This is a genomic window from Bifidobacterium angulatum DSM 20098 = JCM 7096, from assembly GCF_001025155.1.
Classification (GTDB): Bacteria; Actinomycetota; Actinomycetes; order Actinomycetales; family Bifidobacteriaceae; genus Bifidobacterium; species Bifidobacterium angulatum.
Genome location: NZ_AP012322.1, coordinates 346,030 through 461,372, shown reverse-complemented (window position 1 = coordinate 461,372; position 115,343 = coordinate 346,030). Strand labels below are relative to the sequence as shown.

Genomic DNA, 115,343 nt, shown 5'->3' with positions numbered 1-115,343 from the left:
ATCGTCGAATCGTTCTTGATGCTGAACGCGCCCATCTCCAGATTCTCCTGGACGCTCATGCGCGTGAACACATGACGACCTTCAGGAATATGCGCCATGCCGTACGTCACGATATTGTGGTTGCGCTCCTTGAGCAGATCATGGCCGTTGAACATCACCGAACCGGATTTCGCCGGCACCAGACCGGTGATGGTATGCAACGTAGTGGTTTTGCCGGCGCCGTTCGCACCGATCAGCGAAACGATCTCGCCGTCGTCCACATGCATGCTGATGTTCTTGACGGCATCGATCGCGCCATAGGACACACTGAGATTCTTGATGTCGAGCATCAGTTCCCCTCCTCGGATTCGGTATCGTCATCGGCGCCGAGGTATGCGGAAACCACCTGCGGATTGTTGGCGACCTCCTCCGGCAGACCCGAAGCGATGGTACGCCCGTAATCAAGCACCTGGATACGCTGGCAGACGTTCATGACCAGGCTCATATCATGCTCGATCAGCAGGATGGCGATGCCAAAGCGATCGCGGATCGTGTTGATGCAGTTGAGCAGATCCTCGGTCTCCGTAGGATTCATGCCTGCGGCAGGCTCGTCGAGCAGCAGCAGTTTCATACCGGTGGCCAAAGCGCGCGCGATCTCCAACTTGCGCTGGGCGCCATACGGCAGATTCGCGGCCTCGGTGTTGGCCAAGCCCTCAAGGTTGAAGATGCGCAGCAGATCGATGGCCTTGGCATGCATATCGTTCTCCTGCTTCCAGAAACGCGGGGTGCGGAAGATCGCACCGCCCATCTTGTAGGTGAACGACTCGTTGAATGCGACCAGCACGTTCTCTTCGACGGTCATCTGCTTGAACAGGCGGATGTTCTGGAAGGTTCGCGCGATACCGGCACGCACGACCTGATAGGTCTTCTTGCCGTTCATGCGCTTGCCGTCCAGGAAGAACTCGCCCTCGGTCGGCTGATAGACACCGGTGAGCAGATTGAACACCGTGGTCTTACCGGCACCGTTCGGCCCGATCAAACCTACCAGTTCGCCCTTATCGATGGTCATGTTGAAGTCGGAGACCGCTTTAAGACCTCCGAAGGTGATGCCGAGATGCTCCGCTCTCAGAATCGGTTCACTCATGCTTGGCCTCCTTGGAATCGGCTGTTTCGCCCTTGCCTGCCTGGCCAGTGCCGCTACTCTTCCCCTTCGGGTAGAAGATGCGGTTGATCGCCTTAGGCAGCGAGAACTCCCAGTTGCCGAAGATGCCCTGCGGGCGGAAGATCATGATGAGCACGAGCACCACCGAATACACCAGCATGCGATAGTCGGAGAATGCACGCAGCAGTTCCGGCAAAATGGTCAGGCCGATGGCGGAAACGATGGAACCGGTCAGCGATCCCATGCCGCCGAACACCACCATAATCACGTAGTTGATGGACTGCAGCCAGCCTGCCATGCTCGGGGTGAGCGCACCGATGTACTGGGCGAAAATACCGCCGGCGATACCGGCGAAGAACGCGGAGATCGCAAAGACCAGCACTTTCATATACGTGACGTTGATGCCGGATGCGCTGGCCGCGATCTCGTCGTCTCGTATGGCCTTGACGGCACGACCATACCGGGAGCGCGCGAACATGAACAGCAGCACCACGGTGACAACGGTGATCCAGAACACCACGTACAGGTTGGCCAGACGGTCGATGCCGATCAGCGCCTGACCCTGCTGACCCTTATCAAGGCCCTCGCCGCCGGCGACTTTGAGATTCTGGATAATGACGCGGATGATCTCACCAAAGCCAAGCGTGATGATGGCCAGATAGTCGCCGTGCAGACGCAATGCCGGAATGCCGATAAGCACGCCGAACACGCAGGCGACCAGGCCGCCGACAACGGTGACAAGCAGGAATCGCACGGTGTCGTTCATGACGACGCCGTTGGCGACGAGCAGCTTGCTGACCAGGGCGGCGGAATACGCACCGATGGCTTCGAAGCCGCAGCAGCCAAGCGTCAGCTGGCCAAGCACGCCGATGGTAAGGTTCAGCGAAGTGGTCATGATCACCGCGATGCAGCAGGTCATGATGACACCCTTGACATACAGCGATACCGCGCCGGTCTCGCACACGCCCATAAGGATGCCGAACAGCACGACGATGCCGACGGCGCAGACAAGATAGGACTGTTTGATGGAAAGCATCGACTTCTTCATAGGATCACACCTTCTCGCTTTCCGGTTCGCCCATCAGGCCGGACGGCTTGACCAGCAACACGATGATGAGAATGCCGAACACAATCGCATCCGCGAATGCGGAGGTGATAACGCCTCCGGTGATGGTGCCGATATAGGCCTTCGTCAGGCTTTCGACCACGCCGATCACCAAGCCGCCGACCATGGCACCGGGAATGGATCCGATGCCGCCGAGCACCGCGGCCACGAAAGCCTTCAGACCCAGCATGGCGCCCATCATCGGGGACACCTGCGGGTAGGAGATGCAGTACATCAGCGAAGCGACCGCGGCCAGGCCGGAACCGATGGCGAAGGTCAGGGTGATCGTGGAGTTCACGTTGATGCCCATGAGGATGGAGGCTTCCTTATCTTCGGAAACCGCACGCATGGCCTTGCCCTGCTTGGTGTGGGAGACGAACAGCTGCAACGCGATCATGATGATGACGCCGAGCAACACGGTCACGATCGTCGCACCGTCGATTTTCAGATCGCCGATGGTCAGCGACGGAATCTGGATAATCATCGGAATGGTCTGGTAGTCGGCGCCGAACACGGCTTGGGAGCCGTTTTCGAGCAGCAGGCTCATGGCGATTGCGGTGATCAGGGCGGTCATATTGTTGCCCTTTTCGCGCACGGGCTTGTAGGCCGCCTTCTCCACGAGCACGCCGACGGCGACGCACACGAGAATCGCCGGGACGACGGAAAGCCATGCGGGCAGGCCGCAGGCGATGATTGCCGGAATGGTAAGCATGAGTACGTACGCACCGACCATGATGAAGTCGCCGTGCGCGAAGTTGATCAGACGAATGATGCCGTACACCATGGTGTAGCCCAAAGCCACCAGGGAATACACGCTGCCGATTTTCAGACCGTTGAAGATCTGACTGATAAACATAATGATCTGATTGCCCATCACTCCCCCTTTCTTATAGAGGTTGATTTGCTTCTGATAATTGATTGGATGAATTGAATCGACGAATCCGCCGTTACTTGGCAGGCTCGATGGTACTGCGATAGGTAGGCTTGCCGTTCTTCATTTCGAGCACGATAACGGACTTCTTCGGAGAGCCCTGCGAGTCGAGTGTGAACTCGCCGGTAACGCCGGAGAAGCTCATGCCATAGATGGCCTTGCGGATATCCGCACGACTGGCGTTGGCGCCCGCCTTCTCGATGGCCTGCTTGAACATGTAGACGGAATCGTAGCCCAACGCGGTGAACGTGTTCGGCGTTGCGCCGTTGTTCGCCTTCTTGTACGAGGTGATGAACTTCTGCACCTTCTTGTTGGAAGTGTCGTCCGGGGAATAGTGCGTGGTGTACAGCACCTTGTTGTACCGCGCCTTGCTTCCGGTGATCTGCAATCCGTCATAGCCGTCCGGACCCATGATGTACCCGTTGTAGCCGATGGAACGAGCCTGCGGAATGATATACGGACCGGCCGCGGAATAGTAGTACGGCGCATACAGGAACTCGGCTCCGGCAGCCTGCACCTTCTGCAGCTGCGACGAGTATTCGGTGTCGTCGGCGCTGGAGGAGTTCTCTTCGGCGACCACTTCCAGACCGGCCTTCTTGGCCGCGTTCACGAACGCCTTGCCGACACCGGAGGAGTACGGGTCACCGGTGCCGTAGAGCACGGCCACCTTCTTGACCTTCAGATCCTCGGCTGCGAACTTGGCCGCGATCTCGCCCTGATAGGAATCCTTGAAGCACGTGCGGAACAGGTAGCCGCCGGTTTCAATGGAATCGGATGTCGCAGCCGGAGCGATCGACGGCAACTGATTCTGATCGGCCAACGGCGCCACTGCACCGGTGGTGGATGAGATGGTCGGACCGAGAATGCCGATGACATCCTTCTCTCCGGCAAGTCGGTTGAACGCATTGGATGCCTCGATCACATCGCCCTTGTCATCCATGGACTTGAGTTTGATCTGCTTGCCGAAGATTCCTCCGGCGGCGTTGATCTCGCTGACAGCTAGCTTGAAACCGCTGATCTCCGCCTCGCCATATGCCGCGGCGGCACCGGAATTGGTGGTGACGGACCCCAACGTGATGATGTCGTTGTCCGACAGCTTCATACTGTCTTCGCTCGTTGCGTACATGTTGCCACCAGAACATGCCGTTAGCGACAATGTCATGGCCGCCGCCACGCAGAGCGCAGCGACCCTTCCGGCAAATTTACGTCTCATTGCCGTCTTTTCCTCTCTAACTGGTCTTCTCGACCCTAATGCAGTCACTCATCATATGCAGATGCTCGGCAGGCTGCGACACATTTTCTATATGGCGGACTTTACTGCGACCAGATACCGCGGGCGATTGGTGTAATCGTTACGCACATGCACCTGTTCGAAGCCGTTGATCCGCGCGAATGCGGTAAGGCGGTCGCCCTGCGAGATATCGTGCTCCATGACGAACAGGGCCTGCGCCCTGAGCAGTCTGGACGCGCGCCGGATAATACGCTCGGGAATCAACGTGCCGTCGGCGCTGCCGCCATATAGTGCAAGTTCCGGATCATGATCCCGTACCTCAGGCTGATCCGGTATGTTGTTCTGCGGTACATACGGCGGATTGGTGATGACCATGTCGATGCTGCCGTCAAGCTTCGCCAGGGTGGTCGCATTGGTGGCATCGCCGATCTCCAATTCGTAATTGGATGCGAGTGCCGGCCAACGGCGCATGGTGGCCGCAATGTTCCTGCGCGTCCATGCCGCGGCCTGCTGGTTGATCTCCACACCCCACACATGGCTGCCCGGCACTTCGGTGACAATGGACAGGCCGATGGCGCCGGACCCTGCACACAGATCGACCACGCGCGGATTGTACAACCCGTTTCGGGTGATCCAGTCGATGCCCTCCTGTGCTACAAGCTCGGTTTCCTGACGGGGAATGAACACCCCGGGGCCGACTTCGAGGTCGAGATAGCGAAATGGCGCGTGACCCACAATATATTGCAACGGTTCGCGGTTCGCGCGTCTGGCAAGCATCGCGCCAAAACGCTCGGCATCATAATCGATCGGATCGCCCATGAGCATGGCCTTGTCCACATCGCTCAGTTCGCATCCCGCCGCTTCGGCAAGCAGCAGTTTCACGTCATGCTCCGGAGTGTCAACGCCCGCTTCGCGCAGCGTGGCGATTGCCTTGCCGATGGTTTCGTCCATTATTGCGCTCTGCTCCTTTTCCCCTACGTTGATATGTTTGCTGTTCTGTACGACGAAACGGCCGCCTCCGCCCATTTAGGGGTCGGAGACGGCCATATGCTTACTGCTGGTGCGCCAGCCGATCGGCCTCGTCTGCTTGGATGTCGGAATCGATTACGGCCTGCAGGTCGCCGTCGAGCACCGCGTCCAGGTTGTAGGCCTTGTAGTTCGTGCGATGGTCGACGATGCGGTTCTCCGGGAAGTTATAGGTGCGGATTCGTTCGGAACGGTCGAGGGAACGCACCTGCGAATGACGCATATCGGCGGCCTCTGCGGCTTCCTGCTCGTGCTTCATGGCCAGCAGCCTGGACTTGAGCACACGCAATGCGGCGGCACGGTTCTGGATCTGGGATTTTTCATCCTGCATGCTCACCACGATGCCGGTCGGGATATGCGTCATGCGTACAGCCGAATACGTGGTGTTCACGGACTGGCCGCCCGGGCCGGAGCTCATGAAGATATCGATCTTCAGGTCCTTGGGATCGATGTCGATCTCGTCGTTGTCATCGTCGGCTTCGGGGAACACGATGACGCCCGCTGCGGAAGTCTGGATGCGCCCCTGGGATTCGGTGACGGGGACACGCTGCACGCGATGCACGCCGCCTTCGTATTTCAACGACGCCCACACGCCATCTTCCGGAGCCGGGGTCCCCTTGGCGCGAATGGCGACCTGCACATCCTTGACACCGCCAAGCTCGGTGGTGTTCTCGGACTGCACGCTGACGGTCCAGCCGCGTTTTTCGGCATATCGGGTGTACATGCGCAGCAGATCGCCTGCGAACAACGCGGCCTCTTCGCCGCCGGTACCGGCTTTGATCTCCATAATCGTATCGCGCGCATCGTCCGGATCGCGTGGAATAAGCGCTGTACGCAGCTTCTCCTCCACGTCGGGCAGTTCGCTTTCAAGCCTCTTGGCCTCGGCTGCGAAATCCGGATCCTCGGACGCCATTTCACGAGCCGCTTCAAGATCGTTCTTCACGGCAAGATACGCCTTGTATGCGGTGACGATGCTACCGAGCTCGGCATGACGACGGCCGAGCTTGCGCATCTTGTTCGGATCGGTCACCACTTCGGGGCTGGCCATCTGTTCTTCAAGCGATTGATATTCCTTCAGCGCAGCCTGTGCCGCGGGGAACTGTTCGTCTGCCATGTGCTTCCTTGATGATTATGTTGATTCGGTATGCATGCTGCGACATACTGCGACTTGCCGCGACCGCAACGGGTCTGAGCATACAAAAACGCCAGCCCTGCTCGGCCGTCGCCGCATATGCATGCGGACGGACCGGGAACGGGCTGGCGTTCGATAAGCTACTTGCTCTTCTTGCCGTAGCGCTTCTCGAAACGAGCAACGCGGCCACCGGTATCGAGAATCTTCTGCTTGCCGGTGTAGAAGGGGTGGCACTTCGCGCACACGTCGACCGTCATGTGGTCGCCCTTGGCGGTGGAACGGGTGACGAAGGTGTTGCCGCACGAGCACAGGACTTCGACGGCATGGTAATCGGGATGGATACCCTGCTTCATAGTGTCTCCTAGGGAATTCAGGTGACCCGGGTCGCCTCGCCCCGTTGGCGGGCGTGAACCGGAACCTTCGAAAGTGTAGGCGAAGGCTGGGACACCGGCGGCGGCGGAGGCGCTGACCGCCGGAGTGCCGATGATCCGCTATGGCAGCGAGCGCAGCACCGCAACGTTGGAGAGCATGGTGGAGTCTTCGCTGATGAGGGCGTTCGCCGATCTGAAGCTTGCGCCAATCGCCGACCTGACGTTCAACCTGTCTACCGGACCGCACACAAGCACGCCGGCAAGCCACATGACGGCAAGGTGTTGAATATACAAAAAGACCCACTGGAACCAGTGGGTCTTATGCGTGCCCTCGCTGGGACTTGAACCCAGGACAAACACCTTATAAGGGTGCTGCTCTAACCGACTGAGCTACGAGGGCAACAGAGGAAGTATATCCCACCCACGGAATATTGCCATCGCCCATAGCGGGATCGTCATGGCAATACGCCAGCAAATCGTTATTTATAAGTTTATAAATAATGCGCTATCCCATTAATCAGTTCAATGGACGATATACCCATACAGCATGTCTCGCCACAGCCATTTCACCGATGATTCGAACGCGAGTATGCGCCTCTTCGCAGTCATATCGTTATCTAACCTGTTGTTAATAGGAACCCAACCTTGGTATAGCATATCGCACGCCTCCCTTTTATCAGGGCTTCCGCCTTACACTGCAATACGCTTTCCACCTATTCGAACCCGTATCGCCACACCGAAATGGCAACAGAATCGCCGGTGTTCCATGTCATTTTTGTTGTTTTTAACGAGACTTTCGCTATGACGGCTTGTCAGTAATCGCCGATACCCTGTTGCATGGAGGAAGAAAGCTCTTCATATCATTCGGCTTTCCACAATTCACGACTGGAATACCCGTGCCTCCGTTATTGAAGTTCCATGTCGCGCGAAGACACATGTCGCGCGAAGACAGGAGAAAGAGATGAGAAACAGGGCAATCGTATGCCTTGGCGCAATCGTCGCCTGTGCAACGGCTCTTGCCGGAATCCCGGCCACCGCCATGGCCGACGACTCCACCAACCTGACGCCCCAATACACCTACAATTCCCAGAACAGCAACGGTATGACCTTCGAAAAGGTCAGCCATGCCGATCAGGGCCTGAGCCAAGCCGACGGCGTAGTCGACTACACTGGCAACGGCACCATCGCCCCCTACACCTCCGGATTGAGCACCGCCGGCAATGGCGACCGCGGCCAGTCCTACAGCTACGCCGCCGCATCCTACGGCGACTGGGTGTACATCGGCACCATGTACGGCGGCCTTGGCGTGCAGGCCATTCTGAGCCGTGACATGACCAGCCTTGGCATGACCGCCGAACAGGCCACCGCGCTCATCCAGACCATGTATGCGGGCAACATGTACCTTGGCGAGCCCGACGGCAAGAGCGCCGGCGGCATGCTGTTCAAGTTCAACGTGAAGACCGGCGAGACCAAGATCCTCATGTCCAAGAGTGCCGGCATCGACGGCGGCCGCGGCGTGATCCCGACCTTCCGCAGCGCCTTCACGATGAACGGCAAGCTGTACTTCGAAGGCATGGTCATGGACACCAGCAACAAGGAGCTCACCCCGCAGGAGATCCAGGCCGCCATGGCCTACCAGAACGGCTTCCCCTGCATCTATGAGGTCGATCCGGCCAACGGCGACAAACTCACCAAGGTGTACGACAGCGTCGACGTCAACGGCTTCCGCTCCCTGGTCAAGGGCAACGTGTTCACCTCCACCCGCGCCATCGGCTCCTTCGGCGATACGCTGATCGCCGGCGACCTCAAGCCGACCGCGGACGGCAAGGGCCAGGCCCTGCTCGTGGCATCCAAGACCCCGTCCAACCCGAAGTCCTACAAGGTGATCGCCGACATGGCGAGCTTCGACAACCTGCCCGCCATTCACCGCCAGGACGTCAATGGCGGCGGCGGCATCTACCAGGTGCAGGAGTTCAACGGCAAGCTGTACGTGGTGGTCTGCACCGGCGACACCAGCACCCTGAACGAGAAGACCGGCACCATGCGTTCCTTCGCCATCTATGTGGGCGAGAACAAGGGCGATACCACGAACAAGGCCGATTGGACCTGGCGCCCGCTCGTGGGCGACACCGCCAAGGGCGCTAAATACTACTACGGTCTCGACAAGAGCCGTGTAAGCGCCGGCGCCTGCACCCTGCAGGTCTACGGCAACCACCTGTACATCGGCGACTACAACGACGTGTCCAGCGCGCTGCAGGGCTTCGTCACCAAGAGCAACTTCGTGACCCAGGCCACCAACCTCGAACAGTCCGTCAACCTGTACCGCATGGACAAGAACGAGAACGTCGAAATGCTGGTGGGCGACGCCAACAGCACCTTCCCGAAGGGCGGCTCCACCGGACTGGGCAGCGGCTACGACAACCACATGAACCAGTACACCTGGCAGACCACCGTCCATGAGGGCAAGATGTACCTGTCCACCATGAACACCACCACCCTGCTGGAGCCGATCGCCCAGTTCACCAACGGCGACATCCTCAACATGAGCGAGAAGGACTGGAACAACACCGTGCACTACCTGCGCGTGTTCCTGCGCCTGCTGTGGGGCACCGGGTCGACCGATCCGGCCTCCGCCATCACTGCGCAGAGCGCCGACCGGAACGCCACGGTATCCGCCCAGGCCATGCCGTCCACCGACGATCCCGAGGCACTGGTCGAATGGGCTCGCACCGAGGCCGGCAAGGACGCCTCCGCCGCCCAGCCGCAGACCGCCGACGCCAAGTCGGTCACCGACGCCAAGCCGATCAGCCTGACCGCCGCTCAGACCAAGGAACTGGTCGACGGCATCAAGGACGGCAGCATCGTGCCGGGCAGCCTGGCGGCATCCGCTTCCTCCGACGAGGCTTCGCAGCTCTTCGACATCAACAACGAGCTGGACGCTCTCGGCTCCCAGCTTGCCGACAAGGGCTCTGCCGACTTCGCCAACAACTACGGTGAGGTCGTGGACGCGTTCCAGGGCATTGACGACATCATCCCCGACAAGTTCAAGGGCTTGTACGAGACAATCGTCAAACTGACCAGCAAGGCCAATCTCAAGGCCTACGCCAAGTCCCTGCCGTACCTGTCCAAGTCCAAGCGCGGCTTCAACCTGTTCGAGATCACCGACCGTTCCGCCACGAACGAAGGCGTGACCGTCGGCACCGTCACCGATGAGGGCTTCGGCGACCCGTTCAACCACGGCCTGCGCATCTTCTGCGACACCGACGACTACATGGTGGTCGGCACCGCGAACCCGTTCTACGGCACCCAGCTGTGGCGCGTGCGCGATACGCAGTACGCCGTGAACGTCTCCGCCACCGAGGGCGGATCCGCCTCCGCAAACGTCGAACGCGCGGCCAAGGGCGACAAGGTCACGCTGACCGCCACCGCGGACCAGGGCTACCACTTCAAGGAGTGGAAGGTGCTCAAGGGCGGCGTCTCCGTTGAGGACAACGCCTTCGCCATGCCCGATGGCAGCGTGTCCGTCCAGGCCGTATTCGAAGCGGATGCGCCGGTCGAACCGTCGAACCCGGGCACGAACACGAAGCCCGCCGCCAACAAGGCCAACGACAAGACCAAGCAGGGTTCCACCGCGAACACCGGTGCGTCGGTTGCGGCCATCGTGATCGCCGGCATTGCCGCCCTGCTGCTCGGCGCAGCGATCATGCTGAAGAAAAAGCAGGCGTGACGCCAGGCGGTGAGGCCGCCTTCAATCCGCAATAGTGGAACGAAGGGGTCTCGCCACCGCCCACACCGGGCTAGCCGATACGGCTGATACATGAGAAGGCCGCTGCCCTTACGGGCAGCGGCCTTCCTGTCTCTTCTCTTTACTGCCATACGCCCGCCCCAACGCTTACGCATGTTCCGGACACAGTCCCTTGACCTCCCTTTGTATTTCAATCCGTCTCGTTTTGCCCCAGTTCATCATGAATAACGACTTCCCATGAAGAACGACTCCCGTCGGCACAGCCGAAATCCATGCAAAACACACGAACGGATGGAGAACCAGCGGGAATCGTTGCGATGAGTTCGCGACGAGCAGATCATCGCCCAGCATGTACCGGGTGCCGATGTCCTCACAGATCGGGTCATTGGGGAATCAAGCACTACGACGGCATGGACGAGCAAGGAATCCGCCTACGCCAATACCTACGAATAAACGTTTCCGGACAACCGGCATGACCTGCGCACCCCAGAATGGAATCCGGATTCCAAGGCATGCAGACCGAGAACGTGCACAATCTGGTTGCGGTGGTGTACTTCGGCGTGGAGCATCTTCGTGCCGTCAATGAACATTACGGACGCAGAATCGCTAACACCGTGCTGCGATCCGTGAGCATGCGTCTGAGCCGGCTGATGCCGGAAAACGCTACGCTCTCACGTGTCAGCGGCGCGGAATTCGCCATGATCATCACCAATGTGACGTCCACCGACGACGTGGAGGAATTGACCGTGCGCATGCGCAATCTCGCCAGGCCTTCGTGAACGCACATGACTGAACAGCGAAAGCATTCCACGCAAACCCGATGATTGCGCGAATCGCACGTAAGCCGTCACGGATTCACAAAGAACCGTTTTTCGTTCGCGGGTATCACGCCCTGTCGGCGATGAATGCCAGCGGATTGTCGATGAACCTGCGCAGTCCGACCTCCGCGGCACCATACAGCGCTGGATGGTCGGCAACAGGCGGCATGGACACGCTCACCTGCATATCCGAAGCGCCCAGCACCTGCTCCTGCAGACGGGACTCAAGCAGCTCATAGAACGATTGGCCGAAATTGATCCACCAACCGCCCAGCAGTACGGTATCGACGTCAGCCAGGTTCACCGCCGAGGCGATGGCCGAAACCAACGCATCGATGCCACGTTCAACGGCCTTCACCGCCTGCGCGTCATCGGCATGCCACGCATCCAGCAACCTATCCAACGCTGCGACACTGGCGGCATTGTTGCCGCTTGCCACACCAGACGCCTCCACCAGCGCACGGCGACCGGCATATGCTTCCAGGCAGCCCTTTCTTCCGCACCGGCACACCGGACCATCCAACGAGACCGAGGTGTGACCGATTTCGCCGGCGAACCCGTGAGATCCTGTCACTACCTCGCCGTCACGCACAATGGCTCCGCCGATGCCGATATCGCAGGACAGATAAATAAAGGAGTCAGTGCAGTCCACGGCATCGAGGAAATCCGCACGGGCGCATGCATAGCCGGGGATCTGCGCGATAGCCGCCATCTTTGCCTCATTGCCGAAATGCACGTCGCAGCGACGCATAACCTCGAACTGCATCAGGTCGACATTTTCCCAACCAAGATTGCGTGCCATAAGCAGTTGCTTCTTGGACGTGACCAAGCCAGGCAGCGCACAAGCGACACCGGCAACAGTGCACCCCTTGCGCTTGAGCTGGCGCTCCATAGCCGTGACCATGGTGTCAAGTCTGTCGAACACATCCTCCGGGGCAACGCCGCTCATATCGGCATCCACCCACTCGTACGCGAGCGTATCGCGATTGATATCCAGCGCCACACAGCCGTATCCGTCAGTATTAACCTGCATGCCGATGCCGCACATCTTGCCGCCAGCCAGCGCGAGCGGCGTGGACGGACGCCCATAGCTGGACGAGTTCTGCGGCTCGCCTTCCTTGACGATGCCAGCTTCAATCAGCAGCGACACCAGCAACGACATCGTTGCCTTGGTCAAACCGGTCTCCTTGGCGAGAGCGGCCCGGCTCATCGGCGTGGAGGCGCGCAATAGCGTGTCGATCACCACGGAAAGATTGTGATTGCGTAGATCATCCTGATTGATTCTGCGAAGAGATGTCATAGCTAGTCCCGTCCCTGCCCTGTTCCTACGCTGCCATATCGCATAAATTCCCCGAAGCGACGTTCCGGAGCCTTTCCTGATGCTACACTACTATAATATAGTTTATTCGTCTAACTATTAGCCGTGCGCCATCGACGAGCGGCATATGCAAGGAGGCAACACAACCCATGGCAAAGACTCTGGTGGCTGGCGTCGACACCTCGACGCAGTCCTGCAAGGTACGCGTAACAGACGCCGAAACCGGCGAATTGGTGCGTTTCGGCCAAGCCAAGCACCCGAACGGCACGTCCATCGACCCCGCATACTGGTGGGATGCGTTCCAAGAGGCCGCGCAGCAGGCAGGCGGACTGGACGACGTATCCGCACTGGCCGTGGGCGGCCAACAGCACGGCATGGTGATTCTCGACGGCCAAGGCAACGTGATTCGCGACGCCATGCTGTGGAACGACACCAGCTCCGCCCCGCAGGCTGCCGCTCTGATCGAGAAGCTCGGCGCCGCTCCGGCACAGAACGGCGAACCGGAAGACCCGATCGCACGCGGCAAGCAGCGCTGGGTCAAGGCCGTGGGATCCTCCCCCGTCGCCTCCTATACGCTGACCAAGGTGGCATGGGTCGCCGAAAACGAACCCGAAAACGCCAAGAAGATCGCAGCAATCTGCCTGCCACACGACTGGCTGAGCTGGCGCATCGCCGGCTACGGGCCAGTTGCCGAAGGCGAGGACGCCCATCTCGACGCCCTGTTCACCGACCGCTCCGACGCATCCGGCACCATCTACTACGACGCCGCCCGTAACGAATACCGTCGTGATCTGATCGCCATGGTGCTCGAAGCCGCCGAAGGCGCCGAAGCGGCGCAAGCACATGCCGACGCCATTGTGCTACCCACTGTACTGGGCCCGCGAGAGGCGGCACCGGTCAAAGCCGATCCGGCCATCGCCGGCAAGAGCGTCGAGGGGGGCTGCGCACTCGCACCGGGCGGCGGCGACAACGCCATGGCCTCGCTGGGCCTGGGCATGAGCGTCGGCGACGTTTCCGTGTCCCTCGGCACCTCCGGCGTGGCCGCGGCCATCTCCGAGAATCCGACCTATGATCTGACGGGCGCCGTGTCCGGCTTCGCCGATTGCACCGGCCACTATCTGCCGCTCGCCTGCACCATCAACGGCTCGCGCATCCTCGACGCCGGACGCGCCGCGCTTGGCGTCGATTACGACGAACTGGCCAAGCTGGCCTTCGCCTCGAAGCCGGGAGCGGGCGGCATCACGCTGGTGCCGTATTTCGACGGCGAGCGCACCCCGAACCGTCCGGACGCCACCGCCACGCTGTCCGGCCTAACCCTGGCCAACACCACACGCGAGAATCTGGCCCGCGCCTTCGTCGAGGGCCTGTTGTGCTCCCAACGCGACTGTCTGGAGCTTATTCGCTCCCTGGGCACGCAGATCAAGCGCATCCTGCTCATCGGCGGCGGCGCGAAGTCCGAGGCGATCCGCACGCTGGCGCCGAGCATCTTCGGCATGGACGTGACCCGTCCGACCACCGATGAGTATGTGGCCATCGGTGCCGCACGCCAAGCGGCCTGGGTGCTTTCCGGCGAGACTGAGCCTCCGGCATGGAAGCTCACCATCGACGGCAGGGAAACCGGCGAGCCGACCGAGGCCGTGTATGAGGCCTACGCCAAGGCCCGCGGCTAAGCTATTCGCTGCAGGAATATAGGGCCGGGAAGCTCCTTAGCGACGGAGCTTCCCGGCCCTATACTGATTCAGAGCTATACTCTTAACAACCGGGTGACAACATGAACGACAGCTTCCATACGAGGCTTTACGCACTCACCTGCATCGCTTGCATCGCATGACTGGTGCAATCGGTCTCATCCAACCTCAAAGACGGCACACTGGCAACGGCGCCAAGTGTCACGTATCCACCGCCGCACACCATGAAATCCTTGTTGAGGAACGTACCACGGCCGATGGTCAATCCGATGCCGTAGTCGACGTTGAACGGCGGAGTGAACTGCATGCCCTCCCCGCATCGGGAACGAGCTCGTGGAACAGGCGGTAAGCCTCGTCCGGATCGTCGAAGAAGATGCGGACGATCTGGCGCAGGTACGCATGGCCTCGCCAGTGAATTTCGGCAGCGACTTCGATTTGCGGTATTGCATCGACTTGCCGGCGAACAGCCTGGTCGGATCCTCGTCGGACGCGATCAGCGCCTTCGTCTCCTTCGCCGCGAAATTCGTCCAATACCGAATCATGACACGAGACAAATCGTAACGCGCCAACGGGAAGGCTTGGCATAGGGGATGCCACGAAACACGGTAATTACAAAGTCCGCATCGGAGAAGCCATCGACGAGTCCTTATCGAAGCGCGACCTGCCTACGCATGAATCCCCTTATCATCGTCCGTGGGCAATGTCAGGCGGAACGGCGGGATCAGCATGCCGTCGCCGTCGCAGATGAGTCCGGATTCCGGATTGTTGCTCCACGCGTACCGCACCTCATCCGGCCTGCGCGCCGTCATGCGCGCCACGATATCACAGCCGTCCAGCCATGCCTCGGCCCGCACAGATGTGGCGCAGTCGCGCCATAAAAATTCGATTTCCTGGGGAGCGTCACCGTCCAACGTCATCAGCCGGCGGCGCTCCGATCGGATCCGTTCGTCCGAGCGACTCCGCCATGCACAGTGCATCCGCAACAGATCTCCGCAGACCTCGATGGTTTCCACGGCCGGTTGAGGCTGAGCCTGGCGACCGTATACCAAATCCATCGCGGCATTGAACACGCGATCCGCGACGAGCTTCTTGTCATACGGATGCAGATCGTTGCCCTCGCCGGCGTCAAGCGTCACCACCGTAGCAACGTTTTCAAGTTCGTTCGCGACGTTCCACTCCTGTTCGCGGACGAGCGGCCAGCCTCCATCCTCGATGGCGTCGATGTCGAATTTTGGAAGCTGGACGATCAGAAACGGCATATCCGGCTGATGCCATTTGACGCGCCACAATTGAATCATGGCCTTCAGCTCGTCACCATATTGCATGGCGCGATCGCCGGTATTCGATTCGCCCTGATACCACAGCACGGCCCGCACCGCATATGGAAAACACGGGGCGAGCATGGCATTGTACAGGCCGGTCGGCTTCCATCTGACGAAATCCTCGAATGGGCAATCGCGGTCAGCTTCGGCGGTCACGGCATACTGCCAAATGCCGGACAGGTCGAAGATATCGTCTCCGATGGTCAGTGTCATCCGTTTGCCGGGCGTCACACGGCCGCCGGGCCGTTCAACGACCAGACGTATGCGGATTTCGTTCGCGCCGGCGCGCAACACGCCGGCTGCGACCGGATAGTCCCGCGGCTCATACACATTGCTTCGCCCACCGACCAACACACCATTGACCCACGTATGGTCGGCATCATTCATGGTGCCCAGGCGCAGTAGGGCGGGCTTCCCCGCATCCGACGGAGGCAGGAACACGGTTTTTCTCATGGTAATCTCGCCGCGGAAACCGGCAAGTCCGCGATCCTTGTACCATCCCGGCAGGCGTATGTCATGCCATGCCACGTCGCGCGGCTCGATGTTCTTGGATTCCGGACAATCCCACGCAATCAATGGCAGCCATTCATGGTGGGCATCGGCCACAGCCTCGTATCCAAGCTCCTGATACCACCGGTCCCGTTCGGCAACGGAATCGCGGCTTTTCTTCGACGCCACGCCATCGCCAAGATACGGCTCAAGGTCAGCGAGCGCTTCGGGGAACGCCCGCAATGCGTCGGCATCCATCCAGGATTCAATCGGCGATCCGCCCAATGAAACGTTCAACAGGCCGACGGGCACATTCAGCCACCGACGGATCCTGCGTCCGAAGAAATAGGCGAGCGCGGAGAAATCTCCAAGGGTTTCCGCATCGCACCCCTGCCAGAACGCATGGTCATGATCGCTGCGGGGACCGTTGAAGTCACAATCGGGAATCGCTTTGTATTGCCGCAGCAATGGGTCAGGCTCACGATCCCACTCCAGCGGATAGTCCGCACGCACCCAAGCCATGGGCAGTTCCATGTTCGACTGTCCCGAACACAGAAACACTTCTCCCGCATAGCATTGGCGCGAGATACATTCGGTTCCGTCCTCATAACGCACCGTCAAATCGTACGGTCCGCCTGCTGTGATCGGACCGTACGGCACGCTCCATGAGCCGTCGTCCCCCACCCGTGTAGTCCGGTCCTTGCCATCGAGGCGTACCAGCACGCCGCGCCCGGGGTCGCCGGTGCCCCAGATATGTATGGTCGCACCGGCCTGCAGCACGCAACCGTCGTCAAGCAGTTTCGGCAATCGCAAGACCATTCTCGTCCGCTCCTCATTGCCCATAGAATTCAATGCCGTCGAGTATGCCGGCTGACGACGGATGCTCTGTCGTCAGCCGGCACTGTCTACTGGTTATCGGAAAGCTCCCGATAGTCGAAGTAGTCGAATTCAGCCTGCTCGTCGTAGCCGGACAGATCGACGCAGGCAAGTCCCACGAACGCACCGGTGAAGAAGCCGCCGTAACGTTGGTTCACGTAATCGTCGGACAGGATCTTCGCATCGAGCTTGACCGGAATCTCGGTGAAATGTTCTCCGTCAAAGGAATATTCGTAGGAATAGTATTCCGTGCGGACCTTGGTGCGCAGCCATACCGCCTCAGCCTCTTCGGGCACTACGATGGCGTCATCCTTGAGGAACGACGTATATTGGTTGAAATCGTTCTGAGCCACTTCGATGACCCTTGCATGTCGTTTCTCATCCCAAGTGACAAACGCCCATGACCAGCATAGGTCATCGTAATAGTTGGTCAGGCCTGCCATCTGCATGTAATTCTTCGGACTGAAACACACCTTGGTTTCGGCGTCGAAATCAAATGCCTGCCAGCGACGAGCCACAAGAGACAAGTCAAACAGGTTGCACAGCGAGCCCTGACCACGCAATGCCAGTTTGCCGCCACCCACCGTGCCCATGGCGTCGGTGAACGGAACGCGTAGAGTGTTCCAATTCGGCCCGAGCTCGCCGGAATCGAACTCATCATGTTCGTCACGCGTCGCGGGGGCCACAGTCTCGATGGCATCTTTCGGAGCATCAACGTAACGCTGTCCGCCGTGACCTCCGACCACGCGCGGCCAACCGTCCTCATCCCATTCGACTTTCTGGATGGAGGTCTCGCGTCCGAGTGTGCACCATCCGCGGGTGCCATGGGCCGGTTCGGTATCATGACGCCACGGACGACCGCATAGGGAGGCGTAATACCACTCGCCGGACGGGGTGTCCACCAACGCTCCATGGCCCTGCTTCTGCAAATAGGTGTCAGGAGTGTCGAAGTTACCGATGAACGGGCCATTCGGCATAACTTCGAAGGAGTATTCGTCAAGGGTACGGGAACGCGCCACAGATTCCTGATGTTCATACACCGTGCCGCCTTCTGCGGCAAACAGGTAGTACCAACCATCCTTCTTGTATAGGTGGGGACCTTCGGTGATCTTCACCGAAGTGCCATCCCAGATGGTGCGGGCCGTTTCTGGCTTGAGCTTCATGGTGTCGACGTCGAATTCCGTCAATGTGATGCCGTCGAACTGGTGGTGGTATTCACGGAAATCCCATGTCTGCTGCACCAAGTATTTGCGGCCGTCGTCGTCATGGAACAGGCTGGCGTCAAAACCGACCCCGTTGATGCGAACCGGCTCGCTCCATGGCCCATGGATGTCCTCGGCGGTGACCAAATAATTAGTGCAATCCTTGAATGCACCATTGACCACCTTGACATCAGTGTAGATCAACCAGAATTTGTTATCCGCATAGCTTAGGTCAGGAGCCCAGATGCCTCCCGAAGAGGGGTTTCCTCTCATATCAAGCTGGCTGGACCGGCTCAACGGGCTTGGAAGAATGTTCCAATGCACCAGGTCCTTGGACTCATGTAGGCGAACGCCTGGGAACCATTCGAAAGTGGAATTGGCAATGTAATAAGTGTCACCGACGCGAATCATTGAAGGATCGGCATGAAAACCGGTGAGCACCGGGTTGGAAATCTTCATAATGTACCTCTTGCATAAGAGATGAAGCCCGGAAGACGGAAAGGAACATCTTCCGGGCGTGGATTGTTACATTTCGTCAGCCCTTGACCGCACCTGTCAGGCCGCCGACGATCTTCTTCTGGAAGATGGTGAAACAGATCAGGGCCGGAATCATAGCCAGAGAGGTGAAGGCCAACACCTGTGCGGTGTCAACGGAGTGTTCGGAGCTGAACATCTGTACGCCAAGTGGCAATGTGTACTTGTTGGAATCACTGAGCACGAACAGCGGCAGCATGTAGGCATTCCAGCTTCCCACGAAGGTGAGGATTCCAGTGGTGGCCACGCCAGGCATGGACAGCGGAATGACCATGCGCCAGAAGAAGCCAAGGCGGGAGCATCCATCGAGAAGACAGGCCTCCTCAAGCTCATTAGGAATCGACTGTAGGAACGGCACCAAGATGATGATGGTCTGAGGAAGTCCGAAGGCAATTTGCGGAAGGATCAGACCCCACAGGGAGTTGGCCAGACCCAGATTGCGAATCAGCAGATACAAAGGTGTAATGCCAACGGTCATCGGGAACATGAGACCAGCAGAGAACAACGCGTACATAAGCGGCGCATAGCGGAATTTGTATCGGGCGATGACAAAGCTCACCATGATGCTAAGCACCACGACGCCTACCATGGTGGCGATACCCACGATGGTAGAATTCTTCAGTTCCGTCCAGAAAATATCACTTTCGAAGACCGTCTTGTAGTTGTCGGGGACCCATGGGTTCGGCATCCCGGACGGATGGTTGGTGATCTGCGAATTGGTACGGAAACCGCCGAAGATAATGTACAACACCGGAGTGATGCAGATGGCCACAAGCACCAGGGAGAAGAAGTAGACGATTGGGTTGCCCCATGGCGTCTTGGATGACTTACGGTAACCATTCTTCTTGCTGTACTCGCTGTTGTTGGAATGTCCTGCGATTGTTGCGGCAGTCATCACTTCACCTCACTTGCCAGGGCAGCAACCTCACGATGCTGCACTTCTTTTGCGCGCTTCCTGGCACGCTTCTTGGCTTCTTTCTGTTCAGTAACAGCACCGTCCAAGTCACGGTTCAGCACGAACTTCTGATAGACGAGTGCGATGATCAAAGAGATCACGAAAATGATCAGAGCAACGGCGGAACCATAGCCATAGTTGCCGGCTCCACGACCTTCACGCACCATGTAGGTGGCCATGGTGGACACACCAGCGGTGGTCGACACATACTTGCCCCACACGATATAGACCAGATCGAAAAGCTGCAGAGAGCCAATCATGGAAAGGAACACCCAGATCCGCAGCGTCGGAGCAAGCAACGGCAACGTGATGCTTTTCTGCATCTGCCAGAAACTCGCCCCATCCACTCTGGCTGCTTCATACAGTTCCTCGGGAATGGATTGCATGCCGGCGAGCATCAGAATTACGGCGAAACCGACGTATTTCCAGCTGATCAGCAACAGCAGCGTCCAAATAGCGATTTTCGGGTCGGCCAGCCAATCGGGACCATTGATGCCGAAGTTGGCCAGAATCTCATTGATGGCGCCCTTCTTCTGTAGCAACAGGCTCCATCCTGTGCCGACGATGACCTCGGAAACGACATACGGCACGAAGATGAGGGTGCGGATGAGACCACGCCCCTTGAACTTCTGGTTCAGCAGCAATGCGAACAGGATGGCGAGCGGAGCCTGGATGACCAACGAGCCGATCACGACCTCGAAGGTATGCAGAATTGCCGCCTGGAACGCGGGATCCTTAAGCGCTGTGATGTAGTTCTGGAAACCAACGAATTTACCTGTCTTGGAGGGAAGTCCGTAACCCTTCCACTGATAGAAGCCGTAATAAGCACCCAAGACGATAGGCAGAATCACAAAGCAGACGAACAGAAGAATCGCAGGTGCGGACAGTACGAAAATCTCAACATTACGACGCATTTTGCCATCGGACGGTTTCTTGGACCGCTTAGCGCGCAGCGTCACCGCGTCTTTGCTTGTACTTGACATGGTTTTCTCCACTACCAGATACGTTTCTCGAATAGGAAGGAGGGTGGATGAATATCTGTCTATCCACCCTCCTTTGGCCTTCAACCAGCCATGTTCACTGTCAGCCCTTGGCCGCTGCGTCCTTCATCGCCTTGACGATGTCAGCCGAAGTCCCCTGTCCGGAAAGCAGATTCACCACTCCGGAATTAAGAGCGTTGCCAATATTTCCGCCGAGAGCGGTATCCATCCACAGCTGCATGCCATCGGACTTTTTCATAGCTTCGATGATGCTCTTAAGATTTTCATCGGTAACCGCATCGTAAGCTTCGGCGGAAGCCGGAATGGTGCTGAACGCAGTGGCGTATTTCTCCTGATTTGATTTCTCAGCCATGAAATTGACGAAATCAACAGCAGCGTCCGGAGCCTCGGGATTGACAGCGAAACCGGTCACAGCGCCCATCAAAGCACCTTCCTCGCCTTTTCCTCCGTCCACGGTCGGGAAGGCGAAGAAGCCAAGGTCAGCCATTGGCTTCTTGTCCGGAGTCAGGTCCTTGAGAACTCCAGGCTCCCATGTGCCCATGAGCTCCATCGCAGCCTTATGATTGGCCAGCAGACCTGCGGACGAGCTGGCGCCCTGCTGGGCCGTCGTGGTGAGGAATCCTTCGTTAAAAGCATTCGCATCCAACAAATCCTTCAGATCATCTCCGGCCTTGGTCCAGCAGGAGTCGGAGAAGTCCTTGTCATTGACGCCCTTGGCGTAGGCCTTCGGAGAGCATTCGCGCATGGACAACCAGTAGTACCAGTGACCGACCGGCCAAGCATCCTTGCCGCCGAGTGCGATCGGATCGATGCCAGCGCTGCGAAGCTTCTGTACATCGGTCTTCAGCTCGCTGAAGGTGGTCGGCGCGGCATCGATGCCAGCCTGCTTGAACAGATCCTTGGAATACCAGATGCCACCAGGCTGCACAGTGACTGGAACACCATAGACCTTGCCGTCATAGGACATGGACTCCAGCGCAGAAGACATCTGCTTCTTGACGGTGTCACTAATCTTATCAGAAATATCCATTACCTGACCGGCATCAACCATGTCCTTGGTCTTGGCACCACCAAGGGTCATGTACACATCCGGGCCGGAGGCGGGATCCTGCATAGCGGTGGTCAGCTTGCCTTCGAAATCCTCATTTTGGATGGCCTGAATCTGAACCTTGACACCAGTCTTCTTCTCGAACGCTTTGGCCATATCCTCCCAATACTGCTTGCCGTCACCAGCTGTTGCGTTATGCCAGAACGTAATGGTCTTATCGTCTTTGGCACCAGTGCTGGAGCCGCAGGCACCCATGCCCAACATGGTCGCCACCGCAAGAGTGGCAGCTGCAATGGTTTTGAACTTCATTGTCTTCTCCTTATTGACCAAATCATCATCGACAAAATGATGGCAACGACAGGAATTTCTCTCGAATGGGTCGAATCGGGAAGCACGACCGCAACGAATGCTGCTGCAGCTCCCCGGCAGACAGAGAATCAGCCTTTGACTCCCTTCGAAAATTTCCATTTCGTTTTCGTTGTACCTATAGACTACCGAAACAAATCACACAAAGTCAAGTTTTTTGTAAAATCAGAAAACTAATTATTTTTCGTTGATTTTACAACGTTTTTAAGTATTGCCAACATATCGAAAGTTTCGAAAAACGCAAACCGAAACTTTCGTTCGCGTTTTCGGATATGATGAGCATGAAGAAGGAGTGACTCATGCGCAATACGACAAAGAAAGCTACGGTACGACTCTCTGACATAGCTAAAGAGACCGGTTATTCCCTTTCCACCGTATCCAAGGCGCTCAACGGCAGAGCCGACGTTTCCGAAGAGACACGGCAAACCATCAACGCGGCGTTGAAACGGTATGGGTATTCCCGTAAAGCGACAGGCGCGAAAAGCCAACGAATTATCGAAATCGTGTTCCAAGATTTCGATAATGTCTGGGCTCTTGAAGTGTTACGCGGAGCCATCCGCGAAGCCAAACAACACGATCTGAGCATCATCACCACCGAAGGTGGCAATCGGCAGCACCCGGACTCATCCTGGATCGACAACATGCTTCACAGGCAGGTGAACGGCGCCATCCTCGTTTTCTCGAACCTGACACGTATCGAACGGAACAAGTTGCATTCCAGAGGCATTCCCTTCGTTCTGTTCGACCCATTCGGAAATCCGGATCTGGACACGTTGTCAGTGCATGCGGACAACTGGACCGGAGGCGTAATCGCCACCAGGCATCTACTCTCACTCGGACATACCCGCATAGGCATCATCACCGGACCGGAGGAGATGATGTGTTCCAAAGCACGTCTGGACGGATATACATCAGCGCTTGCGGAACATGGAATCGAAGCCGATCCCGAACTTATCACCGAAGGCGATTTCACCACTGCCGGCGGTTACGCACAGTCCATCTCCCTGTTGGAACGACCGAATCGTCCGACCGCAATCTTCGCCGGCAGCGATCTGCAGGCCATGGGCGTCTACGAGGCGGCAAGGCAGCTGGGATTACGTATTCCCGAGGATGTATCCGTGGTCGGATTCGACGATGTGCAGACTGCCGCATTCCTCGGCCCGGCGCTGACCACCGTACGGCAGCCGCTCCAAGACATGGCAAGGGCCGCCGTACGCATGCTGGTCGAGGCGCTGTCCACCAACGACGTGATCCAACCGCACATCATCATGCCGACATCGCTAGTGGTACGCAACAGCACACAGCAACTCGAGGGTTAATCAGCGGGGCAAACTCACAGGCGCAACCGGAGGGAGAACACAGCGCTCCTAGCCTTTCGACCCGTTTTCACCTCGTTCTAAGACGGCCCGACGGAACACCGGCAGTGAACCATCCTGAAACTCCGTAGAATCTATGCCATGAAGCCGGCCATGCAACCGACGAATCCACCGGCCCATTCGGTGCTGAGGAAACGAGCATCGACACTCAGCAGAACCTGCCCCTGACGCACGAACGTCGCAGAATCAACCGGACCATGCATGCCAGTCACGATGACCGACAAGCGGTTGTCGTCGAAAAGTACCGCCGGACGCACTCCGTCAGCCTGTACGACGGCAACAGACCCAGCTTGCGAATCGTCTCCATTCACCATCTCGTAGCGCACATCCGTGCCACGCATCGAAAACACCGCGTAATGTGTGGAATTCTGCCGGATCACTAAAGAACCGGACATGGGAATCGGCATGAGCGTCGGCAGTTTCGCTATTCTGCGGTAGCTGACATCACGCTCGTCGCGCACCACCACACCGTTCGTCGAGCCATCAGCCACATCCACCAGCGCAGGTTCCACGTCACCGGCGAGCGAGGATTTCACCCTAGGCTCGATGGTGATGCCATCGTCTTCAGTAGTAACCGTGATCTCGTCGGCCAAGCGGCCAAGACCAGCGCAAGTCACTGGCCATCCGGGGTCACCCTCATGCGTATCTAATGCACCGTTGCCGTCCAGCTTCCAATCGGCCGGATTATGTTCCCAGGATACCGGAGCGACAAAGCTCTCCCTTCCCAAGTAGCTCAATAATTCGCCGTCACGCTTTCCCCGCGTCTCCCTCACGCCGAGACACACCAGCCACCATCCCAGTTCCGGATGAAGCAACAGGTCCGCATGTCCCACGCATTGCAGCGGTTCCGACAAACCCAGATGTCGGTGGGTGAGAATCGGATTCTTCTTATCCGCGTGGAAGGCACGGATTGCGGTGCCAAGATAGCAGCGTTCCCCGTCACGAACCTGCGGAATGCACTCACCCGATTCGGATGCTTCCTGTTCGTAAGCTTCGAACGCCCGAAGCAGTCCATGCGGCGCATAGATGCGCATGGCCATTTCGCTATGTTCGAAACTGGTGCCCCCCTCGGCGGTCATCAGATACACATAATCACCCACGCGATAGAGATGCGGCGCTTCAGCCCACACCGATTCCACACCGTATCCGCGCCATATTACCGTCTTGCCCGATCCCGCAGGAAGACCGTCATTGACAAAAGTCCAAGTCTCCGGATTAATGCGTTGGGTCCAGACCTCGGTCTGGCCTTCCCATTGCGGATTGACCGCAGGACGGGTCTGGGTCCAGTACACGTTGCCGTCCCCGTCCTCGAATATGTCTGGATCGATGCCTTCAGCGCCCTCAATCCAGAACGGGCCACGCCATGGCCCTTCGATAGAATCCGCTTCAAGAATAAAATTGCCCTCCGCGGCGTGGAACCGCATCAGCTCGCTTTCTGTGCAACCACCTTCCATAGCACGGCGATCATCAAGACGGGCAATGGTGCATGCAATCACATATTTGCCATGAATCCTGCGCAGCGTCGGCGCATAGACGCCGCCCGAATCATCCACGAAAGGAATAAGCAGGCGCCTTGCCAAGTCAGCATCTATCACATTCGACACATGCTTCCAGCACGTCATATCCTCGGAAACGTAAATGGGAAGGCCTGGGACAAGCTCAAAAGTAGAAGTCACCAACACAATTCGCTGGAACTCATCATCCCAAATCCAACTCGGATCAGGATACATTCCACTAAGAATGGGATTGGTAATGGTAATAGTCGCGGTCATAAATACACCTTATTCAGAAACGCTTTTCCACATCGTATCATTGCGAATAGTTGGAATTCTCGACTTGCTTTCATAACACATACAAGTCGTCTACCGACGACATAGCCGGCAGACGACTTGTATGCGAAGGAACTTTAAGGAAGGATGAGGTGAAAATATGTGGTGTGCCGGAGCACCGACGCTCCGACACACCATATTCAGCCTTGTTGCAACCGAGCCTCGCTGTTTAATCCAGCGATAAATCAGGAGTCCTAGCGAAGAACTCCTTGTTGGGCCACGCCCGCCCCGACAATTTCGGAGCGCTACGCGCACCCAACCATTGCTCGATTTCGACTCACGCCTCGGCCAATGCGTCGATCATATAGTTGTTGATCGTGGCCTTGACGGACTCGAGGTGATCGGACTTGGTGGCTTCGATGAGCTTGGACTGCGGGATATCCAGAGCATACTCCTCGAGGGATGCCAGAGAGGCGGTGCCGTTCTCGACGGTCGCGCCGATACCGGAATCGAAGGAGCTGTAGCGCTCGGCCTGCAGGTTCTCGATGACCTTGTCCTCGTGCATCTTGGCTGCGACCAGGAGGCCGGCGGCGAAGGAATCCATGCCGGCGATGTGGGAGCGGAACAGATCCTCGGCGGCGAAGGAGGTACGGCGCGGCTTGGCGTCGAAGTTCAGGCCGCCGTGAGGGCCGATCTGACCCTCGGCGAGGACCTCCCACATGACGGTGGAAGTCTCGTACAGGTCGGTCGGGAACTCATCCATATCCCAGCCGATGAGCTTGTCGCCCTGGTTGGCATCGAGGGAGCCGAGCACACCGGCCTCGCGGGCGGTGCGGATCTCGTGCTGGTAGGTATGACCGGCCAGGTTGGCGTGGTTGCCTTCGAGGTTCAGCTTCATGAAGTCGATGTCGTAGGTCTTAAGGAAGGCAATGGCGGTGGATGCATCGAAGTCATACTGGTGCATCGTCGGTTCCTTGGCCTTCGGCTCGATCAGGAACTGGGCGTCCAGACCGATCTCCTTTGCGTAGGCGTGGCACATGTGGAAGAACTTGGCCATGTGCTCCTGCTCGCGCTTCATCTGGGTGTTCCACAGGTTCTCGTAGCCTTCGCGACCGCCCCAGAACACGTAATTCTCGGCGCCCAGGCGCTTGGCGATCTCCAAGGAATGCTTCAGCTGGCCGCCAGCGTAGGCGTAGATGTCAGCGAACGGCGAGGTGGAGGCACCGGACACGAAGCGCGGGTTGGTGAACAGGGAGGAGGTGTTCCACAGTAGCTTGATGCCGGTGGACTTCATGTTCTCCTCGATCTTGTCGACGACCTTGTCCAGGTTCTTATCGGTCTCGCGCAGGGTGTCGCCTTCCGGGGCAATGTCGCGATCGTGGAAGCAGAAGTACTCGACGCCAAGCTTCTGGAAGAACTCGAAGGCGTAGTCGACCTTGGCCAAAGCCTCATCCTCAGGGTTGGAGTACTTGCCATACCACGGGCGCTGAGCGGTGCCCGTGCCGAACGGATCGACCAGCTCCTGGTCGAAGGTGTGCCACCATGCGACGCCGAAGCGCAGCCAATCCTTCATCTTCTTGCCGGCAACGACCTTGTCGGCATCGTAATAATGGAAGGCCAGGCCCTCCTGCGGTCCCTTTTCGCGGCCGACGTACGGAATCTTGTCGATATCCCACAGACCCATGATTGCTCCTTTGCTGTTGGCTTACCATTCGTAAGCTCGATTGCCCCAACGGGCTTTCGTTCTTGACACCATAGATAATAAAATGAATTACCTAAGTTTGTCAATTCGTTGAACTATACGGCGTTTCCATTGGAAAATCGCCGTTTGTTCAAGCAGTGATAAAGTTACTGTGTTTGTTTGCACCACAGCGCAACGAAGCACCATCGCCGCCACGCAGCGCAACCTACGCGACGAAAGGCGGACGAAACCGAAAGAAGGAAACCATGAGCGAAAACGTCGACACCATCTGCGTGCAGGGAGGCTATCAGCCCGGCAATGGGGAATCACGAACTCCCCCGATCATTCAGGCCACCACCTTCAAATACCAATCAAGCGAACAGATGAGCCGACTGTTCGACCTGTCCGAATCCGGCTACTTCTACACACGCCTGCAGAATCCGACCAACGACACCGTCGCGGCGAAAATCTGCGAACTGGAGGGCGGCGCCGCAGCAATGCTCACCTCATCCGGCCAGGCCGCGAACTTCTTCGCGCTGTTCAACATCTGCAACAACGGCGACCATATCGTCGCATCCTCCGCCATCTACGGCGGCACGTTCAATCTCATCAACGTGACCATGCGCAAAATGGGCATCGAATGCACGTTCGTCAGTCCCGATTGCACCGAAGATGAGCTCGAGGCCGCATTCCGACCAAACACCAAGGCCGTGTTCGGCGAATCAATCTCCAACCCGGCGCTGATCGTGCTCGACTTCGAGAAATTCGCGAACGCGGCACATCGCCATGGCGTGCCGCTGATTGTAGACAACACGTTCCCGACGCCGATCAACTGCCGCCCGTTCCAGTACGGCGTGGACATCGTCACGCACGCCACCACCAAGTACATGGATGGTCATGGCTCCTGCGTGGGCGGCGCGATCGTCGACTCCGGTAATTTCGATTGGATGGCCCACGCGGAAAAGTTCCCGGGGCTCACCACTCCGGACGATTCCTACCATGGCGTGACCTACGCCAAGGAATTCGGCAAGGCCGCATACATCACCAAGGCCACCGCGCAGCTCATGCGCGACTTCGGCTCCACGCCGGCGCCGATCAACTCGTGGATCATGGGCATGCACCTGGAATCCCTCGGAGTACGTATGGAACGCCACTGCGCCAACGCCCTGGCCGTGGCCAAGTGGCTTGAATCCGATCCGCGCGTCAGCTGGGTGAGCTTCCCCGGTCTGGAATCGGACAAGTATCACACACTGGCCGAAAAGTACATGCCGAACGGAACCTGCGGCGTGATTTCCTTCGGCGTGCCGGGCGGCCGCGAGAAAGTATCCGCGTTCCTCGACCACCTGAAGATGGTGTCCATCGCCACCCATGTGGCCGACGCCCGCAGCTGCACGCTGTATCCGGCCGGCACCACGCATCGCCAGCTCACCGAGGAGCAGCTCGAGGAAGCCGGCGTGGGCATCGATCTGGTGCGACTGAGCTGCGGCATCGAGAACGCCGACGATATTATCGCCGATCTCAATCAGGCGCTGGCCGCCGTACAGGAGTAATACAGCGCCAGCACAGAGGCCCGCCCGTGGGGCACAGCCTTCCCGCACAAGGTGTTCCTGCCCAGCCCAAACGCCATTACGGCTGTTTGTGGCAGAAATACCGCCCTCCAAATAGCTAGGTGTCTTATGTGTGGCACCACAATACGAATATGCCGGGTATCTTCCTTGGAATACCAAAGAAGATACCCGGCATATCGACTTTTCGATGCCACACATCAGGCACTGAGCAAAATCCAATTCGCCAAATCTGCCACACATAAGCGAACAAGCTCACACAGAACGCCAAAGCAGCCGCAGAACACCGGCAAACTCCATGGCACACAGATACCTGCCGCCAGCCCCCCCATGGCAGTGACTGTTCAAAACAGCGCAGGAACACGCTTCGACGAAACCCGGGCAAACCCTGACAGCTACGGCAAAACGTTATCGGAAAACATCACGCAGGGGCAGCCGCAGCCGCCGTTCAACCCCGATCGCCCTACTACTTCCGGTACGTCCACCGACCTGCAAGCATGGTGGCCTGCACATGCCGTGGCATTGCGCGCATCTCCTCTGGGGTTCCCACCGTCGAGGGGTCTCGATCCAAGAGCACCAGGTCAGCAGCGTCGCCTGCTTTGAGCCGTTCGCGCCCGACCTGCGTGGACGAGGCCAACGCCGTGCCGAAATCAAGGCACTGTTCCGGCTGGAACGGCTCACGATTCGAGTTTTCGGTGCCGAACACCGCCGCGGAAATGGCCATCCACGGGTCGAGCGGCGCCACCGGCGCATCGGATCCCATGAGCAGGCGTGCCCCGGCATCATGCAACGCCCTGAACGCATAGGGGATGCCGGCCGGATGCCCCCAGAAACGGGTGATGACGTCCCGGTCGTCCATGGCATGCTGCGGCTGGATGCTCGCGGCAAGCCCCAGCTTGGCGAATCGAGGAATATCAACGGGTTTGAGCATCTGAGCATGTTCGATGGAGCCACGCGCGCCGGCGCGTTCGGCGCAATCCAGCACAATGGTGTTCGCCTCGTCGCCGATGGCGTGGCAGGCGATGTCGAAACCATGCTTCGCGGCCACGAACATATAGGACTCGATCTGTTCGGGCGTGTAGCTCATCGTGCCGAAAGTCTCGGGTTCGATGCCGGAATACGGCGTCGAACAATAGGCGGAACGAGTGTTGAGCGAACCGTCGGAGATGAGTTTCATCGCGCCTACATGTCCGAGCCCGTTACTGCCGGGCAGCTCGTCGCCGGTATGCCAGCCATCGTCGATGGCCTGATGCAGCCGTTCCGGGTACACGCCCGCCTGAACCCGCAAACCGTTGATGCCGTTAGCGAATCGACCGATCCATGTATTGATGTTTTCGGCCATTTCGTAATCCCGAATGCCGACGACGCCCTTGCCTGCGGCGTCGTGTTCGGCTTCACGCAACAGACGATCCAGTTCCTCGGCCGCACCCGGCGCATCATCAAGACGGCAGTACGCGTCGAACCATTCCAATTCGCCTACCAGACCGGATTCGCCGACCTGCACGCCAAGCTTGCGCGCCGCCGCCGAATTCACCCAACCGCAATGCATATCCGCGCTGGACAACGCCACGGGCTGATCGCCCGCAACCGCATCGATGGCGGCAAGCGTGGGCTGTTCGTCATCGGCCCACAACGAATGACGGAACCGCATGCCCACCACATACCGGTTCGGATCCAAACGCCCTTCGGATCGCAGCTGCGACACATGGCCGCGTAGCATATCCATCGCCTCATGCGCGCTGCGAGCCTCGATAAGATCCAGCCGCCCCAGCGTGTAGGACCACTGTGTGAAATGCGTGTGACAATCCCACAGGCCGGGGATGATCCACATCCCCTCGGCATCGAACGCGTCGAGATCTTGATTCCGACCCGCCGCACCAGGAGCGATGGCAGTGATGCCCCCATTGCGTATCACCATGTCAACGGGCTCATTGAAGCCAGATGCCCTTACATTTCTGATGCATAGCGATTCATTCACAGCTGCTTGGATCCTTCCTCGGTTCTCTTTCGGCAGCCATAATATGCCGCGGATGCGGGCATGGTGTGCGATTTTCTCAAGTACGGAACGTATTGCACCGCTTTCCAGCGCATGCAGATATGTGGCGCACTCAGATACATAGTGTATTCAAAATACGTGGCCACGCTCAGATGGTTGGCGTACGCCTCGTGCGCTCATCATCGCAAATTCCGGGTTATCTACATATCCATATTTTTGTGGAGCCCTGCAGCACCTCACATGAGATTACCGATACACTCGCCGGCATGACCGATGGAGCACAATATTCGCAAACGCTGCATGAGCGAAGCGTCCTGACCGCCAACATGTGTCTTGAAGCGCAGCAGCGCACAACACGGCCACTGGTATTCAATTCACCACCGCCTTGGACCTTCTCGGCATTGAAAGGCCCGACGAAAAGACAATCACGCTGACGAATGCGGAGAAGCTGTACGTTCATGTGACGGCATCCGATCTTGGAGATGAGGAAAAGGAACGAATGCTTGCGCTTCGAGTCGCCTCGAAGATCGGGCAACACTTGAGCCAGCGAGTCGGCATCCACGAGCGCCTATACCCGTCAATGGCATTGGGTTTCGGAACGTTGATTGCGGGACGGGTTATGGGACGTCTCCCGCCGGAGTGCCGGGGACCGTCTCCCCCTGGTCCGGACTCCGTTCCGGAAACCTCCGTTTGCGAAATACCCCGCCGGGCCGGGCACCGGCTCCACCCGCCTGAGCGTATGCGGCATCCGCCTCAGGATCAAGCAGGCCGACCGACCAAGCCGACCTGTTCGCATAAGACTCCCATATGGGTCCCATATGAATCCCATATGGGACCCATATACGTTCACATATGTTCCTTTCCGGACGGGAAGACGGCAGGGGATGCCGCGGACTACCGGTTCGTCGTGCCGCCGTCCTTGCCGTACTCCTTCAGGCACTTGTTGAGGTTCCGCCAGAGCTCAAGGAAATCCTTGTCCTTGAGGGCCTCCTCCAGGAAGTCCTTCCACACCGCGCCTGCGGGCAGTCCGTCGTTGTCCTCCGGAATTGGAATCGGCCCCCACTCATAAGCGCCACGGAATATCTTGTTGAACTTGCATTCTTCGAATCTGAACGAAGGTTGACCTTGAATTCCTGAGAATACCGCACTGGTACGGAATTCTGCCATGACGAAGTTCGCGCCGCCTGTGAAGTGCGCCCCGCTGAAGTTCGCGCCGTCGAGGTCCGCCACGTTGAAGTTCGCGCCGCCTGTGAAGTGCGCCCCGCTGAAGTTCGCGCCGTCGAGGTCCGCCCCGCCGAAGTCCGCGCCGCCTGTGAAGTGCGCCCCACTGAAGCTCGCGCCGCCTGTGAAGTGCGCCCCGCTGAAGTTCGCACCGCGTTCGAATTTGGTTCCCTGAAAGTTCAGGCCGTGTTCGAAAGTGGTGCCGATGAGCCTCACATCCTCGTGAAACGTGGCTCCGTGGAGGTCGAAGCTGCAGTCACACCAAAGCTGGTCGTTCCTGACCTGTTGCCGTAACGTCACGTCGCCGTTCTCATCTCGCGGTCCCTTTTTCAAATGGGCGACGAACATACTGAGGATGGTGGATTCCACGGCCTTGTCGGCGTCGCCGGACCGGGGAAGACCCGTCGCCGGCTTGCCATCCTCGCCGAGGGGATACGTCTCGCGATCGGATCGCAGGTAGCCGCACAGGATGTCCACCACGCGCTGACGATATCCACCCTTGTATCTGTCCGCGATGTCCGTCAGCGCGTAGACGCCCGCGATGCGCGTGGAGGCCTTGTCGGAGCCCAATTGGTTGATGGCATCCTGTACCTTCGTCTCGACGATGCGGTCCTTCTCGCGTTTTTCCGCGCGTCCGGCCTGTTGCCGTTCCTGGTACTTGATCACCAGGTAGGCCACCGCGCCCACGCCGCCGACAAGGGTCAGGGCGATCTTGACGATGTTTTCCGCCTGCTTCATGGGATCCAGTTTCAGCTGCCAGAACGGCACGCGTCCCAGCCACCACATGGCGAGAAGAAACGCGATGATGCCGAGAACAGCCCATATGGCGATCGCGGCGAACAGTGGGAGCCTCCCCATCCATTCCTTACACCATCGCCCTGCTGCCTTGCGCTTTTGCGACAGCTTCTTCCCCCATTGCGGCAACACCGTCGACAGCCACGGCCACACCACTTTTAATAAAAGCAGGAATCCCGACAATCGCAGCAGAAGAAACAAAACCCACTGCCACGATCCCAAACACCATTGCCACAGGATCGTTCCCCATTGCCGCAGCATCGTTCCCCATTGCGGCAACACCGTCGACAGCCACGGCAACGACCCCACTACTACAAGCAGGAATCCCGACAACAGCCACAGGGGCCGCACCCATGGCGGTTTTTCCCGGGATGGTTGCGTCATGCCGTCCGACGGTTCTTCTGGCTCCTCCGCCATGATTCCTCCTCTTGAACCTTCCCTCCGAATGATTCCATGGTATCCGGCAATCGGCCCGGAATCCGAAAACGCCCGTGGACGCAAGCCGCGGCAACCGGTGCGGAACACAAGCGGCCCATTCCCCGGAGCCCGCGCAGCCGACCGGAACCCTTCGGGCCACGAATCCCTCCATATGCCGCCATGCATCCGTCACGTGTCCCGATAGGCGTCGCGCATGGCTCCGGAATGACGCTTCCCAATGTCCATTTAGAAGTGCAACACCCCTGTTGGTCCTGCAATTCCAGCAGTTCGTCGGCGAATGCCGACGCGGGTATGCTGGGACGTACCCAAGCAAGGCGGCGGATTATGGACAATGACGACTACACGGCCAAAATGACCGAGCTCATCCGGCTCATGCGCGCCATCGGCAACGACACCCAGCAGTGCGAGGTCAAGGAATGCGCCCATAAGATCAGCACCACCATCACCGACACTCTTTCGGCGTTCTCCAATGGCAACGGCGGCTATATCATTCTCGGCCTGAGCGAGAAGAACGGGTTCACTCCCGTGGATGGCTTCAACGCACGTTCCATGCAGGAAGCGCTCAGCCAGGCCTGCGAAAAGCTCACTCCCGTGGTGCGCCCGGTGATTGTGACATGCCCGTTCGAGGGCGCCAATCTGGTATTCGCGGTGATCGACGAGATGCTTCCCCGCGAAAAGCCGTGCTATTTCACGGCCGCCGGACCCTACAATGGCTCGTATATCCGAACCGGGGACGGCGATCGGCGCATGACCGCCTACGAGGTGGACCGACTGCTGGAGGAGCAACGCCAGCCTGAGCATGATATCGCAGTGGTCGAAGGCGCCACGGCCACGGATCTTTCCCCCGCCTTGGTGCAGGCGCTGCTCGTCAACGAGCGGGCACGACACGGGCACGTGTTCGAAGGGATGAGCGACGAAGAGATGCTGCTGAATCTGCGCGCAGTCGGCCGCCTCTGCTCCGATACAGCCAGCGGGAGCGAAACCGACGATGCCGTGATTCGCCCTACGCTGGCCGGCCTGCTGGCGCTTGGCCGATACCCGCAGAAGTTCTACCCGCGTCTGACCATATCGGCCGCCATGTTCCCCGGCATATCACGCGATGAGGTGTTCTCCACCGGCCGTGAGCTGGTGCGCGCCGCGGTGTTCGTAGGGCCGATTCCCACCATGGTCTGCGATGCGGTCGAAACGCTGATGGACTGGAGTCGCAGCGCTTCGCCCGCCTTCGACATGGCACGCCCGCCATATCCCCAGGCGGTGCTGCGCGAGGCGATCTCCAATGCCCTTATCCACCGTGATTATTCGCCCGATGCCGTGGGCACGCCCGTGCATGTCGACATGTTCGCCGACCGCATCGAAATCACCAATCCCGGCGGCTTGTTCGGCGCAGTGACCAAACGCACACTCAAGCAGCCGGCTTCCGGTTCCACACGCAACCCGTTCCTGTTCTCGCTGCTGCGTTCCGTCCCCTACCCGAGCGATGGCATGGTGTTGCAGGACAACGGTACCGGGTATCGTCGCATCGAGGCCCTGCTGCGCAATGAGCAACGCCCGCCTGCGCGAATCGATAATTCAATCGACTCGTTCCGCGTCACGGTTCCGGCGCTCTCGTCGAATCCGCCGGGGTCATCAGGTATGCCGGGCTCGTCGAGACTGTCGGCTTAGCTCGTATTCAGAGAAAGGAGCCGACCATGCAACGCCCTATTACGACATCGATCCCGTTACTCAGCCAGCCGTCCGAGGAAGCGCACAGCACCGAGGCCGATCTTGCCGTGGCACAGGATCTGAAGGATACGCTCGACGCGCACCGCAACGGCTGTGTGGGCATGGCCGCGAACATGATCGGCGAGCACAAACGCATCATCGCGTTTGTGGACGAGGAGCTGGGCGGTCGCATCACGCTCATGTTCAATCCGCGCATCACCGCGCAGGATGGCGCCTATGACACCGCCGAAGGATGCCTGTCACTTAACGGCGAGCGCCGCACGCTGCGCTATCAGCGTATCGAAGTGGATTACATGGATCGCCGCTGGCGCGAGCGGCATGCCACGTTCACTGGTTTCACCGCGCAGATCATCCAGCATGAGATCGACCACTGCGACGGCGTGATCATCTGAAGCTCAGCGTGCAGTGCCTCGGCAAGATGTACTGTGGCAAGGATCTTTTCCTGTAACTTAGGCAGTGACCGAAGTGTCGATGCGCGTGAAATACTCAGTGTCCGACTCGTGATCGATACGGGCGCCGAGATGACGCTGCACCGCCAACGAGGCGGGATTGTTCTTATGCACGGACAGGTACGCCTCCGTGATGTCGAACTCGTCACGCGCCTTGATAAGCAATAGCCTTAATCCCTCGGTGGCATATCCGCGTCCACGCCATTCGGGAGCGATTCCGTATCCGATATGACCCGCGCCTTCCATCAATGCATCGTTGAGCTCATGACACAGGTTGACGATGCCGACATATTCGCCTTGATCGTTCACAAGGATGTATTTGGTGGCCGGCACCCAACCGGGCTTGAGTCCGATGCCTGCGGCCTCGTTTTCAAGATCGTGCATATATTCCCCGAAAGCGGCCTTGTCCATGCCGGACGCCGGATTCTCGAATCCGTTTTCATCCGCGGGGAACTTATCGAACAGTGCATAAGTCCGTTCCGGCCCCCCGACCACACCTCGATCAAACGCATGGCAGGAGCGTAGCGGCTTCTGCTGACAACGATTGTTTTACGATGAGTCCGTCATGCATTCAAAAAACCAAGGCCAAACTAACGCCGACGCTATTGGTCTGTAACGATGCAACGAACGTTCATCCGCCCGTCATTTCATTCCACAAAACCATTGTCCGGACGAAGCGTCTGAAAGACGAGATGCCTGAACCGCACAGGATATAAGCGCCCCTTGGAATCAGCGCAGAGATTCGTATACGTCCGGATCCACCGGCTCAAGCCACTCGTTGTCGATTGGCTTGCCGCTGCCGTCAGGTATCATGAACGCCAGATGGCTGAATGATTCGCTCGGAGCCGCGCCATGCCAGTATTTGGTATCCGGTGGAATGCGTACAGCCTGCCCGGCCTTCAGCTCCTTTGGCGCTTCATTTTCGAGTTGATAGTAACCACGGCCTCCAACGGCAATGAGAATTTGCGATCCGTGATGATGCATATGCCAGTGATTACGGCATCCTGGTTCGAAGGTCACATTGTGAATCGAGATCTCCGACGATCCGAGCACCGATGCTAGGTAGCTCTGCCCGTCGAAGTATTGCGCGAACCCGTCGTTGGGTTCTCCAAGTGGAAACGGGCTGGGATTGCTGATTGTCATAATATTCTCCTTTTTTACGATTGGTCCAACGACTCACGAATCAGACAGATTCCCGAACCGCATCCAGCATCCGCCGACAGCGGCGGAACGCCGCAGCAAATATCATGGACCTCGCATCGTGGCCGACGATTTCAATCTTGATTTTCCAAATGATTAGCGATTGAAGAGCCAGCCCATGATATCCGAATCGTTGGCAAAAAGATGACCGCCCCGACCATGCTGATTGCTAATGTCTTGCGAGCTGAAGTATGAGTCGGGTCTGACATCGAGTACAAGGATTCGATCAATCTGGGTGTCAGTCAGCCCTTGGTCACGGTACAGGGCATGCAATCGATCATACGTTTCTTGCGATGGTTGAGCCCCGTAATATTCGTCGTGTGCTCCGACCACCAGCCGAACCGGCGTGCGAGCCTTGGCAAGCACCTCGATATCGCCGTCGAATTGCGAAGCGCATTGCAGATAGGCCGAGAACAGCTCGGGACGCATGCCCATCACGCGGGACATCGTCTCACCACCACCGGAATATCCCTCGCCGTACACCTTGTTTCGGTCGATGTTGTATGCGTCAAGCAGATATTCGGTCAATTCGATGGTCTGCTTGGCGCTCGTGTCACCCCAATCGTCAAGCTGCGGCGCCGCAATGATCATGTTCCTGTTGTAGCCTTGCGCCGCGAATCCGAATTCCTCTGTTCGCAAGCTGATTCCCACTCCTTGAAAATGCAGTCCTTAATAGCCGGGAAGCGTGACGAACAGCGCATAGGGCTTTGTTCCGTCGTACGAATCGGGCACGTACAGGTTGAAATGGATATTGCCTTGCGTGGACGAGCGCAATACGTTGTCGAGCACGAATCCTCTGTATTCGCCGGTTCCTTCACTGAAGGTCCAGCCTGAGGACGTGCCATGGTTGCGCGTCGTGACTTCCCTACCGCCCCCAGATGCCGACAAACCTTTTTTCTCGGAAGCCGTGGAGAAACCGGAAAGCACACTGACACCGCATATCATAAGCGCGAGCGCGCAGACGAAACCGGTGATCGCAATCAATATACGTTTCATGACGCTCCTTTGCTGCATCAATCGCAATACCCACGCTGAAGAAAAAGACAAGGATGAGGGACGGCCTGTTACGCAACACGACATGCAGCGGAACAATCGCTTCAGCGATAGCCACCCTGCATCTTAGCTATTCGGCGGCGCCGTTCCTGGTCTGGCTCAGCCAATCGGTCACGTCCTTCTCGGAAACCGAACCCGAGAATCGATGCCCGGTGAGCCATGTGCCGGTACCGGACATCTTCTGGAGCGTGGATGCGCTGTCATCGATGCCGGAGCTGGTTGAAGTGCAGAAAGGAATGATCGTCTTGCCTGTGAAATCGTTGGATTTGACGAAGTCGTTCACCGGCCAGGCGGGCGCCATCCACCAAATCGGAAAGCCAAGGTATACGGTGTTGTAGGTATCCCAATCGGGCACCTTCGTATCGGCGAGCTTGACGTCCTGCAGGGATTCGTTCTCGTGTTCCCTGATGACGCGGCTATCCGGATCGGTCCAATCAAGGTCATCATCGGTGTATGGCTGCTGCGGGATGAGCTCGAACGTTGGAGTGTTAAGTCCCTTGGCGATGGCCTCGGCAGCTCTTTTGGTGTTGCCGGATGCCGAGAAATACACCACAACGGCCTTGCCATTCGACGCGGACGACGAGCTCGATGAAGATCCGCCCTTGGCCGACGAAGAGGAATTACTCGTCGAGGAGCCGCCGGCGCCACCGCCGCATGCGGCAAGACCCATCATGCCCAACCCGACGACGCATGCCAGCACTTTTTTGATCAATACGCTTGCACTACGCATCAGTTGTCTTTCCTATTCCCTTACCGAATTCAATGCGTTTGCCAGCTTCTTGGCCTCCGCGGCATTGTGGGCCACGCCCTCGTAGGTCATGCCGTACATTCCGGCGAAACGCTCGACGGAATATACGCCGGCATCAAGCATCCACTGTTCCGGACCTGCACCTTGGAAGACTAGGAACAGTCTGCCGCCAAGTCGATCTACCTTGGGATTCATGTAGCAGCGTTCCATGAGGGTACGTACCGAGGCGCACAGGTTGTGCCAGTAAACGGGAGAACCGAGCACTACGACGTCGGCCTGTTTGATGCGTTCGATGACCTCGTCGAACTGATCGCCGGGCAGCGTCTGTCCAAAGGCGTTAATGCGGTAATCAGTAAGATTCAGGGTTCCGTAATCATGGCCGGCAAGCAGCGTTGCAGCCAGATGCGCGGTGTTGCCGTTACCATTCGGGCTGCCGTTGACGAAAAGAATGGTCATGATCGTATTCCTTTCCGGAAAAGGGGTATTCACAGGCTGCGATCACTCGCGGCCGGCACGATCCTTGACGTAGCCAACGAAGCGGTCGACTGCATCGGGGGTGTCGTGGCGGAAGAACATGCTGGTCTTGGTGTCAAGACCCGCGATGGTTGCCATCTCATCGTCAGAGAGCTGGAAATCGAAGATGTTCAGGTTTTCCTCCATGCGTTCCTTGTGCGTGGACTTGGGCAGGGCGATGATGTCGCGCTGGGTGAGCCAGCGCAGAATCACCTGCGCGACGGACTTGCCGTGCGCCTCGCCGATCTTGCCCAGAGTGGGATTGGAGAACATGTTCTGCATGCCCTCCCCGAACGGCGCCCATGCTTCCTGCGCCACTCCGCGCTTGACCATGTTCTCGTGGGCCTCAATCTGCTGGTTGATCGGATTGGTCTCGACCTGATTGACCATCGGGGCGATCTCGTTGAAAGCAACCATGTCGGCCAGACGGTCCGGATAGAAGTTGCTCACGCCGATTGCGCGAATCACGCCGTCCCTGTAGAGCTTTTCGAGAGCACGCCATGCACCGTAGGTATCGGAGAACGGCTGGTGCAGCAATATCAGGTCGAGATAGTCGGTACCAAGCTTCTTCAAGGACACATCGACGGACTTCAGCGTATTCTCATAGCCATAATTGCTGATCCAGATCTTGGTGGTGAGGAACAGTTCCTTGCGATCGATGCCGGAATCCTTGATGCCTTGGCCGACTTCCGCCTCGTTGAAGTACGACTGCGCGGTGTCTATATGGCGGTACCCGGTCTCGATGGCCTCACGCACGCAGCGCGGAGCATCATCCTTACTGATCTGGAAGACGCCGTACCCGATCTTCGGGATTTCGACGCCGTTGACGAGCTTCACATATTCCATGTTTTGCCTTCCGTGAATTCGTTGATATGAGATGTCGGCATATATGCCATCCATAGCCCCAAAGATAAAATCCGGTAGCCGCTACCGGTCAAATTGCGACACGCCGATACTATCTACCGGTAAGTACAACCGGAATCATGCCATGATGGACACGAGCAACAACGACGCGGCCAGACCCAATTTCTCTCCAGCAACGCCACAGAATATCCCGCCGCGTAGCATCTACAAGGAGACCATATATGGCAATCACTGCGATATCCCCCCATGCGAGCATGAAGACCTATACGATGAAGCAGGCATGCGAATTGACCGGCATGAACTATGAAGCACTGAAGTTCTACTGCAATTCCGGACTCGTGCCGGGAGTTGAGCGAGACCAGAACAACCGCCGCATCTTCGATGAGCGGAGCATCGCGTGGATCAACGGATTGACTTGTCTCAAGCAATGTGGCCTCGGAATCAAGGAGATGCAGCATTACACGCAACTCTGTCTTGAAGGCGAATCGTCAATACCGGAACGCAAGGAGATCCTCGCCATCAAACGGCGCGCGCTCGAGAAAAAACTGTCCGAAGTCCAAGACGCCATCGACTATATCGACCGTAAGCAGACCTTCTACGACGATGTGCTTGCCGGAAAAATCGATTATTATTCCAACCTCATCAACCCTGCAGACAACTGCGAATAGCCATCATCATGACACGTCGAGCCTGCGATTATGCCAGCAATGCCCACGGTCCCGTTCGCCGATTGGACGCGACACCTTGCACGGCGCATCCACGGCAACCACATCGGCGGTAATGTCACGCGCGATAACCAACCCGGTACCGATCATGCTATTGTCTCCGATGGTCACGTCAAGCAGGATGGTCAGATTCCTTAACGTATCAGCATCGGGAACCACATAGGACCATACGATGCCGGAAGATACGTCATACCACATCTAATTCCATAGTGCCAACGGGTGCGGGCCATCAACTCGGCCAAATCGATCGGCCCCTCGCATAATCCCCAGCCTCATCCATAAAGGCAGCTGAAACGGCGCCGCCGCCCATCCTCGTGGAATGAGCTGGACCATCAAGGCAACATTTCAGAATGAATATAGTCACCATATGCGCAATGCCCATACTCTTTGCTTGTGAACTGGTTTTGCGCTCATAACAATTTCGTCAATAGTGCTCTGGACGCAACTGTCCTCGTATCCATAACCGGCCTCGTGAGCGCTCGACTTTATTGCATTGCCCGAATCTCAGTTCGACGTCCCAATGATGTTCATGGTATTGGACTGATATTGCTACCGATTTCCATGACATTGCGTATGCGGATCAGCGCGCAACCGAATCACGTCGCGCTTACGCGGACTCCTGACGAGGCAAAAAGGGACCGATTGACCAATATGCACTAAAAGCACCCCAGGCCCAACTCAATTAAGCATCACCGCACTGTTGCGGCATGACGATGGGATATGGGATAATCCACAAGGTGCTTTTGCGTGGACAGACACCAGGATGACACGGGAAAACAAACGGCGGATGACACAAAACGGGCCGTCCGGGACACCCTGTAGACGGTTGTGTCATTTTAATTTGTGTCATTACGGAGTCCAGGTCCCGCAAAACGTTGGAAAATCAACGTTTCCTAAGTAGTTAGGTATTATATGGCTGAGTTTATTTACCAGATGATCAAGGCTCGCAAGGCCTATGGCGACCGCGTGATCCTCGATGACGTGACCCTGAGCTTCCTGCCGGGCGCGAAGATCGGCGTCGTCGGCCCCAACGGCATGGGTAAGTCCACGCTGCTGAAGATCATGGCCGGACTCGACACCGTCTCCAACGGCGAGGCATCCCTCACCCCGGGCTTTACCGTGGGCATTCTGCAGCAGGAGCCGCCGCTGGACGACACCAAGACCGTGGGCGAGAACATCAAGATGGCCTTCGGTCCGATCGCCGACAAGGTCGCGCGCTTCAACCAGATCGGCGAGGAGATGGCCGATCCGAATGCCGACTTCGACGCTCTGATGGAAGAGATGGGCAAGCTGCAGACCGAGATCGACGCGGCGAACGGTTGGGATCTCGACTCCCAGCTCGATCAAGCCATGGACGCTCTGCAGTGCCCCGACCCGGACACCCCGGTCAACGTGTGCTCCGGTGGCGAACGCCGCCGTGTGGCATTGTGCAAGCTGCTGCTCGAAGCACCGGATCTGCTGCTGCTCGACGAGCCCACCAACCATCTCGATGCCGAGTCGATTCTGTGGCTGGAGCAGTTCCTGCACCAGTACAAGGGCGCCGTCATCGCCGTCACCCACGACCGTTACTTCATGGACAATGTGGCCGAATGGATCTGCGAGGTGGACCGTGGACATCTGTACCCGTACAAGGGCAACTACTCCACCTACTTGGAGACCAAGGCCAAGCGTATGGAGATTCAGGGCGCCAAGGACGCCAAGCTCGCCAAGAGGCTCAAGAACGAGCTCGACTGGGTGCGTTCCTCGCCGAAGGCCCGTCAGGCCAAGAACAAGGCCCGCCTGGAGCGCTACGACCAGATGGAGCAGGAGGCACGCAACAACAAGAAGCTCGACTTCTCCGAGATTCAGATTCCTGCCGGCCCGCGCCTGGGCTCCACCGTTCTGGAGGCCGAGCACATTCACAAGGCGTTTGGCGACCGCGTGCTCATCGACGACCTGAGCTTCACCCTGCCGCGTAACGGCATCGTCGGCGTGATCGGCCCGAACGGCGTGGGTAAGTCCACGCTGTTCAAGACGATCGTCGGCCTGGAGCCGCTGACCTCCGGTTCGCTCAAGATCGGCGACACCGTCAAGATCAGCTACGTCGATCAGAACCGTGCCGGCCTTGACCCGAACAAGAACCTGTGGGAGGCCGTGTCCGACGGTCTTGACTTCATCGAAGTGGCCGGCGTCGAGGTACCGACCCGCGCGTATGTGGCCAGCTTCGGCTTCAAGGGCTCCGACCAGCAGAAGCTTGTGGGCGTGCTCTCCGGCGGCGAGCGCAACCGACTGAACCTTGCCCTGACCCTGAAGCAGGGCGGCAACCTGCTGCTGCTCGATGAGCCTACGAACGATCTTGATGTGGAGACCTTGGAATCGTTGGAGAACGCGCTGCTGCAGTTCCCCGGCTGCGCCGTGGTCATCTCCCACGACCGTTGGTTCCTCGACCGCGTCGCCACGCATATCCTCGCGTGGGAAGGCGATGATGAGAACCCGGCCAAGTGGTACTGGTTCGAGGGCAATTTCCAGGCTTACCAGGAGAACAAGGTCGCACGTCTGGGCGAGGATGCGGCACGCCCGCACCGCTTGCACAAGAAGCTTGTGCGCGGCTGATCGCCGGATTCGACGCATGCGATGGCCGGCGATGCCGCCGACCATACTCGGCTGTTAGCGAAATCGTTTGGCGGCTCTTCCCCAGCGGAGGAGCCGCCAAACGGCTTATATGGACCATGCCGCCATCGACTCGCCGGGCACAGCCGCACTCCCCTGCACATCAAGCGTTCCACACCGTTTGCCCAGCCTATGTAGGAGCCTTGCGTCCACGGGCTTGGGCGCCCCACACCGTAACACCGTCACAACATAGCGTGCCGGCACCGTGTAACACATGCGGTATAGAGTGACACCATCGAAACACAATCGAACCAACGTCGAATCGAGTGAACCATGCCCCAAGAAACCCTCACCCCTTTGGAACATATCGTGAAGGTTCTGGCTCTCGGCACCCCGTCCGAATACCGCGATCACACCTATATCAACGGCGAAAGCATGTACTTCCCCACAGGCCGCGTATACGGCGGGCAGGTTATCGCGCAGTCGCTGATGGCCGCCGCCAAAACCGTATCGCCCTCACGTCTGCCGCATTCCGTCCACGGCTATTTCGTCGCTCCCGGCGATATCCGCCAGGATCTGCTGTTCGACGTGGAGAAGCTGCGCGACGGCCGCTCGTTCTCCGCGCGCAGAGTGAATGTCACGCAGACCGATGGTTCCATTCTGACCGCAATCGCGAGTTTTCAGGAGGAGGGCCAGTCCGGTGTCGAATTCGCCGATCCCATGCCGCAGGACGTGCCGGATCCGGAAAGCCTGAGGAGCGCCAAGCAGTTGATGGAGCCATATTCGGACAAGTCGCCGTTCGCCAAATTCTATGCTCAGCAGTCGCCGTTCGATATCCGTCACATTACGCCGACCGTGATGCTTAAGCCCGATAAGGCCTCCGCCGAAGCCGATTGCGGTAAGCAGATGGTCTGGATGCGCGGCGATGGCGAAGTGGACGTACCGCAGGCCATGCATCGTGCGCTGCTCGCCTTGGGGTGCGATCAGGTGATGATGGAGCCGGTGTTGCGCCGCGCGGGGTTGAGCATTGCTACGCCGGGCATCTCGTATGCGTCGATCGACCATTCGATGTGGTGGTATCGCGACGTGGACATCAACCAGTGGCACTTGTATGTGCAGGATACGCCGACGGCGGCGCATGGCCGTGGCCTATGCGAGGCGAAGGTCTATTCGCAGGATGGCGAGCTGGTTGCGGTGATCACCCAGGAGGCCATGCTGCGCGTGCCGCAGCGCTGACCGGCCGATTGCCGGGTTCTGATACACCTGGCCCTATATCAAATGTTGGGGGTATCCGTCGATTACGGCGGATACCCCCAACATTGTCATATGGGTCTGCGCATCACAGAACGCGGAACATGGCGTGAACGGCTTGAGCGAAGCGAGTCAGCGCACGGTTTTGGCGGCGGCACCGGCCAGAGTGCCTTGCCGCTGCTGGCCTTTCACCTTGGGATTCTCCGGCCCTTCGGTGGGAGGCAGCTGGCACAGCCACTCCCCCACGAACCCGATCACCATATCCGCCAGGCATACCGCCGCGCTCACCGCACATTCCAGCACGGCTTGCCCATAGAACGAGCCTTCGATATGGGCGAGCGTGGGGATGATCTGCCCGCCATACCACCCGGCGAGCGCCGCACCGGCCAGGACCATCGACTTGCAGAGCACCAGCGTATTGAACGCCACCGCTGGGTTTACAAAGGTCTTCGGACGCTTCTTTGGGTCTGTGGCGGCGTATTTGTGCACGTTGAGCGCCAGCACCAGCGCCACCACGCCAATCGCGCCCAGCACTACGGGCACGAACCAAGGAGTGCCGATCAGCGTTGTGCCGGAACTCTCGCCGAGTACCGCCACACCTGCGCCGACACCCAAACCAAGCACCAGCGCGATCGCGGCATGCCACCACGGTGTCCTACGCGCATTCATTACCGTGCTCCTTCCTGTATTTCCTGCCGTCGCTCATTGATTCGCGCCTGTACCGAGAATCCATGCGTCGGTGAGCATGCCCACCCGCCCGGCGTCCTGCGCCATGGCCAGCAGGAACGGCACCGGCTCGCCACCCAATGTGGCGTTGGGGTCCATATCCATCCAGGGGGCAAGTACCACAGCACGTTTGCCGGCCGAAGGCCAGGGCACACGGCAATCCGGTTCATTGATGGCGACGCCTCGCATGTCGACCAGATCGAGATCGACGGCCTTGCCATGCATGGATTCGATGACGCCCAGCGCCTTGATCAGCTCACGAGGACCGAGTTTGGTACGAATCTGTATGACGGCGCTCATGGAGTCCGGCCCGTCGAAATTGCCGACATGGTAGAGCGGCGAAATACCTTCGACCTGGTTACCGGGAATGCCGTCTATGGCGACGATGGCCTCGCGGAATAGATTCTCCGCATCGGTGTCGGTGGATTCCATCGAAATGACCGCCGGCCTGGTCTGCAGATCGTCTGCCGCGTCCGATGCGTTTGCGGTGCCGGTTTGCGTTTCCGCGGCACGTTGTGAACCTGCGGCTTCATGGGATACCGCGGCTTCGCCAGCCGATGTCGGGGCGGTCACCGGTTGTGCAGACTGCCTATGCTGCGCTTGCAGCTCGCCGCTGAGCCAATCGGAGGCTATGCGCTCGACTGGCGGTTCATCCGCTTCGCCGAGCAGTCCGTCCGCGAGTTCGCCTACCGGCCCGCCATGCATGCCAGGCAGATCGGCATTCGGGTTGAGCGCGGCCCATGGTACCAGTACGAAGGCCCGTTGCCAGGCACGTGGGTGGGGCAGGGTGAGCTCGCTGTCTTCCGATTCGATGCCGTCGTAGTCGATGATGTCAAGGTCAAGCGTACGACTGGACCAATGCGTTTCCCGGGTGCGCCCATGGTCACGTTCGATTCCCTGCAATCCGTTCAGTAGTTCATGCGCCGTCAATGTGGTGGTGATCTCCACCACGGCATTGAGAAAGTCCGGAGTGCCGTCCGCCATACCCCATGCGGCGGTGCGGTACAGCGGCGAGACACCGGTGACTTGCGTGCCGTCCAAAGCATCGATGCGGCGCACTGCATCACGCAGTATGCCAGCCGTGTCCCCCTGATTGCCGCCGATGGCGATGACGGCATGATGGGGACGGTCCTGCCTGCCGCTTTGCCGCGCATGCGATTCGGTTTCCGTCTCGCCTGCCGGATTCCGCCGCATACGGGTGATGCTGACGGCTACGTCGTCGAACGGCACGGTGATGGGCGCATGCGGCTTATGCACGGTCACGTCCACTTGGCACACCGGTGGCATGGTCAGCAGCCGATCGGCGATGCGTTGCGCAAGGTGCTCGATAAGATCGGCATGCTCACCTTCGATCACGGCGACAATCTCTTTCGCGGCGCGACCGTAATCGACAGTATCGTTCAGATCGTCGCTTGCCCCTGCCGCCGTAAGATCCATGTACAACGTAGCGTCCACAACAAACGGCTGGGCGCGTTCATGTTCGAATTCCAGCACGCCATGCGTGCCGTTGGCATGTACGCCGGTAAGAACGATTCGATCCATACTGATCCTTTCTCTGCGTCGCAGCGCGTGCTGCGGCCGGCACTGCGATGACACGGTGCGCTATTTCTGCAGGATTCACCGTTGCGCGTAGGCGCGCCAGGCATCGCCCACCGCGACTGCGGCACGGGAACGCGCCACGTCATGCACGCGCACCGCCCATACGCCGTGCTCGGCACACAGGGCGGAGATCGCCGCCGTGGCGTTGTCGCGATCCTCCATGCTCGCCTGAGGCAAGCCGGCTTCGGAAAGCAACGCCGATATGAAGCGTTTGCGCGACTGCCCGATAAGCACCGGGTAGCCGGTTTCGGCAAAGGACTCAAGACCTGCCAGCAGGGGAAGATTATGCTCCACACCCGGCTTGGAGAATCCCAGACCGGGGTCGATAATGATGTGTTCCGGGCTGACGCCGGCGGCGACCACCGCGTCCACCTGCCGCATGAGCTCGTCTTTCACGTCGGCGAGTACGCCATGCTCGTAATGCGATGTGTCGGCGTCCGGCGTGGACCCGTTCGATCCGGCCAGCCATCCGCGCCAATGCTGCACGATGTACAGGCAGCCATGGTCGGCGACGACCCGCGGTAGATCCTTGTCCAGCGTTCCACCGGATACGTCGTTGATGATCTGTGCGCCGTGTTCCAACGCGCCGGCGGCCACGCTTGCACGCGTGGTGTCGATGGACAGCACCGCCCCTGCCGGAATCAGCGCGGCGACCGCCCCTTGGACGCGTGCCAGCTCATCTTCCGTCGATACACGTTTGGCACCCGGCCTGGTGGATTCCGCACCGATGTCGATGATGTCCGCACCGGCGGCCATCATGGCGCGCCCATGTTCCGCGGCCTTATCCGGCTGAAGCCACAGGCCCCCGTCCGAGAACGAGTCCTCGGTGATGTTCAGCACGCCCATAACCTGTGTGCGGCCGGCATTGCGGATCGTTTCCAGATCGGTCATCGTATCCTTCCCGTCGCTAGAAGTGCATGTAGAAAGCGCCTATCGGCTGCAAATACGTCGGCCCCGCCTCGGCATTGTCTGTGTGTGCCGGCGGCGGGTCCTCCAAGTGGTGCTAGTGGTTCAGAATGAGGCTCATCGCCTCGGCCCGGGTGGCGGGATTGCGTAGCAGTCCCCTCACCGCGGAGGTCACCGTGCGCGCCTCGGATTTCTTGATGCCCCGCATCGACATGCACAGGTGTTCGCATTCGGTGACCACGATCACGCCGCGGGCTCCCGCATAATCCACCAAAGCATCGGCGATCTGTTGGGTCAGACGTTCCTGCACCTGCGGTCGGCGGGCATACACCTCGACCAGACGCGCCAGTTTGCTCAATCCCATTACGCCGTTCTTCGCGGGGATATAGCCCACATGCGCCACACCATGGAACGGCAGCAAATGGTGTTCGCACACCGAATACAGTTCGATGTCTTTGACGAGCACCAGCTCATCGGTGTCCACGTCGAAATGCTTCTCCAGCACGTCGGCCGGTGAAGTATCGAGACCGGAGAAGAGCTCGCGGCATGCACGCGCAATGCGATCCGGTGTCTCCAGCAGCCCTTCACGTTCCGGGTCTTCGCCTATGGATTGCAGGAACAGGCGCACGGCCTGACGCACGCCTTCCTCGTCATATGGTCTGCGGGCGGCACTTATGCCCTGCACCTGTTCTGCCATGCGTTTACCGCTCCTCTGCCTTCATGCCAACGGATCGCTTGAGCGATTCGGGGATCTCCACCGGGGGCTTGTCCGAATCGGGACGATGCTCGTTGGACAGCCACACCTCACGCTTCGGGGCCTTTTTGATCGGAGCGAAGATTTCGGCCAGCTCCTTCTCGTTCAGGGTCTCCTTGACCAGCAGCTGGCGAACCAGTTCGTCAAGGATGTCGCGGTTCTCGTTGATGATCGTCCACGCCTCGGTATGAGCGGTCTCCACGAGCTTGTGCACTTCCTCATCGATGGTTTCGGCGGTGCGCTCGGAGTACTTGTGCGGTGCGAGCCCGCCCATATCGCTCTGATCGTCGTCCTCGGTCCACTTGATCGCGCCCAGACGGTCGGAGAAACCGTATTCGCCGACCATGGTGCGGGCGATGTTCGTGGCCTTTTCGATGTCGTTGGAGGCGCCGGTGGTCGGATCGTGGAACACGATCTCTTCGGCGGTACGGCCGCCCATGGCGTAGGCCATCTGGTCGAGCAGCTGATTGCGCGACTGGGAGTAGCGGTCGGAAGTCGGCATGACGGCGGTGTAGCCGAGTGCGCGGCCTCGCGGCAGAATCGTCACCTTGGTCACAGGGTCGGTGTCGTTGAGTGCCGCGGCGACCAGGGCGTGGCCGCCCTCATGGTATGCGGTGTTGCGCAGTTCCTCCAACGCCATGCCCCTCGACTGCTTCTTCGGTCCGGCCTGCACACGGTCGATGGCCTCGTCGATGGCTCTGTTGTCGATCAGCTGGGCTCCTGCACGGGCGCACAGCAATGCGGCCTCGTTAAGCACATTGGCCAAGTCGGCGCCGGTGAATCCCGGAGTACGCACGGCCACCATGTGCAGATCGACGTCCGGTACGAACGGTTTGCCCTTGGCATGCACCTTCAGAATCGCCTCACGGCCTTCCAGGTCGGGGGCGGCAACGCCTACCTGACGGTCGAATCGACCGGGGCGCAGCAGTGCCGGGTCAAGCACGTCGGGGCGGTTGGTCGCGGCGATGATGATGAGGTTGGTGTCGTTATTGAAGCCGTCCATTTCGACCAGCAGCTGGTTCAACGTCTGTTCACGCTCGTCATGGCCGCCGCCCATACCGGAACCGCGCTTGCGTCCAACGGCATCGATCTCGTCGATGAAGATGATGGCCGGGGCGTTCTTCTTCGCCTCGTCGAACAGATCGCGCACACGGGATGCGCCAAGACCGACGAACATCTCGACGAAGTCGGAGCCCGCCATCGAATAGAACGGCACACCCGCCTCGCCGGCGATCGCTCGCGCCAGCAGCGTCTTACCGGTTCCCGGAGGGCCATACAGCAGCACGCCTCGCGGAATACGGGCACCCAGCGCCTTGTATTTGGAGGGATCCTTCAGAAAGTCCTTGATCTCCTCGACTTCGGCCAGAGCCTCGTCCTCGCCGGCCACGTCGGAGAACCTGGTGCTCGGGGTCTGACCTTCCAGCAGCTTGCCGTTGTTCTTCTTGCCGCCCATGCCGAGCATGTTGCCGGCGCCCATGCGGCTCATCAGGAACCATGCGAAGGCGAAGAAGATGATGAACGGCAGAATCGACTGGATCAGGTAGGTCATCATGCTGCTGGACTCGATGTCGGCGCTCCATCCCTTGGATGGATCCGCTTTCTCCACGGCCTTGACGATATCCTGACCTTGCGCGAACGTGTAGTAGAACTGCACGCTCTTGCCGTAGTTGTGCATCTTGCCGGTGTTCGCATCGCGCTTGGTGAAGTCGCTCTTCAGCTGCAGCGTGACCTTCTGCTTGTTGTCCACGATCTTGGCGTAGTTCACCTGACCGTCGTTCAGCAGTTCCAAACCGTCCTTGGTGTCGATGGTCTGCGTGCCCATGCCGGCGAACATCTGGAACATGGTGATGACGAGGATGACGATTACCGCGCCCCACAGCCACGGGGACTGCCAGAACGGCTTATTGCCGCCATTGGCCTGATTCGGCTTGCCGCTCCCGCCGTCCTTGTTCCCGTTCTGGCGGAACGGGTTGTTGAAGGGATTGCCGTTGTTGTTCGGCTGCCCCGGTCCCTGAGGAACGCTCATGCTTGCTCTCCTTGATACACTTTGGGCTTCAGCACCGCGATGGAGTCGAGATTGCGGTATCGCTCGTCGTAGTCGAGTCCGAATCCGACGACGAACTCGTCGGGGATCTCCTTACCCGGGTACTTGATGTCCACGTCGACCTCGCGACGTGCCGGCTTTTCCAGCAGCGCAAAGATCTCGACGGACGCGGCGCCGCGTCTCTTCAGCTCCTCGACCAGCCATGCCAGGGTGCGCCCCGAATCCACAATATCCTCGACAATGAGAATGTGCCGACCGCGAACATCGGTCGACAGATCCTGACGAACGGTGATGGTGCCGGTCGAAGTTGTTCCCGAACCGTAGCTCGACAGACTCATGAAGTCGAGCTGGCATGGAATGGACAATTCCTGGGAGAAGGCCGCCAGAGTATTGATCGCGCCTTTCAGCACTGCCACAAGCAGCGGATTCTTGCCCTGGTAATCCTTGCTCACCTGCGCCGCGGCCTTGGCGATAATGGTATGGATTTCCTCTGAGCTAATCAGCTCGTAGTCGATATCTTCTTGTACATCAGCGATTCGCATGGGCACTATATTGTCACAGGCGAATGACGTGTTCCTAGCCATTACCTGAATGATCGCTGGGAAAGCTCCCGGTGCGTTCAGAGCTTGGCAAGCCCCGCCATGAAGTCGTCGATGGCGTTGTTGGCGGCCAGTTCGTCAGACGAATCATTGACGATTACGGCGAATAGCAGCACACCGCCATGCTCACGGGAGACATTGCCGACCAAGGCGCGAACACCACCAAGACTGCCCGTCTTGACCCTTGCCAGTCCCTTGATGTCGTCGTTGGCCGCCCTATTACGCGCCGTACCGGTCAGCCCGGGCACGGAAAGCCCCTCGATCTCGGCGGCACCGCCATCGTCAAGCCCGACCAGCGAGCGCTGCACTGCCAGCAGGGTGGGTATGCGCAGCCGGGTTCCCGCAGCAAGACCCGAACAGCTGGTCAGGTGGAGCCCATCCGTAGGAATATCGTTTGCGCGCAGCACCTGCACGACCGCCTGGATATCGGCATCCATGGAATTGCCCAGGCCAAGCTTCAACGCGGTAAGCCGCGCGAACAGCTCGGCGAGCGTGTTATCGGAATGGCGCAGCATGAACGCCATCACCTCGTTCAACGGCGCCGAACTGACCTTGGCGATACGTGCCGAGGCCTCGGTGCCGCTGGTGTCCGACGAATCGGTAACGGTGATGCCTTGCCGGGTCAGCAGACTTCTGAACGTCTGTGCGGCATCGCTTGCCGTGGTGCGGGACAGCGTGGGGTAGTCGGTGAACGCGTCGGGGTCGGCGGTCAGGCCGTAGCGCATACGACCTCCGTCGACGGCCATACTCGACAGCGGCGTATACATCGCGTTGCCGTCATTGTTCTGTTCCAACGCCGTGGAAGTGTTGTCATCGCCGAACAGCGAATCGTCCACGGCAAGCGCCACCTGGTCGATGCCGCGCTGCCGAAGCGATTGGGCCGTATTCTGCGCGAGCGTGGCGAGGCCGGCACGCCCGTTGATATGGGAGGGATCGTTCTGCCCCTCCCCCAGCAGCATGTCGCCATGGCCTTGCAGCACGATGGTCGGCGAGGTGTCCGCATGGGTCAGGTAGACCTCGGTATCCAGCGTGCCGCTCATTTCCAGCGTATGGACGGCTGTGAAGGCGGTCAGCGTTTTGGTGGTGGAAGCCGGCTCGCGCTCGGTATCGAGGTTCCGTTCGGCGGCTATGGTGCCATCCGCCGCGGCAATGGCCACAGAGAAATTCCCCGTGCCTTCGGACTCGCCCAACGCGGTGATAAGCTTCTCGGCCTTCTTCTCGTCGATGGGCACATCGCGATCGGCCTTGCCCGCCACGGCACCGGCCGCAAGAGGCGTGGGGATTGCGCTGTAGGTACGTGTCGGCGCCGACTGCGCTGTCAATAATCCGGGAGCCACGTCGTAGACGTCCGCAATGGTATACCCCACGCAAACGGCAAGCGTCACCACCACGCTTACCGTGACCACGGCGATCCGATGATTCGGTCGGACTGCAGCTCTACGCACCGCGCTTCACCTCTGGATTCCTTGAAAGACCTCGATTACTGCTGCAGGGAGGCGAAGTCATCGAGCGTTGCGAGAATCTTCGGCATCCGAGCATCCAACAGCTTACCGCCTAGCCAAGAACCATCCAGCAGCACGACCAGACCGTTGACGAGCGCGACGGCTATCACGGCTCCCATCGTTAACGGCGTGATAATGCGCAACAGGAAGAACAGCATCAGCACCGACGGCAACACGGTCGCCAAAGAGACGACGACCTGGGTAGGAGGGAACACAAGCCGCAGAATGCCTCTTCCTAGCACCGGACTTCGCCGGTGCGCCGCCCGAAGACGACCGCGCCATGCGCAGATGCCAGGTACAGATCAGATAGCAGACAACCCATGTCGCCAGCAATATGATCACCCTTGCCGCAGCGGCAAGCCATGCGCCATCGATCACGTCAAACGGAATCTGGAACGATGCCGCAAACGGCATCCATGCCACCACATTCCGAACCACGGCAGAAATGTCGCTCACAGTCGCCCTGGTAGAAGCCTTGGTGCATATGCCCCAATGCTACGCGCGGCGAAGCGCGGCACAGTTCAGCCCTTATGCTCGATGGGCTTCCACTGCACCTTGGAGAAGATGGCCTGGAAGGAGATCGGCACATAGCTGAGCATGTAGATCGGGAAACTGAGCACATAGGCGAACAGCTCCTTGTTCGTAGCGCCGATCTGCCCACGTTCCGCGATGATCGTCAGACCTGCGAGCGCCATCATACCGAGCACGGCCAGCACAATGCCACTGCTCCACCCGGTGACGGCCCCCAGCTGGCTTTGCCAGGTAACGAATCCGCAGGCGGCGAAGATAACACCCAACACCGCACGAATCACGCCGAGCATCGTGAACGGGCAAAGCAGCAGCGTGAAATCGACCGCCGAAAAATCCCGCTCCTTGATGGCACGCCGAATCAGCTGCGGCCCGTAATAGCGGAACACCTGCAGGAATCCCCTGCTCCAGCGCAGACGCTGACGCCAGCTTTGCGCGAAGGTAATGGGCTGCTCGTCATACAGGATGGCGCTGCCACAATACCCGACGCGATCGCCGTGCAGCACCGAATCCATGGTGAATTCGAGATCCTCGGTAAGTAGGTGGAATTTCCAGCCCTTATTGCGTTTCATGATCTCCTTGGAGAACATGAACCCGGTGCCGCCCACATGACAGCTGGAGCCGAACAGCATACGGGAGTTGTTGAGGAATCTCGATTCGCGGATGAACCACAGCGCGGAACCGGACGAAACCCAGTTGTCGGCCAGATTGACCGAGTTGCGGTAGCTGGTCAGAATCTTGAATCCCGACTGGAACGCCTTGTTCATCTCCTCGAAGTAATGGCGGTCGAGCTTATTGTCGGCGTCGAACACGAAATAGGCGTCATAGGTGTCGGACAGACCGGCATCGATCATATAGTCAAGCAGATAGGTCAACGCATACCCCTTGCCGACCTGCTGCATATTATGCCGTTCAACCACATGGCAGCCCATATCGCGTACGACCCTGGCGGTACCGTCGGTGCAGTTGTCCGCCACCACCCAGATGTCGATGAGCCCCGATGGATAGGTCTGCTCATGCAGGCAGGTGATGAGGTTGCCGATCACATGCTCCTCGTTACGCGCCGAGATAAGCACGGCATACCGCTTGTCCATCGCGGCTTCGGGAAAAGTGACGGGCTTGGCGAACAACGACGCCACAATGCATACGCCCTGGTAGACCATGCCGATCGCGCCCACGATGAACAGCAGCGTATCAAGTACGGTGAGCAGAACCATCAGCGCCACCCCTTTCGCGGATTGGACGATACGTCGGTCGAAGGCGAATCCTCCTGCGGCCTATCATGCGGCGCGGCGTCGGCGCCCTCGCCGCCGGCAGACGTCTTACCGTCTTCGTCGCCTTGTTCCTCCGTTCCCTTCAGCATCGGCCTGCCTGAATGATCGTGTATGACGGCATCCTTCAGCACGCCCTTGGGAATCGCCACCGTGGCGGAATCGTCCTCCAATCCCTCACGCAATTCCTCGTCGGACATGGAGTAGAAGATCTCCTGCATCTGGCGAAGCTCGTCATCCACATGCACACGGTTCGCGGTGCTGGAGACGGCGCGAGGAATGGCATGATTGATGGGCTGGATCACATGCTCGTTGAACGCTTCGCCGGCCTCGACCACCTTGGACTTCTTCTTGGGCGCGGGGTCGCTCATCAACGGCGAATCGACCAGATCGTATCGACGTGTTCCGGCGTGCACGATCACCTGGATGGATGCGGCGATGGGCAATGCAAGGAACGCGCCGACCGCACCGAACAGCGAGCCGAAGAACAACACCGAAATGAATGCCACCGCCTCGTTGATATCCATGGTGCGCTGCGAGATCTTCGGCAGGAAGATGAAGTTCTCGATCTGCTGGTACACGGTGATGAACACGATGACCGCAATGCCGACGCCCAGACCGTTGTTCGCACACGCGAACAGCACCGGGGCCGCGCCGCCCACGAACGTACCGATCATGGGAATGAACTGCGAGACGATGCCGCTGAACAATGCCAACGGCAGCCAGTACGGCACCTTCATGATCACCAGGAACGCGCCGGTACAGGCGGCGTTGAGCACGGCGAGAACCGTACGGGAGAACAGGAAGGACGAGATCTGATCCTGCGCTACCGTCCAGACGGTAAGGATGCGACGCTGCGCGGACGGGGCAAACCACTGGCATACGGAACGGCGCAGCTTCGGGCCGGCAGCGGAAATATAGAAGGTGACCATGATCACCGTAGTGACGTCGATGAATGCGGCGGATACGCCGGAAACGGTGTGCAGCGCCTGACCGGCGAAGTCGGAAACCCACGAGGACTGGATGTTCTTCAGGATCTCGGGGCCAAGATTGTCGATCTCCGGCAGCACGAACGAGAACCGCTGCATGATGAACTGCCTCGTCTGCTCGTACATATCCGGCAGACCGGAGAACAAGGCGATCACCTGCTGAATGAACATGTTGCCGAACAGCAGCAGCAGCACGCATGCGGCGACGATCACCACGGTGAACGACAGCAGCGCCGCCACGCCACGCTTCCAGCCATGACTCACCAGGGCCTTCACCATCGGTTCGATGGCGAGCGCAAGGAACAGCGCGATAAGGATGTCGTAGATCAGGTAGGCGACCGACCCCCAGGATCGCCAGCAGTAGGAAAACAGCACTATGGCCATGGCGATGTACAGCAAAGCCCTGCCGAACCATTCCGGAGGCCTGCGTTCGTCGCCTTTTGCGGGGAACAGCGTTCCCAGATCCCAGCGCAGCCCTTCACGGCCACCTGCAGTATTCTCATCGCTTGTATGCGCGTGTTCATCCATGGCACCCCATTGTAGCGATGAGGGCTGTACGGCCATTTGTTCGACGAACAGTGTACGCCCGACTATTTATTCTGGGGAGTATGCTGAATGTTTCGATTATCATCCCAGCGTGGAATGAAGAGGAGCGCATTGCGGATTGCCTGACCAACACCATCCGCCAAACCGTTACACCACATGAGATTCTGGTGGTTGACAATCGCAGTACCGATAATACCTGCACAATTGTTGAGGAGTTCATGGCGCATCATCCCGAAGCGCCGATTCGACTGCTGCACCAAGACGAGGAACAAGGGCTGATCCCCACCAGAAACTATGGGCTCGACGCCGCCACCGGAGACATACTTGGGCGTATCGACGCGGATTGCATGCTCAAGCCCGATTGGGTGGAGGTCGTATCGGGCATCTTCACCGAGGACGGCGAGGCGATGGGCGCCACCGGCCCGGTAAGCTATTACGACATGCCCGCAAGGAAAATCGCGTTGCGCGGCGACGACCATGTGCGCCGGCACTCCTACCGCGCCGACAACGGCCAGGTGTTGCTGTTCGGCTCGAATATGGCCCTACGTGCCACCGCGTGGAAGCAGATCAGGGGCGAGGTGTGCCGGGACAAGTCCGACGTGATGCATGAGGACGTGGACGTGTCGCTGCATCTGCTGGGCCGTGGACTGAAAACCGTGTATTCCAAACGCATGGTATGCGGCATCTCCGCACGCCGCATGTACACGTCGCCGGCTTCGTTCCATGCCTACATGAGACGCTTCCGCAACACCTTCGAAACGCATCCGGAGCATTGGCGCACCCACAAGTCGGAGCACACGCTGTACATCATGTACCCGTGGCTGCACGTCCTTTACCCCATGTACCAGAAGCTGCTGGAAGTGCGCGATATCAATCCGGCCGAACGCATGTGGTTCAACATGCAATCCGAGCTTGAGGAGAAAGACGACCTGCAGGACATGTAGTCGTGCCGATACGCCAATATGATAGGGCCGGGGCCGATGGACATCGTTCCATCGGCCCCGGCCCTATCAATATGAATGGTTCGCGTTGGACGCCTTCGACGGCCTTATACACCGACTTATGCGCGGCGCGCGGCAACGGCATCGGCCAGCGTGCGCAGCAGCTGTTCCGTACGCTCCCACGGAATACACGAATCGGTGACCGACTGGCCGTACACCAGCTGGTCGAGCGGAGCCGGCTTCTGATGCCCTGCCACCAGGAAGCTTTCCATCATCACGCCGAGAATGCCCTGTTCGCCCTGAGCCAAACGAGCCGCGATCTCCTCGACCACTTCGGCCTCACGCACTTCATCCTTGCCACAGTTGCCATGCGCGGCATCGATCACCAGACCATGCTCGCTCGGACCAGTCGCCTTCGAATTATGCAACGCATCCAATGCCGCCTTGACCGACTCGGCATCGTAATTCGGACCGCTCGACGAGCCACGCAACACCAGGTGACAATCCGGATTGCCCTTGGTCTCGGCGGAAATCACACGCCCATCCAAATTGATGGACAGGAAATGATGCTCGAACGCGGCAGCATAACAGGAATCAGCCGCGGCCTTGATGGAACCGTCCGTGGAATTCTTGAACCCGACCGGCATCGACAGGCCACTGGCCAACTCGCGGTGCACCTGGCTTTCGGTATTGCGCGCACCAATGGCGCCCCAGCTGATCGCATCGCAGATATACTGCGGGGTGATCGGGTCAAGCCATTCGGTAGCGATCGGCAAACCCAACGACAGCACATCGGTAAGCACCTTGCGTGCCTCCCACATGCCCTTACGAATATTGAACTGGCCATCGAGATCCGGATCGTTGATCAGACCCTTCCAACCGATAGTGGTACGAGGCTTCTCGAAATACACGCGCATAACAATCAGCAAGCGATCGTTCAACTCGCGTTGCACCGCGGCAAGCTTCTCGGCATACTCATGCGCGGCCTTGGGATCATGAATGGAACACGGGCCCACAATGACCAGCAGACGGTCATCGCGCCCGCGCAACACATCACGGATCTCCTGACGCGACGTGCGCACCAGCTCGCCCATCTCCTCGGTGAGCGGCAACTCGCGCAGAAACGCGCGCGGAGCCGGAATCGGATCAAGCTGACGAATATTGACATCCACCGTCTCGGGAAAGACGGCCTGCTCCCCCAAACGACGCTTATCTTCGGAACTGTCCGGACCACGTAACGCTGCCATGCCGACTCTCCTTCCTCTCATACCTTTCGGCGATTGCGATGTTGACAATATAGGTGGCAGTGCCTGCACACCGAATTCACCACAATAGTTCATCGGCCATGCAACATGCGGCATCCGACCGTCTGCCGAAACACCGGAACCGAAAAACAAACGACCCGCCTGCACAGCAGACGGGTCGCAAACAGCCTTCGGGGCGTCGCTTATGCAAGCGCGTGCCCGGCATTCCCATAGAAATACGGCATCGCAGGCCTGCAGCATATCCCACCCTCGCCCGGCTACCGCCAGGCTCGGGCGCGCTCGCGCGACGCCCCACCGGGGCGTCGCTTATGCAAGCGCGCCCATCGGATCCCATGCGGGCAGGGAAATGGCGGGCTCTTCAAGAGCGGCCTGGTATTCGGCGGGCAGCAGAGCCTTCGGTACAGCCACCTCGTACACGTACTCGGTGAACCAGTCATCGCTCATCGTGAAATAGCCCTTGTCCGCGATCTTCGTGCCCCAGGAGTTCTCCACACGCCACCGACGAGTGGAACCGTCCTCGGCAACATCCACGCCGGCGAACGCCATGGCATGGTTCATAGCGGAATCGGCGAAGCGCACACGCTCCTCCTTATCCAAGCTGAAATCGAAGTCGTACAGTTTGCCGTATTCGAACAGATCCGTGGCCCATGCGCCGTTCTCACGGTCCATGAACGGATGGCAATCGGCGCCGAACCATACCGGAATGCCTTCCTCGACCAGGATCTTCTTCACGCAGTCCTTCATGAGTTGGTTCGGCACATTCAGGTATTCGGTGGCGTCGCCACCGGCGACATTGCCCAGATGCTCGATGGCGATCTTCCTGCCCTTCGGATGCTCGGCACGCGGATCGTCCACCAGGCACACGTAGCTTTCCAGATCGGCGGAACCGACATACTTCTTCCAGAACTCCTGCGGTGTGATCTCGCCATCGCGATGGAACACGCCGTCCTTGTCGGTCCACTCCCAATCGAAGGAAACCGGCGGCTCGCCCAGATGAATGGTGAGAATACGGTGACCTGCCGCAGTGGCCTCGGCGATGATCTGATCGATGTCGGCGCCCTTGGCGTACATGCGGGCCACTGCGGTGTGCAGCATGTGGCGCAGCTGCGTGTTCATCTCGCCGGTGTTCTTGGACGATTCGGTTTCCGGGAACAGATCCTTGGGCACGGCGCCGTACTTCTTGTACACGTTCATGGCCATGGTCCACTGGCCGCCATCACCCATCACATCCTGCAGCAGATGCTGCATCAGGCGGGAATCGGCGGGCTCGCCGGCTGCGATCAGCGCGGCGACATCCTTCAGGAAGTAGTTGACACGTTCCAGCTTGTCGTAGTACATGGCATAGTTCTGAGAGAACTCGAATTCCTTAAGCCCAAGATTCTTCTTGGCCACGAAACGTGCGACATTCAGGGAGCTGAACAGCCAGCAGCGGCCGGAACGATCCTGATGGGTGGCATCGCCATTGTCGATAACCGTTGAGAATCTGCGCTGCAGCAGACGCGCCCTGTCATAGTTACGAGCCACCTTGGCCACTCCAGCCGCGGTGACGGCGTTCATCGCCATACGGTTGACCGCACTCGCCTCGAATCCATCGCGCAGCCCGGCAAGGGCTTCGGCGTTCAACGGTGTGATTTCTGCCATATGAATACTCCTTAACTCACAACAACGGCATCCGGCCATTGGATACCCCGGCCGGATGCCGCAAAACGTACATGGTACTGTGTGAGTCCCAGCCTACCATCAGCATTCCCAATCGTTCCGCCCGCACAGCACCGTGCAGCTCCTCGCACCGCGCTTCGTGCCATGGTTCAGCGTAGATTCGACGCTTTGCGAACAACGCCAGACGATATGCGAAAGCTCCGGCCGGATGCCATACCGATCCGACCGGAGCCCTCAATACCGGTAGATATTACTCCTGATTGCCGTCGCCTGCTTCAACGGCGTTATCGGTCTCGCCTGCTTCGCCCGGCTCGCCAGATTCGTCGGACTCGTTGCCGGAGCCGGCGTTCGGCGCTTCGCCGGCACCTTGGGCGGGCTCTTCCGGCTGGGCTTGCGCCGGAGCCGCGGCGGCAGCATCCATATCGTCTCCAGCGAGGAAACCGGCGAATGCATTGGAGAACATGGAGCGAAGCTCGCCCACACGCTGCGTGATCTGCGCTTCACGCTGCTGCAGACCGCTGATGCGCTCCTTGAGATCGTCGATCTCCTCCTGCGCGGCCTTGCGGCGCTCATCGATCTGGCGCTCGACCTCATCCTGCGCGTTCTTCAGCATCACATCGACCTTGGCGTCCGTGTCGGTACGCTTGCGAGTGGCGTACTCGTCGGCATCCTGACGCATGGTCTTGGCCTGGCTGATGAGTTCGTCGGCTTCCTTTTTGGCTTCAGCGCGACGCTGCTCCAAGCTTTCCAGCAGCTCGCTCACCTTCTTGGTGGCGTCCTCCTGCTGGGCGGCGATATCGCTGCGGATCTGCTCGACCTCGGCGCTGACCTGACTCATGGTCTTGGTGCGATGCACTTCGGCTTCATCGGTGATTTCCTGTGCCTTCGTCTGCGCCGCATCGGTGATCTCGGCGGCCTTACGCTGTGCGTCAGTGGTCATCTTGGCCACCTGCTCGCGCACATCGGCAAGCTTCTTGTTCGCTTCGGCGAGCGCTGCCTCGATCTGATCGTTGGCCTCGTTCTTCAAGCGTGTCAGTTCCTCGTTGGTGCTCCTACGCTGGTCGGCGATCTGCTGGACGGCGTCGGCCTTCATCTCCGCGATTTCACGTTCCTGCGTGGATCGTTCGGAGGCGAGCTTCTTCTTCTGCTCCTCGCGGGCGTTGCGCAGTTCCAATTCGGCGGTCTGGCGCTGTTCGGTGACGTTCTTCGTCGTTTCGGAACGCAGATGCTCCGCGTCCTCCTTGGCCGACCTGGTGGTGCTTTCGGCATCGTTGGCGGCGCGGGTCAGAATACTATCGGCCTTGGCGTTGGCGTCGGCGACGATACGCTTGGCGTCGAGCTTGGCGTTGTTGATCAGGGTCTGTGCCTGCACCTGCGCGGCGGAACGGGTGGAAGCGGCATCGCTTTTGGCGCGTTCAAGCAGTTCGACACTGGTCTGTTCGGCGGAAGACAGCATCTGCTGCGCGTTCGCACCCAACGACGAGAAGCTGTTGCCGGACTTATCCTGACGGGACTTCTCCTGCTCAAGTTGCGCCTGCAGCTGAAGGATCATGTCGTCATTGGACGCGATCTGTTCGCGCATGTCGGCCAGCGTCTTCTGCGCCTGGGCGAACGCCGCATCCACCCTATCCTTGTCGTATCCCCTCAATACAACCGGGAACTGTTCCATTCTCTGTTCCTTTCCGCCGAAAATCCGTCTGGCACAATCCTACTCGACTTGACTCATGTAAAACACTACTGCATACGCAGTCGAGAATCGGCGTGCGTCTTGCACTTTCACACAGCCTCGACCACATGGAACCGCATAGCGGAATTCAGGCGATAAGAATGCTTTCGCTGGAGGGGCGCATATAGTACTTCACGCTTTCGCGCACCACATCGCCGCAAGCCTGCACCAGCTGATCCATGGGAAGCCCGCGCTTGGGATGCGGCTCTTCGTTCACTACAGGCAGACTGACGAAGCCGGCCAGCACCTTGTCTTGCGCGGAAGCCCAATTCAGCAGGTTGTAGAACAGGGAATTGCATACGAACGTGCCCGCATCGGAGCTCAACGTGGCAGGAATCGAATCATGGGTGAACTCGCCGAGGATCGCACGCAACGGCAGTCTCGTCCAATAGGCCGCCGGCCGGCCGGGAGCGATGGGCACAAGGCTCGGCGCCGTATTGTCCACATCCGGCCTGCTGGAGTCCATGATGTTCGTGGCGCAGCGTTCCAGCAATATGCCACGGGCCGCACGCTTGAGCCCGGTGGCGACGACGATGTCCGGCTTCGTCTCTTCGATGGTCCGGCTCAGCAATGGCCACGCCTTGGAAAAGCTCACGGGAAGGCTGACCGTGCTGATGGAAAGCTCCACCCCGTCAAGGCCGTCAACGCCTTGCTGCGAAAGTATCCGCGGCACCTCGTAAGACGGATTGACCTCGATGCCGTCGTAATGGTCGAAACCGGAAATCACCACGCTGAACTGCTGCATACGCTCAGTCTACCCGCACTGCCATGCGCTCAGTGTGCCACGGCCTCGCGCAGAATGGCATGCATTCGGGCGCGGGCCTCCTCTTTGGTGAGCTGATGCGTGGCGTTTGCCGCGATGCGTTCCGCGATCGGCAGATCGGCCATGGTGGTGACCTTCAGGTTTGTGTCGCTTCCTGCTACGATCGCGACCGACTCATCGGGCAGATAATCCACCACCACGCGCGTATCGTCGGTCGGATGGAAATCGGGGTCGTCTGCGGCAAGCTCATACGCATGGTAGATCGTGCCGAATCGGAAGGACTGCGGGGTTTGGGCGCGGAAGGTGTCAGCGCGATCGGGCACCGAGCCGATCACCTTGCGATCGCCGGCATCATGCGTCAGCAGAATCGTATCGGTCGAGGCGAACGCCACCGTCGCCGCGGAGAACTCGTCCAGCGTGTCGATCGAATCGTCGATCGACTCCTGCGAGACGAACGGGCGCACCGCATCATGGATAAGAATCTTCGCCTGCTGCGGAATGCCGGCCTGCTTCAGTACGTTCAACGCGGCCATGGTGCTGTCGCAACGTTCGACACCGCCGTCGATCACCATACGCACCTTCTCGTAACGGGCCTCGTCGATCAGCCCCTCCACTGCGTCGCGTACCTTGGGATTGACCACCACCACGATGTCGCTGACGCGGCTGTTGCGCTCAAAGGCCTCGATGCTCCAGCACACAATGGGCTTATCGCCAATGCACACCAGCTGCTTCGGGTTCTCCGGATCGAAACGGGTACCGAAACCGGCTGCCAGGACCACGGCCACTACAGGTGCGGTCTGCCTCTTCTTCTCATCTTCCTGCATAATTCCTCCACCGTATGCCATGCCTTGCACCATGCATGGCACGGCCAATCGTTCTGTACGAAATCTTCGTCCGCAGCCGAAGGCCACTTATTGACGCTGGATCAGCGCCAGCATGCGCCCCTCATGCTTCTTACCGGCCAGTGCGGCACGGCGATGCGAATACCATAGCGGATTCTCCACGGTGCACATGCTGCGGCGGATCGCCTCGATACGCTCTTCAAGACGTGCCGGCCCCTCGCCATCGCGAGCGCACAGTTCCGCCAGTTCGGCATCCTCGCTCAGATACTGTGTGGCGGCGTTCACACGCGGGCGGGATTCGATGATGTTGTCGGCGACCACGCCGGCTTCGGCAAGCTCGCTCAATGCGGCGGCAACGATATTGATGCCTGTGCCGCCGAAACGGGTCAACGAGAAGCTTCCGGGGAACTGCGCATCGAACTCGTCCGAGATCTGATCACCGGTCTCATAGCAGTCGCCGCAGATACGGGGGCCGAGCGTCGCCACAATACGTTCCGGCACCGCACCCTTCGCCACCATCAGATCGACGGCTGAGCCGATCACACCCTGCTGCAGCCCTTTGCGTCCGCAATGCGCGACACCGATCACACCGGCCTGCGGATCGGCGAGCAGCACCGGCAGGCAGTCGGCGGCGAACACGCCCAAGGCCACGCCTGCACGCGAAGTCACCTGCGCATCGGCTTCGATCACGCTCACGCCAGCAGGGGCATGCCCCTCATCGTCCTGCGTGCCGGAGAAGTCGTATCCGAACGGGGCGTTCCTGCCGAACACCTCGTCCATGTCCACGGTCTTGCCGGAGTGCACCTGCGAAATGATGCTTAACGGCGCTCCAAGAGATTCCGACAGCGCGATACGGTTCGACAGCACGGCTTCGGCGCTGTCTCCGCCTTTACCGCCAAGGTTGCAGTTGCCCCACTCCCCTGTGCTCAAACCGCCAAGACGCGTGGTATAGGTGACGGTGATGCCCGGTGCGAGAGCGATGGGAATGGTGACCGGGATCGGGCGGCCGGCCTTATCGGTGGAGCTGATGGACGATGAATCGAGAATCGCGTCGTCGTATTCGGTCATGGTGTGTTCCTTAGTTGATGCCTTGGTTGGTGTATTGGATTGCGGGATCGGCCGATGGGTCGAAAGCACCGCCCGCGTTATTCGGCTTTCAGCGTGGCCTGCTTGGTACGGGAACGGATGGCGGTGTTGGCCGGCACGTTGTGCGGGCATGGGATCGAAAACACGTGCGCCGGATTGTTGATGGCGGCAACCGGATTGCCGTCCGCGTCGCGCAAACCGGAATCCGGAACGATGTATGCCAGCGGCGGCTCGCCGGCCAGCAGGAATTCGACCTGCTGACCGGGTTCGATCTTGTTGCGGCTCATCATGGTGAGCCTGCCGCCCTCGTCCGGCGACCAGGAGAGCGCTTCGCCCACCACCAGCCAGGAGCGGAAGTAGCCCGCGCGATCGGTGCGCTGCGTGACCTTCCGCTGCGGATAGTAGAAACCGGTGGAATAGTCTCGGTGGGCGACCTTGTAGGGTTCCTCCTTCAGCCAATCCGGCAGCTCTACATGCGGTGCCGGGCGCACTGCGGCATGATGCCAGCCTTCGGGAAGGATCTCCGCCGCGGTGTTCGACTTGCGCCGGGTGCTGCGCGCATGGTAGCTCAGGTTGCCATCGTCGGCATTGCCGATATTGGCGCAATGAACGGTATTGACCTGAGGCGCGGCCTGACCGTCTTCGGCATCGGGCACGCCGGCGAAGGCCTTGTCGGCATTATGTTCGATATTGTCCGGCGCCGCGTTGGCGAAGTCCGGGTCGCCGGGGCGGATCACCATATCGTGGAACGGCTTGATCTCGTTGCCTTCGGCGTCTTCGAACCCGCGCTCGACCATGTATTGGTTCACTGCGGTCTTGTAGGCGTTGGTCATCGCGGCGATGTAGTACGCGCTTTTGGAACGTCCCTCGATCTTCAGGCTGGTCGCGCCCGAATCGATCAGATCGTCGATATGCTCCAGCATGTTCATATCCTGCGAATTGAACAGGTACGCACCGTTTTCGGTCTGCTCGATGGGGAAATACTGGCCTGGCCGCTTCTCTTCCACGATCGAGTACTTCCAGCGGCAGGGCTGTGCGCATTCCCCGTGGTTGCCGTCTCGTCCGGTCAGGTAGTTGGAGAACAGGCAACGGCCGGAGAACGCCATGCACATGGCGCCGTGCACGAAGCATTCGATATCCATATCTTCCGGGATGCGGGCGCGAATATCACGTACGGCCTGCAGATCCATCTCGCGGGCGAGCACCACTCGTTTGGCGCCAAGCTCATAGAATGCGCGGGCCGCGCCATAATTGGTGACGCCGGCCTGCGTGCTCACATGCAGTTCAAGTTCGGGAGCGACCTCGCGTGCGGTCATCATCACGCCGAAATCGCTTACGATCAACGCGTCCACACCGGTGTCCTTCAGCTGGCCGAGATAGTCGCGGATCGCCTCGACCTCGCTGTTGCGCGGCAGCACATTGCAGGTCACATATACGCGGGCCCCATGCTCGTGCGCATAGCGCGAGCCCTCTTCGAAATCCTCAAGGCTCAGGTTCTTCGGGGCGCTGCGCATGCCGAACGCCTTGCCGCCGCAGTAGACGGCATCGGCACCATAGTCGACGGCGGTCTTGAGCCCACGCAGGTTGCCCGCCGGGGCCAGTACTTCAGGCTTGTTTCTTCTTTGCACGTGTATTCCTCGTATTCGACGTAAAACCATCAATATTGTACGGATTGGAGTGCACAGCGCACTTTGCGCACACGCATACATACAAAGGCGACACATGCCATACCGTTGCATAACAATCAATGCGGGCGGCCCATGCCTTTCCTCCATGGGTCCGCCCGCATTATGCGGCCATCGCGCTGCCTGCCGGCAGCCGTCTTGCGTTTCAGCCCAGGAACGCAAGCTCCTCCGGGCTGAGTTCGAGCTCGTCGGCCTTGAGCGAATCGAGGATGGTTTCGGGGCGATGCGCTCCCGGAATCACGAACATGTGGTCGCCCTTGGCCAGCTCCCAGGCCAGCACCACGCGCTGGTAGCTCACGCCATGTTTGGCGGCCACTTCGCGGAACGGGTCGAACAGGTGCTCGTCGTAGGGGTGGCGGTAACCGCCGAGCGGACTCCAGCACACGAAGGCCAGACCTTCCCTGGCGCAGTATTCCAACGTGTCCTGGGTTTCCAGATGGATCGGCGAATACTGGTTCTGCACGGCCACCAGCTTGTCGCCAAGAATCTCCTGCGCGATCTTCAACTGTTCGATGCTCACGTTGGATACGCCGGCCCATTGGGCCACACCCTGATCGAGCAACGCCTTGATGCCTTCGCAGGACTCGTTGTACGGCACTTCCGGATCATGACGGTGCAGGTACAGCAGATCGATCGCATCGACGCCGAGCGCCTGCGCGGACTGCTTACCGTATTCGATGAGGTGTTCCGGCTTGCCATCGCGTGGCCAGACCGGCTTGTCGCCGTCCCATGCGCGGCGCAAACCCACCTTGGTGGCCACGGTGACCTCATCGCGCGGGCCCTTCCAGGTCTCGAGCGCTTCGCGCACCAGCTTCTCGCCGGTCTGTTCCTCCTCGCCTGGCGTGTAGTAGGCCCAGGCGGTGTCGATGTGGCGGCAGCCGGCGTCCAGCGAGGCGTGCAGGGTTTCGATGCCGACGTCATGCCCACGGTTGTTCTCGATGGTCAACGGCATCTCGCCGTGGCCGATGGCGGTGGTGTGGAATGGTCCCAAATCTCGGAACAGTGTCATGGTCTACGCTCCTTTACGGCAGTGATGATCAATGGAATGCTGCGTCCCAGAATACTTCCCGCCCACGGCAGAACGGGTGGCGCCACGGCAAAACCGCTGTGGAAGCCACCCGTTTTTCATATCGCCCGATCAGCGTGCGCCCGACGAACCGCCGCCGAAGCCGCCGCTCGACCCGCCGAAACCACCGCCGGAGAACGATCCGCCCGATCCACCGAAACCACCACCGCCACTGCTTGACGGCGCGGCGGCGCTGATGGTGCTGCGTACCGAAGCGAACCCGGCATCAAGCTGCGTGCCGATGTCGAACGCACCGGATTGCAGGCCGCCGAAGCCGCCGCCGAACGACGGCTCGGACGACATGCCGCCACCCCAATGCATCGGGCTATAGGTCCAGTACCACAGCGTTCCCGAAGCATTCGCATCCAGCCACGACTGGTCGCGCACCTGCGGGTATGCCTTGGCAAGCTCCTTCATCACACGCTCGGAAATGCCGAATGCCGCCGCATACACCAAATACCAGTCCCACATCTTCAGGTCGGCGGAACCACGGTCGCTGAAGTCGGAGAAGTCCTGCATGTAATGCTTCAGGCCAAGGCATTGACCGGCGTATTCCTGCCCTTGAGGCGTGATCGTCGTATTCGCGCCCGCAACATCGCAGAACAGGCCGACCATGAACATCGGCGTGCCAATCAGAAGCCCGAATACAAGATTGTCGACATAGAATCCGGTCATGGCGATGGCGATTCCCAACATCGCGGCGATGGTGCCCGGCAGCATGTACCGCCAAGCCGATTGGGAGGTTGCGCCAAGCAGCGTGAACTCCGTATCGCAGGAATTTTCGAACTTCTCCAGCTCCTTATAGCCGGATTCCCAATCCTTGCAGGCCTTCTTCATCTGCTTGAAATCGAACACCGGGTACCCCACGCGCATCGATATGCTCACCAGCAGTCGCAGGCACGTTTTCTCGGACGCGCTGAGATTCAACGACTCGCGATCATGCAACGCCACCGGCAGGATCACAATGGTGCTGGTCTTGGACGAAACCATCGCCTTGGCACCATCGGATGCAATCATATGCGACAACTGCACCGCGTCGGCCTGGCTCATGTCGATGCCCTTATAGTTCGACGCCGGCCCCGGGTAGATGGCAATGGCATGTTTGGCGGCCAACGCCAGCACGGTTGCCGTCATGGAACGTGATGATACGGTCCCCTTGCTGTTGTCGATGATATCGATCATGCGCGCCGCGGACGCGGGCGAGATCGCCGGGCGGTCGCGCCAATATTCCAAGCCGCCACGGTACCGTGCCGCCTTGTTGGATCGGATTACGGCGATGATCGCCCACGCCACGGAAACGATGCCCGCGACCAGCGAAACGACCCACAGAAGGATTCTTGTCACCGCAGCCCGGTGCTGGCTTTCGTACCATGCCTTCTCCTGCGCGGTCTCGTCGGCCTGCAAAGCGTCAAGATGATTGCCGGGTTCCATCCTTGCCACATTGGACGAGACTTTGCTGTCGTATGCGACCACCAGATCGAGGTACTGCTCGGATTTCAGGTTGTAGACGGCGAACTTCAGCTCCCCCTGTTTGCCGCGGGAGGTCTCCGACGTGTTCTTGGTATGCAGCCAGGCCCACGAGGTCTTGGCGTCGATGCCGTCCGGGAAACGAACGGTGCCCGTCACCTTCTGCGCGGGAATGGAGTTGGTGGGTCCTATCGGTTCCCATTGGAAGGTGGTGACGTCCTTGTATTGCGTGGCGGCGCCATGGAACGTCATCTGCACATCGAATTTGAGGCTGTCCGCCTTCACCGTGTAGGGGATGTTCCATCCGATCTCCACGTTTCTAGTGATACGGTTCGCGCTCGACCCGTCAAGGCCGTCCGTCTGTGGGTCGAAGAACCCCGGATTGTTGCTTCCGTCCGTCACATCGGCGATATACCAGTGGTCCGCATATTTCGAATCCCAGGTGGCCTCGTCGACGCTGTTCGGGTTCTGCGGGTTGATCTGATGGTAGACCGCGCCGGTGGTGACGTTCTTGACGCTGATATCGGTGATGTTGGTCAGCTGGGTGCTGTCGAGCGTGTACTGCCAGTAAAGCTGACGCCAATACTGGGTATCGCCGTCCTCGTTCGTCCTGCTATCGAGCTTGTAGTCGATATGCTGCACGACTTTCAGATCGCCGTTGGCAAGTATCGTCGCATCGTAATCCAAGCTGCGGTAGCTTACATCCGAATGCCCGCTCTCACTGCCGGCCAGTACGGCCAACAGCACGACGGCCAATGCGGAGACGATGGTGATGACCACCGCCCGGACAAGCCTCTTCCTCATAGTTTTCTCTTCCCTTATATGATTCTCGCGTGCCATGCCGCATCCGCCGAATCACAGCACACTACAGGCCATGGAACCTCATCGTTCCACGGCCGTCACCGGCCGGCACCTGATTATGGCATGGTTTCCCGTCATGCCAGTCCAAGCGCCGGCCTGCCCCTATCAGAACTTGACCTGCGGCACCGCGCGGTCGGATTCCGCGATCTGGTAGTGGTCGGCCTGCTTGAAGTGGAATAGCGAGGCGATGATATTGGTGGGTACGGTTTCGATCCTGGTGTTGTACTTCTGCACCACGTCGTTGTAGAACTGGCGGGCGTAGGCGAGCTTCTCCTCAAGCGCCTTGAGCTGGCCTTGCAGGTCGAGGAAGTTCTGGTTGGCCTGCAGCTGCGGGTATGCCTCGGCGGTGGCCTGCAGGTTGAAGATGGCGCGGGATAGCGCGTTTTCGGCCTGGATACGTTCGGCGGGCGCGGCATTGGGGTCGGCTGCGGTCTGAACCGCCTTGGCGCGCGCCTGCGTCACCTGGGTGAATACCTCGGACTCGTGCGAGGCGTAGCCTTTGACCGTTTCCACAAGATTCGGGATGAGATCAGCTCGCTGCTTAAGCTGCACGTCGATCTGCGACCATGCGTTCTTGACACGATTGCGCAGCGCGACAAGTCCGTTATACGCACTGATCGCCCACAGTACGATCAGGACGACAATGACAATAGCGATGATAATGCCGATGGACATTGGCAAGTTCCTCCTTGCTGAATAAAGACAACGATTTCATTATCGCATATGCTCTGGTTTTGCGCGGATATGACCGAAATCACTGCAGAATCGCATCATGCGGGCAAGTAATGTGGGCAAGCTCGGCAAGGTTCAACGACGAGCCGGTACCGAAATTCGAACAGCCCAATACTAGATTGGGGCCACTCCATAACGGAGTGGCCCCAATATTCGACGCTATCACCTCAACGGCATATCAAGCCGCCACGAAGGATCCGTGAGAAGACATCAGTCTTCGAACGGATCAAAGTCGCGGCGCACACGACGGCGCGGACGCTCGGTGCGCTCTTCGCGCTCGGAACGGTAATCGTCGTAGTTGTCGTCGGTCGCGTAACGCGGGTTGCGGTCGGAGCCACGGCGGCCACCACGGCTGCGGCGGTCATCGCGGTCATAATCGCGGTCACGGTCGCCACGGTCGTCATAGGAACGACGACGACGCGGACGATCCTCATAATCACGATCACGGTCATCGCGGTCATCATAGGAACGACGACGACGCGGACGATCCTCATAATCACGATCGTTGTCGCGATCCTCGTGACGGTTGCGACGCGGACGATCCTCGTAATCACGGTCGTCACGGCGATCATCGCGGGAACGGCGATCGTCACGACGGTCATCACGGCGATCGTCACGACGGCCACGGCCGCCACGACCGCCACGCTCGCCGCGATCCTCACGACCGCCACGGCCGGAGTTGGATTCCTGATCCTCGAAACCCGGGATGGCCAGGCTGATCTTGCCGCGATCGTCAACGCCCTGCACGACGACCTCAACGGTGTCGCCTTCCTGCAGCACGTCTTCGACGGCGTCGATGCGCTCGCCGTTGGCGAGGTTGCGAATCTGGCTGATATGCAGCAGACCGTCGGTGCCCGGGGTCAGGTTCACGAAAGCGCCGAACGACGTGGTCTTGACGACCTTGCCGTTGTAGGTTTCGCCGGCTTCCGGAACGTGCGGGTTGGCGATCTGGTCGATGATCTGCTTGGCCTTTTCGGCGGCCTCTCCACCTTCGGAGGAGATGTAGACGGTACCGTCGTCCTCGATGGCGATCTCGGCGCCGGTGTCCTCCTGGATCTGGTTGATCATCTTGCCCTTCGGGCCGATGACCTCGCCGATCTTGTCCACCGGAACGGTGGTGGTGATGATGCGCGGAGCGAACTCGCTCATCTCGGACGGGCCGTCGATGCACTCGTTGATGACTTCGAGGATGGTGGTGCGGGCTTCCTTGGCCTGCTGCAGGGCAGCGGCAAGAATGTCGGCCGGAATGCCGTCCAGCTTGGTGTCGAGCTGCAGGGCGGTGATGAATTCGGAGGTGCCGGCGACCTTGAAGTCCATATCGCCGAAGGCGTCCTCGGCGCCCAGAATGTCGGTCAGGGTCTTGAAGATGTGCTTGCCGTCCACATCGCCGGACACCAGGCCCATGGCGATGCCGGCAACCGGAGCCTTCAGCGGCACGCCGGCGGCGAGCAGCGACAGCGTGGATGCGCACACGGAGCCCATGGAGGTGGAACCGTTGGAGCCGATGGCCTCGGAGACCTGGCGGATGGCGTACGGGAACTCCTCGCGGCTCGGCAGCACCGGCACCAGCGCCTTCTCGGCGAGGGCGCCGTGGCCGATCTCGCGGCGCTTCGGAGAACCGACACGACCGGTTTCGCCGGTGGAGTACGGCGGCATCTCATAGTTGTGCATGTAACGCTTGGACTGCGGGCCGGACAAGGAGTCAAGCTGCTGTTCCATCTTGAGCATGTTCAGCGTGGTGACGCCCAGGATCTGGGTTTCGCCGCGCTGGAAGAGCGCAGAACCGTGCACGCGCGGCACGATGTCCACTTCGGCGGACAGGGTGCGGATGTCGCGCAGGCCACGGCCGTCGATGCGGTAGTCCTCGGTCAGGATGCGGCGACGCACGATCTGGCGCTGCAGCTCCTTGAAGGCGTTGCCGATTTCCTTGTCCTTCTCGGCATCGTCCATATCCTCGAACTCGTTGGCGAGGGTGGCCTTCACGCCTTCCTTGATCTCCTTGATGCGATCCTGACGCGGCAGCTTCTCGGCGATGGTCAGGGCCTCATCGAGATCCTTGTGCGCGATCTCGTCGATGCGGGAGTACAGCTCGTCGGTGTACTCCGGGAAGAGCTGGAATTCCTTGGTTTCCTTGGCGGCCTTCTCCTTGAGCTCGTTCTGGGCTTCGCAGATGACCTTGATGAACGGCTTGGCGGCTTCCAGGCCACCGGCAACGACTTCCTCATCCGGCTTGGTCTGGCCTTCGTCGTAGATGAGGTGCCAGGCGTTCTTGCCTGCGCCTGCCTCGATCATGGCGATGGCGACGTCACCGTTCTCGATGACACGGCCGGCGACCACGATCTCGAACACGGCGCGTTCACGCTGATCCCAGGTCGGGAAGGCGACCCACTGGCCGTCGATGAGCGCCAGGCGCACGCCGGAGACCGGGCCTTCGAACGGCAGACCGGAGATCATGGTGGATGCGGATGCCGCGTTCAGCGCGATCACATCGTAGGCATCCTGCGGGTTGACGGCGAGAATGGTCTCGACGACCTGCACCTCGTTGCGCAGGGTGTGCGGGAACAGCGGGCGCAGCGGACGATCGATGATACGGCAGGCGAGGATGGCTTCGGAGCTCGGACGGCCTTCGCGGCGGAAGAAGGAGCCGGGGATCTTGCCGGCTGCATACATCTTCTCTTCAACGTCAACGGTCAGCGGGAAGAAATCGTAGTTCTCCTTCGGGCTGGAACCGGCGGTGGTGGTGGACAGGATCATGGTGTCGTCGTCCAGGTAGGCGGCGACTGCGCCGTCAGCCTGCTGGGCAAGACGACCGGTTTCGAAGCGCAGCGTGCGCTTACCGAATGAACCGTTATCGATAACGGCCTCTGCGGCCTTGATTTCGGGACCCTCCATGGGGCTACTCCTTCGTGTTTTCCTAATTATTCCTTCAAACAGCCCTCTTCAGCTGGGCAAGCTCTTACATTCGCAATGTTCACAGCCCCTTGGCTGCGTTCCTCGTGTCAACCTCTTCAGTCGGGCTCGCTGTCTTGGCCTGAACCTCTGGCCTGATCCTCTGTAATGCCCTCGTTTATCTTGTTGCCGTTGGCAGCGTATGTAAAACGCCCGAACGCCATAAGGCGCTCGGGCGGAAGTCTTGAATTATCGACGCAGACCAAGCTTCTCGATCAGCGCACGGTAGCGGTTGATATCGGTGCGCTTGAGGTAATCGAGCAGGCTACGACGGGAGCCGATCATCATCTGCATGCCACGACGGGAGTGGTGATCGTGCTTGTGCTCCTTCAGGTGCTCGGTCAGATCGGCGATGCGCTTGGAGAGCAGGGCAACCTGGACCTCCGGGGAACCAGTGTCGCCCTCGTGGGTCGCGAACTCGTTGATGATCTGGGTCTTTTCTTCAGCCGTCAGTGCCACGGCATCCTCCTTATATTGCTGCGCGGTGCTGCCAGCCCAATGCCGACGCGCTCTCTATCCGCGGGCGAAACACGCCAAATGAACATGATACACGACGGCCTGACCAAAATCGCAAGCCCGATGTCTATCTTAGAGGTGCAACACCCCTGTTGGTCCTGCAATTCCAGCAGTTCGCCGGCGAATGCCCCGGCGGGCGCTCGAAGACGGGAACCCGTCCGGGAATCGGGAAACACGACGTCCTCCCGCCGCCACGCACCTTGATCGTGCCATTCAGCGGCTTACCACACTCGACGTGCAGGATGTCGTTATTATTCAGACACGCTCAGTCTCTTTCAACCCGCTGTTGGGCCAAATCCAAAGAAACACTGCCTTTCAGTTGCCCTAAGGCATGTAGCATGTTCGCGAAAACGGAATTCAACGCAGCGTCTTCTTAATTTCGCGCGCGAGATTCGCGTCCCACATGGCTCCGGTGGCGCTCATCACCGCGTTTGCGCCGGCCGCACGATACGCCTTATAGTCATCGGGGCGAATCACACCGCCAACACCCACAATGGCGAAGTCAACGCCGAGTTTCTCACGGATGGCGGAAAGCCTGCCGACCATGTCGAGACCGGCTCCGCGGATGGCGTTACCGCACACGCCGGAACGGTCGCGTCCGGCTCCCGGCAAGGCCTGATTGCCATTGGCGTCCACCAGGCGCGCCGAAATGGTGTTGATGGTGGAGAAGCCTTGCACAGCGCCACGGCCAACGGTTTCCTTGACCATGGTTTCCAGATCGGCATCGTTGGGAATGTACGCGAGTTTTACGATGAGCGGGCGATCGCCGATTTCGTTTTTCACAGCTTCCGTAATATCCCCCACCAGATGCGGGTCATGGCATAGCAGGCGATTGTGGCCTTCGTTCGGGCAGCTGGTATTCATTTCCATCAGTCCGGCTCCGGTTTCCGCAACCAGATGCGCGGTGGTGACGTGGTCCGCGATATACGCTTTGCGATCCATACCGTCCACGCGGGAACCTTGGAAGCTTGGCACGAGTAGCTGGCCGTCGCCGGCTTCGGCGATCGCTTTCTTCATGTCCGGCTGCCATTCGTCGGGATCGCGTGACGGCACTCCGAAACTGTTGGAAATCGAAATCGGAAGCTCGTATCGGGTATCGGCAAGCACGCCTTCGTCCAACTCGGCGCTGCCGGGAACCAACGACCCGTCCGCGTTCTTCGGATGCACGGCAAGCACGTTCGGGAACGCATTGCAACCCCACGCGCGGGAACGGACCGTCTTGTACACCGCCAAATCGAAGCCCATGCGGAAGGCGGCGGTGGTGAATCGCTCGTTCAGCAGCGGACCGGCAGGGATGCCGAACGGCAGGTTCACACGGAAGCCGAGGAATTCCTCCGCCTGATCGAACGACTGGGATTGAGTGGACTGCTCGGAGGCGTCGGCAGCGGAATCGTTCTTCAACGCTTCGACGAATGCGCCGAACGGCCCCTGCAGATAGTTGTCTTCATACGTGCGATTGACGTCATAAAACGGCGCGAAACCTTGGCTCATAGTGCTCTCCGAAGTTGTTCTTGTGTCATGTTGGATGTGCGATGTGAACGCGCGGGATATTGTATCCACTGTAACGCGCCATAATCCCCAAACGCCCGGCCCATCTCACCTACATGGCTTTCCACAGGTCGTTTCGGACCATTCAGTCTAAGCCAGCTCAACGAATCATCACTTTGCGCTCGTTTTACCATCATTTTATGTTTATGGAATTTGCCGTCGGCGGAGGGGACGGGAAACAGTGTCAAGATAAACAAAAAGCCCGGCTTGAATGCCGGGCTTGAAGAGGGGCAGAGGCGATGCCACAGCCATCCGTCGGGTGCGGCTAGATAATGCCGCGATCGGCCAACGGGCCTTGCCAGTTGGGGTATTCGCCTTCACGGGCGGATTCGATCGCCTGCTCCGGCTCCTGCTTGACGGGAAGGGTCTTCGGCTTGAACGGGAACTTCTCGGCACGCATCTTCTCGTATGCGGCGATGTCATCCTCATGCTGCAGTGTCAGATCGATGTCGTCGTAGCCGTTCATCAGACGCCAGCGCACGTAATCGCCCACCTCGAACGGCAGGGTCACGTCGCCGCAGGTCACCGTACGATCCTCCAGGCTCACGGTCATCTCGGTGCCCGGCTCCTCCTCGAGGAGCTTCCACAGCAGCTCGACGGATTCCTGCGGCATGATCGCGGCCAGCACACCGTTCTTGGCGGTGTTGCCATAGAAGATATCGGCGAAGCTCGGCGCGATGACCACACGGAAACCGTAGTCATGCAGCGCCCACACGGCATGCTCGCGGGAGGAGCCGATGCCGAATTCGGGGCCGGCCACCAAAATCTGCCCCTTGGCGTACTCGGGCTTGTTGAGCACGAACTCCGGGTCGCGGCGCCATGCGTAGAACAGCGCGTCGTCGAAACCGGTCTTCGTCACGCGCTTGAGGAATACGGCCGGAATGATCTGGTCGGTATCGACATTGGAACGGCGCAGCGGCACGCCAACGCCGGTAAGAGTGGTAAGTTTTTCCATTTCGAAAGTCCTTGGTTGTCTATCTCGGTCTACGGCTCAATGGGTTTACAGGTCGGCCGGGGAGGAAATCGTGCCACGGATGGCCGTGGCGGCCGCAACTGCCGGCGATGCCAGATGCGTGCGGGACCCCTTGCCCTGACGGCCTTCGAAGTTGCGGTTCGAGGTGGAGATGGAACGCTCGCGGGCGACCATCTTGTCGGGGTTCATACCCAGGCACATGGAACAGCCGGCGTTACGCCATTCGGCGCCGAAGTCCTTGAAGATCTTGTCGAGCCCTTCCTTTTCCGCCTGCAGGCGGACGCGGGACGATGCCGGCACCACGAGCACACGGTGGATGTTCTCGGCCTTGTGGTGGCCCTTCATAATGGATGCGGCCACGCGCAGGTCTTCGAGTCGGCCATTCGTGCAGGAGCCGATGAACACGGTGTCGACGGCGATGTCCTTGATCGCCATGCCGGGCTTGAGACCCATGTAGTCGATGGCGCGCCTGGCGGCGTTGCGTTCGGTCTCGTCCGCGATGGACTCGGGATCGGGCACGGTGGCGGAGATCGGGGCACCCTGGCCGGGGTTGGTGCCCCAGGTCACATACGGCTCAAGATCCTCGGCCTTGATGGTGACTTCTTTATCGAACACGGCGTCATCATCGGTCTTCAGGGTCTTCCAGTATTCGACGGCCTTGTCCCACATGTCACCTTCCGGCGCATGCGGACGCCCCTTGAGGTATTCGAAGGTGACCTCGTCCGGAGCGATCATGCCGGCACGGGCGCCTGCTTCGATGGACATGTTGCAGATGGTCATACGCGCGTCCATGGAGAGCTTCTTCAGCGCCTCGCCACGGTATTCGATCACATAGCCCTGGCCGCCGCCAGTGCCGATCTTGGCGATGATGGCCAGAATGATGTCCTTGGCGGTCACACCCTTCGGCAGCTCGCCTTCAATGTTGACGGCCATGGTCTTGAACGGCTTGAGGCTCAGGGTCTGCGTGGCCATCACATGTTCGACCTCGGAGGTGCCGATGCCGAAGGCCAATGCGCCGAACGCGCCATGGGTGGAGGTGTGCGAGTCGCCGCACACGATGGTCATGCCCGGCTGGGTGAGGCCCAGTACCGGGGCGAAGGCGTGCACGACGCCTTGGTCGGCGTCGCCCAGCGGGTGCAGGCGCACGCCGAATTCCTTGCAGTTCTTCTCGAGCGTGGTCAGCTGCAGCGAGCTGGTCTCGTCGGGGTTCGGCTTATCGATGTCGACGGTCGGGGTGTTGTGGTCCTCGGTGGCAATGAGCTGGTCAATGTGACGCGGCTTGCGTCCCGCCAGTCGCAGCCCCTCGAACGCCTGCGGGCTTGTGACTTCGTGCATAAGCATCAGGTCGATGTACAGCAGATCGGGCGCTCCGTCATCGCCCTTGCGTACCAAATGATCGGCCCAGACCTTTTCGGCCAGTGTCGTTCCCATGGAAATCCTCCTGAATTTTCACGCTAACTCTTGCGTTTGCTTCTTGTTCGTGGTACTAGCCTATGGTGCGTATCACATATCGCCCGTTATGCGGTCGGATATTGAGACATGCCCCACAAGGCCGAACAATGAGATATTTCCTGATTTGCCATTTCACTATGTGAGATGGCATAATCACAGTATTATGACTGCTGCTGAGAACGATATCACACCGCAAAACGGCGAATTCGCCCCCGCGAATCAGGCACTTGCCTCCACTCCGAAGGACAATGAAATCCATTCCGGCGTTGGGGTGCTTGACAAGACCGTAAAAATCCTCGACGCCCTCGAATCGGGCCCGTCCACCCTGGGGCAACTGGTAAGTGCCACGGGTCTCGCCCGTCCTACCGCGCACCGCCTGGCCATTGCGCTTGAACGCCATCGCTTCGTATTGCGCGACCAGCATGGCCGTTTCGTGCTCGGTTCCCGGTTCGCGGAACTCGCCGCCGCCGCAGGCGAGGATCGGCTGCTTACCGCCGCCGGCCCGATCCTGCAAACACTGCTTGACCGCACCGGCGAATCCGCACAGATCTATCGCCGTCAGGGAGACCAGAGAGTCTGCATCGCCGCAGTCGAACGCGCATCCGGATTGCGTGATTCCATCCCGGTAGGCGCCATGCTTTCGATGGAGGCCGGTTCGGCCGCACAAATTCTGCTGGCATGGGAGGACTCCGACCGCCTGCATCAGGGATTGCGCCATGCCAAGTTCAACGCCGCCAAGCTTGCCCAGGTACGCAAGCGCGGATGGTCCGAATCCGTCAACGAACGTGAGGAGGGCGTCGCTTCGATTTCGGCACCGATTCGCAACGCCTCCGGCCAGGTGATCGCCGCCATCTCCATTTCCGGTCCGATCGGCCGCATGGGCACCACCCCGGGCCGCCGCTACGCACCGCTGGTGATGGCCGCAGGCCGCTATCTCACCGACGCGCTGATCAAGGCTTCCGCAGGGCGCTGATCAGTTCCTCGACTCCATATTCTTACAGCTGGGGCGTGCAACCTCCATACAGGTTGCACGCCCCAGCCGTATCTCGTCATCTGATTCCCGCATCGTCGTGTTCACCGAACGTTACGGCAGCGGAGCACAATCAGCGCCCATGCCTGCCGAACAGGCCGAACAGCCTGGACCACAGCGACGGCCTGCGCAGCAGATCGTCGCCTTCGCCATCCTGCGGCGGCTTGGCGTTGATCGCATAGGTGTACGCCTTCTTGGAACTGGGCTTGCCTATCAGCTCCCCGAACGCCAGCAGCTGCGTACGAGGCTCGTACGGGTGGCGAATGTCGAATTCGATCAGACGAGTCGCACGATGGTCGGGCGCCGGCCCATACGTATCGAATCCGCAGGTCGGCGTGGCGATCAGCATCGTTCCGTCAACGTTCCCGACAAAGCCGTTGCGATGATCATGCCCGGCCGAAACGCCGACAAGACCGTCATGCAGCATGGCGAATTCGTCGGAGACATCAGGGCAGCTGATGCCCTCCCCCATATATCCGCCGATCTGGGCCTTGTTCTCGTCGAGCACGTAATACTGGTCCGCATGCGCACGATACCCCTGCATGGCGTATGCCGTGGTGGGGGCGACCGGTTTCAGCAGATCGTAGTACTGCGGAAGCGGCATATGCTGGAACAGCATCATCCTAGCCCCCGTGCGGCGCGGAACGGTTTGCAGGAAAGCCAGCGCCTCATGGTCGGGCGAGGCGAATCCGCCGCCCTGCGCATAGCTGCCGGAATCGAGCAACGCCAATGCGAGCACGTTTGAGGCGCCTTCCAGCCCCAGTACCGGCAGGGCGAATGTGCCGGGGGCGAAGGGAATAATCACCTGCTCAGGCAGTACACTGCCATCACCGGCGCAAAAGCCCCCGGTGTCATCGGCCGCTTCGGCATCGCAGGCGGACGCCGGCGGGTTCAGACAGCCCGGGAACGTGCGGTATATCTCGTTGAGCTGCGCGTTGGTCAGCCCGCACTGAAAATCATGGTTGCCGAACGTGACGGCGAAAGGCACTTCGCGTTCGATAAGCGGTGCCAGAAACTGCGCAATGACGTCATGCACCTTCTGCCGCGTACGCGCCAATGCCGCGTCGTTCCTTTCCCGGGCGCTCCACAGGCGTTTGGTGAACGTTTCGGCGAACGCCGGATCATACCCCGCGATCTGATTGCCGGTAAAGACCACCACGTCGGGGCGCACGGTGTCAAGAGACGTCTCGATCAGGGAAACGGTGTCTTGGGAGACCCTCGCCCCAACCTGAATATCGGAAACCTGCAACACCCTGAATTTTCCGGAATTATGGAACTGCAGCCGCCCCAGTCGCGCCGACACCGACACCGGGCGCCCATCGCCTTCTTCGGCGGGCTTGATCCTCGGCTTGCTGGACAGGTTTTCCGGCATGTGTTGTGTTTCCGTCATGCTCTCCACTGTATCCCATCACCATATGGGCATGCGATGCAAACTCCCGTAGAAACAAAAAACCCTCGCTTCCGCGAGGGCTATTGGCTGGGATGCCTGGACTCGAACCAAGAATGGCTGAACCAGAATCAGCTGTGTTGCCAATTACACCACATCCCAATTTGGCAGGCGTGGCAACTTCGAAAAGTTGTCCGTCGTACCCCCAACCGGATTTGAACCGGTGTTGGCGCCGTGAGAGGGCGTAGTCCTAGACCGCTAGACGATGGGGGCTTAACTTATGCGCCGCAGTTCTCAGCTGTGCTGTATGAACCGCAACGAGTGATTAATATACGCGGGTTCACCACCATATGCAACTTACGGCGTGTCGCCTTTGTTTTCAACGATTCCACTGCACAAAAGCCGGCAACACCGCACACCCCACACGGCGAACGCGCAGGCATCGCACGGCATATCGCCTCCGCAAACGGCAATGGCCGGCGTATCACCGCGGATACGCCGGCCATCAATCGCACAGGCTCATGCAGCCCCGTGGAATCACAGGTGCTCGCGCAGCCCCTTAAGACGAGCCATGGAAACATCCTTGCCGACGATCTCCATGGATTCGAACAGCGGTGGGCTCACGCGGCGGCCGCTCATGGCCACACGCACCGGGCCGAACGCCAGACGCGGCTTGTAGCCGCCCTCCTCCACCAGCGCCTTGTTCAGCGTCTCATGCAGGTTGTCGGTCTTCCAATCGTCCTCGGCGACACCCTCAAGCGCGGCGATGGCCTTGTCGAGCACTTCGGGAGCGGATTCCTTCAGCTGCTTCTTGGCATCGGCGGCAGGCTCGATATAGCCTTCCTCGCTCAGCAAGGAGCCGACCATGCCCGCAACCTCGCTCAGCAGACGCACACGCGGCTGGACAAGCGGAGCGGCGGCAGTGAGGATCTCGCGCTCACGATCGGTCAGGGCATCCCACGAATCGGCGGACACCACGCCGTCGCGCTTAAGGTACGGCACGGCACGGTTCAGGAAGTCCTGCGGCTCGAGCATACGGATATGCTCGGCGTTGATGGAGATGGCCTTGTCGATGTCGAAACGGGCCGGGTTGGCCTTCACGTCGCGCACATCGAACTTCTCGATCATTTCGTCCATGGAGAACACATCACGGTCGGGGGCGATGGACCAACCCAGCAGCGCCAGGTAGTTCAGCAGACCCTCGCGGATGAAGCCGTTGTCGCGATGCAGGAACAGGTTGGATTCCGGATCGCGCTTGGAAAGCTTCTTGTTGCCCTGGCCCATCACGTACGGCATATGGCCGAACAGTGGCATCTCCTTGGCCACGCCCAGCTCGATCAGGTAACGGTAGAGCACGATCTGGCGCGGAGTGGAGCTCAGCAGATCCTCGCCGCGCAGCACCACGTTGATGCGCATCATCGCATCATCGACCGGATTGGTCAGCGTGTACAGCGGATCGCCGTTCGGGCGCACGATCACGTAATCGGGCACGGAGCCGGCCTTGAATTCGATACGGCCACGGATCAGATCGTCGAAGGCCACATCCTCATCGGGCATGCGGATACGCAGAGCGGGCTTACGGCCTTCCGCACGGAAAGCGGCCTTCTGCTCCTCGGTAAGGTTGCGGTCGTAGCCGTCGTAGCCGAAAGCCTTCGGGCGGCCGGCGGCCACATTGCGGGCCTCGATCTCTTCGGGAGTGGAGAAGGATTCGTAGGCATAGCCGGCTTCGAGCAGCTTGGCCGCGACATCCTTGTAGATGTCGCCGCGCTCGGACTGACGGTACGGGCCGTCCGGCCCACCGACGTTGATGCCCTCGTCCCAATCGACGCCGAGCCAGTTCAACGCCTCGATGATCTGGTTGTAGCTTTCCTCGGAATCACGCTGGGCGTCGGTGTCTTCGATACGGAACACGAAAGTGCCCTTGGTATGGCGTGCCTCAGCCCAGTTGAACAGGGCGGTACGGACCATGCCGACGTGCGGAATGCCGGTCGGGGACGGGCAGAAGCGCACGCGAACGTTTTCGGGAAGTTCTGGTTTAGTATGTTCAGCTTCAGTCATAGGCTCCATTGTGCCGCGCAAGAGGGACGAGCCCCGTCGCACCCGCACGAATAAGACCGCCATATCGTCAATTCACCGCTTTCAGCGAACACCCAGCAACTCCACAGAGCGCTCCCCGAGCATTTCACACGGTTTTTGCAACGCCTGACACCGCCAACAGTACAATGGCAAGCAGTTGCCCAGCGCAGGGCATCCAACTGAAGGAGGACAGGCATGTCGATTCCCAACGCCTCACCGCAACCGCAGCAACCAGCCACGCCGCAATACCAGCAGGGCGCGCCCAACCCCTATATGCAGAACGCGCCGCAACCCCCTGTCGCCGCGGTTCCGCTCGACCAGCCGTATTACGGCTGCCCATTCCCCGAGGCGTTCATCCGCTTCTGGAAGAAATACGCCACCTTCAAAGGGCGCGCCTCCCGCAGCGAGTTCTGGTGGTTCATGCTTGCCGACGTCATCATCACGTTCATGCTCAGCGCCATCGCAAACGCCGTGGATCAGCTCAGCTTCCTGCCGGCACTGTGGGCCCTGGCCACGTTCGTCCCCTCGATTGCCCTAGCCACCCGGCGACTGCACGACACGAACAAATCCGGTTGGTGGCTCTTCGGTTACTACGCCCTATCAACAGTAGTCATCATCACCTTCTTCACCACGGTAACCATGTCGATCGTTTCGCTACTGAAATACAACCGCAATTGCCTCGTCGGCTCATACGGCATGTACAGTGCGAACGCCTTCGGCACACCCAACGGCATAACCCCGGAATCAGTCTCCAACTGCCTCGCCTCCAGCGGAATCATGCAATCCGGCATCATACTGGCGATCTGCTTTATCATCGGCCTCGCGCTGAGCATCACCTATATCGTGTTCATGGCAATGGCGCCCAAGCCCGAAGGCGCACGTTTTGACGCTCGCGCCGCCCAGCCGCAGATGTCCGCACCGCTATACGGCGCACCCGCATACGGCACCACCGCCTACGGGGCGCCAGCCTACGGAACGCCCACATACGGGCAGCCAGCCAACCAAGGACCCGTCTACGCCGCCCCCACCGCACCAACCGCCCCCATGACTCCTACCCCCATGACTCCCGGCACCATGAACGCCCCGATGTACCAGCAGAATCCGGTGGCCCCCGCCGCCACACAGCCGGCGCCAACGGACTCCCCGTCACCGGCATACCAGGTGCCGCCCATTCCGGCGATGCCTCCCATGCCCCAATCGGAGCCTGCATACGGGCAGAACACGCAGAGCGCACCGAATCCGATTGACACCGGCAACACCTTCGATCCGACCGACGCCGGCCAAATCCCCTTCGATGCCACGGAGCAGCACACGCTCAACGAAAAGCCTCAGACGGAACAGGACGAGATGCACGGCACCAGCGCCGACGAAAACGCTCGTCAATAGCAACACCGGGGGTTCCCACACGTTGAGCCCCCAAGAATCCAAGACAATCACAAGGTGATGCCCCCGCTCACAGCAACGGGGGCATCACCCATATTCAAAGCAGATGACGTCCGGCACGACGGCCACGCATACAAATGCAGTCCCACGCCAGTGCCGTCCCCACAATCACTTATCGGCGAATTTAGCCGCCAACTCGCGCTTGTTCCGCTCCTCGTCCTCCGCCTTGGCACGCTGCTTGGCCTCATCCGGATCCCACAGCACATTCTCGCGATGCCGACGCCATTCAGCGGCAGCGAGCGGGGCGATGAACTCGACCGTGGCGCCCATCGTATCACTGGCATTCCAGCGGACCTCCGCCAAACCCAGGATCTGCTCATCAGTCAGGCAGATTCTGGGAACCGCACACTCCTCACGCCACTCATTGACATACAACAACACTGGCAGCGAGCGCACAGCGGCCTCATGCGCATCACCCACCCCAGCCGAGACAACACCCAACAGAGCGTCGCATACGGCGAGCGCCGCGGCGAAACGTTCAGCCATGGGCGCGTTCGCCACCTGTGCGGCATACGACGTGGCGCTCGCGATCGCATCGTTCACTGCCAGCACCGTATCATTGCCCCATCCAGCGCCCAATGCCTGAGCTGCCTCGGCTACCAGGTCGGTTTCGCGGTCACGCGCATAATCCTCCATCACCTCGTACGCTTCGTCGGCGGCGAGCAGCGCATCGACAATCGCCTGCGGCCTTCCCGGAATGGCGTCGGCACCCTCGTACACGAACTCGGCGTCGGCAGGGGTAACATCCATGCCCGTCAGCACACGTGCGAAGGCAAGCGTGAACCGCACCTGCAGGTCTTCCGTATATTTTGCGTCATTGTCCATCTGCAGCGCACTGCCCAACGGCCATAACGCAGTAAGCTCTTCGGCGGAACGCGCCGCTTCGCGCACTTCCGGCAGGTCTGCGATACGCCTGATTTCCGTTTCGTTCAATGCAATGGTCATCATGCCTCCCATGCTGGTATCCACAGGTATACGCTACTCCACGTCGGCAGCCGGATCGACGTATGCAATCGATACCATGCGCCCGGTCTCATTGCTGTAGGTGATGGATGTGATCGAGGCGAGCGCAGTATGGCGCAACAACATCCAGTGTTCCGGATGGCCGGTTTCCAGCATGTGCCGGTAGCTGAAAATCGGCGACTCATGACTGACCACGATAATGTGCCGCCCGGGGAACTCACGCACCTTTTCGTCTGCGAATCCGCTTACGCGTGCGGCGATCTGCCGGTAGGTCTCGCCCCAGCTCGGCTTGTAGAGGTTGGTGACAAGCTTCCAGTTGCCGTTGCGCCACAAGGCCCCCTCGCCATGACCGATGCGTTTGCCGCGGAATTCGTTGCGCGCTTCGATGATGCGCTCGTCGGTGACGAGTTCCAGCGGCTGCTCGCCACGGGATTCACGCACCGGGTTGAGCGCCTGCAGGATGATGCCGGCGGTTTCGCGAGTGCGGTCGAGCGGCGAGGAGAATACGGCGACCGACTGGTTCATGGACGGGTCCGCGGCAATGTATGCGCCGGTCGCCTCGGCCATGCGACGGCCTCGGTCGGAGAGGTGGAAATCGGGCAGACGCTCGTAAAGCAGATGATCGGGGTTGTATACCTTGCCATGACGGACGAAATGGATGGTGGTCGTGCTCACAGCGCTTCCTTTCCACAGCCGGACCATGCCCGGAGAAGATGAAAAATCTTCTTCCAATGTACCGCGAGCGCACCGCGTGTCATGCCCGTTTTGCGTCGTGTCAAACGATTAGAGTTGCCGTGACGCAAATATGCAGACGCAAACTTTGCGCGACCATGGACAATCAACACATCATTCGATGAGGGCTTCGCATGCGGCGAATCGCATGCGAGGGACATCCAATCGGGAGCGGAAAGGAGCGTGGGTGCTGCTATGTCCAATCAAGTACTAGCCGGGTTGAAGGATGTCGGCCACAAAGTGTTCGGAGGCTATGCGGAACTGCTACGCATACCGCATACCGCACGATTCTCGGTCGGCTCCGTCATCGCCTGTATGCCCTTCCCCATGGTGGGCATGACCATCACCATCGCCGTGCAGCATTATTACGGCAATTACTCTCTTGCCGGCGCATTGTCCGCGGTACAGGCCATTGCCTTGGCCGCCGCGAGCCCCATACTGGGCAAGCTGGTCGACAAGTTCGGTCAGCGCCAGGTGTCGATTCCCACCATCATCGTGTGGATGATCGCCGCGACCGCGTTGATCACCAGCATTCAATCCCATGCGCCGGAATGGGTGTTGTTCTGCATCACGCCGTTCATGGCGGCCATTCCGCCGTGGGGTGCGATGAGCCGCCAGCGTTGGACGAACCAGCTCAAAGGCGATACCGAGAAGACGAACCGCGCGCTTTCGCTGTGTGGCGTGTTCGACGAATGCATGTGGGTGATCGGCAATCCGCTCGCCTCGACGCTGGCCGTGATCTCCGGCCTGCTGGCGTTCTCGTTCACCGGCATGTGCGTGATCGTCGGCGCGTTGATGTTCCTGACCGAGCTGTCCACCGAACCGAAATCGCAGACGCAGCTGGCTCGCGAGGCCGGACTGACCCGCAAGCAGTACCGCGAGCGCGAAGCCGCGCGCGCCGAGGCCCTGCAGGCTGAGACAGCCGTGGAATACGCACGCGACAAGGCACGGTCCGAAGGCAAAAGCGAGGCTGAGATCAAGGCCGCAATGGCCAAAGCCGAAGCCGATGTGCTGGCCGGCAAGAAGGAGTCGATCTGGGGCCCGGGTCTGATTGCCGTATGCGTCACCTGGTTCGGCTTGGGCGCCTTCCAAAGCGCAGCAGGCATTTCGATCGTCTCGTTCGCCACCGAGGCGAATATGAAACAATACACCGGCTTCGTATTCGCATGCTTTTCGTTCAGCTCGCTGCTGGGAGCCCTGTTCTATGGCGCGAAGAACTGGGCGATTCCGTTGTGGAAGCGTTTCTACTTCTGCCTGATCATAGTGAATCTAGGCATCGGATCGTTCCTGTTCGCCAAGCACCTGTGGGTGATTATGATCATCTATCTGCTTATCGGCGTATGCCAGGCTCCGACCTGGGTGAACGGCAATCAGCTGATGCTGCACCTGGTGCCGCCCACGCGCTTTACCGAAGGTATGGCCTGGATGGGTGCGATGAACTCCATCGGCGGCTCGATGGGTTCCGCCATCGCCGGCCAGTTCATCGACCGTATGGGGTCGCATGGCGGCTTCCTGGTGGTTACCGTGCTGGCTTTGGCTTCGTTGCTGATCGCGTTCATCGGCTTCAAGCAGATCAAGGATTCGACCGAGCAGCCGATGCTTACGCAGATCAACGAGTAACGGCATCAATCACTACGATCAGCACATAACGGTTCGATTCGAACAGCAGGTGCGCAAATACACGAATGGCGGGTGTGGCTTGAACCACACCCGCCATATGCATGCTGCGCGTATTCACGCGTCGATCCGCAAAACGGATTCCGATAATCGACTACTTCGGCCAGCCCTTGGGCGTATGCTCCAACGACCACAGACCCAGCTTATGCGAGAAGCTGTTCTCCCACTTGGATTCCAGCTCTTCGGCCGTCAGGCGATTCTCCTTCTTCTTCAAACGGTTCATCGCATTGGTGTGCGTGTCATCCAGCAGCCATTTGCGGGTCAGGAAGTTCCACACCATCACCACGGCGGTGGCGATAAGCTTGCCCACATTGGTGCGGATCAGGTATTCGGTGCTCTGCGACACGTAGGCGTCATGGTTCATGCCATAGGTGGAAATCCAGATGATGGCGTCGTTCATGAACAGGCCGATCACGGCACCGATCACGAAGATGACAATCTCCATCCAACGCGCCATGTCGTCGCGATGCTTGAACACGACCTTCATGCTGGCCACATAATTGAAGATCAGGGAGATGATGAAGGAGATGGTGGCGGCAAGCACATTGTGCATGTGGAACAGACCCACCAGAAGATTCAGGATGCCCCAGTCGATGATGAACGCAATCACACCCACGATGCCGAATTTCATCAGCTGTTCAATCAGTTTTTTCACACCGAACATTAAACACGTCCGTTACGACGCAAGCCGCCACTGACCGAAACAACTGCACAGAACCTGTGCTTCTGCCTACATTTTCGCGAGCATTTGAAAATCCCGCCGATTATGATGGAAGGCGTATTGCACCGTTTACCGTATTGGAGGGATTATGCCCGTCATCCACACCCATGTTTCCGTGTCCACCACCCCCGCACAGCGCGAGGCGCTGAAAACCGCCTATGGCAAGGCCATCACCGCCGTACCGGGTAAGTCCGAAGGCTGGCTGATGTGCCCATTCGAGGACAATATGCCAATCTACTTCGGCGGCGACGATTCCAAGCCCGCGGCCTATGTGGAGGTGAACGTGTTCGGCCGTTCCGTGCCGGGTTCCGCCTGGGAGAAGCTGACCGAGCAGATCATGGCCGCGCTGGGCAAGGAGCTCGGCATTCCGGCCGACCGCACCTACATCCGCTACACCGCCACCACCGACTGGGGCTGGAACGGCGGAAACTTCTGATCAAGCGGCGTTCGACAACGTTCCGCCGTTCCTTCAAGGTTTGTCTATAATCACGGTCCACCGGTACAGCCACGGCACCACCTACAGATTATGTAACCGTCAAATAAAAAAAAACGTTGGAAAACCGCCATTCTTGGCAACATCGCCATGATTTTCCGGGGTACTCGTCAAATAAACGTGGAGCACAAGGCCAGCGGAAGTTGGCACCCCGTACGCGAAAAGGCCGCTGACCCCGCAATGCGGAGCCAGCGGCCTTGCTGTACTGCCGTCGCGCGGGCCCGGAATAACAAGCCGCACGACAGGCCGACTGCCGATCAGACGATCTTCGGCATCGGCGTGGTCAGCGACGTGGTGAGGTTCACATGCACCAGGCCAGCACCGGCATGCACCTCCACCTTCTTCAGGGTAACGGTGCGTTCATGCTCCGGAGCACGGTCGTTGTCGGTCATAGTGGCCGGGGACTTCACCGCGACCAACGCCAAGTCGCCCAAGTTCATGCCTGCGCTGGCGCACAGATCGGTCGCAGCCTGCAGCGATTCGACGAAACCGTCCTTCAGCACCACACGCTCGGCCGGAACACCATACGCATGTTCGGCGACCCAACGCACGTTCTCCACCAGAGCCATGCCCTTATGGCTGTGCGGTTCGGCCGGCATGGAACCGTTCATCACAGCGTCAACGAACGCGTCAAGCTGCGGGGCAAGCGCGTCGCCGCCATCGCGGAACAGGTTGCCCACAATCGGCTCACGGAACTCGAGATCCTTCGCAGTGGCCTTGAGCGCCGGAACCTGATCATCCTCGCCTTCCCACAGGTTGATCAGCGGGAACGTAGGAATATCAAGACCTTCCAGACGCTGCACATGGAACGGGTAGCGCCATGCCAGATCGGGATCGTCACGCCAGGTGGAGGCGCGGGTCACCACAATGGCAGCGGACGGCCACTGGGCCCCATACTCGCGGCAGGCGATGTCGAGCCATTTCTGCGCACCGGCGTCGGTGCCGTAGCCAGCCTCGACGATCACCACATCATGCAGAGCGCAGGCCATCTCCACGGAAACCAGCGTCGGAATGCCGATGGACACGTTGGCGAACGGGCCGCCGTGCACGTACACCGGGGAGCCATTGACGGTCTCCGTCTTGGCAGGCTTGACGGCATCGCCAAGAATGCCGGTGATGCGCCACAGATCGACGAACTCGCCGAAAGTCACGGCCTTGCCGTCCTTCGTGCCGGCGATCATCTTGGACACACGCTCGGAGATCTCGTCCATGGAACGGGACAGCACCACGATCTGCATAAGCTCGCAGGTCGGAGTAAGCACCACACGTTCGGCCACATCGCCCTTGCCACGGTCAACGGCGATCTGACGCAGCGAGCGGGACGGCACTTCGGAAACACGCGGCACGAGAATCGTGTCAAGCTTGCCTTCGTCCACAGCCTTCTCCGCAAAGGAGACCAGCAGATTCTGAGCAGCCTCGATAGCGCCCATCTCACCGCACAGACCCCAGTCGATCAGCTCCGGGTGGGTCAGGGACGCCTTGCCGCCGCCGGAGGCACCGCCCTTGGAACCGGCTGCGGTGATGCCCATGCTCGGCTGGCGTAGCACTGCCGCCGCGTCAATGCCACGCTCGTTCAACGCATCGATCAACGCGATGGTGGTAGTGGTCTTGCCTTCGCCACGGCTCGCCTTCAACGGCGTATCGGCGGTGACCAGCACGACCTTGCCGTGCTTGCGCGGAGCATCCGGATTGTTCTTCAGATAATCGAGATAGCCGAAAGCGTCGATCTTCTGCACCAGGCCGTACTGGCTGGTGAAGTCCTCAATGGAAGTCATGCGTTATGGTCCTTTCTGTGTTTTCCTCTTGCAGTGTTCGCCAAACGATTAGAAATCAGACATGTGGAAACCGTTCTTCATGGCCATGCTGCGTGTATACAGCACGGAATCCAGAAGCTTGTCGGTCTCTTCCTTCAGCTGATCGGCCATAGTCTGATTGGCGGCGGCGAGCACCTCCCGCACTTCACCGTTACGCACGGCGGAGACAATGGCATCCGGGTCCATCGGCTCGACATCGCCATCGGCGTTGTCCGCATCGAATTCCGCCGCGTCGAAGCCCAGGCGGGAAGCCTGCTCGTCGGTGGCTGCGACCATGCGATGCCCCATGGCGCCGGTCTTCTCCTGGTAGCGCTCGACCGCATTGGCGGTGTCGGCGAACGCGCCATCGCACAGGGCCGCGATGATACGGTTCTCCCAGTAGAAGTTCTCGCTGGTCACGCGCGTGGTGGTGTCGGCCAGGTATGCGGGCGTGACATCGACATTGGCGTAGAACGGCACCAGCGTGTTGAACGGGTTGGAGCCATAGGCCATCCACTGGATCGCACGATATGCCTGCGGGCGGTACGGACGCAGCTGCAGCACCGCAAGCTGGCTTTGACGGTTGATGCCGATCGGACGGTACATGTGGCGGGTGCGCTCGTCGCCGAGCTTGCCGTACGGATCGTACGGAGTGCCCTGATAGTGGCCGGACAGCACATACTTGATGTCTTCGATGGTCACCTTGCGTTCCGGCTGGCGAGCCCACGGGATGTCGTTGTTCTCCGGGCGATGATCGGCGTCCTGGCCATCCCACATTTCGTCGTAGGGGTTGAGGAAGCGCTGCATCCACCATGCGCGCGGCGTGTTGTACACGTGGTCGGAATCGGAGTGGGAGCCGAAAGCGTCGCGCGGGTTGAACGGCGACGCCGCTTCGACGGACAGGTCGAGATGATTGCGCTCGATGAACTCGCCAAGGTCGGCGGAGCACATGTGCTCAGACTGCTCGCCCAAAGCGTCGTCCAGATCGAATTCGTCGATGCCCAGCTGGTTCGGCATGGTCACGTATGCCGAATCCGGCACACGCTTGGCGATCCAATGATGGCCGCCGACGGTTTCCATCCACCAGATCTCGTTCACGTCGGAGAAGGCAACGCCGTTCATCTCATAGGTGCCGTATTCCTCAAGCAACGCGCCCAGGCGCTCCACGCCTTCACGGGCCGTCTTGACATACGGCAGGACGATGGTCAGGAAATCCTCCTCGCCGATGCCGCCGGCGACCTCGGGCTCATAACCGTCCTCGCCTTCCTTGCCCTTGGCGGGAACAAGCTCGACAAAGGGATCGGCGCCAAGCACACGCTCGTTGGTGGTCAGCGTCTCGGTGGCGCTCATGGCCACGTTGGCCTCGTTCACGCCGGCCTCTCCCCACACGCCTTCCTTCAGATCGGCGTTGGGAACACTGGTGTACTGCATGGGGTCGTCCGGCAGGTCGATCTGAACATGGGAGATGACCGCACGGTACTTGCGCGGCTGATCCTCCGGCTTGACGACAATGAGCTGCTTGGGGCAGAACTCGCCGTTCGCGGAATCCTCATTACGGGCAATGATGGTGGAGCCGTCGTAGCTCGCATCCTTACCCACCAAAATCGTGGTACAGGCCATGATTTCCTTTCTTTCTTGGATTATGCCGTTCCCCGTGAGGAACGAAGTATTTCAGGCACGCCCGGTTACATACATGACGGCTTGGTCCGGGGTTTCGGGGGTTTCACGCAGCCTATGGAACAGCTCGTTCATCCAGAACCCCTGATTAAGCCCGGGCAGCGGCTGCTTGGTGGCCCACACATGCAGGCAGTAGTCATGATCCTTATCCGGCGGCTGCGGGCCGTTATAGCGCATGATAAGCGCCGGATTATCGCCGCGCCCCACAAAATGCGATGCCGAGGAATTACGCCCCTGCACGGCCTCGGGGATCATGGCGGGCATCTGACGCGAGAAGTCAGGCGGCACAGCCAAGGCATGGGAATCGTTGAAATCGAACATCAACGCATCGATCGGCAGATTGGCGACCGTCCAGTGAATCCATTCGAACCCGCATACGGGAATGGAATCGGGATCGGTGAACGCCCAATGCAGGTACTGCGCCTCGGAGTCGACTTCATCGATATAGAAGGGGAAGGAGATGGCGGGTGCGTCGTCCACCCGATATTCCGGTGCCGCGGCTTTGGCGAAGTCGTCGGGCACGACTGTGAAATCAGCGGAGATCTTCATATGCTTCAGTGTATCGCGCCCCCTGCTTGTCTCACGCCCTTGGCTCATTTGCCTATCCATACGAAGACCCCGCCAACCCAGAGGAGCGGGATTGGCGGGGTCTTACGAAATGAACAGCTGCTCAGCGACTCACTGGGCAGGCTTGTAGAAGTCGCCGTTCAGCGCGGCCTTGGCCTTGGCCTGAGCCTCTTCGAAGGTGACTTCAGCCAGCTGGGCACGCACGTCGTCAAGAGCGACCGGGGTCATCGACAGGGAATTCACACCCAAGCCGGTGAGCACAACAGCCAGATCAGGATCGGCGGCGGCCTCGCCGCACACGCCGACCGGCATACCCTTGGCATTGCCTGCATCGCAGATCAGCTTGATCGCACGCAGCACCGCCGGGTGCCATGCGGTCTGGTAACCGGCGACGGAACCGAGCGTACGGTCGGCGGCCATGGTGTACTGGGTCAGATCGTTGGTGCCGATGGACACGAAGTCGGCGACCTCGGCGACCTTGTCGGCCATCAGGGCGATGGACGGGACCTCGGCCATCGCGCCGACCTTTTTCAGTCCGAAGCTCTTGCCCAGCTTGACGAAGTAATCGGCCTCATACTCGTCGGCGACCATCGGGGCCATGACCCACAGATCGGCGTCGGTCTGGGCATCGGCCGCGGCAAGCGCCTTGAGCTGGCCTTCCAAGACCTCCTTATGCTCACGCAGGGTACGCAGACCACGCAGACCCAGAGCCGGGTTCGGCTCGTCCTCCGGGGTCAGGAACGGCAACGGCTTATCGGCACCGGCGTCAAGCATACGGATGACGACCTTCTTGCCCGGGAACTGGCTCAGCAGCTCGGTGTAGGCCTTGGTCTGCTCCTCGACGCTCGGCGGCTCGGAGTTGCCGATGAACAGGAACTCGGAACGGAACAGGCCGACGCCTTCCGCACCATACTCCAGTGCGGTCTTGGCATCCGCCGGCTTGCCCAGGTTGGCAAGCAGCGGAACAAGATGGCCGTCCTTGGTGCCGCCTGCCTGGCCACGCAGTTCCTTGGCCTTGGCGGCATGCTCCTTGGCTGCCTCGGCCTGCTTGATCTCCTCGTCGGTCGGCTCGGTGACGACCTCGCCCTTGGCGGCGTTCACAATCACCTGCTCGCCGTCCTTCAGATCGGCCGCCTCGGCTGCGGACACCACGGACACGATGCCGCGAGCGCGGGCCAGAATGGCGGTGTGGGAGGTCGGTCCACCCTGAGAGGTGACGATGGCGAGCGTCTTGGTCAGATCAAGCGTGGAGGTGTCGGCGGGAGACAGATCTTCGGCGACGAGCACGAACGGATCGTCGGATTCCGGGACGCCCGGAGCCGCAACGCCGCGCAGCTCGGCGATCACACGCTGGCCGACATCATGCAGATCGGCCGCACGCTCAGCCTGATAGCCGCCGATCATCTTGAACATCTCCTCGACCTGGGCGAAGCCTTCGAGTACGGCGCGCTCACCGGTCTTGCCACCATTGACGAGGTTCTTGATGTTTTCGGCAAGAGAAGGATCGGAGGCGAACATGGCGATGGCCTGCAGAATCGGCGCCGCCTGCTTGGCACCCTCATCGCCGTTGGCGGCCTGTTCGGCCTTATGGTTCAGTTCGGCGTTCACCTTGGCCATGGCCTTGGTCACGCGCTCGTTCTCTTCCACCGCGCTGACCGAGGCGTCGCGGCGAACATCCGCCGGCTCCTCCAGCGGCGGAGCCATACGAATGACCTTGCCTACCGCAACGCCACGTCCGATGCCAACACCCTTGATAATCATGAGGGACTCCCTTTCCTAATTGTTCCGACCACCTGCTGCATGGTCGGCAAATTGGATATTCGCGCGTACCTGACGCGTTCCGTTACTGCAATGACCCCCACCGTCTTTGCCGGTAAATCATTTTCAGCCTTGAGTTAGTATACACCCCGTAATCCGCGACACAAAAACAGTAAACGTTTTCCGTGTTTTGCGAAACAATGCTACACTGTAACCCAGCGGCGCACCTGTTGCCGCATGATTGTTAGGAACAACAGAACACATCGACTCAAAGGAGTGTCATTATGGCAACCCGCACCATCACCATCAACGATCCCGTCGGCATCCACGCTCGCCCGGCAGCGCAGTTCGCCCAGGCCGTCACCGCCTCCGGCTGCACCGTGACCATCGCCAAGGAAGGCGGCAACGCCGTTCCCGCCGGCTCCATCCTGTCCGTCATGGGCCTGGGCATCAAGCAGGGCGACGCCGTAGTAATCGACGTGCAGGGCGCCGACGACGAGACCGTTGCAGACAACCTGGTGAATATCCTCGTCAACGCCGAGTGAGCACACTCGCTTCGAGCATCCAGCCGCCCGCCCTTTTGCGACGGGCGGCTGTTCTATTTCGCCCACGGTTTTGGCACCCCACACCGCTACACTGTTCCACGGCTTGTTTCACACTGCATTCCCACTGCACACGCAGATACGGCAAACCGCGGAATAAACCCGCCTGAACCACGCACGAATCGCTAAACCCATACGAACCACACGGAGGAGAACATGGCCGGCAAAACAAACAGTTCCATCACGAACGTTGCCGCACTGGCCAACGTATCCATCGCCACCGTATCGCGCGTACTATCCGGCAAACGAGACAAAGACGACGACATCGCCAGACGCGTACGCGCGGCAGCCGAACAACTCAACTATTCCGTCAACTACGCGGCAAGCGCATTGCGCAGCGACGTCACCAACGCCATCGGCCTGGTCATCCCCAGCGCCACGGACTCATTCAGCGCCCAACTGCTCGACGAAATCGAATACGCCAGCGACGCCAACGAACAGCAGCTGATGATCGGCATAGGCAACGACCAGACCACGCAGATCGACCGCATCGAATCCCTCGTCTCAAGGCATGTGGACGGCCTGATCGTAGTGCCGGCCGTCAACGCCGACCTGACAGACACACTGGACCATTACGCCGGCACCATGCCAATCGTGCAAATCGGCGGGCACCAGCAGTCGTTCCGAACCTCCATGGTCTCCATCGACGAAAACGCCGCCATGGAGCTCATCATGAGGCACCTCACCGAGCGTGGCGCGCACGCCGTGGCCTACATGGCCAGCAAGGAGATCTCCTTCGAATCGGCCGAACTGTTCACCATGTTCCACACCCAGGTACGCTCATACCGTCTCACCACGCACACCGACTGGAACCAGTTCGGCGAACGCACGGTGCAACGCGGCTACGACTGTTCGATGCGACTGTTCGCCAAAGACAACAGGCCGGACGCCCTGGTGTGCGCGGACGACGCGGTGGCCTTCGGCGCAATGGTGGCGTTGCATACGCTAGGATTGCGGGTCCCCGAAGATGTACGCATCGTCGGGTTTGACGATTCTCCGCTTGCCGCAACGACCATGCCGACACTGACCTCCGTGCAGCCGCCATTCGAACAGATCGTCGCGGAATCCCTACGACTGATCTCGACAGGCAACAGCACACCCGCGCACGTCTCGCTGCTGCCCCAGCTGGTCATACGTGAATCCACCGGATACGGCGAACGCTAACAGCCGCCCGACTGCTCCTGACATTCACAGCAGCGCACAGAACAACGCCTCGAGCACCAGCAGCGGATTGCCATTGCCGTTAAGGCGTTTACGCGCCACAGCCACATGATCAAGCCGTGCCACGGCACCCTGACGCGACATGCCGGCCGCAAGCTCCGCAATGGCCGCACGATGCTCGCGGTTGATGATCCCGACCGACTCTTCGGCATTATTCTGCAGCACCGCAACATCACGGTACACGCTGGCGATGGAGTTCAGCGCACGATCAAGCACGTCACGGCTACGACGCGTGGCCTTGCGCTTGATCTCATCCTTCTTGGCAATGGCGTTATAGGCACCGCGCAGCTTGGGAGGAATGCGATCCGACTCCCCCAGCCCGTTGATGCGACGAAAATCAGCCTGTTCCCTCGCCGCCACACGTTCCACATCATGTTCCGCCTGCGACTTGGCATCGGCATTCAGCCTGTCGGCAAGCAATACGGCATCCGAAGCCCGCTGCAGATTCAGCACGCCGGCCACCAACTCATCACGCTCGGAACGCACCCGCTCATCGGTGGCATACAGCCTCGCAATACCGATATGCCCCTCGGCAAGCCGTGCGGCCTGCTCGGCGACACTCGCCTCAATGCCATTGCTCCGTTCAAGCCATTGCGCCACGGCGTCAGGCTGAGGCACGGCAAGATTCACAATGCGGGTACGAGAACGGATGGTCGGCAGCACATCCTGCGCGCTTGGAGCGCATAACAACCAGATGCAATGCTCCGCAGGCTCCTCGATCTCCTTAAGCAGCACATTCGTGGTACGTTCCAGCATACGATCCACGTCTTCGATGATGATGATGCGCCACGGTGCGGTACTCGGCATCTGCTCGGACACGGTGATCAGCTCACGCACCTCATCGATACCAATAGTCACCTTGTCAGTGGCAAGAATACTCACATCAGGATGCGTTCCGGCCAACACCTGACGGGTAACCCGCGTAGGCTCGGCATCAAGACCATGATCGGGACTCTCCAACGCCGCCGCAAAGGCACGCGCCAGATTCGAACGCCCAGACCCCGGAGGGCCGCAAATCAGCCACGACTGCGCAAGCTTGGACGAGTCTCCCGTCGCAATCGCAGACAGCATGTCGCATACAGGCTTCTGCCCGATAATGCTCTCCCAAACACTCATGAACGCATTCCCCTCAAGACCGGCACCTCCAAGCGACTACAGCAGCCCCACGAAATCCTCACGAATGGCCTGCCATACCTCCTCCACGGTACCTGAAGCGTCGATCACGCGGAAACGATTCGGCTCTCGCGCCGCCAAATCAAGAAACGCCTGACGCGTGCGACGCTGGAATGCACTGCCGGCAGCCTCCATACGATCCTCATCATGGTCAAGCCGCGTATGCGACAACGCGGGATCCATATCGAGCAGATACGTCCTCACCGGCAACAGTCCATCCGTCGCCCACATGCTGAGCGAACGGATCTCGGCTGCGGTAAGTTCCCGCCCTCCCGCCTGGTAAGCCAACGAGGAATCACAATAACGGTCGGTAATCACCACCGCCCCACGTTCCAAAGCCGGGCGGATGACCTCAGCCACATGCTGAGCCCGATCGGCCGCGAACAGCAGAGCCTCGGTACGAGGGGCGATATCCGCGCACGCCTCGCCATCAGCGGATTCGACGGGAACACCATGCAACAGCAGCCTGCGGATGGCCGTGCCGAGCGCAGTGCCGCCCGGCTCGCGTGTGACAACGACCTCACGGCCCATTGCCTCAAGTTCGTCGCGCAATCTATTGACCTGCGTGGTCTTGCCCACGCCGTCTACGCCTTCAAAGGAGATGAATATGCCTTGGTGCATATTCATCACTGTACCCTGCGACGTTCGCAACGCTACCGCTGCTCACTGCCACGCACAGTCCACCGGACTGTCCGTCCTTCAAAGGAGATGAATATGCCTTGGTGCATATTCATCACTGTACCCTGCGACGTTCGCAACGCTACCGCTGCTCACTGCCACGCACAGTCCACCGGACTGTCCGTCCTTCAAAGGAGATGAATATGCCTTGGTGCATATTCATCACTGTACCCTGCGACGTTCGCAACGCTACCGCTGCTCACTGCCACGCACAGTCCACCGGACTGTCACTTCTTCTTCGCAGAGCCCTTAGGCACGACGCTCGGACGCTCATAGCCTTCATGCTCGGTCAGCCAGGCGATATCGGACTTCACCGTAGACGGCGTAGACCCCAGCTCCTCGGCAATGCGCGTATTCGCCCACCCCTTATCGGCCAGCTGCTTCACCTTGGCGCGGCGTTCGGCGCGCTTCGCCTCGACGGCGCTCACCGCCTTCTTCCCACTGGTCTTTCTCGCAATCGACTTCTTGGCGGCGCCACGGCGACCGCCACGCTTCTTCGTCGGGCCCATCGCACGCTTCTCGGCAAGAATGCGGTACGCATCCTCGGGCGTGATCGTAGCGGGATCGTATTGACGCGGCAGTGTGCGATTCGTTTCACCATCCGTCAGATACATGCCGAAACGGCCTTCACGAATCACCACGGGCTTCTTGCTCTCCGGATCGGTGCCGAGCTCACGAATCGGCGGCTTGGCTGCGCCACGGCCACGACCACGGAATTTCGGCTGCGCGAACAGAGCCTTGGCCGTTTCAATATCAACGGTGAAGATCTCATCCTCGGAATTCAGCGAACGGGTCTCCGTGGAACCATCCGCCTTCGTCTTGGTCAGGTACGGACCATACCGGCCATTGTTCGCCGCAACCGTCGACGTGGAGATCTCGCCGGTTTCGGCGTTCGCCTCCTCATAGGAGCCGACTTCACGAGGCAGGCTCAACAACCGCAGCGCATCATCCAACGTAATGGATTCCGGGCTCATCGTCTTAAACAGGCTGGCCATTTTCGGGCGAGGCGCATCAGACTTCTTCGACCCCTTGGCCGGGGCCGGCGAAACGGCACCTTCGACGGGCAGCAATGCCACATACGGGCCGAACCTGCCATTACGCACCTCCACGGTGCCTCCGGTCTTCGGATCCTTGCCAAGCTCGCGCGGCCCACCGGAATGATTCTCGATCAGATCCCGTGCAACGTCCACCGTAAGCTCGTCGGGCGCAATGGTGTCGGGAAGCGCCGCGCGCTTCGGATTGCCGTCCTCATCCGTATGCGCCATGTCCTCCAGGTACGGACCATACCTGCCGACACGCACATGCAGGCCATCACCGATCTCAATGGTATTGATGGCACGCGCATCGATTTCACCCAACTGCGCCACCTGGCGCTGCAAACCCTCATGGGCCTCGTCCGCATTGGCCGCTGCGGCATCGCCATCGCCGAAGTAGAACCGGGTCAGCCAATCACGCCCGGTCTGCTTGCCATGCGCAATCTGATCAAGGCCGTTTTCCATATCGGCGGTGAACTGGTAATCGACCAGCTTGGGGAACTTCGTCTCCAACAGTTTGACGACCGCGAACGCAAGCCAGCTGGGAATCAGCGCACGGCCACGCTCATACACATACCCGCGATCGATGATGGTGGAGATAATCGACGCATACGTGGACGGTCGTCCAATCTCCTTGGCCTCCAAAGTCTTGACCAGCGACGCTTCCGTGTATCGTGCCGGAGGCTGGGTCTCATGCCCGTCGGCCTGCACATCGGCAACATCTAGTCGTTGGCCTGCGCTCATTGGCGGCAACGACGCATTGCCTTCGGCATTCTCACCTTTCCTGCCGCCCTGCTTCGCCGCATGATGCTGCTCGCCGGTGGCCTTCATAAAGCCCGGAAAATCAATCACCGTACCGGAGGCCTGGAACAGCGCCTCGCCATGGCCGCCGGCCGGAGCGGAGATCTTCACCGTTGCGGTCGAACCGGTGGCGTCTGCCATCTGGGAGGCAAGCGTACGCTGCCAGATCAGCGTGTACAGCTTCAGCTGATCGCTTGGCACCCTGGTGGCGAGCTCATCCGGATCATGGAACCGTGCCCCCGCCGGACGGATGCATTCGTGGGCCTCCTGGGCGCCAGCCGTCTTGGTGTCGTACTGCTTGGGGGCATCGGACAGAAACGACTTGCCGAAATGGTATTCGACGGCATTGCGGGCAGCCGCGATGGCCTCGCTGGACAATGTCACCGAATCGGTTCGCATATACGTGATATAGCCGTTTTCGTACAATCCCTGAGCCGCGCGCATGGTGGCACGCGAGCTCATGCCCAGACGGTTACCGGCGGTCTGCTGCAATGTGGAGGTGGTGAACGGCGGCAATGGGCGGCGACGATACGGCTTCGATTCCATCGACATCACGGTGAACGGCGCATGTTCCAGCTCCTGCGCCACGGCTGCGGCATCCGTCTGACTCAACTGGCAGACGTTATCCGCGAACCCGGCCGGGGTCAGCTTGCCATCGGCGCCGAAATCCTTCGATCCGACCAGACGCCTGCCGCCCAAAGACACCATGCGGGCGTCGAAGCCGACACGCTCGCCTTGTGTGTTCGCAGCAGCGAGCTTCGCCACAATATCCCAATACGAAGCGCGGGTAAAGGCCATGCGTTCCCGCTCGCGCTCCACAATCAGTCGTGTCGCCACCGACTGCACACGGCCGGCGGACAGGCCCGGCCCGACCTTGCGCCACAACACCGGGGACAGCTCGTAGCCGTACAGGCGGTCAAGGATACGACGGGTCTCCTGCGCGTCGACCATATCGGCGTCGACATCACGGGTCTGTTCAAGGGACTGTTTGATGGCGTTCTTCGTGATCTCGTGGAACACCATGCGCTTGACAGGCACCTTCGGCTTGAGCGTTTCCACCAGATGCCATGCGATGGCCTCGCCCTCACGATCCTCATCAGTGGCGAGATAAAGCTCATCGGCTTTTTTCAGGGCGGATTTCAGATCAGCCACGGTCTTGCGCTTGTCGGCTCCGACGATGTAGTACGGCTTGAACCCGTCATTGACGTCCACACCGAACTTGCCGTAATGCTCCTTATCGGCCGCAGGTACCTGACTGGGCTGCGCGAGGTCACGAATATGCCCCACCGATGCCATGACGGTATAGCCGTCCCCCAGGTATCCGCTGATCTTGCGTGCCTTGGTAGGAGACTCTACAATCACAAGCTTGCTGCCGTCTGCCATTCCCTCTCCTTATTGCTGTGCTTTCGTGAGCCATAATACTCACGACATATGGTCAGCCGTTTCATATCGCCCGACCGGAGCCGATTGCCCCGCGTGTCAGCCTCGACTGCGGGGCGGCGCCGGAGGCTCCCCCACCAGACCGGTCTTGCTTAACGGCGAAGCGGTGAGCTGACGTGTTGCCGATAGCAGGCCAAACACCGTGGCGTCGACCCCGGCAATAAGCATCATGGAGGAATACACCGAATCGGTGTTCGCCCACGCCGCACTGACCGTCAAACCGGGAATCACCTGCCAGATGACATACCCCGCGAACGCGGTGGCGAACAATCCCGCGGTAATGGCCACCGAGGCAACGATCTGCACGCCTGCGGAGGAACGACGGGTGCCCAATGCGTCCATGCCGGAAGTACGCGTACACGCAAGCACGATCAAGGCAAGCCCGGCCACGATCAGCATGGACATCACCGCATCAGTGGGACGATGCCACTTGCCGCACACCACCGACAGGCCGACGAACAGCCCCCACGCCATAGCGACCAGCGAAGCGAGCCACCGCCAGACGCGCGGCACGGCAAGCACCAGCATCGCCGCCGAGGCCATGGCCAGTATGGTATGGCCGGATGGCGCGGAATTATGCGCGTTGTCGATTACGGTTTTGATGATGAACGGACGAGGCAGCACATACTTCAGCAATGACATGCAGAAGCACAGCACCGCGAACACCGCCATCTGACCAAGCAGCCACCACCGCTTACGCACCACGGCAATAGCCACGGCACCCACGGCGATAATCGTCGAGACGATCAGCACCATCGGATGCGTGCCGACTCCCAGCACCGCGGAAACCCAGCCGGGAACGATCGAAGAGAACGAGCTTTCCACCATGTCGTCATAGGACTGGCCGTTCTGCGTGCACACGCCCAACCACCATGCCACACCAGCCAAGACCAGCAGCAGCACGCCGAATACCAGGCACAGCACCCTGCTCGATGTGCGCGGGCGAACATTCAACGGATCGACATACCCCAGTGCGCCCAGCTCCTCGGGTTCGGCCCCCAGCGCGCCCTCATCCTCAAAATCAGACAGCGACACTCCGGTCTCCGGCGTGACTATGCCGGTTTCTTCGAAATCATCGAGCAGATTCACAGGCGCTTTGGGGTCGCGGATCACGGGCTGCATGGGAGTGTGTTCGTCGGTCATGGTTTTAAGAGTAGTGCATCAGCGGAACAGCAACCGTTTCGGCAACGGAACGGCTTCGTTCCGCATGCGGATATGGAAAAACCTCTACGCACCCGACAGAGGCCACTTACCCTTGCTGCATTCCTGCCCTGGGGGAGTTCGGTGACGTAACGCCGCGTAGAGGCGTAATTCAGTTTACACTACGACCGGACTTCGGCGATTCGTGGTGCCGATCCGTTCACGCAATCCGTGCTTCCTGCCATGTTTCCCGACGCTGCGCGCATTATGCCGAAGCGAGACGTGCACATGCCGCATCGATCGCCTCATCACTGGCGGTGGCGGAGAATCGCAGATATTCCACAGCGCCGTAGAACTCACCTGGGCTTGGCACAATGCCCAGCTTGGCGAGTTCAGCCATATCGGCCCAGCAATCACCGTTCAACGTCTTGACCCACACGTATAACGCGCCGTCCGGCATAGACGCACGGTACCCGTATGCGCGCAGCGCCTCCACCAGGCGTGCCAATCGATCGTAATAGCGTTTCCACTGCGTGCGCACGGCTTGCGTATCACGCAGTCCGGCAGCCATGGCGGCCTGTACCGGCCCGGGAATAATCTGCCCGATCTGCTTGCGGTAATCGCTCATGGCATGCACCAGGCGGTAGTCGCCGGCGATGAAAGCCGTACGATACCCGGCCATATTGCTCTGCTTGCTCAGCGAGTACAGCACCAGCACATTGTCCGCAGTACCCTCGCACACGGAAGGGCTCAGCGCGCATGGCGTAGACGGCATGGCCTGCACACCAGCCTGCTCAGGTTCGATTCCGTGATTCCCGCGGGTTTCGCAACGGGCGGAACGCCAATCCATAAGCGCATAGCACTCGTCGGACAGCACCACCGCTCCGATGCGACGGGCCGCGGCAATGATCTCGGCAAGCCATTCGGCTCCCAGCACCCCGCCCGAAGGATTATTGGGAGAATTGACCCATACGGCTTTGACGCCAGGAACGTTCACCCAGGATTCGACGTCGGCCACATCGTCGACCTTCAGCACGGTGGCGCCAGCCAACTGCGTGCCGATCTCATAGGTCGGATAGCTGACCTTGGGCTGCACGACCACGTCACCGGTGCCCAAATGCAGCAGGCTGGCCATTAATGCCACGGCCTCCTTGGAACCGACTGTGGGCACCACGCCGGCGTTCACCGCGCCCAGATCCACACCGCGCATGGTGCGGAACCATGTTTGGATGGCTTCGCGCAGATCGGCGCTGCCGACGGTGGCGGGATACCCGTGCGCGTTAGACGCATCGGCTGCGCCCGCGAGCGCCTGCTGCACGCTGGCGGGGACAGGATCGACCGGAGAGCCGACGGAAAGGTTGATCATGCCTCCGGGCGCGGCTTCGGCCAAGGTTTTGTATTGTGCGATGCGCGACCAGTCGTAGGGCGATGAGAATTCGTGAAAACCCACGTATGTTCCTTTCCGTATGTAGCGCAACGCCTTTCCCGAGGGAAAGGCGTTGCGATGCGTGTGACCGTTACTGGTTCTGCGGCGGCAGGGCCGCAACCTGTTCGGGATCCTTGCCGATGGCTTCACCGCCGGCACCGCCGCGGTCGCCGACTTCGGCGAAGAAGCTCACTGCGGCGTCCTTGTACCAGGCCCACTCGTCGGGCAGGTCATCCTCGTAGAAGATGGCCTCGGTGGGGCACACGGGCTCGCATGCGCCGCAATCGACGCATTCGTTCGGGTTGATGTACAGCGAACGGGACCCTTCGTAGATGCAGTCGACCGGGCACTCGTCCACGCATGCCTTGTCCTTGACGTCCACACAAGGCTGGGCGATAACGTATGGCATGGTTACCTCCTTGAACAATCGCTTCCGTCTAGGCTACTCCCCGGCTTGGGCAAGTTCCGCCCCACTCTGGGGTTGTGCCGCTTTGTTCAACTCGCCATTGCCGAGGCGCGCATGCCGATACCCGTAGCCGAAGTAGATGATGAAGCCCACGATCAGCCACACCACGAATCGAATCCACGTCAGCACGCTCAGGTTGAGCATGAGCCAAAGATTCGCCAACGCGATGAGTATAGGAATCCATGGATTGCCGGGCATCTTGAACGTGCGCTTGAGATCGGGGCGCTTCTTGCGCATGATCGGCACGGAGATGGCGACGAGGGTAAAGGCCGAAAGCGTGCCGATGTTGACCATGTCGGCAAGCACGTCGACATCGGAGCAGGCCGCGATCAGCGCCATGACCACGCCCACGCCGATCTGCAGGCCGACGGGGGTGCCGTTCTTGCCGGTGGTGCTCATCCGGCGCGGCAGCAGGCCGTCTCGGCTCATGGCGAACACCACGCGGGTGACGCCCAACAGCAGCACCATGACCACGGTGGCCAGGCCGATCACGATGCCGAAGCTGATGATCTTGGCGGCCCAGTTGGCCCCCACCATTTCGAACGCGGTGGCCAGCGACGGACTGCTCTGCTTGGCGAGATCCTTGTAGGACACCATACCGGTGGTCACGATGGCGACAAGCGTGTAGAGCACGATGATGACGCCCATGCCCACGCCGATGCCCAGCGGCACGTTCTTGCGCGGGTTAATGGCCTCCTCGGAAGTGGTGGCCACAACGTCGAAGCCGAGGAAGGCGAAGAACACCAGCGCCGCGCCGGACAGGATGCCAGTCACACCGTAGATGGTCGGCGTCATGCCGGTGAACCACTGCCATAGCGGCTGGTTCATGGCGGCGCTGACGCCGGAAGCGGCATCGGATGATGCGACCGGTTCGCTCGGGGGGATGAACGGGGTGAAGTTGCTGGCCTTGACATAGAAGAAGCCGACGATGACCACGAACAGTACGATGGCGATCTTGAGGATGGTCAGCGCGCCATCGACACGGGCGCCGATTTTGGTGCCGAATACCAGCAGCACGGTGAAGAACGCGACGATGACGATCGGCGCGAAATCACAATGGAACGATCCGATGGCGACGTTTGTGTTGATGTTCCACCCGACAAGCCGGAAGAAATCGTTCAGGTAGACGCCCCAGTATTTCGAGACCACCGAGCCGGCCATCAGCATCTCCAGAATAAGATCCCAGCCGATGATCCATGCCACGATCTCGCCGACCGTCGTATAGGTGAAGGTGTAGGCGGAACCTGCCACCGGAATCATCGAGGCGAATTCCGCGTAGCACATGACGGCCGCACCACACACGATGCCTGCGATAAGGAAGCTGATGATAACGGCGGGACCGGCGTGGAACGCCGCGGCCTGCGCGCCGATGGAGAAGATGCCGGCGCCCACAGCGACGGCCACGCCCATGATGGCCAGATCCCACCAGGTAAGGTCGCGTTTGAGCTTATGCCCAGTTTCCGCGGTCTCTGCAAGCGTTTGTTCCACGGACTTCTTTCGAAATATGTTCACCGGTGTCCTCTCTTCCGATTCAATGCCCAGCGCGGCTCCCGCCCTAAACGGATAGTGACTGTATCACCACCATAAAACCCTGCGCTTTGCTACGGTCATCATCCGGTTACCGCAGCGAGAACCCCACGACCACCGGTTCGGGCACCAGGCGCACGCCGAAGGTATGTTCCACACCATCCTGCACGGTTTTCGCCAGCTTTGCGACATCCTGCGAACCGGCCTGGCCCCTGTTGGTCAGGGCAAGCGTATGCAACGTGGATAGACCTGCCTTGGCGTCATCATCCACCGTATAGCCCTTGTGGAATCCGGCATGATCGATAAGCCAGGCGGCGGAGGTTTTGACGCCGGGCTCGCCGTTGGGCAGTACTGCTTCAAAGCGCGGGGCTTCCGGGGGGAGCATGGCTGCCTGTTCGGCGGTCAGAATCGGGTTCATGAAGAAACTGCCGCAGCTATGGCGGTTGGCGTCGGGCGTATCGTTCTGGGCGCGTAGCGCGGTTGCGACCAACGTCGCCTTCTTCGTTCCCTGCATGGCCAACCGGGTGTATCGCGTCGCATCCTCCAGCATGCCTTTGGCCGCACGCACCCGTAGCACGGCATCGCGGATCTCCTTGGTGTCCATACGATCGCCGACTTCCACGCCCAGGGCCTTGGCAAGCTGGCCGTAGCCGACCACCCCCGTGCTGCTGTGCCGCAATGCGAAGGTGACGGACAGCACCACATAGCGTGGCGTGGGGAAGAACTCCCCTGCCGGCACGGCCGGAGCCTGGTACATGCTTGCCTTCAATGCGCTCATGCGATAGCCGAACCGCAGCTCGTCGGCATGCAGGTTCTTGACGGCTTTGTCCTTACGATCCCAGACTTCGACAGATTCGACGCTGCTAGCGACATCCTGGCCGTATGCGCCGATGTTCTGCACCACGGACGCACCAACGGTGCCGGGAATACCCGACAGCCCCTCAACGCCCTCAAGACCCAGCCGCACGCAGTAATCGACGAAATCGTCCCAATTGCACCCGGCTTCGGCGTTTACATGCACTGTGCGGTCGTCGCCTTCGACTGGAGCGGCCTCGTCCGGAACGGTGATCGCACGGCGCGCGTCGCGAACCACGACGCCATGGAACGGCTCATCGGATACCAGCACATTGGACCCACCGCCGATGACGAACAGCGGCAGTCCCTTGGCATCGGCCTCTTCCACGGCCTCGATGACGCCGACACGGGTGGTGGGCTCTACGAAACGATCGATCTCGCCGCCGACGGCGATGGTAGTGATGTCTGCAAAAGAAGTCATGGTTGCCAGCATACAAAAAGACCCGACCAGTGGTCGGGTCTTCAAAGCATTGGGTGCTCAGCGAGTCTCGCGGTGCACGGTCTGCTTGCCGCAGCGAGCGCAGAACTTCTTCAGTTCAAGGCGATCAGGAGTGTTACGACGATTCTTGGTCGTAATGTAATTACGCTCCTTGCACTCGGTGCATGCCAGCGTGATGCCGGGACGGATGTCGGCGCTCTTAGCCATGTTCATTCACCTCTGTAGTCATTAGTAGCGCCCGTCGGTCAACGGGCGCAATTTGTAGCGAGGAAGAGGCTCGAACTCTTGACCTTACGATTATGAGTCGTACGCTCTAGCCAGCTGAGCTACCCCGCCAGAGAGCCCCGAGTGAGAATTGGACTCACGACCTCTTCCTTACCAAGGAAGTGCTCTACCACTGAGCTATCGGGGCGTGGCGGATAGTGGATTCGAACCACTGAAGCACGAAGCGGCTGATTTACAGTCAGCTCCCTTTGACCGCTTGGGAAATCCGCCAGGTCTCTGCTCCCTGTCTTGGCTGAACCTCAACAGGCAACTCGAATAATATGCCATGTCTGGAAGACTTTCGCAACTCGAGGCACCCGCACGGCGTGTCGCAAGGAATTAAGCGGCTTTTCGATACCATAGAGAGCGTATTCAACAGAAAACCCCGCGAAAAAACGCGGGGTTTTCTTACGTAACGGGGAATCTCAGCCAAGAATGGCCAGGATGTCACGAGCAGCGACGATCAGGTAATCCTCGCCCTCGTAGTGCACTTCGGTGCCGCCGTACTTGGAGTACAGCACCTTGTCTCCAACCTTGACGTCCACCGGGATACGCTCGCCGGCATCGTTGCGACGGCCCGGGCCGACAGCCAGAACTTCACCCTGCTGCGGCTTCTCCTTGGCGTTGTCCGGAATGAACAGACCGGAAGCGGTCTGGGTCTCGGCCTCAGCCTGCTTGACGATAATCTTGTCTTCCAACGGTGTGAGCTTAATCGACACTGTGGGTCACCTCGTATTCGTTAGTAGTTCAGTGTATCTGCGCCAGGAAACGGACCCAAGAGGCTGACGATCACCTGAGTGGTTTCAAGCACTGAACCATATCGTAGCGCGATTTTTAGCACTCTGCCAACTCGAGTGCTAACGCTGTGAGAGAAATTTCCCCAGGCTCACTGCGCGACGCGACGCGCAAGAATCTCCTCGAGATTGCCGCCCAGCGAATCGCAGGTCGCGGCGGGAACCGCCACCTGCGCCGACTGCTCGGACTTATGGAAGGAATCAACGTCAACGGTCTGCGCGTCAAAAGCCTTATCGTGATCCTGAGCGGAAGCGGGCTCGGTCTCCATCTTCGCCTGGGATGCCAGTGCCTCGCGCTCTGCGGTATCAACCGGCTCGGCCTTAGCGACCTGACGGGTGGATTTGATCTCGAGACTGCGAGGATCCTCTTGCGCATGCTCCGTGCTCTCAGCAGCCTCGACATCCACATCACGCGCTCTGCCAAGCGAGAAGGAAATAAGATCCTGCGCACCGGCCTCACGAACGGTCTCGGATTCCGAATGCGGCTCAGGCAACGGTCTTTCCACCACCGCCACAACAGCCTTGCCCTGCTGCTCCTGCGATTTACGCGCGGCATGCTCCTGCAATGCCTTGCGCTGCTCAACCTGCGCCTTATGCAACGCCTGACGAATCTCACGCTGCGTCATCTCATCGGTAGGGGTTTCAGCCACCGCTTGCGCTTGCGCCTGTTCTCGGACGCACTGCGCCTCACGTTCCTCACGCGCTTTTTTTTGAGCCTCCAGAACAGCCTTGTTACCGGCCACTCGCTTACGAGCCAACGACAGTTCATGCTCCCACTCGTGAGCCTGCTTCGACGCATGCACGCCAAACGCCAGAACCACCGCCAGCAACGCGCCGGGAATCAACGCATACAACGGGCTGAACCGCAACGAAAACGCACAGACCAGCACCACCACCGTAATCAGCGCCAGTGCGGCAACGATGATGCGGCGACGCTTAATCGCCGCCCGACGCAGGCTACGTACCTGAGCAACGCGTTCTGCCGTAGGCATACCCGGCTGCTTCGTGTTCGGCTGCATCCCAACCCCTTCCATATGTGTCTGGCCATCGCTGAACCGTGTTCCGCTGTGCTCATCCACAAGATGCAACGAAGTCGAAAACTTGTCCGCACGATGTTCCAGCACTTGCTTCATGCTGTTGGACGTTCGTAAGGGCAGCCAGACCGCGATTCCCAAGAGTACGATTACCACCACGATAATCGTGCTCAGTGAATCGTATCCCATAACCCTCAAGAATAGGTGAACGGCATCACAATATTCGCGTTTCTCTCTGGGCGTGTCGGGATATGAGACGAGATTCGAACCCATCACCCAGATCTTCGGCAAGCAGACTGAAGGTCCGATGCGTGCGCCAACGACCGTCGACATACATGTAGTTGGCCCTTTCACCCTCGTCGCGGGCGCCTACCTTGCGCACCACGGCCAGGGAACGCCCATTCTCCGGAAGAATGGCGATCTCCAGCCTATGCAATTGCGGACCGTCGGGGCTGCCGATGGCCCAATCCGCCAACATGGCGAGCGCCATGGGGGCGATGCCATGGCCGGCATAGCCTTGCGCCACCCAATAGCCGACCACCCCGCTGCGCATCGCGCCATAGGTGATGGCGCCCAAAGAAATCTGACCGATCATATGCTTGCGATATTCGATCATGAACACTATGCCCGTGCCCTGAGCCTCATTATGCCGCTGCTGGCGCACCCATTGCCCGAACGTCAGCCCTGCGCCATGCATCGGATCGCCCGCCGACCAGGGCTTGAGCCAATCCGAGTTCTGCCATCGAACGGTATTCCATTCATCGGCATCGTCCATATCCATGGTGCGAAGCGAAATCGGCACGCCACCTACCGGCGCATGCAATACGAGAGGCACACGGATGGCGTTTGGCGACGCCACCCCGAATACGCCGCGAAGAGTCTGAAGCAAAACCACACCACCATTGTGCCATCAACGTCGCCGCACATGGCGCATGCCGACCGTCAGACGGACGCCGCCGGCCCGAATCTCCAACAGGAACCGGCACCGGTAAGCTGGCTGGCATGGAGCCGAAGGACAGCAAACAGGCTTTGCGTCGAAACGTCATCGTCAAACGCAAGGCAACCACTATTACCGAGCGCAGACAGGCCGGCGAGGCCCTTGCCCGCGGCATCGACGCATTACCGCTGCCACGCCAGCAGCGCACCGTGGCAACGTTTCTTTCCATGGGATCGGAGATCGAGACAAGACCATTGCTGCATGCGCTCGCCGAGCAGGGGTACCGTATTCTGCTGCCTCGGCTCGGCAGTGGACTCGATATCGGGTGGGGCGAATATTCCGACCTGCCGCTCGAAGACCTTGGCATGCACCGGCCGCAGGAGCCTTCCGGCGATACGCTGCCGGCAGACGCCCTGGCACAAGCCGGGCTCGTGCTGCTCCCGGCGTTGCTGGTCGATATTCATGGAACGAGACTGGGACGAGGCGGAGGCTGGTATGACCGGGCGCTGGCCCATTGTGCGCCAGGCACACCGATGGTGGCCATATGCTGGCCCTGGGAGGTGGCTCGCACCGACCTTCCCCGCGAAAGACACGACATTCCCGTCACCGGCACGTTCACGCCGCTCGGCTACTCGCCCATCGCTTATCCTCAAGCGTAATCAGGCGTGGCCGTGTCAGAGCGCCGACTAGGATATGAACGGTTGCAACCCGAGTAAGACGTCTATTCAGGAGGAACGTATGCCTACCTATCATTACCGCTGCAAGAATTGCGGCTATGACTTCACCAAGTACCAGTCCTTCAGCGACGACCCGATCACCACTTGCCCCGAATGCCATGAGGAGCAGGTACGCAAGGTGTATTCCGCGGTCCCGATTGAGTTCAAGGGTTCCGGCTTCTACCGCACCGATAAGAGCTGATTGCATAAATGCGACTGCATGGATGCCCGGCTTTGCCCAGGGTCCATATACTGCGGCAACGTAACGGTGTGCGATTGGTGAAGAATCGATAAGGCACAATCCACACAGGCCGCTACGGCTTGCATACGCAGGCCCATTCCCCGACCATGGCGGTATGAAGTACACCAACGCACCGCCATGGTCTTTCTTTACCTCCTTCGCCGCGCCGACTCTTGCGGCCCGACGTCGCCGCGCACGGCTTTTCCGCGGCGCCACCGCAATGTTCCTATGCCTGGCGGTATTCGGTGTTCTGTATTCTTTGGACGCCATCACCGGCACGGACACCATCGTGACGGCGGCGACGCCCATCGCACGTGGAACGACCATCCGGCATGACGATGTTGTTATGATGACGGTTCCTGCCTCGCCAGTCACCGGCAAGGCGCTTCATACCACTGACAAAGCAGTGGGCTCCATCGCGCAGCACCCTATCGAGGCCGGGCAGCCGCTGTATGCCGGCAGCGTCGGCAAAGCCCCCACGATCACAACCGGAGACACCGTGCTCGATATCGCCGTGGCGAACAGCATCAACGCACTGATACCGGGAGATACGGTATCGCTGGTCTCGGCGGTGGGTTGCGAGCCGACCTCGCAGGAACACAACAACGAGCAGCCTGCAGCCTGCACACTGGCCAGTCAAGCCATGATCATGGAAACCAAGGCTCGGCAAGACGGCAACAGCACCGAACGGAATCTCCTGACCGTGGCGTTGGATCCGCAATCAGCCATCCGTGTGATGAAGGCCGGCGAATCGGGAGCGATCATCGCAGTGCACCGATAACCGGCGATTCACCCATAACGGGGCGGGATAGCATAGGCACATGCCTTTTCAGGGATAAAGCAGCGCAATCGCGACGATGATTCCGCGGCTCGCATACGGGAGAGAAAAGAGGATGCAATGAAGCCAGAGGAGACCGGACCGAGCAGACAACATGCCGGATTGAAGCGACTGATCGGCATGGTCACGGCATTCGTTCTTGCATCAGGCGGAGCTCAATGAGTCAAAAATCTTTACGCATACCAATCTTGGTGCCGGAGAACCGCACAACGCGATTATCGAGCTGGTGAACATGAAACAGGCATCGGGTCACAGCGGCAACCCTAACCTGTTGCAGGGGACCACGTCAACGGATCCACCACACCATCGACGAATTTCCGCGAAACGGCAAGCGGAGGATTCACCGGCATCGACATCACCGTAACCGCAATGAACACGCTCGGCGCCACTGTCAATATCTCCTATAACGGAGACGGCGACCGGCAAGGACGGCAGATCGCTGCTGCTGACTGCAGACGACGCACGCTACTTCCTCATCCGTTTCGATGCCAAGGGCGCGCAGAACGCCCGCAAGCAGATCGACGCCCCGCACAGGATCCTGTGCGGGGCCCAACCATACAACCGCTTCATACGACCGCTCGGCTTTGCCGACCGCCCTCTTAATGGCCCCGTTCGCTGAATTGCGCCCAGTGCGGCGGAAGCTCGGTGAGAATGCGCTTATCGTCGTCCGCTTCGCGCTGCCGTTCGGTCATCATGTCGGAGGGTTCGAGCTTGACGCCATCGGCGTCAAACAGTTCAGTGCCCTGACGTACCACGCGCTTGTGCTTGCGCGGCGTACGACGAGTCGCACTGTAGGACCGTGCATCGCCTTCGCCGATGTTACCGGCCATCTTGCCTGATTCATCGCTCATTCGAGCCCCCGATACAGGTCGGCAAGCTGAGACACCAGATGATCGACTTCCTTTTCGGGATTGACGAACGCGCCGACGCTCCATACGGAAGCGACGGACCAGCCCAACGTCATCAGATCGGCGGACAGCATACGATGCCGTTCACGCGTGGATTGGATCGACATGAAGTTCGCGTCGTCGGTAAGCACCGCCAAGGCGAATGGCTTATCCTTCAGCCCGACCACCATCGGAATGGTGACGCCGCGATTGAACCCATAGTTCACTGCGACGTTCAAGCCACGGTTGCGAATACGGTCGGCAAGATCGTTCAGCAGCACATTGCGCCCATATTCGGATTCGGCCGGGCGGATGTCCTCGCCGCCGAGCTGTTCGGCCCACGTAAGCAGCGTTTTCAACAGTTTCGCACCAGGCTGGTGGATACGCTCATCGTCCATATCGACGGAACCGAAGGCACTGACAATATCGACATGGCGATCGGCCAAAGCCAGCGCATCGAGCAGCATGCCGCGCCCGCCGGGCTCCTCCAGCGCACCGAACTGCTGCAGCAGTCGGCCATGCGCGGTCTTCGCATAGCATAGCGAAAGAATCACGTCCGTAGCCTGGGCGCCGGCAACCTCGCGGATGCCGATCAGACGCACATGACGCAGGAAGGATCCCATGGCCTTGTCCTTGGAGGCAAGCGCCTTCAGTTCGGCACCCAGCCGCACACGGAACGAATCGGTGAGCGTCACCACGGTAAGCATGTAGGTGGTCGGTACCACCGCGAAGCTTGCCGCACGCTCGGTAATCAGTCGCACCACCTCGGCGATCTCCTGCTGACTGGATTCCACCAAACCCGTGTTGAGCACCGGAGTGCCTACCGCGTCAAGACTGTGGTACGCCACATGACCGCGAACGGCCTCGGTGCAGGCGTCGTAATGCACTTCGCCATACCCCTCGGATTCAAGGAATGCCGCCAAGCTGAGGGAACGGCGCACCGGACGGGACTTGACCTCGATCTGGGGCAGTATGTCGATCAGCTGCTTCAGGCTCTCGCACGTCACCGTATTGCGATGCGCGATGATCACGATCTGCTTGACACGCGAGACGATGCTGAGCAGCTGGATGGCCGGAATATGCGCACAAGCGTCGACGATGGCGACATCCGCAAGCGTGGTCGGCTCGGTCAGCGAGGCGAGCGTATCCGGCGTGGCCATAAGAATCGGCTTCGAAGCTGCAAGAATCTCGGCATGCTCACGGCGCATGCTGTCCAAGGTCACCTTGGTCTGGCTGGTCAGCTGCGTGTGCAGCATGTTGGCTTCCTGCGTGCGGGAGAACAGCAGGTCGCAAAGGCGACGCATGGATTCCTGCGCGACCATCGGGCCGATGGAACGCACATGCTCCACATCGACCTGCTCGAATCGTTCGGTGACGGTGGCCAGCGCCGAACCGTCCTGGTTGGAGATGATCGGCGAGGAATGCACGATATCGTCGAACACAGTGGTCCACCAGGCAAGCTGGAGTTCAGCGCCCACCGCGTCGTTGCCCACCTGACGGTTGGTCAGGTCGGCGACCAGATCGTTCAGCCCGGCCGCCTGGAATTCGTTCTCCAAGCGGCAACGTTCCGGCAGGGTGTCGAGGGCCAGATGGTCATCGTACAGGCTCTTCAGCCTGGATTCGACATCGTTGAAATCCCGGGCTTCGAGCTCACCGCCACGCGGGGTGGTGCTCAGTACGGTATCGAGAGCGGTGATGTCCTCGGACATGGTCTCCTGGGTGGAGATCATCTGATCGAGACGCTGCGGCAATACCGGCCATCCGCCATGCGGTACAAGGGCATGCCACTGCTCGCCCTGCTTCTTCACCACGATAAGGGCATCATGCAGGTTCTCGACCTGCGCGCCCACGCGCAGCAGGGATTTCGCCTCGCGCACATGGCGGCGGCGCTCCCAGAAGCCCATGGTGGTGCCTTCGCTCTTGCGCTGTTCCTTGGACTTGCTTGCCTCGATCATCGCGTCGATGTCGCGTTCGAAAATCTCGGGCTGGAACACATCGAGCACGCGCCTCAAGTTCTTCAGCACCGTGATCTGACGCGCCCATTCGCGGGCGGTATTCGGCACGGGGAAACCGCAGGTCTGCGCGGTGATGCTGACATGCTCGCGTACGGCGGGGAAGACCTTCTGCATCAGATCGACCACACGCTGGTATGCGTTCACCGCGTCTTCCTCGTTGGTGATCGAAGCCTTGTACCATGCGGTGTCGTCCGGGCCGAGCGTGTATTCGCCGAGCTCACCGGCACGTTTGAGCTTGTCCGCCCATTCGTCGAGATGACCGCCAATCTGGCGTGCGGATGCTTCGGAAAGACGCACATGGGTACTCGGATGCGTGGGATAGGTGGAGATCGAGGCCAGATTCTGAATAGTCTGGTATGCGGAGACGCCCCACTTCTCGTTGACGCCGTGCAAATCGCCCAGATAGCGCGTCAGCCTGGAGCGCACGCCGACCAGTTCGTCGGAGAGCTGGTCGAAATGCTGGCTGGCCACGCCCGTCTGGAACCCGACCGCGGCGATAAGCTGACGGTCGATGCTGGTGTTGGAATCCTCATCGGCGATATCCAATACCATGCCGGTCATCTCATTGGCATGCATGGACTGGAGGAAATGGCGCTTCTGCTCCGCCACGCCGGGCACATACAGCACGGAACGTCCGTTCATCACGCATCGTGAGGCGATGGCTGCGGCACGTTCAGCGGTATCGTTACCCGAAGCGGAGTCGACGACGATGCTGTGGCCGGCTGCGGCCAGCTGCGCGGCATACCGCACGGTGTTGTCGACATCGCCCACCTCGTATTCGGAATGAGGATCGGCGTCGAACGGGCTGTATTCGGGAATGGACACGTTGCCCAAAGCCGCACGGGACGAATCGTCGCCAGCCAGTGCGTCAAGCAGTACGTTGCCGCTCGGGCCGTTGCCAAGCCGATCGATGATGCGCTGCGTTTCCGCAAGAATCAACGCCGCAGGCTCCATAAAGCAGCCGAGAATGATGCGGCGTTCAATGGAGAAATCAGCGATGCGCGCCTTGGCCTCGTTGGAGATGGCGGCGAAAATGGCGGATGTCTCAGGAGAGCCGGAACGGTAGTTGGAGCTGTCCAGCAGCCTGTCTTCGTCGATATATACGCCGGCGGCATGCAGACGTGAGACCAGTGCCGAGTTGAGCGACACCTTGCCGGTGAATCTCAGGGAGGAATGCCCCAGCTGTTCGCTGCGGGTCACGTCCACCGGGTACAGCAGCACCGGCAACGCGCTCCCCTTCCATATTGCG

General features: G+C 59.7%; 96 protein-coding genes, 6 tRNA genes, 1 other RNA gene and 1 pseudogene (2 of these 104 only partly in view). 22 read left to right on the top strand and 82 right to left on the bottom strand.

The features are described from left to right. The 8 genes from BBAG_RS01840 to rpmE form a co-directional block, all read right to left on the bottom strand. On the bottom strand, positions 1-329 hold the 5' portion of the coding sequence (locus BBAG_RS01840) for an ABC transporter ATP-binding protein (RefSeq protein WP_003827763.1). The gene continues 376 nt to the left of window position 1, outside the view; only the first 329 of its 705 coding nucleotides appear in the window; the start codon lies at positions 327-329; its stop codon lies off the left edge, out of view. Further along, positions 329-1,123: an ABC transporter ATP-binding protein gene (locus BBAG_RS01835; protein WP_003827762.1), complete on the bottom strand. Its 795-nt coding sequence runs from the start codon at positions 1,121-1,123 to the stop codon at positions 329-331. The genes BBAG_RS01840 and BBAG_RS01835 overlap by 1 nt, the downstream gene beginning before the upstream one ends. Beyond that, positions 1,116-2,189, bottom strand: coding sequence for a branched-chain amino acid ABC transporter permease (locus BBAG_RS01830; RefSeq protein ID WP_003827761.1), 1,074 nt, complete (start codon positions 2,187-2,189; stop codon positions 1,116-1,118). The genes BBAG_RS01835 and BBAG_RS01830 overlap by 8 nt, the downstream gene beginning before the upstream one ends. A gap of 4 nt (positions 2,190-2,193) precedes the next feature. Further along, positions 2,194-3,120: a branched-chain amino acid ABC transporter permease gene (locus tag BBAG_RS01825; protein ID WP_003827760.1), complete on the bottom strand. Its 927-nt coding sequence runs from the start codon at positions 3,118-3,120 to the stop codon at positions 2,194-2,196. A 73-nt stretch (positions 3,121-3,193) separates the two neighbouring features. Further along, complete coding sequence (locus tag BBAG_RS01820; RefSeq protein WP_003827758.1) at positions 3,194-4,390, bottom strand: ABC transporter substrate-binding protein; 1,197 nt, start codon at positions 4,388-4,390, stop codon at positions 3,194-3,196. Between the two features lie 87 nt (positions 4,391-4,477). Next, on the bottom strand, positions 4,478-5,359 hold the full coding sequence (gene prmC, locus BBAG_RS01815; protein ID WP_033509210.1) for a peptide chain release factor N(5)-glutamine methyltransferase: 882 nt from the start codon (positions 5,357-5,359) through the stop codon (positions 4,478-4,480). A gap of 100 nt (positions 5,360-5,459) precedes the next feature. Beyond that, positions 5,460-6,548, bottom strand: coding sequence for a peptide chain release factor 1 (gene prfA / locus BBAG_RS01810; RefSeq protein WP_003827755.1), 1,089 nt, complete (start codon positions 6,546-6,548; stop codon positions 5,460-5,462). A 158-nt stretch (positions 6,549-6,706) separates the two neighbouring features. Beyond that, positions 6,707-6,919 carry a 50S ribosomal protein L31 gene (gene rpmE, locus BBAG_RS01805; protein WP_003827752.1) on the bottom strand — a complete coding sequence of 71 codons (213 nt, stop codon included), beginning with the start codon at positions 6,917-6,919 and terminating at the stop codon, positions 6,707-6,709. 124 nt (positions 6,920-7,043) lie between these two features. Here rpmE and BBAG_RS08260 point away from each other — a divergent pair, with 124 nt between their 5' ends. Further along, positions 7,044-7,223: a hypothetical protein gene (locus BBAG_RS08260; protein ID WP_081443794.1), complete on the top strand. Its 180-nt coding sequence runs from the start codon at positions 7,044-7,046 to the stop codon at positions 7,221-7,223. Positions 7,224-7,263: 40 nt separating this feature from the next. Here the strand turns inward: BBAG_RS08260 and BBAG_RS01795 are convergent. Continuing rightward, positions 7,264-7,337, bottom strand: a tRNA-Ile gene (locus BBAG_RS01795). Between the two features lie 561 nt (positions 7,338-7,898). Between BBAG_RS01795 and BBAG_RS01790 the strand changes: the two genes are divergently transcribed. Beyond that, complete coding sequence (locus BBAG_RS01790; RefSeq protein ID WP_003827746.1) at positions 7,899-10,664, top strand: InlB B-repeat-containing protein; 2,766 nt, start codon at positions 7,899-7,901, stop codon at positions 10,662-10,664. 509 nt (positions 10,665-11,173) lie between these two features. Then, positions 11,174-11,461 carry a diguanylate cyclase domain-containing protein gene (locus BBAG_RS01785; protein WP_003827745.1) on the top strand — a complete coding sequence of 96 codons (288 nt, stop codon included), beginning with the start codon at positions 11,174-11,176 and terminating at the stop codon, positions 11,459-11,461. 106 nt (positions 11,462-11,567) lie between these two features. On the opposite strand, the gene BBAG_RS01780 is transcribed toward BBAG_RS01785, so the two are convergent. Next, complete coding sequence (locus BBAG_RS01780) at positions 11,568-12,800, bottom strand: ROK family transcriptional regulator (RefSeq protein ID WP_003827744.1); 1,233 nt, start codon at positions 12,798-12,800, stop codon at positions 11,568-11,570. A gap of 167 nt (positions 12,801-12,967) precedes the next feature. Here BBAG_RS01780 and BBAG_RS01775 point away from each other — a divergent pair, with 167 nt between their 5' ends. Further along, positions 12,968-14,488, top strand: a complete 1,521-nt coding sequence (locus BBAG_RS01775; protein ID WP_003827743.1) for a xylulokinase — start codon at positions 12,968-12,970, stop codon at positions 14,486-14,488. A gap of 211 nt (positions 14,489-14,699) precedes the next feature. On the opposite strand, the pseudogene BBAG_RS01770 reads toward BBAG_RS01775, so the two are convergent. The 6 genes and pseudogenes from BBAG_RS01770 to BBAG_RS01745 all read right to left on the bottom strand — a co-directional run. Further along, a pseudogene (locus BBAG_RS01770) lies at positions 14,700-15,048 on the bottom strand (sugar O-acetyltransferase); the annotation flags it as partial. A gap of 123 nt (positions 15,049-15,171) precedes the next feature. After that, positions 15,172-17,136 carry a sialate O-acetylesterase gene (locus BBAG_RS01765; RefSeq protein WP_231855880.1) on the bottom strand — a complete coding sequence of 655 codons (1,965 nt, stop codon included), beginning with the start codon at positions 17,134-17,136 and terminating at the stop codon, positions 15,172-15,174. Positions 17,137-17,222: 86 nt separating this feature from the next. After that, positions 17,223-18,854, bottom strand: coding sequence for a glycoside hydrolase family 43 protein (locus BBAG_RS01760; protein WP_003827740.1), 1,632 nt, complete (start codon positions 18,852-18,854; stop codon positions 17,223-17,225). Positions 18,855-18,930: 76 nt separating this feature from the next. Further along, positions 18,931-19,824, bottom strand: coding sequence for a carbohydrate ABC transporter permease (locus tag BBAG_RS01755; RefSeq protein WP_003827739.1), 894 nt, complete (start codon positions 19,822-19,824; stop codon positions 18,931-18,933). Beyond that, positions 19,824-20,867, bottom strand: coding sequence for a carbohydrate ABC transporter permease (locus tag BBAG_RS01750; protein WP_003827738.1), 1,044 nt, complete (start codon positions 20,865-20,867; stop codon positions 19,824-19,826). Before BBAG_RS01750 ends, BBAG_RS01755 begins: the two co-directional genes overlap by 1 nt. A gap of 100 nt (positions 20,868-20,967) precedes the next feature. After that, positions 20,968-22,242: an ABC transporter substrate-binding protein gene (locus BBAG_RS01745; protein ID WP_047750039.1), complete on the bottom strand. Its 1,275-nt coding sequence runs from the start codon at positions 22,240-22,242 to the stop codon at positions 20,968-20,970. A 356-nt stretch (positions 22,243-22,598) separates the two neighbouring features. Between BBAG_RS01745 and BBAG_RS01740 the strand changes: the two genes are divergently transcribed. Next, a complete protein-coding gene (locus BBAG_RS01740; RefSeq protein ID WP_003827735.1) occupies positions 22,599-23,618 on the top strand; it encodes a LacI family DNA-binding transcriptional regulator in 1,020 nt (339 codons plus the stop codon). A gap of 131 nt (positions 23,619-23,749) precedes the next feature. Here the strand turns inward: BBAG_RS01740 and BBAG_RS01735 are convergent, their stop codons facing one another. Continuing rightward, positions 23,750-25,447, bottom strand: coding sequence for a glycoside hydrolase family 43 protein (locus tag BBAG_RS01735; RefSeq protein WP_003827734.1), 1,698 nt, complete (start codon positions 25,445-25,447; stop codon positions 23,750-23,752). 334 nt (positions 25,448-25,781) lie between these two features. Beyond that, positions 25,782-27,128 (bottom strand): xylose isomerase, encoded by a 1,347-nt coding sequence (gene xylA / locus BBAG_RS01730; RefSeq protein ID WP_003827733.1) that lies wholly within the window; start codon positions 27,126-27,128, stop codon positions 25,782-25,784. Positions 27,129-27,391: 263 nt separating this feature from the next. Here xylA and BBAG_RS01725 point away from each other — a divergent pair, with 263 nt between their 5' ends. Next, the gene (locus tag BBAG_RS01725; RefSeq protein WP_003827732.1) at positions 27,392-28,675 is read left to right on the top strand and encodes an O-acetylhomoserine aminocarboxypropyltransferase/cysteine synthase family protein; all 1,284 of its coding nucleotides are present in this window, start codon (positions 27,392-27,394) and stop codon (positions 28,673-28,675) included. Between the two features lie 481 nt (positions 28,676-29,156). Here the strand turns inward: BBAG_RS01725 and BBAG_RS01720 are convergent, their stop codons facing one another. Further along, the gene (locus BBAG_RS01720) at positions 29,157-30,608 is read right to left on the bottom strand and encodes an amidohydrolase (protein ID WP_003827731.1); all 1,452 of its coding nucleotides are present in this window, start codon (positions 30,606-30,608) and stop codon (positions 29,157-29,159) included. Positions 30,609-30,952: 344 nt separating this feature from the next. On the opposite strand from BBAG_RS01720, the gene BBAG_RS08550 reads away from it, so the two are divergent. After that, positions 30,953-31,120 (top strand): hypothetical protein, encoded by a 168-nt coding sequence (locus tag BBAG_RS08550; RefSeq protein ID WP_003827729.1) that lies wholly within the window; start codon positions 30,953-30,955, stop codon positions 31,118-31,120. Between the two features lie 460 nt (positions 31,121-31,580). Here BBAG_RS08550 and BBAG_RS01710 read toward each other — a convergent pair whose 3' ends face one another. Further along, complete coding sequence (locus BBAG_RS01710; RefSeq protein ID WP_154646041.1) at positions 31,581-33,119, bottom strand: pentapeptide repeat-containing protein; 1,539 nt, start codon at positions 33,117-33,119, stop codon at positions 31,581-31,583. A 345-nt stretch (positions 33,120-33,464) separates the two neighbouring features. Between BBAG_RS01710 and BBAG_RS01700 the strand changes: the two genes are divergently transcribed. Both BBAG_RS01700 and BBAG_RS01695 read left to right on the top strand, forming a co-directional pair. Further along, on the top strand, positions 33,465-34,802 hold the full coding sequence (locus tag BBAG_RS01700) for an ATP-binding protein (protein WP_003827725.1): 1,338 nt from the start codon (positions 33,465-33,467) through the stop codon (positions 34,800-34,802). A gap of 26 nt (positions 34,803-34,828) precedes the next feature. Continuing rightward, positions 34,829-35,254, top strand: coding sequence for a peptide deformylase (locus tag BBAG_RS01695; protein ID WP_003827724.1), 426 nt, complete (start codon positions 34,829-34,831; stop codon positions 35,252-35,254). 57 nt (positions 35,255-35,311) lie between these two features. Here the strand turns inward: BBAG_RS01695 and BBAG_RS01690 are convergent, their stop codons facing one another. From BBAG_RS01690 to BBAG_RS01660, 7 genes are all read right to left on the bottom strand, one after another. After that, entirely contained in the window at positions 35,312-35,695 is a 384-nt protein-coding gene (locus tag BBAG_RS01690) for a GNAT family N-acetyltransferase (protein ID WP_231855879.1), read from the bottom strand. 345 nt (positions 35,696-36,040) lie between these two features. Beyond that, a complete protein-coding gene (locus tag BBAG_RS01685) occupies positions 36,041-36,454 on the bottom strand; it encodes a cupin domain-containing protein (RefSeq protein ID WP_003827722.1) in 414 nt (137 codons plus the stop codon). A 153-nt stretch (positions 36,455-36,607) separates the two neighbouring features. Further along, entirely contained in the window at positions 36,608-37,102 is a 495-nt protein-coding gene (locus BBAG_RS01680; protein ID WP_197540493.1) for a prolyl oligopeptidase family serine peptidase, read from the bottom strand. A gap of 78 nt (positions 37,103-37,180) precedes the next feature. Beyond that, positions 37,181-37,507, bottom strand: a complete 327-nt coding sequence (locus BBAG_RS08630) for a hypothetical protein (protein ID WP_033508856.1) — start codon at positions 37,505-37,507, stop codon at positions 37,181-37,183. Between the two features lie 127 nt (positions 37,508-37,634). Beyond that, complete coding sequence (locus tag BBAG_RS01670) at positions 37,635-38,294, bottom strand: flavodoxin (protein WP_003827718.1); 660 nt, start codon at positions 38,292-38,294, stop codon at positions 37,635-37,637. Positions 38,295-38,306: 12 nt separating this feature from the next. Next, positions 38,307-38,768 (bottom strand): flavodoxin family protein, encoded by a 462-nt coding sequence (locus tag BBAG_RS01665; protein WP_003827717.1) that lies wholly within the window; start codon positions 38,766-38,768, stop codon positions 38,307-38,309. Positions 38,769-38,810: 42 nt separating this feature from the next. After that, on the bottom strand, positions 38,811-39,671 hold the full coding sequence (locus BBAG_RS01660) for an aldo/keto reductase (RefSeq protein ID WP_033508858.1): 861 nt from the start codon (positions 39,669-39,671) through the stop codon (positions 38,811-38,813). Between the two features lie 239 nt (positions 39,672-39,910). Here BBAG_RS01660 and BBAG_RS01655 point away from each other — a divergent pair, with 239 nt between their 5' ends. Then, positions 39,911-40,357, top strand: coding sequence for a MerR family transcriptional regulator (locus tag BBAG_RS01655; protein WP_003827715.1), 447 nt, complete (start codon positions 39,911-39,913; stop codon positions 40,355-40,357). Between the two features lie 6 nt (positions 40,358-40,363). Here the strand turns inward: BBAG_RS01655 and BBAG_RS01650 are convergent, their stop codons facing one another. After that, positions 40,364-40,612, bottom strand: a complete 249-nt coding sequence (locus BBAG_RS01650) for an LbetaH domain-containing protein (protein WP_003827713.1) — start codon at positions 40,610-40,612, stop codon at positions 40,364-40,366. Between the two features lie 714 nt (positions 40,613-41,326). On the opposite strand from BBAG_RS01650, the gene ettA reads away from it, so the two are divergent. Together ettA and BBAG_RS01640 are read left to right on the top strand one after the other, a co-directional pair. Further along, a complete protein-coding gene (gene ettA, locus BBAG_RS01645) occupies positions 41,327-43,006 on the top strand; it encodes an energy-dependent translational throttle protein EttA (RefSeq protein ID WP_003827709.1) in 1,680 nt (559 codons plus the stop codon). A gap of 330 nt (positions 43,007-43,336) precedes the next feature. Beyond that, on the top strand, positions 43,337-44,239 hold the full coding sequence (locus tag BBAG_RS01640; protein ID WP_003827707.1) for an acyl-CoA thioesterase: 903 nt from the start codon (positions 43,337-43,339) through the stop codon (positions 44,237-44,239). Between the two features lie 147 nt (positions 44,240-44,386). Here BBAG_RS01640 and BBAG_RS01635 read toward each other — a convergent pair whose 3' ends face one another. The 10 genes from BBAG_RS01635 to BBAG_RS01590 all read right to left on the bottom strand — a co-directional run bounded on the left by BBAG_RS01635 (position 44,387) and on the right by BBAG_RS01590 (position 55,700). Then, a complete protein-coding gene (locus BBAG_RS01635) occupies positions 44,387-44,923 on the bottom strand; it encodes a DUF3180 domain-containing protein (protein ID WP_003827705.1) in 537 nt (178 codons plus the stop codon). A gap of 33 nt (positions 44,924-44,956) precedes the next feature. Continuing rightward, positions 44,957-46,522, bottom strand: a complete 1,566-nt coding sequence (folK, locus tag BBAG_RS01630; RefSeq protein WP_003827703.1) for a 2-amino-4-hydroxy-6-hydroxymethyldihydropteridine diphosphokinase — start codon at positions 46,520-46,522, stop codon at positions 44,957-44,959. 75 nt (positions 46,523-46,597) lie between these two features. Beyond that, complete coding sequence (folP, locus tag BBAG_RS01625) at positions 46,598-47,470, bottom strand: dihydropteroate synthase (RefSeq protein WP_003827702.1); 873 nt, start codon at positions 47,468-47,470, stop codon at positions 46,598-46,600. Between the two features lie 112 nt (positions 47,471-47,582). Next, the gene (gene folE / locus BBAG_RS01620; protein WP_003827701.1) at positions 47,583-48,182 is read right to left on the bottom strand and encodes a GTP cyclohydrolase I FolE; all 600 of its coding nucleotides are present in this window, start codon (positions 48,180-48,182) and stop codon (positions 47,583-47,585) included. 4 nt (positions 48,183-48,186) lie between these two features. Further along, complete coding sequence (gene ftsH / locus BBAG_RS01615) at positions 48,187-50,265, bottom strand: ATP-dependent zinc metalloprotease FtsH (RefSeq protein ID WP_003827700.1); 2,079 nt, start codon at positions 50,263-50,265, stop codon at positions 48,187-48,189. Then, positions 50,262-50,825: a hypoxanthine phosphoribosyltransferase gene (hpt, locus tag BBAG_RS01610; RefSeq protein ID WP_033508860.1), complete on the bottom strand. Its 564-nt coding sequence runs from the start codon at positions 50,823-50,825 to the stop codon at positions 50,262-50,264. Before hpt ends, ftsH begins: the two co-directional genes overlap by 4 nt. 77 nt (positions 50,826-50,902) lie before the next feature. Next, positions 50,903-52,327, bottom strand: a complete 1,425-nt coding sequence (locus tag BBAG_RS01605; protein WP_033508862.1) for a D-alanyl-D-alanine carboxypeptidase — start codon at positions 52,325-52,327, stop codon at positions 50,903-50,905. Between the two features lie 35 nt (positions 52,328-52,362). Further along, complete coding sequence (locus BBAG_RS01600; RefSeq protein WP_033508864.1) at positions 52,363-52,599, bottom strand: hypothetical protein; 237 nt, start codon at positions 52,597-52,599, stop codon at positions 52,363-52,365. 306 nt (positions 52,600-52,905) lie between these two features. Beyond that, entirely contained in the window at positions 52,906-54,129 is a 1,224-nt protein-coding gene (locus tag BBAG_RS01595) for a glycosyltransferase family 2 protein (protein WP_003827694.1), read from the bottom strand. Then, positions 54,129-55,700, bottom strand: coding sequence for an AI-2E family transporter (locus BBAG_RS01590; RefSeq protein ID WP_047750035.1), 1,572 nt, complete (start codon positions 55,698-55,700; stop codon positions 54,129-54,131). The genes BBAG_RS01595 and BBAG_RS01590 overlap by 1 nt, the downstream gene beginning before the upstream one ends. Positions 55,701-55,780: 80 nt before the next feature. Between BBAG_RS01590 and BBAG_RS01585 the strand changes: the two genes are divergently transcribed. Then, positions 55,781-56,662, top strand: coding sequence for a glycosyltransferase (locus BBAG_RS01585; protein ID WP_003827689.1), 882 nt, complete (start codon positions 55,781-55,783; stop codon positions 56,660-56,662). A gap of 116 nt (positions 56,663-56,778) precedes the next feature. Here BBAG_RS01585 and BBAG_RS01580 read toward each other — a convergent pair whose 3' ends face one another. From BBAG_RS01580 to leuC, 15 genes are all read right to left on the bottom strand, one after another. Then, entirely contained in the window at positions 56,779-57,906 is a 1,128-nt protein-coding gene (locus BBAG_RS01580; protein ID WP_003827688.1) for a 3-deoxy-7-phosphoheptulonate synthase, read from the bottom strand. Between the two features lie 324 nt (positions 57,907-58,230). Continuing rightward, positions 58,231-59,565: a C1 family peptidase gene (locus BBAG_RS01575; protein ID WP_003827685.1), complete on the bottom strand. Its 1,335-nt coding sequence runs from the start codon at positions 59,563-59,565 to the stop codon at positions 58,231-58,233. A 268-nt stretch (positions 59,566-59,833) separates the two neighbouring features. Further along, positions 59,834-61,252, bottom strand: a complete 1,419-nt coding sequence (locus tag BBAG_RS01570) for a hypothetical protein (protein ID WP_003827682.1) — start codon at positions 61,250-61,252, stop codon at positions 59,834-59,836. A gap of 145 nt (positions 61,253-61,397) precedes the next feature. Next, positions 61,398-62,054, bottom strand: coding sequence for a pyroglutamyl-peptidase I (locus tag BBAG_RS01565; protein ID WP_003827680.1), 657 nt, complete (start codon positions 62,052-62,054; stop codon positions 61,398-61,400). 29 nt (positions 62,055-62,083) lie between these two features. Beyond that, positions 62,084-62,929 (bottom strand): IspD/TarI family cytidylyltransferase, encoded by an 846-nt coding sequence (locus BBAG_RS01560; RefSeq protein ID WP_003827679.1) that lies wholly within the window; start codon positions 62,927-62,929, stop codon positions 62,084-62,086. 54 nt (positions 62,930-62,983) lie between these two features. Next, a complete protein-coding gene (locus tag BBAG_RS01555; protein WP_003827678.1) occupies positions 62,984-63,982 on the bottom strand; it encodes a polyphenol oxidase family protein in 999 nt (332 codons plus the stop codon). A 77-nt stretch (positions 63,983-64,059) separates the two neighbouring features. Then, positions 64,060-65,658 carry a peptidase U32 family protein gene (locus BBAG_RS01550; RefSeq protein ID WP_407921658.1) on the bottom strand — a complete coding sequence of 533 codons (1,599 nt, stop codon included), beginning with the start codon at positions 65,656-65,658 and terminating at the stop codon, positions 64,060-64,062. Positions 65,659-65,830: 172 nt separating this feature from the next. Beyond that, positions 65,831-66,694 (bottom strand): aldo/keto reductase, encoded by an 864-nt coding sequence (locus BBAG_RS01545; protein ID WP_003827674.1) that lies wholly within the window; start codon positions 66,692-66,694, stop codon positions 65,831-65,833. Positions 66,695-66,823: 129 nt separating this feature from the next. Continuing rightward, the gene (locus tag BBAG_RS01540) at positions 66,824-69,022 is read right to left on the bottom strand and encodes a DUF2207 domain-containing protein (protein WP_033508869.1); all 2,199 of its coding nucleotides are present in this window, start codon (positions 69,020-69,022) and stop codon (positions 66,824-66,826) included. A gap of 162 nt (positions 69,023-69,184) precedes the next feature. Then, positions 69,185-69,754: a LemA family protein gene (locus tag BBAG_RS01535; RefSeq protein WP_003827670.1), complete on the bottom strand. Its 570-nt coding sequence runs from the start codon at positions 69,752-69,754 to the stop codon at positions 69,185-69,187. Positions 69,755-70,021: 267 nt separating this feature from the next. Next, the gene (locus BBAG_RS01530; protein ID WP_003827666.1) at positions 70,022-72,703 is read right to left on the bottom strand and encodes a polyribonucleotide nucleotidyltransferase; all 2,682 of its coding nucleotides are present in this window, start codon (positions 72,701-72,703) and stop codon (positions 70,022-70,024) included. A 246-nt stretch (positions 72,704-72,949) separates the two neighbouring features. Next, a complete protein-coding gene (rpsO, locus tag BBAG_RS01525; RefSeq protein ID WP_003827663.1) occupies positions 72,950-73,219 on the bottom strand; it encodes a 30S ribosomal protein S15 in 270 nt (89 codons plus the stop codon). Between the two features lie 414 nt (positions 73,220-73,633). Next, a complete protein-coding gene (locus tag BBAG_RS01520; RefSeq protein WP_003827662.1) occupies positions 73,634-74,767 on the bottom strand; it encodes a beta/alpha barrel domain-containing protein in 1,134 nt (377 codons plus the stop codon). A gap of 322 nt (positions 74,768-75,089) precedes the next feature. Next, a complete protein-coding gene (leuD, locus tag BBAG_RS01515) occupies positions 75,090-75,779 on the bottom strand; it encodes a 3-isopropylmalate dehydratase small subunit (protein ID WP_003827660.1) in 690 nt (229 codons plus the stop codon). Between the two features lie 45 nt (positions 75,780-75,824). Beyond that, positions 75,825-77,228 (bottom strand): 3-isopropylmalate dehydratase large subunit, encoded by a 1,404-nt coding sequence (gene leuC / locus BBAG_RS01510; protein WP_003827659.1) that lies wholly within the window; start codon positions 77,226-77,228, stop codon positions 75,825-75,827. Positions 77,229-77,412: 184 nt separating this feature from the next. Between leuC and BBAG_RS01505 the strand changes: the two genes are divergently transcribed. Further along, positions 77,413-78,222 (top strand): IclR family transcriptional regulator, encoded by an 810-nt coding sequence (locus tag BBAG_RS01505; protein ID WP_033508872.1) that lies wholly within the window; start codon positions 77,413-77,415, stop codon positions 78,220-78,222. 130 nt (positions 78,223-78,352) lie between these two features. Here the strand turns inward: BBAG_RS01505 and BBAG_RS01500 are convergent, their stop codons facing one another. The 4 genes from BBAG_RS01500 to gltX form a co-directional block, all read right to left on the bottom strand. Next, positions 78,353-79,669, bottom strand: coding sequence for a metallophosphoesterase (locus BBAG_RS01500; protein ID WP_003827656.1), 1,317 nt, complete (start codon positions 79,667-79,669; stop codon positions 78,353-78,355). Between the two features lie 84 nt (positions 79,670-79,753). Then, a tRNA-Gln gene (locus BBAG_RS01495) sits at positions 79,754-79,828 on the bottom strand. A gap of 38 nt (positions 79,829-79,866) precedes the next feature. After that, positions 79,867-79,939, bottom strand: a tRNA-Glu gene (locus tag BBAG_RS01490). A 264-nt stretch (positions 79,940-80,203) separates the two neighbouring features. Further along, positions 80,204-81,724, bottom strand: coding sequence for a glutamate--tRNA ligase (gene gltX / locus BBAG_RS01485; protein WP_033508874.1), 1,521 nt, complete (start codon positions 81,722-81,724; stop codon positions 80,204-80,206). A gap of 213 nt (positions 81,725-81,937) precedes the next feature. On the opposite strand from gltX, the gene BBAG_RS01480 reads away from it, so the two are divergent. Next, entirely contained in the window at positions 81,938-83,128 is a 1,191-nt protein-coding gene (locus tag BBAG_RS01480) for a DUF805 domain-containing protein (protein ID WP_003827653.1), read from the top strand. 165 nt (positions 83,129-83,293) lie between these two features. Here BBAG_RS01480 and BBAG_RS01470 read toward each other — a convergent pair whose 3' ends face one another. Both BBAG_RS01470 and BBAG_RS01465 read right to left on the bottom strand, forming a co-directional pair. Further along, the gene (locus BBAG_RS01470) at positions 83,294-84,130 is read right to left on the bottom strand and encodes a hypothetical protein (RefSeq protein ID WP_033508878.1); all 837 of its coding nucleotides are present in this window, start codon (positions 84,128-84,130) and stop codon (positions 83,294-83,296) included. A gap of 33 nt (positions 84,131-84,163) precedes the next feature. Next, positions 84,164-84,823: a histidine phosphatase family protein gene (locus BBAG_RS01465; protein ID WP_033508880.1), complete on the bottom strand. Its 660-nt coding sequence runs from the start codon at positions 84,821-84,823 to the stop codon at positions 84,164-84,166. Between the two features lie 252 nt (positions 84,824-85,075). On the opposite strand from BBAG_RS01465, the gene BBAG_RS01460 reads away from it, so the two are divergent. Then, the gene (locus BBAG_RS01460; protein WP_003827647.1) at positions 85,076-86,500 is read left to right on the top strand and encodes an MFS transporter; all 1,425 of its coding nucleotides are present in this window, start codon (positions 85,076-85,078) and stop codon (positions 86,498-86,500) included. A 151-nt stretch (positions 86,501-86,651) separates the two neighbouring features. Here BBAG_RS01460 and BBAG_RS01455 read toward each other — a convergent pair whose 3' ends face one another. Then, positions 86,652-87,188: a GtrA family protein gene (locus BBAG_RS01455; RefSeq protein WP_033508913.1), complete on the bottom strand. Its 537-nt coding sequence runs from the start codon at positions 87,186-87,188 to the stop codon at positions 86,652-86,654. A 178-nt stretch (positions 87,189-87,366) separates the two neighbouring features. Here BBAG_RS01455 and BBAG_RS01450 point away from each other — a divergent pair, with 178 nt between their 5' ends. Beyond that, on the top strand, positions 87,367-87,714 hold the full coding sequence (locus tag BBAG_RS01450; protein ID WP_003827643.1) for a phenylpyruvate tautomerase MIF-related protein: 348 nt from the start codon (positions 87,367-87,369) through the stop codon (positions 87,712-87,714). A 314-nt stretch (positions 87,715-88,028) separates the two neighbouring features. Here the strand turns inward: BBAG_RS01450 and BBAG_RS01445 are convergent, their stop codons facing one another. The 4 genes from BBAG_RS01445 to ptsP form a co-directional block, all read right to left on the bottom strand. Continuing rightward, positions 88,029-89,546, bottom strand: coding sequence for a formate--tetrahydrofolate ligase (locus BBAG_RS01445; RefSeq protein ID WP_003827642.1), 1,518 nt, complete (start codon positions 89,544-89,546; stop codon positions 88,029-88,031). Positions 89,547-89,594: 48 nt separating this feature from the next. Beyond that, positions 89,595-91,184 carry a C69 family dipeptidase gene (locus BBAG_RS01440; protein WP_047750032.1) on the bottom strand — a complete coding sequence of 530 codons (1,590 nt, stop codon included), beginning with the start codon at positions 91,182-91,184 and terminating at the stop codon, positions 89,595-89,597. 51 nt (positions 91,185-91,235) lie between these two features. Beyond that, positions 91,236-91,790 (bottom strand): YbhB/YbcL family Raf kinase inhibitor-like protein, encoded by a 555-nt coding sequence (locus tag BBAG_RS01435; RefSeq protein ID WP_033508882.1) that lies wholly within the window; start codon positions 91,788-91,790, stop codon positions 91,236-91,238. A 129-nt stretch (positions 91,791-91,919) separates the two neighbouring features. Beyond that, complete coding sequence (gene ptsP, locus BBAG_RS01430) at positions 91,920-93,569, bottom strand: phosphoenolpyruvate--protein phosphotransferase (RefSeq protein WP_003827637.1); 1,650 nt, start codon at positions 93,567-93,569, stop codon at positions 91,920-91,922. A gap of 281 nt (positions 93,570-93,850) precedes the next feature. On the opposite strand from ptsP, the gene BBAG_RS01425 reads away from it, so the two are divergent. Together BBAG_RS01425 and BBAG_RS01420 are read left to right on the top strand one after the other, a co-directional pair. Further along, on the top strand, positions 93,851-94,111 hold the full coding sequence (locus BBAG_RS01425) for an HPr family phosphocarrier protein (protein WP_003827635.1): 261 nt from the start codon (positions 93,851-93,853) through the stop codon (positions 94,109-94,111). A 213-nt stretch (positions 94,112-94,324) separates the two neighbouring features. Further along, positions 94,325-95,332 carry a LacI family DNA-binding transcriptional regulator gene (locus BBAG_RS01420; RefSeq protein ID WP_003827633.1) on the top strand — a complete coding sequence of 336 codons (1,008 nt, stop codon included), beginning with the start codon at positions 94,325-94,327 and terminating at the stop codon, positions 95,330-95,332. A 24-nt stretch (positions 95,333-95,356) separates the two neighbouring features. On the opposite strand, the gene BBAG_RS01415 is transcribed toward BBAG_RS01420, so the two are convergent. From BBAG_RS01415 to BBAG_RS01345, 16 genes are all read right to left on the bottom strand, one after another. Continuing rightward, complete coding sequence (locus tag BBAG_RS01415; RefSeq protein ID WP_003827630.1) at positions 95,357-96,505, bottom strand: DNA polymerase III subunit delta'; 1,149 nt, start codon at positions 96,503-96,505, stop codon at positions 95,357-95,359. A gap of 36 nt (positions 96,506-96,541) precedes the next feature. Next, a complete protein-coding gene (gene tmk / locus BBAG_RS01410; protein WP_003827627.1) occupies positions 96,542-97,189 on the bottom strand; it encodes a dTMP kinase in 648 nt (215 codons plus the stop codon). Positions 97,190-97,467: 278 nt separating this feature from the next. Next, the gene (gene topA / locus BBAG_RS01405; RefSeq protein WP_003827625.1) at positions 97,468-100,458 is read right to left on the bottom strand and encodes a type I DNA topoisomerase; all 2,991 of its coding nucleotides are present in this window, start codon (positions 100,456-100,458) and stop codon (positions 97,468-97,470) included. Between the two features lie 96 nt (positions 100,459-100,554). Further along, a complete protein-coding gene (locus tag BBAG_RS01400; protein WP_003827623.1) occupies positions 100,555-101,658 on the bottom strand; it encodes a phosphatase PAP2 family protein in 1,104 nt (367 codons plus the stop codon). A 72-nt stretch (positions 101,659-101,730) separates the two neighbouring features. Then, positions 101,731-101,827: signal recognition particle sRNA small type (ffs, locus tag BBAG_RS08195), an RNA gene on the bottom strand. A 93-nt stretch (positions 101,828-101,920) separates the two neighbouring features. Next, positions 101,921-103,105 carry a succinyldiaminopimelate transaminase gene (dapC, locus tag BBAG_RS01395; RefSeq protein WP_033508885.1) on the bottom strand — a complete coding sequence of 395 codons (1,185 nt, stop codon included), beginning with the start codon at positions 103,103-103,105 and terminating at the stop codon, positions 101,921-101,923. A gap of 67 nt (positions 103,106-103,172) precedes the next feature. After that, positions 103,173-103,490, bottom strand: coding sequence for a ferredoxin (gene fdxA / locus BBAG_RS01390; protein WP_033508887.1), 318 nt, complete (start codon positions 103,488-103,490; stop codon positions 103,173-103,175). 33 nt (positions 103,491-103,523) lie between these two features. Continuing rightward, on the bottom strand, positions 103,524-105,059 hold the full coding sequence (locus BBAG_RS01385) for an amino acid permease (RefSeq protein ID WP_003827617.1): 1,536 nt from the start codon (positions 105,057-105,059) through the stop codon (positions 103,524-103,526). Positions 105,060-105,165: 106 nt separating this feature from the next. Beyond that, positions 105,166-106,350 (bottom strand): UDP-N-acetylmuramate dehydrogenase, encoded by a 1,185-nt coding sequence (locus tag BBAG_RS01380; RefSeq protein ID WP_033508915.1) that lies wholly within the window; start codon positions 106,348-106,350, stop codon positions 105,166-105,168. A 57-nt stretch (positions 106,351-106,407) separates the two neighbouring features. Continuing rightward, positions 106,408-106,575 (bottom strand): 50S ribosomal protein L33, encoded by a 168-nt coding sequence (rpmG, locus tag BBAG_RS01375; protein ID WP_033508889.1) that lies wholly within the window; start codon positions 106,573-106,575, stop codon positions 106,408-106,410. Positions 106,576-106,630: 55 nt separating this feature from the next. After that, positions 106,631-106,704, bottom strand: a tRNA-Met gene (locus tag BBAG_RS01370). A 4-nt stretch (positions 106,705-106,708) separates the two neighbouring features. Next, a tRNA-Thr gene (locus BBAG_RS01365) sits at positions 106,709-106,780 on the bottom strand. A 1-nt stretch (position 106,781) separates the two neighbouring features. After that, positions 106,782-106,863, bottom strand: a tRNA-Tyr gene (locus tag BBAG_RS01360). 194 nt (positions 106,864-107,057) lie between these two features. Next, positions 107,058-107,351, bottom strand: coding sequence for a co-chaperone GroES (gene groES, locus BBAG_RS01355; protein ID WP_003827611.1), 294 nt, complete (start codon positions 107,349-107,351; stop codon positions 107,058-107,060). 167 nt (positions 107,352-107,518) lie between these two features. Beyond that, positions 107,519-108,445 carry a hypothetical protein gene (locus BBAG_RS01350; RefSeq protein WP_231855878.1) on the bottom strand — a complete coding sequence of 309 codons (927 nt, stop codon included), beginning with the start codon at positions 108,443-108,445 and terminating at the stop codon, positions 107,519-107,521. A 229-nt stretch (positions 108,446-108,674) separates the two neighbouring features. After that, the gene (locus BBAG_RS01345; RefSeq protein WP_033508891.1) at positions 108,675-109,355 is read right to left on the bottom strand and encodes a GNAT family N-acetyltransferase; all 681 of its coding nucleotides are present in this window, start codon (positions 109,353-109,355) and stop codon (positions 108,675-108,677) included. A gap of 107 nt (positions 109,356-109,462) precedes the next feature. Between BBAG_RS01345 and BBAG_RS01340 the strand changes: the two genes are divergently transcribed. The 3 genes from BBAG_RS01340 (at position 109,463) to BBAG_RS01330 (ending at position 111,135) form a co-directional block, all read left to right on the top strand. Continuing rightward, positions 109,463-110,056, top strand: coding sequence for a 5-formyltetrahydrofolate cyclo-ligase (locus tag BBAG_RS01340; protein ID WP_003827607.1), 594 nt, complete (start codon positions 109,463-109,465; stop codon positions 110,054-110,056). 79 nt (positions 110,057-110,135) lie between these two features. Continuing rightward, entirely contained in the window at positions 110,136-110,315 is a 180-nt protein-coding gene (locus BBAG_RS01335; RefSeq protein ID WP_033508894.1) for an FmdB family zinc ribbon protein, read from the top strand. Positions 110,316-110,469: 154 nt separating this feature from the next. Further along, entirely contained in the window at positions 110,470-111,135 is a 666-nt protein-coding gene (locus tag BBAG_RS01330) for an SAF domain-containing protein (RefSeq protein ID WP_003827603.1), read from the top strand. A gap of 656 nt (positions 111,136-111,791) precedes the next feature. Here the strand turns inward: BBAG_RS01330 and BBAG_RS01325 are convergent. Together BBAG_RS01325 and BBAG_RS01320 are read right to left on the bottom strand one after the other, a co-directional pair. After that, a complete protein-coding gene (locus tag BBAG_RS01325; protein WP_003827599.1) occupies positions 111,792-112,043 on the bottom strand; it encodes a hypothetical protein in 252 nt (83 codons plus the stop codon). Continuing rightward, positions 112,040-115,343 carry the 3' portion of a helicase gene (locus tag BBAG_RS01320; RefSeq protein WP_033508917.1) on the bottom strand. The gene runs 296 nt beyond the window's last position, so 3,304 of the gene's 3,600 nt are visible here — the last part of the coding sequence; its start codon lies off the right edge, out of view — the gene reads right to left on this strand; the stop codon is at positions 112,040-112,042. The genes BBAG_RS01325 and BBAG_RS01320 overlap by 4 nt, the downstream gene beginning before the upstream one ends.

Excerpts from the sequence above, each read along its gene's own strand:
- BBAG_RS01590 (WP_047750035.1), bottom strand. The coding sequence starts at position 55,700 with ATGGATGAACACGCGCATACAAGCGATGAGAATACTGCAGGTGGCCGT.
- BBAG_RS01350 (WP_231855878.1), bottom strand. The coding sequence starts at position 108,445 with ATGCAGCCGAACACGAAGCAGCCGGGTATGCCTACGGCAGAACGCGTT.
- BBAG_RS01835 (WP_003827762.1), bottom strand. The coding sequence starts at position 1,123 with ATGAGTGAACCGATTCTGAGAGCGGAGCATCTCGGCATCACCTTCGGA.
- BBAG_RS01500 (WP_003827656.1), bottom strand. The coding sequence starts at position 79,669 with ATGACGGAAACACAACACATGCCGGAAAACCTGTCCAGCAAGCCGAGG.
- BBAG_RS01780 (WP_003827744.1), bottom strand. The coding sequence starts at position 12,800 with ATGACATCTCTTCGCAGAATCAATCAGGATGATCTACGCAATCACAAT.
- BBAG_RS01775 (WP_003827743.1), top strand. The coding sequence starts at position 12,968 with ATGGCAAAGACTCTGGTGGCTGGCGTCGACACCTCGACGCAGTCCTGC.
- rpmE (WP_003827752.1), bottom strand. The coding sequence starts at position 6,919 with ATGAAGCAGGGTATCCATCCCGATTACCATGCCGTCGAAGTCCTGTGC.
- BBAG_RS01520 (WP_003827662.1), bottom strand. The coding sequence starts at position 74,767 with ATGAGCCAAGGTTTCGCGCCGTTTTATGACGTCAATCGCACGTATGAA.
- folE (WP_003827701.1), bottom strand. The coding sequence starts at position 48,182 with ATGGCAGAACAGGTGCAGGGCATAAGTGCCGCCCGCAGACCATATGAC.
- prmC (WP_033509210.1), bottom strand. The coding sequence starts at position 5,359 with ATGGACGAAACCATCGGCAAGGCAATCGCCACGCTGCGCGAAGCGGGC.
- BBAG_RS08550 (WP_003827729.1), top strand. The coding sequence starts at position 30,953 with ATGACCGATGGAGCACAATATTCGCAAACGCTGCATGAGCGAAGCGTC.
- fdxA (WP_033508887.1), bottom strand. The coding sequence starts at position 103,490 with ATGCCATACGTTATCGCCCAGCCTTGTGTGGACGTCAAGGACAAGGCA.
- folP (WP_003827702.1), bottom strand. The coding sequence starts at position 47,470 with ATGACCGATCTGGAAACGATCCGCAATGCCGGCCGCACACAGGTTATG.
- BBAG_RS01455 (WP_033508913.1), bottom strand. The coding sequence starts at position 87,188 with ATGAAATTCGGCATCGTGGGTGTGATTGCGTTCATCATCGACTGGGGC.
- BBAG_RS01635 (WP_003827705.1), bottom strand. The coding sequence starts at position 44,923 with ATGAATGCGCGTAGGACACCGTGGTGGCATGCCGCGATCGCGCTGGTG.
- BBAG_RS01670 (WP_003827718.1), bottom strand. The coding sequence starts at position 38,294 with ATGCGTAGTGCAAGCGTATTGATCAAAAAAGTGCTGGCATGCGTCGTC.
- rpmG (WP_033508889.1), bottom strand. The coding sequence starts at position 106,575 with ATGGCTAAGAGCGCCGACATCCGTCCCGGCATCACGCTGGCATGCACC.
- BBAG_RS01435 (WP_033508882.1), bottom strand. The coding sequence starts at position 91,790 with ATGAAGATCTCCGCTGATTTCACAGTCGTGCCCGACGACTTCGCCAAA.
- BBAG_RS01380 (WP_033508915.1), bottom strand. The coding sequence starts at position 106,350 with ATGACTTCTTTTGCAGACATCACTACCATCGCCGTCGGCGGCGAGATC.
- BBAG_RS01505 (WP_033508872.1), top strand. The coding sequence starts at position 77,413 with ATGACTGCTGCTGAGAACGATATCACACCGCAAAACGGCGAATTCGCC.
- BBAG_RS01540 (WP_033508869.1), bottom strand. The coding sequence starts at position 69,022 with ATGAGGAAGAGGCTTGTCCGGGCGGTGGTCATCACCATCGTCTCCGCA.
- BBAG_RS01425 (WP_003827635.1), top strand. The coding sequence starts at position 93,851 with ATGGCAACCCGCACCATCACCATCAACGATCCCGTCGGCATCCACGCT.
- BBAG_RS01470 (WP_033508878.1), bottom strand. The coding sequence starts at position 84,130 with ATGACCATTGCATTGAACGAAACGGAAATCAGGCGTATCGCAGACCTG.
- BBAG_RS01755 (WP_003827739.1), bottom strand. The coding sequence starts at position 19,824 with ATGACTGCCGCAACAATCGCAGGACATTCCAACAACAGCGAGTACAGC.
- BBAG_RS01415 (WP_003827630.1), bottom strand. The coding sequence starts at position 96,505 with ATGAGTGTTTGGGAGAGCATTATCGGGCAGAAGCCTGTATGCGACATG.
- BBAG_RS01480 (WP_003827653.1), top strand. The coding sequence starts at position 81,938 with ATGTCGATTCCCAACGCCTCACCGCAACCGCAGCAACCAGCCACGCCG.
- BBAG_RS01745 (WP_047750039.1), bottom strand. The coding sequence starts at position 22,242 with ATGAAGTTCAAAACCATTGCAGCTGCCACTCTTGCGGTGGCGACCATG.
- BBAG_RS01530 (WP_003827666.1), bottom strand. The coding sequence starts at position 72,703 with ATGGAGGGTCCCGAAATCAAGGCCGCAGAGGCCGTTATCGATAACGGT.
- BBAG_RS01595 (WP_003827694.1), bottom strand. The coding sequence starts at position 54,129 with ATGGTTCTGCTCACCGTACTTGATACGCTGCTGTTCATCGTGGGCGCG.
- BBAG_RS01720 (WP_003827731.1), bottom strand. The coding sequence starts at position 30,608 with ATGGTGATACGCAATGGGGGCATCACTGCCATCGCTCCTGGTGCGGCG.
- BBAG_RS01830 (WP_003827761.1), bottom strand. The coding sequence starts at position 2,189 with ATGAAGAAGTCGATGCTTTCCATCAAACAGTCCTATCTTGTCTGCGCC.
- hpt (WP_033508860.1), bottom strand. The coding sequence starts at position 50,825 with ATGCGAATCGCTGATGTACAAGAAGATATCGACTACGAGCTGATTAGC.
- leuD (WP_003827660.1), bottom strand. The coding sequence starts at position 75,779 with ATGGAAAAACTTACCACTCTTACCGGCGTTGGCGTGCCGCTGCGCCGT.
- BBAG_RS01820 (WP_003827758.1), bottom strand. The coding sequence starts at position 4,390 with ATGAGACGTAAATTTGCCGGAAGGGTCGCTGCGCTCTGCGTGGCGGCG.
- ftsH (WP_003827700.1), bottom strand. The coding sequence starts at position 50,265 with ATGAGCGTTCCTCAGGGACCGGGGCAGCCGAACAACAACGGCAATCCC.
- ptsP (WP_003827637.1), bottom strand. The coding sequence starts at position 93,569 with ATGATTATCAAGGGTGTTGGCATCGGACGTGGCGTTGCGGTAGGCAAG.
- BBAG_RS01660 (WP_033508858.1), bottom strand. The coding sequence starts at position 39,671 with ATGGAATATGTGAAGCTCGTCAACGGCGTCGAAATCCCGAAGATCGGG.
- leuC (WP_003827659.1), bottom strand. The coding sequence starts at position 77,228 with ATGGGAACGACACTGGCCGAAAAGGTCTGGGCCGATCATTTGGTACGC.
- BBAG_RS01760 (WP_003827740.1), bottom strand. The coding sequence starts at position 18,854 with ATGAAGATTTCCAACCCGGTGCTCACCGGTTTTCATGCCGATCCTTCA.
- BBAG_RS01740 (WP_003827735.1), top strand. The coding sequence starts at position 22,599 with ATGCGCAATACGACAAAGAAAGCTACGGTACGACTCTCTGACATAGCT.
- BBAG_RS01335 (WP_033508894.1), top strand. The coding sequence starts at position 110,136 with ATGCCTACCTATCATTACCGCTGCAAGAATTGCGGCTATGACTTCACC.
- xylA (WP_003827733.1), bottom strand. The coding sequence starts at position 27,128 with ATGGGTCTGTGGGATATCGACAAGATTCCGTACGTCGGCCGCGAAAAG.
- BBAG_RS01460 (WP_003827647.1), top strand. The coding sequence starts at position 85,076 with ATGTCCAATCAAGTACTAGCCGGGTTGAAGGATGTCGGCCACAAAGTG.
- BBAG_RS01420 (WP_003827633.1), top strand. The coding sequence starts at position 94,325 with ATGGCCGGCAAAACAAACAGTTCCATCACGAACGTTGCCGCACTGGCC.
- folK (WP_003827703.1), bottom strand. The coding sequence starts at position 46,522 with ATGGATCGAATCGTTCTTACCGGCGTACATGCCAACGGCACGCATGGC.
- BBAG_RS01665 (WP_003827717.1), bottom strand. The coding sequence starts at position 38,768 with ATGACCATTCTTTTCGTCAACGGCAGCCCGAATGGTAACGGCAACACC.
- BBAG_RS01550 (WP_407921658.1), bottom strand. The coding sequence starts at position 65,658 with ATGGTTTTACGTCGAATACGAGGAATACACGTGCAAAGAAGAAACAAG.
- BBAG_RS01655 (WP_003827715.1), top strand. The coding sequence starts at position 39,911 with ATGGCAATCACTGCGATATCCCCCCATGCGAGCATGAAGACCTATACG.
- BBAG_RS01585 (WP_003827689.1), top strand. The coding sequence starts at position 55,781 with ATGCTGAATGTTTCGATTATCATCCCAGCGTGGAATGAAGAGGAGCGC.
- BBAG_RS01750 (WP_003827738.1), bottom strand. The coding sequence starts at position 20,867 with ATGTCAAGTACAAGCAAAGACGCGGTGACGCTGCGCGCTAAGCGGTCC.
- BBAG_RS01735 (WP_003827734.1), bottom strand. The coding sequence starts at position 25,447 with ATGACCGCGACTATTACCATTACCAATCCCATTCTTAGTGGAATGTAT.
- BBAG_RS01680 (WP_197540493.1), bottom strand. The coding sequence starts at position 37,102 with ATGATCATTGCGGCGCCGCAGCTTGACGATTGGGGTGACACGAGCGCC.
- BBAG_RS01560 (WP_003827679.1), bottom strand. The coding sequence starts at position 62,929 with ATGGTGCAAGGCATGGCATACGGTGGAGGAATTATGCAGGAAGATGAG.
- BBAG_RS01340 (WP_003827607.1), top strand. The coding sequence starts at position 109,463 with ATGGAGCCGAAGGACAGCAAACAGGCTTTGCGTCGAAACGTCATCGTC.
- BBAG_RS01400 (WP_003827623.1), bottom strand. The coding sequence starts at position 101,658 with ATGACCGACGAACACACTCCCATGCAGCCCGTGATCCGCGACCCCAAA.
- BBAG_RS01685 (WP_003827722.1), bottom strand. The coding sequence starts at position 36,454 with ATGACAATCAGCAATCCCAGCCCGTTTCCACTTGGAGAACCCAACGAC.
- BBAG_RS01445 (WP_003827642.1), bottom strand. The coding sequence starts at position 89,546 with ATGACTTCCATTGAGGACTTCACCAGCCAGTACGGCCTGGTGCAGAAG.
- BBAG_RS01575 (WP_003827685.1), bottom strand. The coding sequence starts at position 59,565 with ATGGCAGAAATCACACCGTTGAACGCCGAAGCCCTTGCCGGGCTGCGC.
- BBAG_RS08630 (WP_033508856.1), bottom strand. The coding sequence starts at position 37,507 with ATGAAACGTATATTGATTGCGATCACCGGTTTCGTCTGCGCGCTCGCG.
- BBAG_RS01785 (WP_003827745.1), top strand. The coding sequence starts at position 11,174 with ATGGAATCCGGATTCCAAGGCATGCAGACCGAGAACGTGCACAATCTG.
- BBAG_RS01700 (WP_003827725.1), top strand. The coding sequence starts at position 33,465 with ATGGACAATGACGACTACACGGCCAAAATGACCGAGCTCATCCGGCTC.
- tmk (WP_003827627.1), bottom strand. The coding sequence starts at position 97,189 with ATGAATATGCACCAAGGCATATTCATCTCCTTTGAAGGCGTAGACGGC.
- BBAG_RS01725 (WP_003827732.1), top strand. The coding sequence starts at position 27,392 with ATGAGCGAAAACGTCGACACCATCTGCGTGCAGGGAGGCTATCAGCCC.
- BBAG_RS01555 (WP_003827678.1), bottom strand. The coding sequence starts at position 63,982 with ATGACCGAATACGACGACGCGATTCTCGATTCATCGTCCATCAGCTCC.
- BBAG_RS01440 (WP_047750032.1), bottom strand. The coding sequence starts at position 91,184 with ATGGCCTGTACCACGATTTTGGTGGGTAAGGATGCGAGCTACGACGGC.
- BBAG_RS01565 (WP_003827680.1), bottom strand. The coding sequence starts at position 62,054 with ATGCAGCAGTTCAGCGTGGTGATTTCCGGTTTCGACCATTACGACGGC.
- BBAG_RS01640 (WP_003827707.1), top strand. The coding sequence starts at position 43,337 with ATGCCCCAAGAAACCCTCACCCCTTTGGAACATATCGTGAAGGTTCTG.
- BBAG_RS01450 (WP_003827643.1), top strand. The coding sequence starts at position 87,367 with ATGCCCGTCATCCACACCCATGTTTCCGTGTCCACCACCCCCGCACAG.
- prfA (WP_003827755.1), bottom strand. The coding sequence starts at position 6,548 with ATGGCAGACGAACAGTTCCCCGCGGCACAGGCTGCGCTGAAGGAATAT.
- BBAG_RS01790 (WP_003827746.1), top strand. The coding sequence starts at position 7,899 with ATGAGAAACAGGGCAATCGTATGCCTTGGCGCAATCGTCGCCTGTGCA.
- BBAG_RS01325 (WP_003827599.1), bottom strand. The coding sequence starts at position 112,043 with ATGAGCGATGAATCAGGCAAGATGGCCGGTAACATCGGCGAAGGCGAT.
- BBAG_RS01825 (WP_003827760.1), bottom strand. The coding sequence starts at position 3,120 with ATGGGCAATCAGATCATTATGTTTATCAGTCAGATCTTCAACGGTCTG.
- BBAG_RS01710 (WP_154646041.1), bottom strand. The coding sequence starts at position 33,119 with ATGGCGGAGGAGCCAGAAGAACCGTCGGACGGCATGACGCAACCATCC.
- BBAG_RS01695 (WP_003827724.1), top strand. The coding sequence starts at position 34,829 with ATGCAACGCCCTATTACGACATCGATCCCGTTACTCAGCCAGCCGTCC.
- BBAG_RS01545 (WP_003827674.1), bottom strand. The coding sequence starts at position 66,694 with ATGACACTGTTCCGAGATTTGGGACCATTCCACACCACCGCCATCGGC.
- BBAG_RS01765 (WP_231855880.1), bottom strand. The coding sequence starts at position 17,136 with ATGGTCTTGCGATTGCCGAAACTGCTTGACGACGGTTGCGTGCTGCAG.
- BBAG_RS01580 (WP_003827688.1), bottom strand. The coding sequence starts at position 57,906 with ATGGCAGCGTTACGTGGTCCGGACAGTTCCGAAGATAAGCGTCGTTTG.
- BBAG_RS01690 (WP_231855879.1), bottom strand. The coding sequence starts at position 35,695 with ATGCACGATCTTGAAAACGAGGCCGCAGGCATCGGACTCAAGCCCGGT.
- BBAG_RS01330 (WP_003827603.1), top strand. The coding sequence starts at position 110,470 with ATGAAGTACACCAACGCACCGCCATGGTCTTTCTTTACCTCCTTCGCC.
- topA (WP_003827625.1), bottom strand. The coding sequence starts at position 100,458 with ATGGCAGACGGCAGCAAGCTTGTGATTGTAGAGTCTCCTACCAAGGCA.
- ettA (WP_003827709.1), top strand. The coding sequence starts at position 41,327 with ATGGCTGAGTTTATTTACCAGATGATCAAGGCTCGCAAGGCCTATGGC.
- BBAG_RS01535 (WP_003827670.1), bottom strand. The coding sequence starts at position 69,754 with ATGTCCATCGGCATTATCATCGCTATTGTCATTGTCGTCCTGATCGTA.
- BBAG_RS01650 (WP_003827713.1), bottom strand. The coding sequence starts at position 40,612 with ATGTGGTATGACGTATCTTCCGGCATCGTATGGTCCTATGTGGTTCCC.
- BBAG_RS01570 (WP_003827682.1), bottom strand. The coding sequence starts at position 61,252 with ATGGAACAGTTCCCGGTTGTATTGAGGGGATACGACAAGGATAGGGTG.
- gltX (WP_033508874.1), bottom strand. The coding sequence starts at position 81,724 with ATGACTGAAGCTGAACATACTAAACCAGAACTTCCCGAAAACGTTCGC.